General features: G+C 61.4%; 116 protein-coding genes and 3 tRNA genes (1 of these 119 running past the window's edge). 80 read left to right on the top strand and 39 right to left on the bottom strand.

Annotated features, from left to right (window positions below):
- Positions 1-2 precede the first annotated feature (2 nt).
- The 4 genes from CQ020_RS00840 (at position 3) to CQ020_RS00825 (ending at position 2,650) form a co-directional block, all read left to right on the top strand.
- A tRNA-Thr gene (locus CQ020_RS00840) sits at positions 3-74 on the top strand.
- A 62-nt stretch (positions 75-136) separates the two neighbouring features.
- A tRNA-Met gene (locus tag CQ020_RS00835) sits at positions 137-210 on the top strand.
- 66 nt (positions 211-276) lie between these two features.
- Complete coding sequence (locus CQ020_RS00830) at positions 277-933, top strand: NAD(P)-binding oxidoreductase (protein ID WP_105690130.1); 657 nt, start codon at positions 277-279, stop codon at positions 931-933.
- A gap of 145 nt (positions 934-1,078) precedes the next feature.
- Positions 1,079-2,650, top strand: a complete 1,572-nt coding sequence (locus CQ020_RS00825) for a Na+/H+ antiporter (protein WP_105690129.1) — start codon at positions 1,079-1,081, stop codon at positions 2,648-2,650.
- Positions 2,651-2,678: 28 nt separating this feature from the next.
- Here CQ020_RS00825 and CQ020_RS00820 read toward each other — a convergent pair whose 3' ends face one another.
- Positions 2,679-3,902 (bottom strand): ROK family protein, encoded by a 1,224-nt coding sequence (locus CQ020_RS00820; protein WP_105690128.1) that lies wholly within the window; start codon positions 3,900-3,902, stop codon positions 2,679-2,681.
- Positions 3,903-4,152: 250 nt separating this feature from the next.
- Between CQ020_RS00820 and CQ020_RS00815 the strand changes: the two genes are divergently transcribed.
- The 5 genes from CQ020_RS00815 (at position 4,153) to CQ020_RS00795 (ending at position 10,102) form a co-directional block, all read left to right on the top strand.
- Entirely contained in the window at positions 4,153-5,427 is a 1,275-nt protein-coding gene (locus CQ020_RS00815; protein ID WP_374955172.1) for an ABC transporter substrate-binding protein, read from the top strand.
- A gap of 100 nt (positions 5,428-5,527) precedes the next feature.
- The gene (locus CQ020_RS00810; protein WP_043457420.1) at positions 5,528-6,412 is read left to right on the top strand and encodes a carbohydrate ABC transporter permease; all 885 of its coding nucleotides are present in this window, start codon (positions 5,528-5,530) and stop codon (positions 6,410-6,412) included.
- The gene (locus tag CQ020_RS00805) at positions 6,412-7,290 is read left to right on the top strand and encodes a carbohydrate ABC transporter permease (RefSeq protein ID WP_105690126.1); all 879 of its coding nucleotides are present in this window, start codon (positions 6,412-6,414) and stop codon (positions 7,288-7,290) included. The genes CQ020_RS00810 and CQ020_RS00805 overlap by 1 nt, the downstream gene beginning before the upstream one ends.
- A gap of 77 nt (positions 7,291-7,367) precedes the next feature.
- Positions 7,368-9,119 carry a glycoside hydrolase family 13 protein gene (locus tag CQ020_RS00800; RefSeq protein ID WP_105690125.1) on the top strand — a complete coding sequence of 584 codons (1,752 nt, stop codon included), beginning with the start codon at positions 7,368-7,370 and terminating at the stop codon, positions 9,117-9,119.
- Between the two features lie 23 nt (positions 9,120-9,142).
- Positions 9,143-10,102 (top strand): aldo/keto reductase family oxidoreductase, encoded by a 960-nt coding sequence (locus tag CQ020_RS00795; RefSeq protein ID WP_105690124.1) that lies wholly within the window; start codon positions 9,143-9,145, stop codon positions 10,100-10,102.
- Positions 10,103-10,206: 104 nt separating this feature from the next.
- On the opposite strand, the gene CQ020_RS00790 is transcribed toward CQ020_RS00795, so the two are convergent.
- Genes CQ020_RS00790 through CQ020_RS00775 form a run of 4 tightly spaced genes read right to left on the bottom strand, consistent with a single transcriptional unit; the run spans position 10,207 to position 14,047 of the window.
- The gene (locus CQ020_RS00790; protein WP_105690123.1) at positions 10,207-11,139 is read right to left on the bottom strand and encodes a TauD/TfdA family dioxygenase; all 933 of its coding nucleotides are present in this window, start codon (positions 11,137-11,139) and stop codon (positions 10,207-10,209) included.
- A gap of 54 nt (positions 11,140-11,193) precedes the next feature.
- Positions 11,194-12,126, bottom strand: coding sequence for an ABC transporter permease (locus CQ020_RS00785; protein ID WP_105690122.1), 933 nt, complete (start codon positions 12,124-12,126; stop codon positions 11,194-11,196).
- Positions 12,126-13,016, bottom strand: a complete 891-nt coding sequence (locus CQ020_RS00780) for an ABC transporter ATP-binding protein (RefSeq protein ID WP_105690121.1) — start codon at positions 13,014-13,016, stop codon at positions 12,126-12,128. The genes CQ020_RS00785 and CQ020_RS00780 overlap by 1 nt, the downstream gene beginning before the upstream one ends.
- 2 nt (positions 13,017-13,018) lie before the next feature.
- Entirely contained in the window at positions 13,019-14,047 is a 1,029-nt protein-coding gene (locus tag CQ020_RS00775; RefSeq protein WP_181151711.1) for an ABC transporter substrate-binding protein, read from the bottom strand.
- A gap of 370 nt (positions 14,048-14,417) precedes the next feature.
- Here CQ020_RS00775 and CQ020_RS00770 point away from each other — a divergent pair, with 370 nt between their 5' ends.
- The 7 genes from CQ020_RS00770 to CQ020_RS00740 all read left to right on the top strand — a co-directional run bounded on the left by CQ020_RS00770 (position 14,418) and on the right by CQ020_RS00740 (position 19,910).
- Positions 14,418-15,281, top strand: a complete 864-nt coding sequence (locus CQ020_RS00770; protein ID WP_024817637.1) for a CoA ester lyase — start codon at positions 14,418-14,420, stop codon at positions 15,279-15,281.
- Positions 15,282-15,283: 2 nt separating this feature from the next.
- Complete coding sequence (locus CQ020_RS00765; protein WP_105690120.1) at positions 15,284-16,204, top strand: DUF2797 domain-containing protein; 921 nt, start codon at positions 15,284-15,286, stop codon at positions 16,202-16,204.
- A gap of 108 nt (positions 16,205-16,312) precedes the next feature.
- Positions 16,313-16,537, top strand: a complete 225-nt coding sequence (locus CQ020_RS00760) for a DUF3188 domain-containing protein (RefSeq protein WP_105690119.1) — start codon at positions 16,313-16,315, stop codon at positions 16,535-16,537.
- Positions 16,538-16,594: 57 nt separating this feature from the next.
- Complete coding sequence (locus CQ020_RS00755; RefSeq protein ID WP_024817634.1) at positions 16,595-17,044, top strand: MaoC family dehydratase N-terminal domain-containing protein; 450 nt, start codon at positions 16,595-16,597, stop codon at positions 17,042-17,044.
- Positions 17,045-17,046: 2 nt separating this feature from the next.
- Entirely contained in the window at positions 17,047-17,484 is a 438-nt protein-coding gene (locus CQ020_RS00750) for a MaoC family dehydratase (RefSeq protein ID WP_105690118.1), read from the top strand.
- Between the two features lie 53 nt (positions 17,485-17,537).
- On the top strand, positions 17,538-18,833 hold the full coding sequence (locus CQ020_RS00745; protein WP_258141629.1) for a sugar MFS transporter: 1,296 nt from the start codon (positions 17,538-17,540) through the stop codon (positions 18,831-18,833).
- A gap of 9 nt (positions 18,834-18,842) precedes the next feature.
- The gene (locus CQ020_RS00740) at positions 18,843-19,910 is read left to right on the top strand and encodes a UDP-N-acetylmuramate dehydrogenase (RefSeq protein WP_105690116.1); all 1,068 of its coding nucleotides are present in this window, start codon (positions 18,843-18,845) and stop codon (positions 19,908-19,910) included.
- 110 nt (positions 19,911-20,020) lie between these two features.
- On the opposite strand, the gene CQ020_RS00735 is transcribed toward CQ020_RS00740, so the two are convergent.
- On the bottom strand, positions 20,021-20,500 hold the full coding sequence (locus CQ020_RS00735; RefSeq protein ID WP_105690115.1) for a hypothetical protein: 480 nt from the start codon (positions 20,498-20,500) through the stop codon (positions 20,021-20,023).
- Between the two features lie 85 nt (positions 20,501-20,585).
- Between CQ020_RS00735 and CQ020_RS00730 the strand changes: the two genes are divergently transcribed.
- Positions 20,586-21,716, top strand: a complete 1,131-nt coding sequence (locus CQ020_RS00730) for a winged helix DNA-binding domain-containing protein (protein ID WP_105690114.1) — start codon at positions 20,586-20,588, stop codon at positions 21,714-21,716.
- 136 nt (positions 21,717-21,852) lie between these two features.
- On the opposite strand, the gene asd is transcribed toward CQ020_RS00730, so the two are convergent.
- The 10 genes from asd to CQ020_RS00680 all read right to left on the bottom strand — a co-directional run bounded on the left by asd (position 21,853) and on the right by CQ020_RS00680 (position 32,121).
- Positions 21,853-22,995: an aspartate-semialdehyde dehydrogenase gene (gene asd / locus CQ020_RS00725; RefSeq protein WP_024817628.1), complete on the bottom strand. Its 1,143-nt coding sequence runs from the start codon at positions 22,993-22,995 to the stop codon at positions 21,853-21,855.
- A 112-nt stretch (positions 22,996-23,107) separates the two neighbouring features.
- Complete coding sequence (locus CQ020_RS00720; RefSeq protein WP_105690113.1) at positions 23,108-23,341, bottom strand: NF038396 family protein; 234 nt, start codon at positions 23,339-23,341, stop codon at positions 23,108-23,110.
- A 2-nt stretch (positions 23,342-23,343) separates the two neighbouring features.
- Positions 23,344-23,955, bottom strand: a complete 612-nt coding sequence (locus CQ020_RS00715; protein WP_105690112.1) for a dihydrofolate reductase — start codon at positions 23,953-23,955, stop codon at positions 23,344-23,346.
- Positions 23,952-24,755, bottom strand: coding sequence for a thymidylate synthase (locus CQ020_RS00710; protein WP_105690111.1), 804 nt, complete (start codon positions 24,753-24,755; stop codon positions 23,952-23,954). Before CQ020_RS00710 ends, CQ020_RS00715 begins: the two co-directional genes overlap by 4 nt.
- A complete protein-coding gene (locus CQ020_RS00705; RefSeq protein WP_105690110.1) occupies positions 24,752-25,144 on the bottom strand; it encodes a GntR family transcriptional regulator in 393 nt (130 codons plus the stop codon). Before CQ020_RS00705 ends, CQ020_RS00710 begins: the two co-directional genes overlap by 4 nt.
- A complete protein-coding gene (locus CQ020_RS00700) occupies positions 25,141-26,787 on the bottom strand; it encodes a hypothetical protein (RefSeq protein ID WP_146117215.1) in 1,647 nt (548 codons plus the stop codon). Before CQ020_RS00700 ends, CQ020_RS00705 begins: the two co-directional genes overlap by 4 nt.
- A 69-nt stretch (positions 26,788-26,856) precedes the next feature.
- Positions 26,857-27,825, bottom strand: a complete 969-nt coding sequence (locus CQ020_RS00695) for an NUDIX hydrolase (protein WP_105690108.1) — start codon at positions 27,823-27,825, stop codon at positions 26,857-26,859.
- A gap of 9 nt (positions 27,826-27,834) precedes the next feature.
- Positions 27,835-30,084 (bottom strand): RNA degradosome polyphosphate kinase, encoded by a 2,250-nt coding sequence (locus tag CQ020_RS00690; RefSeq protein WP_024817621.1) that lies wholly within the window; start codon positions 30,082-30,084, stop codon positions 27,835-27,837.
- Positions 30,085-30,187: 103 nt separating this feature from the next.
- The gene (gene mshD / locus CQ020_RS00685; protein ID WP_105690107.1) at positions 30,188-31,159 is read right to left on the bottom strand and encodes a mycothiol synthase; all 972 of its coding nucleotides are present in this window, start codon (positions 31,157-31,159) and stop codon (positions 30,188-30,190) included.
- Positions 31,160-31,422: 263 nt separating this feature from the next.
- Entirely contained in the window at positions 31,423-32,121 is a 699-nt protein-coding gene (locus tag CQ020_RS00680) for a response regulator transcription factor (protein ID WP_024817619.1), read from the bottom strand.
- 260 nt (positions 32,122-32,381) lie between these two features.
- Here CQ020_RS00680 and CQ020_RS00675 point away from each other — a divergent pair, with 260 nt between their 5' ends.
- The 7 genes from CQ020_RS00675 (at position 32,382) to CQ020_RS00645 (ending at position 38,411) form a co-directional block, all read left to right on the top strand.
- Positions 32,382-33,116: a permease gene (locus CQ020_RS00675; RefSeq protein ID WP_105690106.1), complete on the top strand. Its 735-nt coding sequence runs from the start codon at positions 32,382-32,384 to the stop codon at positions 33,114-33,116.
- A 166-nt stretch (positions 33,117-33,282) separates the two neighbouring features.
- On the top strand, positions 33,283-33,882 hold the full coding sequence (locus tag CQ020_RS00670; protein ID WP_105690105.1) for an FABP family protein: 600 nt from the start codon (positions 33,283-33,285) through the stop codon (positions 33,880-33,882).
- A gap of 51 nt (positions 33,883-33,933) precedes the next feature.
- On the top strand, positions 33,934-34,656 hold the full coding sequence (locus tag CQ020_RS00665; RefSeq protein ID WP_105690104.1) for a flavodoxin family protein: 723 nt from the start codon (positions 33,934-33,936) through the stop codon (positions 34,654-34,656).
- A 39-nt stretch (positions 34,657-34,695) separates the two neighbouring features.
- The gene (locus tag CQ020_RS00660; protein WP_105690103.1) at positions 34,696-35,781 is read left to right on the top strand and encodes a folate-binding protein YgfZ; all 1,086 of its coding nucleotides are present in this window, start codon (positions 34,696-34,698) and stop codon (positions 35,779-35,781) included.
- Positions 35,778-36,170 carry an ankyrin repeat domain-containing protein gene (locus CQ020_RS00655; RefSeq protein WP_105690102.1) on the top strand — a complete coding sequence of 131 codons (393 nt, stop codon included), beginning with the start codon at positions 35,778-35,780 and terminating at the stop codon, positions 36,168-36,170. Before CQ020_RS00660 ends, CQ020_RS00655 begins: the two co-directional genes overlap by 4 nt.
- 110 nt (positions 36,171-36,280) lie before the next feature.
- Complete coding sequence (locus tag CQ020_RS00650; RefSeq protein WP_105690389.1) at positions 36,281-36,910, top strand: PadR family transcriptional regulator; 630 nt, start codon at positions 36,281-36,283, stop codon at positions 36,908-36,910.
- Entirely contained in the window at positions 36,894-38,411 is a 1,518-nt protein-coding gene (locus CQ020_RS00645) for a DHA2 family efflux MFS transporter permease subunit (RefSeq protein WP_105690101.1), read from the top strand. Before CQ020_RS00650 ends, CQ020_RS00645 begins: the two co-directional genes overlap by 17 nt.
- Before the next feature lie 123 nt (positions 38,412-38,534).
- On the opposite strand, the gene CQ020_RS00640 is transcribed toward CQ020_RS00645, so the two are convergent.
- The 5 genes from CQ020_RS00640 to CQ020_RS00620 form a co-directional block, all read right to left on the bottom strand.
- Positions 38,535-39,284 carry a GNAT family N-acetyltransferase gene (locus CQ020_RS00640; protein ID WP_105690100.1) on the bottom strand — a complete coding sequence of 250 codons (750 nt, stop codon included), beginning with the start codon at positions 39,282-39,284 and terminating at the stop codon, positions 38,535-38,537.
- A 17-nt stretch (positions 39,285-39,301) separates the two neighbouring features.
- Positions 39,302-40,327, bottom strand: a complete 1,026-nt coding sequence (locus CQ020_RS00635) for a 6-phosphofructokinase (RefSeq protein WP_018776708.1) — start codon at positions 40,325-40,327, stop codon at positions 39,302-39,304.
- A 192-nt stretch (positions 40,328-40,519) separates the two neighbouring features.
- On the bottom strand, positions 40,520-40,768 hold the full coding sequence (locus CQ020_RS00630) for a PspC domain-containing protein (protein WP_024817610.1): 249 nt from the start codon (positions 40,766-40,768) through the stop codon (positions 40,520-40,522).
- 31 nt (positions 40,769-40,799) lie between these two features.
- Positions 40,800-41,201 carry a hypothetical protein gene (locus CQ020_RS24685; RefSeq protein WP_105690099.1) on the bottom strand — a complete coding sequence of 134 codons (402 nt, stop codon included), beginning with the start codon at positions 41,199-41,201 and terminating at the stop codon, positions 40,800-40,802.
- A 1-nt stretch (position 41,202) separates the two neighbouring features.
- The gene (locus CQ020_RS00620) at positions 41,203-42,762 is read right to left on the bottom strand and encodes a PspC domain-containing protein (RefSeq protein ID WP_181151710.1); all 1,560 of its coding nucleotides are present in this window, start codon (positions 42,760-42,762) and stop codon (positions 41,203-41,205) included.
- Positions 42,763-42,887: 125 nt separating this feature from the next.
- Here CQ020_RS00620 and CQ020_RS00615 point away from each other — a divergent pair, with 125 nt between their 5' ends.
- Together CQ020_RS00615 and CQ020_RS00610 are read left to right on the top strand one after the other, a co-directional pair.
- On the top strand, positions 42,888-44,369 hold the full coding sequence (locus tag CQ020_RS00615; RefSeq protein ID WP_105690098.1) for an ATP-binding protein: 1,482 nt from the start codon (positions 42,888-42,890) through the stop codon (positions 44,367-44,369).
- On the top strand, positions 44,366-45,040 hold the full coding sequence (locus CQ020_RS00610; protein WP_024817606.1) for a response regulator transcription factor: 675 nt from the start codon (positions 44,366-44,368) through the stop codon (positions 45,038-45,040). Before CQ020_RS00615 ends, CQ020_RS00610 begins: the two co-directional genes overlap by 4 nt.
- Before the next feature lie 111 nt (positions 45,041-45,151).
- On the opposite strand, the gene CQ020_RS00605 is transcribed toward CQ020_RS00610, so the two are convergent.
- The gene (locus CQ020_RS00605; RefSeq protein WP_105690097.1) at positions 45,152-46,381 is read right to left on the bottom strand and encodes a pyridoxal phosphate-dependent aminotransferase; all 1,230 of its coding nucleotides are present in this window, start codon (positions 46,379-46,381) and stop codon (positions 45,152-45,154) included.
- Between the two features lie 252 nt (positions 46,382-46,633).
- Between CQ020_RS00605 and CQ020_RS00600 the strand changes: the two genes are divergently transcribed.
- The 9 genes from CQ020_RS00600 (at position 46,634) to rplL (ending at position 53,181) form a co-directional block, all read left to right on the top strand.
- Positions 46,634-46,706: transfer RNA gene (locus CQ020_RS00600), tRNA-Trp, on the top strand.
- A gap of 80 nt (positions 46,707-46,786) precedes the next feature.
- Positions 46,787-47,068 carry a preprotein translocase subunit SecE gene (gene secE, locus CQ020_RS00595; protein WP_024817604.1) on the top strand — a complete coding sequence of 94 codons (282 nt, stop codon included), beginning with the start codon at positions 46,787-46,789 and terminating at the stop codon, positions 47,066-47,068.
- A 114-nt stretch (positions 47,069-47,182) separates the two neighbouring features.
- A complete protein-coding gene (nusG, locus tag CQ020_RS00590) occupies positions 47,183-48,049 on the top strand; it encodes a transcription termination/antitermination protein NusG (protein WP_062073196.1) in 867 nt (288 codons plus the stop codon).
- 130 nt (positions 48,050-48,179) lie between these two features.
- Positions 48,180-48,611 (top strand): 50S ribosomal protein L11, encoded by a 432-nt coding sequence (gene rplK / locus CQ020_RS00585; protein WP_011775609.1) that lies wholly within the window; start codon positions 48,180-48,182, stop codon positions 48,609-48,611.
- A gap of 147 nt (positions 48,612-48,758) precedes the next feature.
- Positions 48,759-49,466 carry a 50S ribosomal protein L1 gene (gene rplA / locus CQ020_RS00580; protein WP_024817602.1) on the top strand — a complete coding sequence of 236 codons (708 nt, stop codon included), beginning with the start codon at positions 48,759-48,761 and terminating at the stop codon, positions 49,464-49,466.
- 109 nt (positions 49,467-49,575) lie between these two features.
- Entirely contained in the window at positions 49,576-50,685 is a 1,110-nt protein-coding gene (locus CQ020_RS00575) for a GNAT family N-acetyltransferase (protein ID WP_105690096.1), read from the top strand.
- A complete protein-coding gene (locus CQ020_RS00570; RefSeq protein WP_105690095.1) occupies positions 50,664-51,833 on the top strand; it encodes a GNAT family N-acetyltransferase in 1,170 nt (389 codons plus the stop codon). The genes CQ020_RS00575 and CQ020_RS00570 overlap by 22 nt, the downstream gene beginning before the upstream one ends.
- Positions 51,834-52,133: 300 nt before the next feature.
- Complete coding sequence (gene rplJ, locus CQ020_RS00565; protein WP_011775605.1) at positions 52,134-52,727, top strand: 50S ribosomal protein L10; 594 nt, start codon at positions 52,134-52,136, stop codon at positions 52,725-52,727.
- 76 nt (positions 52,728-52,803) lie between these two features.
- Positions 52,804-53,181, top strand: a complete 378-nt coding sequence (gene rplL, locus CQ020_RS00560; protein WP_024817599.1) for a 50S ribosomal protein L7/L12 — start codon at positions 52,804-52,806, stop codon at positions 53,179-53,181.
- 134 nt (positions 53,182-53,315) lie between these two features.
- On the opposite strand, the gene CQ020_RS00555 is transcribed toward rplL, so the two are convergent.
- Together CQ020_RS00555 and CQ020_RS00550 are read right to left on the bottom strand one after the other, a co-directional pair.
- Positions 53,316-53,798, bottom strand: a complete 483-nt coding sequence (locus tag CQ020_RS00555; RefSeq protein ID WP_105690094.1) for an aminoacyl-tRNA deacylase — start codon at positions 53,796-53,798, stop codon at positions 53,316-53,318.
- An 11-nt stretch (positions 53,799-53,809) separates the two neighbouring features.
- A complete protein-coding gene (locus tag CQ020_RS00550) occupies positions 53,810-55,009 on the bottom strand; it encodes an acetyl-CoA C-acetyltransferase (protein ID WP_105690387.1) in 1,200 nt (399 codons plus the stop codon).
- Positions 55,010-55,447: 438 nt separating this feature from the next.
- Here CQ020_RS00550 and rpoB point away from each other — a divergent pair, with 438 nt between their 5' ends.
- From rpoB to CQ020_RS24395, 8 genes are all read left to right on the top strand, one after another.
- Positions 55,448-58,954, top strand: coding sequence for a DNA-directed RNA polymerase subunit beta (gene rpoB, locus CQ020_RS00545; RefSeq protein ID WP_105690386.1), 3,507 nt, complete (start codon positions 55,448-55,450; stop codon positions 58,952-58,954).
- A 103-nt stretch (positions 58,955-59,057) separates the two neighbouring features.
- A complete protein-coding gene (locus CQ020_RS00540) occupies positions 59,058-62,957 on the top strand; it encodes a DNA-directed RNA polymerase subunit beta' (RefSeq protein WP_105690093.1) in 3,900 nt (1,299 codons plus the stop codon).
- A 357-nt stretch (positions 62,958-63,314) separates the two neighbouring features.
- Positions 63,315-63,689, top strand: a complete 375-nt coding sequence (rpsL, locus tag CQ020_RS00535; RefSeq protein WP_009358312.1) for a 30S ribosomal protein S12 — start codon at positions 63,315-63,317, stop codon at positions 63,687-63,689.
- 1 nt (position 63,690) lies between these two features.
- Positions 63,691-64,161 (top strand): 30S ribosomal protein S7, encoded by a 471-nt coding sequence (gene rpsG, locus CQ020_RS00530; protein ID WP_003803829.1) that lies wholly within the window; start codon positions 63,691-63,693, stop codon positions 64,159-64,161.
- A 69-nt stretch (positions 64,162-64,230) separates the two neighbouring features.
- The gene (fusA, locus tag CQ020_RS00525; RefSeq protein ID WP_024817594.1) at positions 64,231-66,345 is read left to right on the top strand and encodes an elongation factor G; all 2,115 of its coding nucleotides are present in this window, start codon (positions 64,231-64,233) and stop codon (positions 66,343-66,345) included.
- A gap of 231 nt (positions 66,346-66,576) precedes the next feature.
- The gene (gene tuf / locus CQ020_RS00520) at positions 66,577-67,767 is read left to right on the top strand and encodes an elongation factor Tu (protein ID WP_024817593.1); all 1,191 of its coding nucleotides are present in this window, start codon (positions 66,577-66,579) and stop codon (positions 67,765-67,767) included.
- Between the two features lie 154 nt (positions 67,768-67,921).
- Positions 67,922-72,202, top strand: coding sequence for a hypothetical protein (locus tag CQ020_RS00515; protein ID WP_105690092.1), 4,281 nt, complete (start codon positions 67,922-67,924; stop codon positions 72,200-72,202).
- A gap of 28 nt (positions 72,203-72,230) precedes the next feature.
- Positions 72,231-72,356, top strand: coding sequence for a hypothetical protein (locus CQ020_RS24395; protein ID WP_257613911.1), 126 nt, complete (start codon positions 72,231-72,233; stop codon positions 72,354-72,356).
- A gap of 52 nt (positions 72,357-72,408) precedes the next feature.
- Here the strand turns inward: CQ020_RS24395 and CQ020_RS00510 are convergent, their stop codons facing one another.
- Positions 72,409-73,842, bottom strand: coding sequence for a GH1 family beta-glucosidase (locus CQ020_RS00510; protein WP_105690091.1), 1,434 nt, complete (start codon positions 73,840-73,842; stop codon positions 72,409-72,411).
- Between the two features lie 382 nt (positions 73,843-74,224).
- Here CQ020_RS00510 and rpsJ point away from each other — a divergent pair, with 382 nt between their 5' ends.
- The 23 genes from rpsJ to map all read left to right on the top strand — a co-directional run bounded on the left by rpsJ (position 74,225) and on the right by map (position 87,106).
- Positions 74,225-74,533, top strand: a complete 309-nt coding sequence (gene rpsJ / locus CQ020_RS00505) for a 30S ribosomal protein S10 (RefSeq protein ID WP_003803825.1) — start codon at positions 74,225-74,227, stop codon at positions 74,531-74,533.
- 17 nt (positions 74,534-74,550) lie between these two features.
- Positions 74,551-75,201, top strand: coding sequence for a 50S ribosomal protein L3 (gene rplC, locus CQ020_RS00500; RefSeq protein ID WP_011775595.1), 651 nt, complete (start codon positions 74,551-74,553; stop codon positions 75,199-75,201).
- Between the two features lie 4 nt (positions 75,202-75,205).
- Positions 75,206-75,823, top strand: coding sequence for a 50S ribosomal protein L4 (rplD, locus tag CQ020_RS00495; protein WP_024817590.1), 618 nt, complete (start codon positions 75,206-75,208; stop codon positions 75,821-75,823).
- Positions 75,820-76,125, top strand: coding sequence for a 50S ribosomal protein L23 (gene rplW, locus CQ020_RS00490; RefSeq protein WP_024817589.1), 306 nt, complete (start codon positions 75,820-75,822; stop codon positions 76,123-76,125). Before rplD ends, rplW begins: the two co-directional genes overlap by 4 nt.
- A 29-nt stretch (positions 76,126-76,154) precedes the next feature.
- Entirely contained in the window at positions 76,155-76,994 is an 840-nt protein-coding gene (rplB, locus tag CQ020_RS00485; protein ID WP_011775592.1) for a 50S ribosomal protein L2, read from the top strand.
- A 12-nt stretch (positions 76,995-77,006) separates the two neighbouring features.
- Positions 77,007-77,288 carry a 30S ribosomal protein S19 gene (gene rpsS / locus CQ020_RS00480; RefSeq protein ID WP_011775591.1) on the top strand — a complete coding sequence of 94 codons (282 nt, stop codon included), beginning with the start codon at positions 77,007-77,009 and terminating at the stop codon, positions 77,286-77,288.
- Positions 77,289-77,326: 38 nt separating this feature from the next.
- Positions 77,327-77,692, top strand: coding sequence for a 50S ribosomal protein L22 (gene rplV / locus CQ020_RS00475; RefSeq protein ID WP_011775590.1), 366 nt, complete (start codon positions 77,327-77,329; stop codon positions 77,690-77,692).
- Positions 77,693-78,514, top strand: a complete 822-nt coding sequence (gene rpsC, locus CQ020_RS00470) for a 30S ribosomal protein S3 (RefSeq protein WP_011775589.1) — start codon at positions 77,693-77,695, stop codon at positions 78,512-78,514.
- Positions 78,515-78,931, top strand: coding sequence for a 50S ribosomal protein L16 (gene rplP, locus CQ020_RS00465; protein ID WP_003803795.1), 417 nt, complete (start codon positions 78,515-78,517; stop codon positions 78,929-78,931).
- Between the two features lie 2 nt (positions 78,932-78,933).
- Positions 78,934-79,254, top strand: coding sequence for a 50S ribosomal protein L29 (gene rpmC, locus CQ020_RS00460; protein ID WP_014922387.1), 321 nt, complete (start codon positions 78,934-78,936; stop codon positions 79,252-79,254).
- The gene (rpsQ, locus tag CQ020_RS00455) at positions 79,251-79,547 is read left to right on the top strand and encodes a 30S ribosomal protein S17 (RefSeq protein WP_011775587.1); all 297 of its coding nucleotides are present in this window, start codon (positions 79,251-79,253) and stop codon (positions 79,545-79,547) included. The genes rpmC and rpsQ overlap by 4 nt, the downstream gene beginning before the upstream one ends.
- A 352-nt stretch (positions 79,548-79,899) precedes the next feature.
- Positions 79,900-80,268, top strand: a complete 369-nt coding sequence (gene rplN / locus CQ020_RS00450) for a 50S ribosomal protein L14 (protein ID WP_024817587.1) — start codon at positions 79,900-79,902, stop codon at positions 80,266-80,268.
- A gap of 3 nt (positions 80,269-80,271) precedes the next feature.
- Positions 80,272-80,634, top strand: a complete 363-nt coding sequence (gene rplX, locus CQ020_RS00445; protein ID WP_024817586.1) for a 50S ribosomal protein L24 — start codon at positions 80,272-80,274, stop codon at positions 80,632-80,634.
- The gene (rplE, locus tag CQ020_RS00440; protein WP_011775585.1) at positions 80,634-81,212 is read left to right on the top strand and encodes a 50S ribosomal protein L5; all 579 of its coding nucleotides are present in this window, start codon (positions 80,634-80,636) and stop codon (positions 81,210-81,212) included. The genes rplX and rplE overlap by 1 nt, the downstream gene beginning before the upstream one ends.
- Before the next feature lie 78 nt (positions 81,213-81,290).
- Positions 81,291-81,689 (top strand): 30S ribosomal protein S8, encoded by a 399-nt coding sequence (rpsH, locus tag CQ020_RS00435; protein WP_024817585.1) that lies wholly within the window; start codon positions 81,291-81,293, stop codon positions 81,687-81,689.
- 18 nt (positions 81,690-81,707) lie between these two features.
- On the top strand, positions 81,708-82,244 hold the full coding sequence (gene rplF, locus CQ020_RS00430; RefSeq protein ID WP_011775583.1) for a 50S ribosomal protein L6: 537 nt from the start codon (positions 81,708-81,710) through the stop codon (positions 82,242-82,244).
- A 3-nt stretch (positions 82,245-82,247) separates the two neighbouring features.
- Positions 82,248-82,631 (top strand): 50S ribosomal protein L18, encoded by a 384-nt coding sequence (gene rplR / locus CQ020_RS00425; protein WP_024817584.1) that lies wholly within the window; start codon positions 82,248-82,250, stop codon positions 82,629-82,631.
- A gap of 29 nt (positions 82,632-82,660) precedes the next feature.
- Positions 82,661-83,332 (top strand): 30S ribosomal protein S5, encoded by a 672-nt coding sequence (gene rpsE, locus CQ020_RS00420; RefSeq protein WP_011775581.1) that lies wholly within the window; start codon positions 82,661-82,663, stop codon positions 83,330-83,332.
- A gap of 2 nt (positions 83,333-83,334) precedes the next feature.
- Positions 83,335-83,541 (top strand): 50S ribosomal protein L30, encoded by a 207-nt coding sequence (gene rpmD / locus CQ020_RS00415; RefSeq protein ID WP_011775580.1) that lies wholly within the window; start codon positions 83,335-83,337, stop codon positions 83,539-83,541.
- The gene (gene rplO, locus CQ020_RS00410) at positions 83,541-84,023 is read left to right on the top strand and encodes a 50S ribosomal protein L15 (protein ID WP_105690090.1); all 483 of its coding nucleotides are present in this window, start codon (positions 83,541-83,543) and stop codon (positions 84,021-84,023) included. Before rpmD ends, rplO begins: the two co-directional genes overlap by 1 nt.
- Before the next feature lie 185 nt (positions 84,024-84,208).
- The gene (gene secY / locus CQ020_RS00405; protein ID WP_105568059.1) at positions 84,209-85,519 is read left to right on the top strand and encodes a preprotein translocase subunit SecY; all 1,311 of its coding nucleotides are present in this window, start codon (positions 84,209-84,211) and stop codon (positions 85,517-85,519) included.
- Between the two features lie 5 nt (positions 85,520-85,524).
- Positions 85,525-86,094 (top strand): adenylate kinase, encoded by a 570-nt coding sequence (locus CQ020_RS00400; RefSeq protein WP_181151724.1) that lies wholly within the window; start codon positions 85,525-85,527, stop codon positions 86,092-86,094.
- Positions 86,095-86,278: 184 nt separating this feature from the next.
- Complete coding sequence (gene map / locus CQ020_RS00395) at positions 86,279-87,106, top strand: type I methionyl aminopeptidase (RefSeq protein ID WP_105690089.1); 828 nt, start codon at positions 86,279-86,281, stop codon at positions 87,104-87,106.
- An 83-nt stretch (positions 87,107-87,189) separates the two neighbouring features.
- Here the strand turns inward: map and CQ020_RS00390 are convergent, their stop codons facing one another.
- From CQ020_RS00390 to CQ020_RS00380, 3 genes are read right to left on the bottom strand one after another with little or no spacing between them, the layout of a single operon-like run.
- The gene (locus CQ020_RS00390; protein ID WP_105690088.1) at positions 87,190-88,536 is read right to left on the bottom strand and encodes an ABC transporter substrate-binding protein; all 1,347 of its coding nucleotides are present in this window, start codon (positions 88,534-88,536) and stop codon (positions 87,190-87,192) included.
- A gap of 52 nt (positions 88,537-88,588) precedes the next feature.
- On the bottom strand, positions 88,589-89,509 hold the full coding sequence (locus tag CQ020_RS00385) for a carbohydrate ABC transporter permease (protein WP_105690087.1): 921 nt from the start codon (positions 89,507-89,509) through the stop codon (positions 88,589-88,591).
- Positions 89,506-90,495 (bottom strand): carbohydrate ABC transporter permease, encoded by a 990-nt coding sequence (locus CQ020_RS00380; RefSeq protein WP_181151709.1) that lies wholly within the window; start codon positions 90,493-90,495, stop codon positions 89,506-89,508. The genes CQ020_RS00385 and CQ020_RS00380 overlap by 4 nt, the downstream gene beginning before the upstream one ends.
- 378 nt (positions 90,496-90,873) lie before the next feature.
- Here CQ020_RS00380 and CQ020_RS00375 point away from each other — a divergent pair, with 378 nt between their 5' ends.
- The 8 genes from CQ020_RS00375 (at position 90,874) to CQ020_RS00340 (ending at position 96,164) form a co-directional block, all read left to right on the top strand.
- On the top strand, positions 90,874-91,824 hold the full coding sequence (locus tag CQ020_RS00375; protein ID WP_181151708.1) for a P1 family peptidase: 951 nt from the start codon (positions 90,874-90,876) through the stop codon (positions 91,822-91,824).
- 195 nt (positions 91,825-92,019) lie between these two features.
- Positions 92,020-92,241, top strand: a complete 222-nt coding sequence (gene infA / locus CQ020_RS00370) for a translation initiation factor IF-1 (protein ID WP_011775571.1) — start codon at positions 92,020-92,022, stop codon at positions 92,239-92,241.
- A gap of 72 nt (positions 92,242-92,313) precedes the next feature.
- A complete protein-coding gene (gene rpmJ / locus CQ020_RS00365; RefSeq protein ID WP_011775570.1) occupies positions 92,314-92,427 on the top strand; it encodes a 50S ribosomal protein L36 in 114 nt (37 codons plus the stop codon).
- A 196-nt stretch (positions 92,428-92,623) separates the two neighbouring features.
- Positions 92,624-93,001, top strand: a complete 378-nt coding sequence (rpsM, locus tag CQ020_RS00360) for a 30S ribosomal protein S13 (RefSeq protein ID WP_011775569.1) — start codon at positions 92,624-92,626, stop codon at positions 92,999-93,001.
- A 51-nt stretch (positions 93,002-93,052) separates the two neighbouring features.
- A complete protein-coding gene (gene rpsK / locus CQ020_RS00355) occupies positions 93,053-93,454 on the top strand; it encodes a 30S ribosomal protein S11 (RefSeq protein ID WP_014922380.1) in 402 nt (133 codons plus the stop codon).
- A gap of 149 nt (positions 93,455-93,603) precedes the next feature.
- Positions 93,604-94,614: a DNA-directed RNA polymerase subunit alpha gene (locus CQ020_RS00350; RefSeq protein ID WP_011775567.1), complete on the top strand. Its 1,011-nt coding sequence runs from the start codon at positions 93,604-93,606 to the stop codon at positions 94,612-94,614.
- A 66-nt stretch (positions 94,615-94,680) separates the two neighbouring features.
- Entirely contained in the window at positions 94,681-95,241 is a 561-nt protein-coding gene (rplQ, locus tag CQ020_RS00345) for a 50S ribosomal protein L17 (RefSeq protein WP_024817574.1), read from the top strand.
- A gap of 32 nt (positions 95,242-95,273) precedes the next feature.
- Entirely contained in the window at positions 95,274-96,164 is an 891-nt protein-coding gene (locus CQ020_RS00340; RefSeq protein ID WP_258141620.1) for a tRNA pseudouridine(38-40) synthase TruA, read from the top strand.
- Positions 96,165-96,352: 188 nt separating this feature from the next.
- Here CQ020_RS00340 and CQ020_RS00335 read toward each other — a convergent pair whose 3' ends face one another.
- From CQ020_RS00335 to CQ020_RS00290, 9 genes are all read right to left on the bottom strand, one after another.
- Complete coding sequence (locus tag CQ020_RS00335) at positions 96,353-97,231, bottom strand: type II secretion system F family protein (protein ID WP_105690084.1); 879 nt, start codon at positions 97,229-97,231, stop codon at positions 96,353-96,355.
- Positions 97,232-97,240: 9 nt separating this feature from the next.
- Positions 97,241-98,194: a type II secretion system F family protein gene (locus CQ020_RS00330; RefSeq protein WP_105690083.1), complete on the bottom strand. Its 954-nt coding sequence runs from the start codon at positions 98,192-98,194 to the stop codon at positions 97,241-97,243.
- Entirely contained in the window at positions 98,191-99,648 is a 1,458-nt protein-coding gene (locus CQ020_RS00325) for a CpaF family protein (protein WP_181151707.1), read from the bottom strand. Before CQ020_RS00325 ends, CQ020_RS00330 begins: the two co-directional genes overlap by 4 nt.
- Complete coding sequence (locus CQ020_RS00320) at positions 99,645-100,850, bottom strand: AAA family ATPase (RefSeq protein ID WP_105690082.1); 1,206 nt, start codon at positions 100,848-100,850, stop codon at positions 99,645-99,647. The genes CQ020_RS00325 and CQ020_RS00320 overlap by 4 nt, the downstream gene beginning before the upstream one ends.
- Positions 100,847-101,614, bottom strand: a complete 768-nt coding sequence (locus CQ020_RS00315; RefSeq protein WP_105690081.1) for a Flp pilus assembly protein CpaB — start codon at positions 101,612-101,614, stop codon at positions 100,847-100,849. Before CQ020_RS00315 ends, CQ020_RS00320 begins: the two co-directional genes overlap by 4 nt.
- A gap of 38 nt (positions 101,615-101,652) precedes the next feature.
- On the bottom strand, positions 101,653-102,681 hold the full coding sequence (locus CQ020_RS00310; RefSeq protein WP_105690080.1) for a pilus assembly protein TadG-related protein: 1,029 nt from the start codon (positions 102,679-102,681) through the stop codon (positions 101,653-101,655).
- Positions 102,669-103,052 (bottom strand): TadE/TadG family type IV pilus assembly protein, encoded by a 384-nt coding sequence (locus CQ020_RS00305; RefSeq protein WP_105690079.1) that lies wholly within the window; start codon positions 103,050-103,052, stop codon positions 102,669-102,671. The genes CQ020_RS00310 and CQ020_RS00305 overlap by 13 nt, the downstream gene beginning before the upstream one ends.
- Positions 103,053-103,141: 89 nt before the next feature.
- Positions 103,142-103,345 carry a Flp family type IVb pilin gene (locus CQ020_RS00300; RefSeq protein WP_105690078.1) on the bottom strand — a complete coding sequence of 68 codons (204 nt, stop codon included), beginning with the start codon at positions 103,343-103,345 and terminating at the stop codon, positions 103,142-103,144.
- 322 nt (positions 103,346-103,667) lie between these two features.
- Positions 103,668-104,312 carry a prepilin peptidase gene (locus CQ020_RS00290; protein WP_105690076.1) on the bottom strand — a complete coding sequence of 215 codons (645 nt, stop codon included), beginning with the start codon at positions 104,310-104,312 and terminating at the stop codon, positions 103,668-103,670.
- 287 nt (positions 104,313-104,599) lie between these two features.
- On the opposite strand from CQ020_RS00290, the gene rplM reads away from it, so the two are divergent.
- From rplM to glmM, 3 genes are all read left to right on the top strand, one after another.
- The gene (gene rplM / locus CQ020_RS00285; protein ID WP_024817563.1) at positions 104,600-105,043 is read left to right on the top strand and encodes a 50S ribosomal protein L13; all 444 of its coding nucleotides are present in this window, start codon (positions 104,600-104,602) and stop codon (positions 105,041-105,043) included.
- Between the two features lie 39 nt (positions 105,044-105,082).
- Positions 105,083-105,592, top strand: coding sequence for a 30S ribosomal protein S9 (gene rpsI, locus CQ020_RS00280; RefSeq protein ID WP_024817562.1), 510 nt, complete (start codon positions 105,083-105,085; stop codon positions 105,590-105,592).
- Between the two features lie 153 nt (positions 105,593-105,745).
- Positions 105,746-107,110, top strand: coding sequence for a phosphoglucosamine mutase (gene glmM, locus CQ020_RS00275; RefSeq protein WP_105690075.1), 1,365 nt, complete (start codon positions 105,746-105,748; stop codon positions 107,108-107,110).
- 70 nt (positions 107,111-107,180) lie between these two features.
- On the opposite strand, the gene CQ020_RS00270 is transcribed toward glmM, so the two are convergent.
- On the bottom strand, positions 107,181-108,065 hold the full coding sequence (locus tag CQ020_RS00270) for a D-alanyl-D-alanine carboxypeptidase family protein (RefSeq protein ID WP_105690074.1): 885 nt from the start codon (positions 108,063-108,065) through the stop codon (positions 107,181-107,183).
- Position 108,066: 1 nt separating this feature from the next.
- Positions 108,067-109,038 (bottom strand): type I pantothenate kinase, encoded by a 972-nt coding sequence (gene coaA, locus CQ020_RS00265; protein WP_105690383.1) that lies wholly within the window; start codon positions 109,036-109,038, stop codon positions 108,067-108,069.
- A gap of 139 nt (positions 109,039-109,177) precedes the next feature.
- Between coaA and glmS the strand changes: the two genes are divergently transcribed.
- The 3 genes in view from glmS to CQ020_RS00250 are tightly spaced (at most 17 nt apart) and all read left to right on the top strand, a layout consistent with a single transcriptional unit that may run on beyond the window.
- Positions 109,178-111,061 (top strand): glutamine--fructose-6-phosphate transaminase (isomerizing), encoded by a 1,884-nt coding sequence (gene glmS, locus CQ020_RS00260; protein WP_105690073.1) that lies wholly within the window; start codon positions 109,178-109,180, stop codon positions 111,059-111,061.
- A gap of 4 nt (positions 111,062-111,065) precedes the next feature.
- On the top strand, positions 111,066-111,413 hold the full coding sequence (locus CQ020_RS00255; RefSeq protein ID WP_024817557.1) for a holo-ACP synthase: 348 nt from the start codon (positions 111,066-111,068) through the stop codon (positions 111,411-111,413).
- Between the two features lie 17 nt (positions 111,414-111,430).
- Positions 111,431-112,690 carry the 5' portion of an NAD(P)H-hydrate epimerase gene (locus CQ020_RS00250; protein WP_181151706.1) on the top strand. 318 nt of this gene lie beyond the right edge of the window, so 1,260 of the gene's 1,578 nt are visible here — the first part of the coding sequence; its start codon is at positions 111,431-111,433; the stop codon falls past the right edge of the window.

Below are 112,690 nucleotides of genomic sequence, written 5' to 3'. Positions count from 1 at the left end.
TTGCCCCCCTAGCTCAGTGGTAGAGCGCGTTCTTGGTAAGAACGAGGTCACCGGATCGATTCCGGTGGGGGGCTCTGAATGAGGGCCTGTGTCAAGGCGGTTTTTGACCGGCTTGACACAGGTTTTTCTCATTCGTGGCGGTGTAGCTCAGTTGGTTAGAGCGCACGACTCATAATCGTGAGGTCGGGAGATCGAGCCTCCCCACCGCTACAGAGCAAGACCCCGCAGCTTTTGGCCTGCGGGGTCTTTTTTTGTTGGGTGGGACAGAATAGATCCATGAGCCGAATCGCAATCATTGGCGGCCACGGGAAAGTGGCCCTGCATCTGTCCCGCATTCTTAGTGGCGAAGGTCACGACGTCACGTCTTTCATTCGAAATCCCGATCATGTGGCAGATGTCACGGAGACGGGCGCCTCCGCTGAGGTGCTGGATGTGGAAAATTCGACGACGGCGGAACTCGCCCAAGCGCTACAGGGCCATGATGCCGTGGTCTGGTCAGCCGGAGCCGGAGGAGGGAATCCTTCCCGGACCTATGCCGTGGATCGTGACGCTGCCATTCGGTCGATGGACGCTGCGTCCGAGGCCGGGGTCAAGCGGTATGTGATGGTGTCCTACATCGGTGCCGCCAAGGACCACGGAGTGCCCGCGGACAACCCGTTCTTTGCCTACGCCGAGGCTAAAGCGGCTGCGGATGACTACTTGCGCTCCACGGACCTCGACTGGACCGTCCTGGGCCCGGGAACGCTCACCGATGAACCTGCCACGGGATTGATCCAACCTGATCCGGAGAATCCGGGCAACGGCACGGAGACCTCCCGGGCCAACGTTGCCTTGGTGACAGCCGCCGTTTTGGAACTGCCGGGAACCATCGGCCGGACCATCGCGTTCAAAGACGGAACCAAAGACGTGGTGGACGCCCTCACGGAAGACTGACCCGGCAGCGGAGGCGCTGGCGGACGCGTCATCCCGCGTGGACTGCCTGCGCCCCGGGATATGTTGGTAGGGAACTTTTTCGGCGTGGCCTGGGTTTTCGGCTGGGTCTGGGGAAGTGCCGTGCAACATCAGGGGAAGCAGGAACATGGATCAGTTGGCGCTCATTGTCGGGTTGCTGCTTGCGACGGTGGTTGCAGTGGGCTTGGGGGACAGGCTCCGGCTTCCCTATCCGGTCCTGATGCTCCTCCTGGCTGTTGGGCTAACCTTCATTCCCGGCTTCCCCGAGTTTGAGATCTCGCCTGAACTGATCCTGCCGATCTTCCTTCCGCCCTTGCTGTTCGCTACGGCGCAGAAGAGTTCCTGGGCGGTTTTCCGCGTGCGCTGGCGGACACTCCTTCTGATGGCCGTGGCCTTGGTGGTGGTCTCCACTGCAGTGGTGGCCGGTGCTGCCTGGCTCATGATCCCGGGAATCGGCATTCCAGCCGCGATTGCCCTGGGTGCCATGGTGGCCCCTCCGGACCCCGTAGCTGTGGAGTCCGTGGCGGGCCGCGTGCACATGCCGCGCCGGCTCATCACGGTCCTCCAAAGCGAAGGACTCTTCAACGACGCCGCGGCAATCGTGATCTTCCAGGCAGCGGTGGCGGCAACCATGTCCGGCAAGGAAGTGGGCCCTGAAGTCATTCCGCAGTTTGTCATAGGCGCTGCACTGGCCGTGGTCATTGGTATCGCGATGGGTTGGCTCACAAGGTTCATCACCACGCTGGTGACGTCAATGGTTGCCCGCAGTGCCGTAACCCTGGTGGTTCCTTTCGCCGCCTACATCCTCGCGGAAGAGCTGCACGCCTCAGGTGTGGTGGCCGTCGTCGTCACCGCTTTGGAACTTCAGCGCCATACGCGGCCGCAGGACGCTGCCGAACGCATTACACGGACCGCCTTCTGGGATGTAGTGGAGCTGCTGGCCACCGGGCTTGCCTTTGGCCTGGTGGGGCTGGAAATCCGTCACGTCATCCGCGATGAAGGCACCGCCATTTTCGGGATGATCGGCATGGCCGTGGTGATCTGCATTCTGGTGTTCGTGGTGCGCTTCCTGTGGCTGGGCCTGCTCGCCCTCACCGCACAAAAACGGAGAAACCTGCTGCAACCAACGTCGCCCAAGGAAGTGCTGATCCTGACATGGTGTGGCATGCGCGGCCTGGCCACCCTGGCGCTGGCCTTGGCGCTCCCCATGACGTTGCCGGACGGCAGCGACTTCCCTGCCCGCCATGAGATCCTGGTGATCGCCTGTGCGGTCCTCCTTGCCACCCTGGTCCTCCCCGGACTTACTCTGCCGTGGCTCATGCGCGTACTGGACGCGACGGAGGACGGAACACATGAACAGGACGCCGCGAAGGTCCTGGCCAAGCGGGCCCAGTCGGCTGCAGTGGCCGCGCTGAAGGACCACGACCTCATGAAGGAACTCCCTGCCGAGAAGGTAACCCTGGTCAAGGAAAAGATGCGGCGCCTCCATGCGGAGCTGTTGGACGGGACGCTAAAGAACGAATCCGTTGCGGAGAAACGCAAGCGTGGACGGGAGCTCTCCATTGCCGTGCAAACCATCGCCCTGGATGCCGCCCGCCAGGAAGTAGTGGCGGCCCGCAACGAGCCAGGTACCGATCCTGAAGTAGCTGACAGGGTACTCCGGCAACTGGACCTGCGGACCATGTCGATGCCGGACTAGGGCCAACCCCGGACCGGATCCAGGCGGATCAGCCCGCTGCTACGTGCTGGGGCAATGACGCCGGGTAGAGATCCAGGGCGTGCTCTTCCACATGGTCCAAAGCATGGCGGATCGCGCCGAGGGACACGATGCCGTCGCCGAGTTCGGAGGTTGCCAGGCGTGGGGGAGTGAAGGTGAACTCGTGCACCTGCTTTTCCATGGCGGGGATCAGGGCACGGGCAGGCGCTGCCACAGCTCCGGCAATGACCACCAGCTCAGGATTCACCAACGTGCTGATGGAGCCCACAACCCGGGCCATGCGGTGTGCCATGCGCTTCAGGATGTCACGGGATGCTTGGTCGCCTTCCGCTGCTGCCCTGAAGACCATCTCTGCAGTGAGGGCTTCCGGATTGCCGCCGCACAATGCCCGCAGTGTCGTTTCCGTACCCGAGTCCAAGATTTCCCGGCCCCACAACGTGGCATAGTGGGCGATGCCGTAGGTGTCGCCCACCCCATCCACGGTGTCCAGGTATCCCAGCTCCCCAAAGGCGCCAACCTGCCCATGGAGCAAACGTCCGGATTCCATGATTCCTGACCCCAGGCGGTCGCCGGCCAGCATGACCACCAGGTTGTCCACACCCTGCGCGCTGCCCTGCCAGCGTTCTGCGAGGGCTGCGAGGTTGGCGTCGTTTTCCAGGAGCACATGCCACCCGTGGCGTTCGGAAACGATCCGGCGCACATCAAAGGATTTCCAGAATTCCTGGGCCGTGAGGACTTCGCCCTGACGGCTGACTGGTGCAGCCACCCCAACAGATACGGCAAGAACAGAATCTGCGGAAATGCCTGCCTTCTCCAAGGCATCGGCCACGATCCGGTCCAGCACATCTGCGCGTTCATCGGCCGGAACGTTGTAGGCGCGGAAAGGCATGGTGACTTGGGATAAGGGTGTTCCGGCCATGTCAGCAACGATCGCCGTGATCTTGTTGGCTCCTATGTCGATGCCGATCACGCTTGCGGCGCTGTCGTCGAAAGCGAAGCGCCGAGCGGGCCTGCCTTTGACGTAGTCGCCGGCTCCTCGCTGGTTCTCCAATTCCTGGAGCCAGCCGAGACGGACGAGTTCGTCACAGATGGATATGACGGTGGCGCGGGAAAGTCCGGTGGCCGCCATGAGTTCGGTGCCGGTGACGATGCCGGCGCCGCGCATGGCCTTGAGCATTGCGCTGGCATTGACCCTGCGTACCAGTTGCGTTGACGGTGCGGTCCCGGGCTGCATTCATGAGCTCCAACTCTTTAGCCGCCCACCGGGATGATAGAGCGGTCTCTCTAAATTTAGTGCATAAATTTAGATGACGACGCATTTCGCCTAACTCTTGACGCTGTGGCGGACATCACTCACCATGGTTAGCGATAGGTAGTAAATTTATCGCCTATCTAAACTTCGCGTGGCGCTGCACTCAGTCCGCTGCACGATGCAATGCGGCCACTGAGGTCCGCAAGACGAAAGGGCTACGGTGTCTGTGAAAATGACACGCAGGAAACGCTTCGCAGCGATGGGCTTGGGCTTGGCGCTGCTTTCCGGCCTTCTCTCCGGCTGCACCGGAGAATCGGGCGCGGGAGAGACGGGCAAGGAGACCATCCGCTTCACGTTCAGCAAACGGGAAGCCATTGGGTTCATGACCAAACTGGTTGCCGACTACAACGCTTCGCAGGATGACACCGAGGTGGTCCTGGACACGTCCGGCGTCGACGTCGTGTCCGCGAGTTTCGTCCGCGGCAATCCGCCGGACATTGCCCTCGCCAACTACAACATGGAAACGTCCCGGTTCGTTCAGCGCGGAGCGTTGAGTGATCTGTCCGGAACGGACGCGGCCTCCCGCATCCGCGAGGACCTCAAGCCGCTCATGGACCAGTACGGTTCCTATCCGGGCCGGACCAGCGCCTTGCCGTACTCGGTCATGGCATCCTCGGTGATCTACAACAAGGAGATCTTCGCTGCCCATAACATTGCGGTCCCCACCACCTGGAGCGAACTGATCGCAGCGTGTGAAGCGCTGAAAGCCGCGGGAGTAACGCCGTTCTATGCCACGTGGAAGGATGACTGGACCATCGCCCAAGGATGGTTCGACTACTCGGTAGGTGGCCAGCTGGACACCCTGGACTTCTTCAAGAAGCTTGACGCTGAAGGCGTGGACGTCGGACCGGAGTCTTCGGCGTCATTCCAAAAAGACTTTGATCAACCCGTCCAGAAGATGTTGACGCTGGCAAAGGGCTACGTCAACAAGGATGCTGCAAGCCGGGCGTACGGTGATGGAAACTTGGCCTTCTCACAGGGCAAGGCTGCCATGTACCTCCAGGGCCCCTGGGCCTTCAGCGAGATCGCCAAGACTGCCCCCGATCTGCAACTCGGAACCTTTCCGCTGCCCATGACTGAGGACCCCGAGGACTTGCGCGTCCGCGTCAATGTGGACCTCGCGGCGTGGATTCCGGAGTCTTCCAAGCATAAGGATGCTGCGCGTGACTTCCTGGAGTACCTGTACCAGCCCGAGGTGATTGATGCTTACAACAAATCTCAGTTGGGCTTCACACCCACCAAGGACACAGCAAACGTCCCCGATCCCAGGATCGAAGGGATGGTGGAGTACTACAACGACGCCAAGGTGTATCAAGGCCCGTCGGTTCTGGTTCCCCGCACCATCCCCATCATGAACTACACGCAGGCAATCGTGTTCGGCGCGTCCCCTGCATCCACCCTCCGCACCCTCGACGCAGATTGGGCGCGCCTGGCGTTCCGCCAGTAGTGCGTACCCATAGGGAGTCAGACACATGTCCAGCATCAGCACCCCAACCACCTCCGGGCAGAGCCGCGAAACCAGAAATCGCGAAATCAAGCATCGCCAAATGCAGAGTCCCCCTAGCCGGCAAAGGAAGCGGCGCGTTGAGCCCATCTTCTACTTCTTCCTGGTGCCCAGCCTCATCCTTTTCACCCTGGCCATCACCGTCCCGGGCGTCATTGGGATCTTCTTCAGCTTCACGGACTCCATTGGGATCGGCGACTGGGAGTTCATCGGACTGACCAACTACATCGCAATTTTCAGCGATCCGGCCATCCTGCAGAGTTACCTTTTCACCTTTGGATTCTCCATCGTCACAGTGATCGCTGTTAACGTGGTCGCCTTCCTTCTTGCCGTCGGACTCACCTCGCGCATCCGGATGAAGTCGGCTCTGCGGACCATCTTCGTGATCCCCATGGTGGTTTCCGGCATCATCATCGCCTACGTGTTCAACTTCCTGTTTTCGAACTCCCTTCCGTCGCTGGGTGCTGCGGCAGGAATTCCCTGGCTGGAAAGCAGTCTGCTCGCTAATCCAGACTTCGCGTGGATAGCAATCGTGATGGTCACGGCCTGGCAGGCAGTTCCCGGAGCCCTGCTCATCTACATCGCGGGCCTGGTAGCAGTGCCCGGAGATGTCTACGAGGCAGCGGAAATCGATGGCGCAAGCAAATTCCAGCAACTGGTGAAGATTACCCTTCCTCTGGTGGCCGGTTACGTGGTGATCAATATCATTCTCGGCTTCAAGGGCTTCCTCAACGCCTACGACATCATCGTGGGACTGACCAATGGAGGCCCGGGGACCTCTACCCGGAGCATCGCCATGACAGTCATCTCCGGCTTCAACGGCGGCGACTACGCCTACCAGATGGCCAACGCCACCATCTTCTTCGTGGTGGCCATCCTGATCTCTCTCCTGCAGCTCTCGCTGACTCGCGGACGGAATGCACTGTGATGAAAAACGAATCCATGACCACCAGCCCGGTAATCACCAAAAAATCCAGTTCCACGGTTGAACGCGTCAACTGGCCGGCAACCACCGTCCTGGTCCTGTGCGCGGTGACAGTGCTCCTTCCCTTGTATGTGACAGTCTCCATGGCGTTCAAGACCCAGGGCCAGGCTGTGGATGGAAATGCCTTTTCCTTCCCGGCGCCCTTCAGTCTTGACGGCTTCTTCCAGGCCTGGACCTTGACGAACTTCCCGGTGGGTGCCGCGATGTCTCTGCTGGTGACAGCGGGAACCGTCCTGGCCACCATCATCCTGGCCGCGTTCGCTTCCTACGCGATTGTGCGGAACTGGGAACGACGGCTTTTCAGGTACTCGTTCTTCTACCTCCTGGGGGCCATGTTCATTCCCTTCCCCGTGGTTGCGTTGCCGCAGATCCAACTCACAGGACGCCTCGGCTTGGATAACCCGTTCGGCGTCATCCTGCTGGCCACCATGTTTCAGTTGAGCTTCAGTGTGCTGCTCTTCACTGCGTTCCTTCGTTCCATCCCCATGGAGTTGGAAGAGAGCGCCAGGATCGACGGCGCTAGCACGTGGCAGACCTTCTGGAAGCTCATCTTCCCGTTGCTCGCACCAATGAGCGCTACCGTGGGGATCTTCGCTTTCCTCTATGCGTGGAATGACTTCATGATGCCGTCGCTGATTATTTCCGATCCGGCAATGCAAACGCTTCCCGTCCGGCAGAACCTTTTCCAGACACAGTTCAGCAACAACTATCACGTGTCCTTCGCCTCTTATCTGATGGCTATGGCGCCGGCGATCGTTGCTTACCTGTTCACCCAGCGTTGGGTGATGGCCGGTGTGACACAGGGTGCTGTTAAGGGCTGAGCATTGTTGACCTTCAGCGGACCGGCGTTTCATACTGGTCCCGGAGATAAATTTAGATTCTAAATCAAAGGAGTTTCGTGAGCACTTCCGCCACACAGGCACACCACACCGGCACCGACCGCATGTCCGATCCGAACTGGTGGCGCCAGGCTGCTGTCTACCAGATCTATCCACGCAGCTTCTATGACGCGAATGGCGACGGTCTGGGCGACATCAAAGGCGTCACGGCCAAAGTCCCTTACCTGAAAGAGTTGGGAATCGACGCCGTCTGGCTGAGCCCGTTCTACCCTTCGGCGCTCGCGGACGGCGGCTACGACGTCGATGACTACCGCAATGTGGACCCGAAGCTGGGAACGCTTGAGGACTTCGACGAGATGGCCGCGGCCCTGCACGCCGCAGGCATCAAGATCGTGGTGGACATCGTCCCCAACCACTCCTCGGACCGCCACGAGTGGTTCAAGGAAGCGCTGGCATCGCCCAAGGGCTCGGCAGCACGTGAGCGCTACATCTTCCGGGACGGACGGGGAGAGAACGGCGAGTTGCCGCCGTCGGACTGGGACTCCGTCTTCGGCGGACCAATCTGGGATCGCATCACCGAACCGGACGGCACGCCCGGCCAGTGGTACATGCACATCTTCGCCAAGGAGCAGCCGGACTTCAACTGGGAGAACCCGGAGATCCGAGAGGACTTCCTGAAGACCCTTCGTTTTTGGTCGGACCGCGGCGTGGACGGTTTCCGTATCGATGTGGCCCACGGCATGGCGAAGGATCTTTCCGAACCGCTGCCCATGAAAGCGGAGCTTGAGGCCAAAGCCCACGGCACCGATGGATTTGCCGATGGTTCCCACCCGTTCTGGGACCGCGATGAAGTACACGAGGTCTACGCAGAATGGCGCAAGCTCTTCAACGAGTACAACCCGCCGCGAACCGCTGTGGCAGAGGCCTGGGTCCACGAAACCCGCCGTGCCCGTTACGCCAGCCCGGAAGGACTGGGCCAGGCGTTCAACTTCGATCTCCTGCAGTCCGATTTCGATGCCGCGTCCTTCAAGAAGATCATCACGGACAACCTCGTGGCTGCCAAGGAGTCCGGCGCATCTTCCACGTGGGTTTTCTCCAACCACGACGTCGTCCGCCACGCCACCCGCTACGGCCTGCCCAAGGGTGGCTCTGTAGCGCAGGGAACCAACGCTGCCCAGGATGTCACCGGCGGCACCAAGGGCCAGGACGGCAAGGGATGGCTTTTGGCCGGTGCGCCGGCTGAAGAGCTCGACGTCGAACTCGGCTTGCGCCGCGCCCGCGCCGCAACGCTTTTGCTGCTCGCGCTTCCTGGCTCGGCTTACCTTTACCAAGGTGAAGAGCTGGGTTTGCGCGAAGTGTCGGAAATTCCCGACGCCGAACGTCAGGACCCGTCCTTCTTCCGCAACCCTGGCGTTGAGATCGGCCGCGACGGTTGCCGCGTGCCGTTGCCGTGGACCGCAGAGGGCTCATCCTTCGGCTTTGGTGCCGGTGGGGCGCACCTGCCGCAGCCGGAGTGGTTCCAGGACTACGCAGTAGCCAAGCAGGAGGGAGTGGAGGGTTCCACCTTGGAGCTTTACCGCCAAGCACTCCGTCTGCGCAGTGACCTCCAGACCGATGAGGAACTCGAATGGGTTGAGACCGGCAACCAGGACGTGCTGCACTTCAGCCGCCCTGGTGGCTGGCACACGGTGACTAACTTCGGCAGTGATCCCGTTGAGCTTCCCGAGGGCGAGGTCGTAGTCTCCAGCGGGCCGCTGGAGAGCGGCAAGCTCCCGGCCGACACCACTGCGTGGATTGTCCGCAACTCCTAAGGGCAGCGGGTAAAACTTAGAGCATGACTACTGGGAACGGGCGGGGACGCCTCATCTACGGCTGCATGGGCCTCGGTGGACCTTGGGACGGCACGTCCTACGGTGCTGCAGAGATCGATCAGGCAGCTGCGGTGATTGACGCCGCACAGAACATCGGCATTGAGCTGTTCGACCATGCGGATATTTACCGCAGTGGAAAGTCGGAGGCCGTGTTTGGTGAAGTCCTCGCCCGTTCGCAAGGCCTGCGCGAAAAGGTCCGGCTGCAAACCAAATGCGGTATCAGGCTGGGCGAGCGCGGGCTGGAAACGCACTACGACCTCAGCAAGGAAGCCATCCTTGAACGGGTCCACCAAAGCCTGAAACGGCTCCAAACGGACTACGTGGACGTGCTGCTCCTGCACCGGCCCGATCCGTTGATGGACCCGCGCGAGGTGGCGGACGCCGTCGGGCAGTTGATGGCGGAAGGCAAAGTGGGGCAGCTGGGTGTGTCCAACATGTCCGGCGCGCAGATCGCCTATCTTCAGGACGAGCTGGAGACGCCCATCGTGGCGAACCAGCTGGAAATGAGCTTGCTGCGGCGGGACTGGCTGGAGAGCACTGTGCTGGTCAACCATGCTGAGGGGCTGGAATACAGCTTTCCGCACGGGACTCTTGAACATTGCATGGCCAAGGGAATTGAACTTCAGGCCTACGGTTCCCTGGCCCAGGGACGCTATACGGGAGCGAAGTCTGGAGAGTTGTCAGCGGCTGAGTCGGCAACGGCGTCGAGGTTGGAACGGTTGGCGGGGGAGAAGGGCACCACGCCTGAAGCGGTGCTGCTGGGCTGGCTCATGAAGCATCCCGCAAGGATTTCTCCGGTAGTGGGAACCACCAACCCTGCCCGGATAGAAGCCTGCGCCGATGCCGCCTCCGTGGCTGCCACGATGTCCCGTGCCGAATGGTACGGATTGTGGGTGGCGGCTAGGGGCAACAACATCCCGTGACACTGTTTTTAACCCAACTGAGTCGCAATTGAGGCCGTTTCCAACGCTCAGAACGGCCTGAACTGCGACTCAGTTGGGTGAGGACAGCAACACATGGGGTGCGCCTACGAAACGTTACTGATGGGAGCAACCACCGAATACGTGGTTGAATCACCCTGAATCGCCTGGCTGGGCTTGCCATCGATGCTCACAGGAATGTCCCCGGCTATGGTCACGCGGTTGAGTTTGCGCGGCTGGCCGTCGTAGTTGTCCGGGGCGTAGTGCTGGGTGATGCGGTTGTCGAACAGGACCACCTGGTTCGGCTCCCAGTTGACGCGGACCACATTCTCCGGACGCGTCACGTACGCCTGCAGCAGACGGATGATGTCCTTGGATTCGGTGTTGGAAAGCCCCACAATTCGAAGCCGCTGCGCGAAGCCCCCAATAAACAATCCGCGCTCGCCGGTCAGCGGGTGGACCCGGACCACGGGGTGTGCCGTTTCGAACTTCAGGCGGGTGAACTCCTTGCGGCGTTCCTCGGCATTGGTGTGTTCCAGGTTCTTGGGCACCGAGTAGTCGTAGTCGTTGGTGTGAATGGCCCACAGGTTGTCCGCGAAATTGCGAAGCTCCTCCGGAAGGTCCTTGTACGCACCGGCCGAGGAAGCAATCAGTGTCTCGCCACCGTAGGCAGGAAGGTCGATGCTGCGCAGGGTGGATGCCTGCGGCGGGTTGACCACAAACGTGACGTCCGTGTGCCAGTTGTTGGCCGAGCCGTTTTCGCTGTCCACGGGCAGGACGTTCTCTTCACCCTCCACCGAGGCAACGGTCGGGTGTGCTTTGGTGAGCGGGCCGAAATGCGAAGCGAACTTCACCTGCGCTTCGTCGCTGAGGATGTTGGCTTCACGGAACACCAGTGCTTTGTGTTCGTTGAGGGCTGCCCTGATCTGCGCCACAGTGTCCTCGCTGAGGTCGCCGCTGATGTCAAAGCCGCGGATTTCAGCGCCAATGCGGGACCCGAGCTTGGCGAACTCGAGTTTGGTTTCGGTAATAACGGTCATGATTCGATTTCCTTACTTGTTGTGATGGTTGCGGCAGGTGCCGCGGAGGGTGGTTTAGGAGGCGGCAGCGCCAACGGCAGTTCGCCAGCGGGAGAAGTGCCGTTCGAGGGCCACCAACAGGAAGTTGACGCCGAGCCCCAGCAGGGACACCGTGAGGATGCCCGCGTACATGTCCGGGATGAGGAAGCTGCTCTGCGCGTTCACGATCAGGTAGCCCAAGCCAGCCTTTGCACCGACCATTTCGGCGGCAATCAGCACCAGGATGGATGCGGTTCCGGCCATGCGGATGCCCGTAAAAATGGTGGGAACGGCCGATGGCAGGATGACCTTCTGGAAAAGCCGGAAGCTGTTGAGCCCCAACGAGCGGGCAGCCCTGATCAGGAGCGGGTCCACGGTCTTCACACCCGCGATGGTGTTGAGGAGAACAGGGAAGAACGCGGCGTAGGCCACAATGCTGATTTTGGATTCCTCGCCGATGCCCAGCAGCAGCGTAAACACAGGAAGCAAAGCCAACGCGGCGGTGTTGCGGAACAGTTCCAGCAAGGGATTCAGGACCGAGTTCAGCCGCCCGTACCAGGCGATGAGCAGGCCCAGGGAGACTCCCGCCACCAGGGCAGCACCGAAACCGGATACGGAACGTGTGAGGCTGGCCGCGATGTGGCCCTGGATGGTGCCTGCTTCGAAAAGCTTGCCCCAAGCCAGGAGCACCTCATGCAGCGGCGGCAGGAAGACTCGTGTGGAGGGACTGGCCAAGTACGTGGGCCCCAGCTCCCACAGCGCAAGGAATGCCAGGATGGCTGCGGACTTCCACAGGACTGAACCCGCGGCTGAGGCAACCCGCCGCACTTTGCCGGGTGCCGGCGTCGTGCTCTCCGCACTGAGCGCCGGTGTGCTTTCCGCACTCAGAGCCGGCTCGACGGCGGCACCCGGGTCAGCCGGGCTGCCCGCCTTGGGTGCGGCTTCGGTTTGGGTAAGCGTGGTGGTCATCAGGCCGCGCTCCTTTCAGTGATGGTGGTTGCAGGCTCGTCAGGTGCGCTGCCGTCCGGGAGGATCTTGCGGTGCCCGGCATCCTGGGCACGACGGACTTCGTCGTGCAGGAGCGTCCACACCTGGTGGCGGTGCTCCACGAAAGCGGCGTTGGAACGGATGTCCTCGTCGCCGTCGCGGTCAGGGATATTAATGTCCACGATTTCCTTGAGCCGGCCAGGCCGCGCGCTCAGCACTGCGACGCGCTCGCCGAGGTACACGGCCTCGTCAATCCCGTGGGTGATGAAGACGATGGTCTTGCCTGTGGCTTTCCAGATCCGGAGGAGTTCGTCCTGCAACTGCTCGCGGGTCTGGGCGTCCAACGCAGCGAAGGGTTCATCCATCAGCAGCACATCGGGCTCGTACGCCAGGCTTCGGGCGATGGCCACGCGCTGCTTCATTCCGCCGGAGAGCTCATGCGGGTAGCGGTCCTCAAAACCTGCAAGCCCCACCAAGGCCAAGTACTCCTTTGCTTTGGCTGCCCGTTCCCGGCGGTTCAGTTTCCTGCCGTCAGGGCCCGCTCCTTCAAGCCCGATCGAGACGTTGGCAGAGGCCGTCCGCCACGGGAACAACGCGTACTGCTGGAAGACCACTGCCCGGTCCTTGCCCGGACCAGTGACGGGTTTGCCGTCCACCAAAACTTCGCCGGAGGTTGGTGTGGAGAGTCCTGCCAACAGGTCCAGGAGTGTGGTCTTTCCGGAACCGCTGGGACCCACCAGGGTGAGGAACTCGCCGTCACGGACGTCAAGGCTCAGCGAGTCGATGGCGGTCAGTCGGGTAGCGGCCGTGTCCTTTGTGGCCCGTACCGTGAATTCCTTGGTGACGTTCCGGAGACTGATTTTGGCTGTCATGGCTATCCCTTCTTTGCTGCAGCGAGTTCGTTGAAGTCGTTGGTGTAGTACTTGGACGGAGTGAGCTTGTCCTTGACGATGCCGGCGGAGCCAAGCCAGGCCTCCCAGCGGGTGAAGTCCTTGTCCTGGATCACGCCGGCGTCCGGGACGCCCGGGCTCTTCCAGAACTTCAGGTTGGCCGTGCTCTCATTGCGTCCGCGGCTTTCGATGATCTTGGTGAAACGGGCAATGACTTCGTCGCGGGGAGTCTCAGCTGCCCACTTGATCGCTTTGGCAACGCCTGTGGTGAAGGTTCGGGTGGTGTTCGGGTTCTTTTCAATGAAGTCGTTTCGGAGCACGATCTGGCCGCCCGCAAACGTTCCAAACAACTCCACGTCGCTGAACAGGGAGCGCAGTCCGCCTGCCTCGATGGCTCTGTCCTGCAGCACTCCACCGAGTGTTCCCGCGTCCACCTGTCCGCGTCGGATGGCTTCTTCGGTATCGTTCGGTGCCAGCGGGACCAGCTGAACCTGCTTGATCTCGTCCTGGCTGAGTCCGTTCTTGGTCAGCCAGGTGTTGATGACGGCTTCGTGGTGTGCGCCGAGGGTGTTGACGGCGATCTTCTTGCCGATCAGGTCGCGTGGTTCCTTGATGGTGCTGTCGGCCTTGACGTAGTAACCGCTGAAGGTCTTCTCGTCGGAGCCGTAGTAGTTGGTCACTGCCTTGACGGGAGCGCCGGCTTCGATGAGCTTAACCACCGCCCCGGAGAACGCGCCGCCAAAGTCGGTCTGGTTGGTCGCTGCGGACTGGATGTCCTGTGGGCCACTGGTGGTGTTGCCCACCCAGTTCAGTTTCAGGTCGCCGAGGTAGCCCAGGTCTGCCGCAAGCTCGGGAAAGGTCACGTTGTTGGCCGAGCCCTGGTACCGGAGTTCGGTGACCTCGTTGCCGGCCTGGTTGGCTTGTCCAGCTTCGGCTGCACCGCCGCAGCCGGACACCGTCAGCGCTAGTACGACGGCGGCCGCGACGCTCAGGAGGGGCAGATGCAGTTTCATGGGAGCTACTTTCAATGGATTCTGATGTGTTGGGTGGGCCGGTCTGCTTAGGTACGTGTGCAACGGCTTGGGAACGATGAAAGCGCATGTCGACGGCGGCTGGGAAGCGATCGGGTAACGCCCGGAAACGCTGCGAAACAGCCCGACACGGAACGAAATCCTGGGCAATTCCCGGCAACCCGAGGACACAAGTCGTTGCGTTGAGCCCTGTGAACAACAGCGACCGGTGGGCTGGAGATGACTGGCGGGTACCGCCGTCGGGCGTTCATACTGTTGGACCCCACAGTCATATGGGGTTTAGTTCGTATTGATCCTCACAACCGGGCGGCTTTCTTCGCCTTGCGGCCCGCAGGACGGATACGGTAGATACATGACGTCTAGCATCGCCGCCGAGTCCATTCGGCCCACCCGCAACATTCCCGCCGACATCGCCCGTTCCTGGCTCCTTGTGAACGCCATGAAAACGGAGCTTTTTGATGAATCTGCGGGTTCGCGCGCTGACGCCATCATTCTTGACATCGAAGACGCCGTGGACCCTTCCCAGAAGGACGCTGCACGCGAGAACGTGGTGAACTGGCTTGCCGCAGGCGGCCAGGCCTGGGTCCGCATCAATGACGCCACCAGCAAGTTCTGGGCCGACGACCTCGCAGGGCTGCGTGGCACGCCCGGCCTGCTCGGCGTGATGCTCGCCAAGACCGAGTCCGCTGACCAGGTCACCGAGTCCTACCATCGCATGGATGGCAAGACTCCCGTGATTGCCCTGGTGGAGTCTGCCCTCGGCATCGAGGAAGCCAACCACATTGCACGCGCCCAGGGTGCTTTCCGCCTGGCCTTTGGTTCGGGTGACTTCCGCCGCGATACAGGTATGGCTGCAACTCCGGAGGCCATGGCCTACCCGCGTGCCAAGCTGGTTGTCGCCAGCCGCGTGGGCAACCTGCCGGGACCCATCGATGGCCCCACCGTGGGCACCAACCACCCCATCCTGCGCGAGCAGACGGGCATCACCGTGACCATGGGCATGACCGGCAAGCTCTGCCTGGCCATCGACCAGACCACCGTGATCAACGAGGTCATCAGCCCCACGCCTTCGGACGTTGCCTGGGCCACCGACTTCATGAACGACTTCGAGGCCAACGGCCGCGTCATCCGCGACGGTTCCGACCTCCCGCGTCTGGGCCGTGCTGAGAAGATCATGAAGCTCGCCGTCGCTTTCGGAGTCCAGCCCTCCCTGTAAGCATGCTTGTACACGGAGTCGTTTGGGACTCTTCGTCACCGGCTTTGAGGCTATTCTCGCCGGACGCAGAGTTCACTGATATTGCGTTGGCCCAGGGTTCAACCCTGGGCCTGCGCGTTATCTCCGGGGTGTGGTGCCTTGGCCACACGAAGGTCCACGGGCCGGGGGATCGCACGCATGTTCCGTGCCGTGGCAGCTCCCCGGCCGAGCGGGGCAAGCAATGCGGTGCTTGTTTTGCGCGGGACGACTCCCGCCTTATGCACGATTTCCACCGGGGCGGTTCGGTCCCAACGGGGCTGCGGGCCTACCTCATGCAGCCGCACTGGCTCTACGTGGCCACCTTCGCCAACGGTGCCACAAAAATTGGCACGGCCTCCGCGCAACGCAAATGGAACCGCCTCGCCGAGCAAGGTGCCGTCCATGCTTCCTATGTGGCCCACGCCGAGGACGGGCGCGTTGTCCGCCTGCTGGAGGACCTGGTCACCCGCGAACTCGGTCTCGTCCAGCAAGTCCGTTCCGCCGCCAAGGTGGCTGGCCTCGTGGAGCCGCGTGCCGCCGTCGAGCTTTCATCCTTGAACCGCCAGCACGCCAGCAGTGTGCGCGAGCTGTTGGGCGGCCTTGCCATGACGGGCTACTCGGTGGTGGAGGAAGAGTGGGAGCGTCCGGCGTTGGCCAACACGCTGTGCACGGCCCGCGCCCAAGGTGGCCTGCGGCACCCCTACCCCGCAACGTTCGACGCCGGCGGGCACGGCCTGCAGGTCCACTCACTCTCAGGGGCGATCGCCTTGGCCGCCCTCCCCGACGCTTCGGGCCATGACATTGAGGGCAGCTTCGTGGCAGACCTTGGCGCTCTGAAAGGCCGCAAAATCGAGTTCGGTCCCCACACCACGGAGATCCCGGCCCTGCAGGACTCGCTCTTCTAACCCTTTCATCTTCCGCGAAGGGTGACATCTCAACCCGAAGCGCCCCCTTTTCCCGCGAGAGCTAACCCCTCGGCGGCCCGGGCAATCACGCGCCGGTAGACTTGGACGGTGCTGGAACAATTTTGGGCTACGGCCTCCACGTCCTACAAAGTGCTGGTTTTCAGCGCCATGGGCTTGATCGCCGTCGGGCTCGTCCTGTCCATCGTGGGGAACACCTCCGGGAACCAAGGCTTGGCCATGGCTTCGTTGCCCGTCATTGGCGTTGGCCTGCTGCTCCATGTCACCGGACTGGTGGTGCGGGGCCAGAAGATCCGCAAGAGCTACAAGAAGTAGCATCGTCACCTGGCCAACGCGCTGCGTCCGGGCTCCCGGGGCCGATAGGGTTGGACCATGAGTATCAATCCGGACCTGCAGGGCCGAAGCTACCCTGCCGCAGAGGTATACGACGTCGGCCGTGAAAAGATCCGCGAGTTCGCCAAGGCTGTGAAAGCCAGCAACCCCGCGCATTTTGATGTTGAGGCAGCCAAGGCCCTGGGCCACAGCGACCTCGTTGCACCGCCAACGTTTGCCATCATCGTCGCCCAGCGTGCCGACGCCCAGCTGGTCCAGGATCCGGAGTCGGGCATCGACTTTTCCCGGGTGGTCCACGCCGATCAGCGTTTCACACACCACCGGGCCATCGTCGCCGGCGACCGCCTGGTAGCCGAACTGCACGTTGACGGCGTCCGGGCCATGGGCGGGGGAGCCATGATCACTACCCGCTCCGAGATTTCCACTGAAGCCGGCGAAAAGGTCGCCACCACCACCTCGTCCATCCTGGTCCGCGGAGAGGGACAGTAACCATGAGCCCTACTTTCGAAGAACTGACGGTCGGTCAGGAAATTGGTACGCGCAGCATTGACGTCACCCGCCAGGACCTGGTCAAGTACGCAGGAGCCTCGGGCGACTTCAACCCAATCCACTGGAACGAAGCCTTCGCAACCTCCGTGGAATTGCCGGGCGTCATTGCGCACGGCATGTTCACCATGGGCGCCGCAGTCCAGCTGGTGAGTGACTGGGCCGGTGACCCCGCCGCCGTCGTCGATTACCAGACGCGCTTCACCAAGCCCGTTCTCGTTACCGATACCACTGGCACCGATGAGGCCGGCGCCACTATCGACGTCACCGGGGTGGTGGGAGCGCTCGACGCCGATGCCCGCACCGCTCGCGTGGACCTCACCGTCGTGGCGGCTGGCCTTAAGGTCCTCATGAAATCGCAGGCGGTTGTGAAGGTCTCTTGAACCGAACGAACACCTGGCAACATCGCAGCAAACCGAGCGCCACTCCGACAGAAATGTCGCGGTGGCGCGCCGCTGTTCTTGCCTCCTACGCGGCCAGCGGCATCGCATTCGCCACGTGGGTTTCCCGACTTCCCGCCATTCGCGACGGACTGAATCTCACACCGGGTGGCATCGGCCTGTTGCTCATGTGCATGACGGTGGCCTCGTTCATTTCGATCTCGGCCTCCGGTCTTATTGTGCTGCGGCTGGGCCCCAAGCTGACCACGAGGATCGGCAGCAGCATGGTGGGTGCGGGGCTTGTCACCGTGGGTATTGGCACCTCTATTGCAGGCAGTCCACTGGTGGTGGCCGCCGGCTTGGGAATTCTGGGCCTGGGTACGGCCAGTTGGAATACCGCATCCAACGTGGAAGGGGCCTCGCTCGAACGTGAGTTGCAGCGGCACATCATGCCTCACCTGCACGGAGCCTTCAGCCTCGGGACCGTGGCGGCTGCGGGCTTTGGCGCCTGGGCAGCTGCCATCCACATGCCCGTGTTCTGGCATTTTCTGGCTTCGGGCGTGGTGGTAACGTCCTCGGTGGTCGCCGCCACCTTCTGGTTCCGTGCGGAAAGGACCGCTGCAGCTACGCAGACGTTCCGCCACGAAGAAACCGATACCTTCCAAGATCCCTCCACCGGCCCGCTACCCATCATTTCTGGCGAGCCGGACGGCGCTCAGCCGGATGCGCCTAAAACTGCCGTTCCACTAGATAACAAGCGGCTGGTAGCTCTTGCCTGGCGTGATCGTCGGACCCTGCTGATCGGTATCCTGGTCCTTGGCCTGGCATTGGCCGAAGGAGCCGCGGGGGACTGGGTGGCTCTGGCACTGGCCGACGGCTACGGACAGTCCGATGCCGCAGGCGCTGTGGGGTATGGGCTCTTCGTGACGTTCATGACCATTGGCCGTTTCGCAGGCACGGCCATCCTGGACCGTTTTGGGCGTGTGGTGGTGATGCGCTGGTGTTCCGCCACCGCCGTCGTGGGTCTGTCTCTTTTCGTGTTTTCTCCGGTTCCGTGGCTGGCGTTTGTGGCGCTGGCGGTCTGGGGCCTTGGCGCTTCACTCGGGTTTCCTGTGGGAATGTCCGCAGCTGCCGATGATCCGGTTCACGCTGCGGCCCGTGTGTCGGTGGTCTCCACAATCGGCTATGGTGCCTTCCTCTGCGGCCCTCCGCTGCTGGGTCTCCTGGCTGAACACTTCGGCATCCTGCATTCCCTGCTGGCGCCCTTGGTCTTGCTGGTGGTCAGCTTCTTCCTGGCACCCTTGGCTGGCCAGAAGGCGGCGAAGTCCGTGCACCCCCAGGAAGCCCGTTAGGCTTGATTGGTGACCCAAACGCTGCTTTCTGAACTGACCACTGCTGCCGTTGGCGGCCCCGCGGGCAACTATGTTGAGGCCCGCACCGAGGCGGAGATTATCGACGCCGTCCGGTCTGCTGACGCTGCAGGCGAGAAAATCCTGATCATCGGCGGTGGCTCCAACCTGCTGGTCTCCGACGACGGCTACCCCGGAACGGTCCTGAAGATCGCCTCCGAGGGCTTCACCGTGAACTCCGAGGACAGCTGTGGGGGAGTGTCCGTGGTGGTACAGGCGGGCCATAACTGGGACGCACTGGTGGAACACTCCGTGCTGCATGCATGGTCCGGCCTGGAGGCGTTGTCCGGGATTCCAGGTGCCACGGGGGCCACCCCTGTGCAGAACGTGGGAGCCTATGGCGCAGACGTTTCACAGACCATTGCGGCTGTGCGGACGTGGGACCGTGAGCGCAACGCAGTCCAGACCTTCACCAACTCAGAGCTCAAGTTCGGCTACCGCGACTCCATCCTGAAGCAGACCACAGTTGAGGGCTCGCCCCGCTACGTTGTCCTGACAGTCGAGTTTCAGTTGCCGCTGGGCCGGATGAGTGCGCCCATCCGTTACGCCGAGCTGGCCCGCGTCCTGGGCGTGGAGACTGGAAAACGCGCCTACTCAAACGATGTCCGCCGGGAAGTCCTCCGACTCCGCGCGTCCAAGGGCATGGTCCTGGACGCGGCAGATCGAGACACCTATTCTACGGGCTCATTCTTTACCAACCCGATCGTGCCCGCGGAGCTTGCCTCTGCTTTGCCGGAGAACGCGCCCAAGTATCCCGCCGGCACGGACGGACTGGTGAAGCTCTCCGCGGCCTGGCTCATTGACCAAGCCGGATTCGCTAAAGGTTTTGGCCTGGAAGACTCCAGTGTTTCCGGCGGCCGGGCCTCCCTATCCACCAAGCACACGCTCGCCATCACCAACAGGGGTTCAGCGTCAGCCTCGGACATGGTGGCCATCGCGCGCGAGGTGCGTGCCGGCGTCGTCGAGCGTTTTGGCATTGAGCTGCATCCGGAACCCTTGCTGATCGGCGTTGGCCTCTAGGAGCACCTGCGCTCACCGGGCTTGAGCCGGATGCTATATCAGCTCTCGGGGCTTTGGTTGTGCGATACGGCCGAGACGTCGCCCCTCGGCGCCAGGCGTCGAAGCCAAACTCAGCGGGTGCGCCGCTCCGCGATCGGCAGGACCTTGTTGAGGAGCAGGAACGTCAGCCCGCAACTGACCGCCCCCAACAGGAAGATCTGGCTGAACGCGATGCTCTGCGGTGACGGTCCGCTGGGCATGAACAGCCCGGCTGTGGCGAAACCCACCAAGCCCAGGAGCAGGACGATCGCTCCGAGAAGGAAGCTGCGGACCTGCGCCGCGGCTGCCGGGTAGAACCAGGGCTCGGGGGCGTCGTCGTCGCGGTCGGCTACAGGCTGGGTGGCGGCAGCGGTTCCGATCAGAACCGCGGCAGTTGCAGTTGCCACCAGGCTGAATGTCTGGATTGCCTGCATTGCAGGGGAGAGACTCACACCTGTCCCTACCGCTACTATCAGCCCGGCGGCAAGCCCGGCGAGCGTGCAGAACCAGCCGGCGGTAGCCAACCACCGGCTCATCGGCCGCACGAACGGAGCAAGATCACCAAAAAGCATGAACTCATCCTAGGATCCGCTGCTGGGTGACGGCTGGGAGGCACGGCAAGGTTCCCTGTGCTGGACGGTCCTCTTAGGATGAAGCATGCCTGCCGAGAGAACCAATCCCACTCCCCGCGTCATGGGCCGGTTGCGGCTCGTCAGTCAAGGCCTGTTGAGCGGTGGCTTTCCCACAGTTCCGGACGCGGTCCGGTGGATGACGTGCATGCAGGCGCAGGATCTCGGCTCAGCCTTGTGGGCCGTTGGGCAGCGGGTCCCTGGAACGGCTGCGTCGGACGTTCGTGCAGCCCTCGACGCCGGGACGGTGGTCCGTTCGTGGCCCATGCGCGGCACTTTGCATTTGCTCGCCCCCGAGGACCTCCAGTGGATTTTGAGCATCACCGGTGGCCGGCTGATGAACTCTCTGGCTGGGCGTCACCGTGAGCTCGGCATCACGTCCGAGGACATCAGCCATTGCAGGGACATCGCTTTCAAAACCGCTGAAGTCCTCAAGGCAGGGGGCGCACCGGGAGCCAGCCGTGAGCAGCTGTTCCAGGCTTTCGAGGACGCTGGGCAGATCACCAAAGCCCAGCGGGGCATCCACTTGTTGGGGAGTCTGTGCCAGCGCGCGTGGCTGGTACAGGGGCCCATGGCGGGGGCCAATGGCAAGGTGGGTGTGCAGCAACTGTTCGTGCCATTCGACGAGTGGATTCCGGACTCCAGGGAGTTGGATCGCCAAGAAGGGATCGCCGAGCTGCTGTTCCGCTACGTCCGGAGCCACGGCCCTGCCACCATCAAGGATTTTGCCTGGTGGAGCCAGATTCCCCTCACCGAGGCCCGGGCCGCCCTCAACGAGGTGCAGGACCGTTTGGTTGAGCTGCAGCTCGGCGGCAGTAGTTATTGGCTCTCACCGGAGACAGCAGCAATGCTCGACGACGACGTCCCCGGCTCACGCTCGATGCTGGCGCTCCCGGGGTTCGACGAGTTCCTGCTCGGCTACCAGGACCGGAGCCTCGTCCTCGCCCCGGAGTTCGCCGAACGGGTGGTCCCAGGGAAGAACGGCGTGTTCAAACGCATCATGGTGTCCGGCGGTGAGGTGGTGGGGACGTGGGCCAGGCCGGCCAGCGGCAAAACGGTGAGCGTGCTACCAGAGCCGTTCGCGGGGCAGCTGGGCGCGGCCGCCGAGCGCTCGTTCCAAGCCCAGGGCCGCGCCTACCTGAAGTTCATGGCAGGTTGAGCAGGTTGAGCAGGTTGAGCTGGCTCGCAGAGACCCGAGGCCCTGCCCGCAGAGCCCCTAAGACGTCGAAAACCCGCTGTTCCGTTGCCGGGCAGCAACGGAACAGCGGGTTAGGGACGTCCTAAGCCGGGCAGGACTAGAGCTTGCCCGTCACAATGTTGAGCATGCGGCGGAGCGGCTCGGCCGCACCCCAGAGGAGCTGGTCTCCCACGGTGAAGGCGCTGATGTATTCCGGGCCCATTTCGAGCTTGCGGATACGGCCCACGGGGATGTCCAGTGTGCCGGAGGCAGCCACGGGGGTCAGGTCCGCCATGGAGGCTTCCTTGGTGTTGGGAACAACCTTGGCCCATTCGTTGTCCTTGGCCAGGAGGTTCTCGATTTCCGTCACGGACAGGTCTTCGCGCAGCTTGAGCGTGAGGGCCTGGGAATGGGAGCGCATGGCGCCGATGCGGATGCACAGGCCGTCCATGGCGATGTGGTCCTTGCCTGCGGTGCCGTTGCCGGTGCCGAGGATCTTGTTGGTTTCCACGCCGGCCTTCCACTCTTCCTTGGACTGACCGTTGCCGAGGTCGGCATCGATCCACGGAATGAGGGAGCCGGCCAGCGGCACGCCGAACTGGGTGGCGTCAACGCCGGTGCGCTGGGCGGCAAGGACCTTGTGGTCGATTTCGAGGATGGCCGAAGCAGGATCGTCCAGTTCACTGCTGACCTCGTTGTTGAGGGTGCCGAACTGGTTGAGGAGTTCACGCATGTGCCGTGCGCCGCCACCGGAGGCAGCCTGGTATGTCATGGAGGTACCCCACTCCACCAGGTTGTTCTTGAACAAGCCGCCCAGGCCCATCAGCATGCAGGAGACCGTACAGTTGCCGCCGATGAAGTCCTTCACGCCACCGGACAGGCCGGCGTCGATGACGTCGCGGTTGATGGGGTCCAGCACGATGATCGAGTCGTCGTTCATGCGCAAGGTGGAGGCAGCGTCAATCCACAGGCCATCCCAGCCGCGGTTGCGGAGCTCGCCGTGGACCTGCTTGGTGTAGTCGCCACCTTGGGCGGTGACAATAATCGGCAGCTTGGCCAGCGTCTCAATATCGAACGCGTCCTCGAGCTTGCCAGCCCCCTCAGCGAAGGACGGGGCGGCACCTCCTGCGTTCGAGGTGGAGAAAAATACCGGGTTGATGTTGGCGAAGTCGTTCTCGTCCTGCATGCGTTGCATCAGGACGGAGCCGACCATGCCACGCCAACCGACCAGTCCAACGGACGGATTAGCTGCTGTAGTCATTGACCAAGTCTAAACTTTCGGGGCTCAGTGCCGCTGTTGGTTACGTCACGCACGCACTGCACGACGACGGGACGTGCCTCGCGGAGGAGCAAGCTGACAAGAAGCGGGGGTGCTAGAGGCTGCCGGCTTGTTCCTGTGAGTGTTCCTGCCGGAGGACAGCTTTGCGCTTACGCAGGGCAAAGAACGCGCCAAACGTAAACAGCTGCGTGACGACGATCAGCACGATGATCCCGGCAATCTTGTTACCGCCCAGGATCATGGTGAGCCCCACAATGGCGGAGATCAGGGCGAAAAGCGGCAGAAGCATGTAGCCCAGCACGAACAGGGTTTCTGGTTTTTTCAGCATGCTTAGCTCTCTTGGCTTTCCTGGTCTGCGTTCCGGCGCCATGTGGTGAACCGGTAATTGGTGCCGTTCTTGGCGGTGAGCCAGCCCTCGGCCGGGGCTACGGCGTCGAAGGTCCAATCATCACCGAGCTCGGGGGCATAGGTGTCACCCTCCAGGTCGGCGTCAATGATGGTGATGACCGCCAGGTTGGCGATGCCCATGGATTGTTCAAAGATTTCGCCGCCACCGATAATCCACACTTTCTGGCCGCCGGGGGCGAACTGCGATTCCAGCAGGGCCGCGTCCAGGGAGGAAACAACGACGGCGCCCTCGGCCTCGGGCGTGGAAGCCCACTCCGCGTTGCGGGTCACCACAATATTGGTGCGGCCCGGAAGGGGACGGTACTTTTCGGGGAAGGACAACCACGTTTTGCGGCCCATGATGACGGGGTGTCCGGTAGTGAGCTGACTGAAGTGCTTGAGGTCTTCGGGCAGGTGCCATGGCATGGATCCGTCTTTGCCGATCACGCCGGCCTTGGTCTGGGCCCACACCAGTCCGATGCCCGTCATGCGGGCCGCGGTCTCCTGGGTGAAGATGACGCCGGGAAGCTGCGAGGGATTCTCCGAAGTGCTCATACCGCGATCGGCGCCTTGATGGTGGGGTGGTGGCGATAGTCCACAACCTCAAAGTCATCCAGCGTGTAATCGAAGATGGAGTCCGGTGTGCGGAGGATCTTCAATTGCGGGTACTCATACGGCTCGCGGCTGAGCTGCTCGGCAACTTGGTCCACGTGGTTGTCGTAGACATGGACGTCGCCACCGGTCCAGACGAATTCGCCGGGCTCAAGCCCAAGCTGCTGCGCCACCATGCGCGTCAGCAGCGCGTAGGAGGCAATGTTGAAGGGGACGCCCAGGAAAGTGTCCGCGGAACGCTGGTACAGCTGGCAGGACAGTTTGCCGTCGGCCACATAGAACTGGAAGAACGCGTGGCATGGGGGAAGCGCCATGTCTTTGAGTTCGGAGACGTTCCACGCGGACACAATGTGGCGCCGGGAATCGGGGTTGGCGGCCAGATTGGTCATGAGCTCGGAGATCTGGTCGATGTGCCCGCCGTCGGGAGTGGGCCAGCTGCGCCACTGGACGCCGTACACCGGTCCCAGCTCGCCGTCGGCATCCGCCCATTCGTCCCAGATGGAGACGCCTTGGTCCTGCATCCATTTCACGTTCGAGTCGCCGCGCAGGAACCACAGGAGTTCAACTGCCACGGATTTGAAGTGGACCCGCTTGGTGGTGATCAGCGGGAAGCTCTTGGCAAGATCGAACCTCAGCTGGCGTCCAAAAACGCTGCGCGTTCCGGTTCCGGTGCGGTCCGACTTGTGCGTGCCGTTGGCCATGACATCGCGCAGGAGGTCTTCATAAGGGGTGGGGATGCTCACGAGTCCAGCTTACTGGCCAGCCTGCCTCGAACCAGATCAATGAGAGTGTCGTCACCAATGCCGGCGTCACGAGCCGTCCGGATGAGGCCGTCGACGGCGGCAATCACCGCGGCGTCTGCCCGGACAGTGCCGTGCGGCGCCTGAGGCGGCCCGACGACGACAGTCCCGTTCCGTCGTCGTGATTCGATCAATCCCTGCTGCTCGAGTTCTTTGTAAGCGCGTGCCACGGTTCCGGCGGCGATTCCGAGGTCCGCGGCCAGGCTGCGCACCGTGGGCAGGCGGCTTCCTGGTTCCAGGACGCCCACGGCTATCAGGGAGCTGAGTTGCCTGCGGATTTGTTCGAAGGGTGGCACAGGATCAGCAAGATCCACCGTGATTCCGGCAGTCATTGCGCCCGTTCCCCATGATGGGCAGGATCAACGCGGGGGATGGTTCCGAGCAGGCTGCGAACCGGCACCACTGCGACAATCACGGCGATGGCAGCCAAGACCATGCCCACTGTGATGGCCGGGCTGGGTGCCAACGGGTATTCGCCGCCGCCTCCTGAAAATACGCTGTACCACGCATCGTCGGTGATCATGAGCAGCGCTGCGGCCTGTCCGAGGCAGTACGCGGCCAATGTCCTCACGATTCGATACAGGCTGATAGCCTTCAGCGCGGCGTCCAGGCCTGCCTCGCCCTCCCTTTCCGGGATACCACGACGGCGGCGCACGGCAAGGATGGCAGCCGCACCCGCCGCGGCAACTACCGCGGAGAGAAGAAGAGTAGCCGGCCAGGTCTTGGGGGCGGGCGTCTGTGCTTCCGCGGCCACGGCGAAAGCCATTGCCACGGCAAATATCGCGGCGCTTCCGATTGCGAAGGAGAGCAGACCAGGCGATACGGGCTGCCGGGGCCAAAGAGCCTGAGCTTCGGGTTGACCGTAGTTTCGCGCCATCAACACCTCTCCGGCGGCAATGGCTGTCAAGAGGGCCGCGGCGGCGATGGCGATCACAGTGGGAAAAGCCCACGGGTCCAGGGGGCGTGAGGCCACCAGGATCGCCACAACACCCGCCACTAGTGCAAGTCCACCAATCACGCCCAACACTGCGCCAAGGGAAATGCTGAGCCGGGCGGCTCCATGGGTTAGGGGATCGGTACGGAGTGTTTTTGCGCTCGTGGGTTGAGAGGTTTTGAGGATCGACGGAAGTTCAGGAACCCGCCACCACCACATTGCCGCGAGAACTGCCAGGTTGATGAACCCCAGCACGTTGAACCAGGATGACTGCCACACGGCTCCGGGGGCCGGTTGCGCTGCGAAGTTCCCGGCGATACTCGCGAGCCCGGCGGCGATAGTCGCCACGGTCCGAAGCAGCCGGTTGGTGGCTATTGTCCGGAGCGTTCGGTTGTCATCGCCGTCGAGCGTTTCCAATTGGCGTCGGCGGGCAATCAGGAGGAGCACCAGCCACGTTCCCAAGGCCAGGACCAGCAAGGTCCCGCCGAGCCAAAGGGCCAGTTCCACGCCCGGAATCCGGCCGTCCTGCCCTTGGCCCATGTAGCCGTTGTCCTCAGGTGGCGACTGGCCCGGCGGCGTAGGCGGCACGGCTGTGTGCGCCGGCAAGACTGCGATCCAAGCGATGGCCAAAGCTGCGTAGCCGAAGATGGCTGCCGTGGTCCAAGCCAGTTTGCGGGGAAGGAAGTCCCTGATCCTCCGGACCTTCAGTTCTGCGTACCGGCGTGGTGCCTTCGGTGCAGGGTAGCTCAGCTGACCAAGTGCATGGACGGTGAGGCACGCGGCAATTGGCCAGGCGAGTGCGTTGGCGATCTGGTCCGGAGTTGCAGGAGCGCTTGATCCCAGGGGATTCGACCGGATGATTCCGGCGCTCATGGCACCCTGCAAGGAACTGGCCATCCAGCCAATGATTCCCACCCAGAGCCCATGTGAGGCAACGGATTGGGCATCAGGCTTGGACCAGACCTGCATCCTCAGAAACAGGTAAACGATGATGGCACCGACTACCGGTCCCAGGAAAAACATTGTTGGCAGAACAATCACGGCAAGACCCCCACATCTTTTGTATCAATCTACTGACACAAAGAAGTGAGGGTCAAGCCGCTTGACGGGTCAGTCGTCGAACGGCTTGACCTGCTCCACAGACACAATCTTCCGCTCGGATCCCCGCGCTACCTGGCAAACAATGACTTCGCCGGGAGAAAGGAAAGGATCCGTTGTGGGAAGGAGGGCACGCAGGGCCTGCGACATGTGTTGGCCCAGCTGCTTCAACGCCGTGGGTAAAGCCGGGCGGTGAGTACAAACGGCAATGGGCACCTGTTTGTCGAACAACGCCTCAACGGCCGCAGCCGTCTTCTTGGGGGAGCGCTGGTGGTGGTGCTCCGTCAGGGCCTCCACCAGTTTCACCTTGGCTCCGCTGGCCTTGGCATAGGGGGCAATGGTCGCTACGCAGCGGGCCCACGGGCTGGTCACAACACGTTGAGGTTTCCACACCTCCAAGAGGCGCTGCACGGCCACCGCCTGTCGCTGACCCGTGGCAGCCAAGGGACGGTCACCCTCCGCCTTGGTCCACGAAGACCGGGGCTTTGCCTTGGCGTGACGGATCAACACCAGCGGCCACGTGTCCAGTTCGCCGCGGACGTGGGCCTTCTCAAGGTATTCGAGGGGCGCTACATCCGTGGGGTTGCTCAAGAAGCCCGCTGCCCGGTCAGGGCTGCACCACATGACGCTGTCCACTTCTTTGCCATCGGGCCGAAGCTGGGCGCCGTTGACCTTCACTGCCCAGTACCTGACCACCTTCAAACCGGCACTGACATGGTAGTGAATTGGCGGAAGAGGTATGCCCAGCGGGGCTTGAAGACCTATCTCTTCCCACACTTCACGGGCAGCGCACTCGGGAACTGTTTCCCCGGCGTCGAGCTTTCCTTTGGGCCATGACCAATCGTCATAACGGGGACGATGGATCAGGAGGACCTCAAGGGCACCCTTGGTGATGCGCCAGGGAATGGCGCCGGCGGCTATAACGGCCACCGGCTCGCCGGGGTGGTCTGATTGATCCGCCACGGGGGTATCGCTGTTCAAGTGGTTCCTCTACCGCCGGGCCGATGCGCGCTGCCGTGAACGCGACTCCAAGAGCCAGGACTGCATGTCCAGGAGCGGCTTGCCATCCTCGTCCAAGTGGAACCTGGTCCAGTGTCCGCTGTTGTCCAGGTGCCAACTGGCGGTCCCGTCGTCAACGTAGCGGCGCAGCAGGTCCATGACAGTAGCTGTGTCTTCCTTGCTGGCCAACTGAACCAGTGCCTCCACGCGACGGTCCAGGTTGCGGTGCATCATGTCGGCGGAGCCGATGTACACCACGGGCTCGCCACCGTTTCCAAAGGCAAAGACGCGTGAGTGTTCAAGGAAGCGGCCCAGAACGGAACGGACCCTGATGTTTTCGCTGAGTCCCGGGACGCCGGGGCGCAAGGAGCAGATGCCGCGCACCACGACGTCAACCTTCACGCCGGCCTGCGAAGCCCGGTAAAGGGCATCGATGATGGCTTCGTCCACCATGGAGTTGACCTTGATCTGCACCAATCCGGGAGCACCGGCCTGGGCATGGCGGATTTCGGCTTCAATCCTGTCCATCAAACCTGCCCGCACCGATCGCGGCGCAACTAGCAACCTCTTGAACGTGGACTTCGGGGCGTACCCGGAGAGCTGGTTGAACAGTTTGGACAGGTCCTCGCCCACTTGCTCGTTGGCCGTCAGGAGGCCAAGGTCTTCGTAATAGCGAGCCGTGCGCGGGTGGTAGTTGCCGGTGCCGATGTGGCAGTAGCGGCGGAGGCCATCCACTTCCTGTCGAACAACCAAGGACAACTTACAGTGAGTTTTCAGGCCCACAATGCCGTACACCACGTGAACGCCGGCCTGTTCCAGCTTGCGCGCCCAGGAAATGTTGGCCTGTTCATCAAAGCGGGCCTTGATCTCCACAAGGGCCAGGACCTGCTTGCCTGCTTCCGCGGCATCAATGAGGGCGTCAACAATGGGGGAGTCACCCGAGGTCCGGTACAGGGTCTGCTTGATGGCCTGCACCTTGGGATCCGCGGCCGCCTGCTCCAGGAAAGCCTGGACGGAGGTGGAGAACGAGTCATACGGGTGGTGGAGCAAGATGTCCCTGCGCCGCATGGCGGCAAAGACGTTGGCGGCCTTCGACGTCTCGGACTCGTTGAGGTACCGGGACGTGTGCGGGACATGCTTGGGGTAGTGCAGATCAGCGCGATCAATGGCACTGATAGCTGACAGTCCGCGGAGATCCAACGGCGCGGGAACTGAGTAGACCTCGGACTCTTCAACACCCAGTTCGCGGATCAGCAGAGCCTTGATGTTCGGGTTGATGTCCGTGGTCACCTCGAGGCGGACCGGCGGGCCAAAGCGCCGACGCAGGAGTTCCTTCTCCAAAGCCTGCAGGAGGTTCTCGGCGTCGTCCTCTTCTACTTCCAGGTCCTCATTGCGCGTGACGCGGAAGGTGTGGTGCTCCAGGACTTCCATGCCGGGGAAGAGCTTATCCAGGTGGACGGCAATGACTTCTTCCAACGCGATGAACCGGGCTACACGGCCCGGGATGGCGCCTGCCCGCGGTCCGTCCACGGAAATGAGGCGGGGCAGCTGGTCCGGCACCTTGACGCGTGCAAAGAGTTCCTTGTCGCTGATCGGGTTGCTGACGATCACGGCGAGGTTGAGGGAGAGCCCGGAGATATAGGGGAAGGGGTGCGCAGGGTCCACAGCCAGCGGCGTCAGGATGGGGAAGACCTTCTCCTGGAACATGATGCTGATCCGGTGGCGGGCATCCTCATCCAGTTCATTCCAGTGCATGATGTGGATGTGCTCGTAGGCCAGCGCAGGGCGGATCTGCTCAGCGAAGACCCGTGCGTGACGTTCCTGTAGCCTATGGGCCTCTTCGCTGATCTGTTCCAGCACCTCAATGGGGCTCAGGCCCGCGGGGGAGGGCACGGCCAAACCCGTGGCGATACGCCGCTTGAGGCCGGCCACCCGAACCATGAAGAACTCGTCCAGGTTGGACGCGAAAATGGACAGGAAGCTGACACGTTCCAGCAGGAAAAGGTCGGGATCTTCAGCGAGCTCCAGCACGCGGGAATTGAAGGCCAGCCAGCTGAGTTCGCGGTCCAGGAAGCGGTCCGGGGAGATGTCGCCTTCGGGCTCCAGGCTCGGTGCGAATTCCGGAATATCGATGCGGTCCTGAGTGGCTCGCGAAGCCGGCACTTCCGATGATCCGAAGCGCGGGGGCAGTGTTGCTCCCTTCGAGGTGGATCCGGCGGTGCCGACGGGGTCCGGCTGCATGGGGTTCTCCTAAGCTCAGGACGGGGTTTCCTCCCACATTACAAGCAATTCCGGCGCTCGAATCCAAGATGTCACCGGCTTTCAGGCAAGTGATCCCGTCAGGTTAATTTTTGGTTAAAGGCCCATACATCACATCGGTGTCCCAACGAACAAAGCCGAGTTTCTGATATAGAGCTACTGCTGGCTCATTGTCGGCGTCCACGTAGAGCATCACAGCATGCAGGCCTTGGTCCTGGAGGTGCTTGATGCCCGCAACGGTAAGGGCCTTGCCCAGGCCCAAACCCTGCGCCGCCGGAGTCACCCCCACCACGTAGACCTCGCCGATGGCCGGGTGTGGACCTTGCCGGGGGTGAACCTTGGTCCAGTGGAATCCCAACAGCTCACCATCAGGATTGACGGCCAGCAGGAAGCCTTCAGGGTCAAACCAGTCTTCAGCCTTGCGCGCTTCAAGATCCGCCAACGTCATGGAACCCTGCTCTGGGTGGTGGGAGAACGCGGCCCTGTTGGCTGCCAGCCACGCCTGCTCATCCCGGCCTGGTCCGAAGGCGCGGAGCGAAACACCGTCCGGGAGCCCGGCGTCGGGCAGTGCAGCGGCGGAAGACATCAGCCGCATCTTCCACAGTTCACGCACTGGACCATAGCCGAAGCGGGTGGCGAGCTCGGCGGCGGCCTCGTGGTTGCCATGAGACCACGCACTTAATCCCTTGAGGCCCCGCTTGGCCTGCAGGGCGCCCAGGAGCTTCCCGGCAACACCCTGGTTGCGGTAGCTGGGGTGAACTGCCAACTCCAGCACGCCGCTCCCGTCACCACTTTCGACGACGACGGCGACACCCGCCAGGTCTTCTCCAGTGGCCGGGTCCGAGTCTTCGTCAGGGGCATAGAGGACGAAGGAGAGCACAGAGTGGTCCCCGGCGTCTGCGCCGCGCAGCATGACCAATGTTTGCTCGGAGAACGGGGGATTCCCATCGGACTCCCCGGCGGCAGCGGCGAGGGCAGTGACGTCCCTGAGGAGTTCACTGTCCAAGGCGCCGGCAATAATCAGTACGGGCCAGTTTTCCGGGTGCGCGTGACTCATGATGCAAGGCTATACGTCCGGTGCAAGCCGCGTGATTTGATGTCCTTGGAAATGGGAGGTAGTCTCGTTATCTCGTTCGGCTTTGCGGTTTACCCGTAGGTCAAACACAGGGGGGATCCACCAGTGGGGTGGCCTCGATACGTTCGACCCGTATGTCCTCCACCAAGACGTCAGAGGAAAGGCCAGGATCAATGAGATCCTGGCCTTTTCTGTGTGTAGTGGGAAATGTCTGGGCGGTGCCTGAAGTTTTTCTGGCCGGGTGCTCAGGCCTCTGACAACTCTTCGTCCGTGAGGCGGACAAGAGTGAGCCGGTAGCCAACGTTGCGGACCGTGCTGATCAGGTTCTCGTGATCCACGCCAAGCTTGGCTCGAAGCCGCCGGATGTGGACGTCCACGGTCCGTGTGCCACCGTAGTAGTCGTAGCCCCACACTTCGGTCAGCAACTGCTGGCGGGTGAAGACCCGGCCGGGGTGCTGTGCCAGGTACTTCAGGAGCTCGAATTCCTTGAACGTCAGGTTCAGTGGCTGGCCGTTGACGCGTGCGGTGTAGCTGGCCTCGTCAATCACGACGCCGGCGGCCCGGATTTCGGTCTGGGTCTCTTCTTCGCCGGTGACAGCCCGCGCCATGGCGAGGCGGATGCGTGCTTCCACTTCGGCAGGGCCTGCAGAGTCCAGCACAATGTCATCAACTGCCCATGCGGAGGAGACGGCAGCCATGCCGCCCTCGGTAAGAATCAGCATGAGCGGCGCGCTGAGGCCGGTGGCTTTCAGCAACTGGGTGAGTGAACGGGCACCCACCAGATCCTTGCGGGCATCCAGGAAGACGATGTCCGTGGGGTCCGTTTCCAGTAGTGCGGTGGGTTCTGCCGGGAGGATGTGCACACGGTGGTTCAACAACTCCAAGGCAGGCAAAATGTCCACCGAAGAGCCGGTGCTGTTCGTTAGGAGCAGGATGTGCGACATAGTTCCTCCAATGGGCTGTACGCGCATCATCGGGCGTCGAAACCGGAGTCTCACCGGTCGGTCACAACGCATGGTCCGCCTCTACCGTTGTAACGGGATTGTGGCGAAAACAGTGCGCTGTTGAAGTCTGAGTATACCCATCAGTGCCTTGCGACACATGGATTCGTGACAGGCAAGCGCTGGAATTACGACATATTGGGCCGGCTTAAGGCAGGATTGTCGAGAGGTCGTAAGGCACATCGGATTGAGGTCGGCACACAGTGAAGTCTTGGAGCATCGGGGTATTTGGACTCGTGGCGCTCGCAGCCATCGTGGCCAGCACCTTCGTTTCCCGGGAAGCCATGGTGGGTGCAGGCATCGCGGCGTCCGCGGCTGTGGGGATCGGCTGGCCGCATTTCCTGGCTGTTCCCGCCAAGAAAACGTTGGCCTCCGTTATTGGGCTTGCCGGTGCAGGATCGGCTGTCGCTGCTGCCTACGTGCCGGCGCCCGGTTTCCTGGACGGTACCCCGGCATTCGTGGCCCTGGGCGTGATGGCGGTGTTCGTGGTCCAACTGATCAGGGGTACGGGGCAGGCCCAACGCCTGGAATCCACTCTTGGCTGCTCCGCCGGTGTTTTGCTGAATTGCCTGGGCGCGGGGTGGATCGCCAGTGCCCGGTTCAATGGGGTCAAGGAGATGGTCCTCGTGGCTGGCCTCAGCGCGGCAGTGGCCCTGATGGTGGGAATCATCCGCTGGCCGGATCGCATCGTGGCTCCGCTGGGGGTGGTGATGGCCGGACTCATGGGACCGCTGGCAGGTCTGGTTTTCTCGGATATCGCCGTGCTTCCCGCAGCCTTGGTGGGCGTTGTGGTGGGATCTGTCCTGGTGTGTTTCCGGCGTATGACAACCCTCCGGCGGGGGCGGCTCAATATCCCGGCAGCAGTAGGAATGGGCGTGGCGCCTGTTTGGGCTGTGGGGGCCTTGGCTTACTTCATAGACAAACTACTCATCTACTAACGGTTAGGATTGCATCATGTCTGTACTCGCATTTGAAATCTTCTTCCTCGTTCTCCTTGGCCTGGCCAGCGTCGCCATGGCGTGGTTTGCGGGCTTTGTCGTCTACCGCCTTTTCCAGGGCCAGAAGTAACCCTTCTGATCCTGCAGCCCAACAGAGGTAATCGTTGTGCCTATTGAGATCCCTACAGATCTGACGCCTGAACTCGTCCCCCTTTCCTGGCTCATTGGTGAGTGGGAAGGCCGCGGCCGGCTCGGCAGCGGAGACGAGGATTCCGAGCATTTCGTCCAGCATGTGTCGTTCACCCACAACGGGCTCCCGTACTTGCAGTACAGGGCCGAGACCTGGATCAGCGATGACGCCGGCGAAAAGTTGCGGCCGTTGACCGTAGAGACGGGATTCTGGGCTTTGGAGCGGAAGCTTGAAGAAGGCGACGGAGGTCCGGGTCTGATTCCGGCCGACATCGTCCCCGTCCTCAAGACAGCTGACGAAGTCGAAGAGCGTCGCAACAAGGAGGGCGGTTTCGACATTTCGGTGTCCATCTCGCATCCGGGCGGAATCACTGAGCTCTACTACGGCCAAATCAAGGGACCACAGATCCAGCTGAGCACCGACATGGTGATGCGCGGCAGCCACTCCAAGGAGTACACGGCGGCAACGCGGATCTTTGGTTTGGTTGACGGAAACCTCCTGTGGCGGTGGGACGTCGCTGCCAGCGGCAAGGCTCTTGAAGCGCACGCCTCGGCATTCCTTCACAAGGTGTCCTGACCCGAGGCCTCACCGTACGTTCCAGCAAGCAGCCAGCAGAAGGAGCAGAAAGTGAACACCCACCTCAAACCGGAAGGCTATGAGGGCCTCAAGGCCGTCTTCTTTAATGGCACGCTGAAACCTTCTCCGCAGCTCAGCAACACGGATGGCCTCATTAAGATCAGTCGGGACATCATGGAGAAGCAGGGCGTCACTACCCGTCTTTTCCGGACGGTTGACCTTGATATTGCCAGTGGTGTGTATCCGGACATGCGCGAGCACGGCTGGAAGACCGATGAATGGCCGGAGATCTACCCTGAAGTCCGCGGCGCGGACATCGTCGTGATCGCCGGGCCTATCTGGTTGGGGGACAACTCGTCCCAAACCAAGAAGCTCATCGAACGCTTGTACGCACATTCGGGCGAGCTCACCAGCAACGGCCAATGGGCGTTCTACCCCAAGGTGGGCGGTTGCCTCATCACAGGCAACGAGGACGGAATCAAGCACTGTTCCATGAATGTGCTGTACAGCCTCCAACACATCGGCTTCACCATTCCTCCACAGGCCGACGCCGGGTGGATCGGTCCGGTGGGGCCCGGGCCCAGCTATCTTGATGAAGGATCAGGCGGGCCGGAGAGTGATTTTACTAACAGGAACACCACCTTCATGACGTGGAACCTGCTCCACATGGCCAAACTCCTGCGGGATGCCGGGGGAATCCCTGCCTACGGCAACCTGCCGGAGGAATGGAAGGCGGGCACCCGATTCGATTTCGAAAACCCGGAATACCGCTGATACCGGAATACCCCTGAGCCGCAAGGACTTCTACTACATATGACTTACAAGAGCCCCCTGTTGTCGCGCCCTGGCGCTGTTGAAGATACCGGCCTCGACGCCGGCGTAGCGGCCCACTACGGTGAACCGCTGCGGGAGCAGCGCGCCCTGGCAACCGGTACCGCCGTCGTGGACCTTTCGCACCGTGGCGTGGTGACCGTGGCCGGTCCGGATCGGCTCAGCTGGCTCAACACGCTCTCGTCACAGCAGCTCACCAACCTTCAGCCCGGCGTCGCCAGTGAACTGCTGCTGCTCAGTGTCCAGGGTCGCATCGAGTTTGATGCCCGCGTCATTGACGACGGCGGCACTACGTGGCTGATCGTGGAGACCGCCGAGGCGGGTCCCTTGGCCGAGTGGTTGAACAGGATGAAGTTCATGCTCCGCGTTGAGATCGCGGACGTTTCCGAGCAATGGGCGGTGGTGGGTGCCACCAAGCCCGTGGAACAGCTTTCCGCCAGCTTGGTGTGGGAGGATCCGTGGCCGCACGTCAGCCCTGGCGGCTATGCCTACAGCGTCGTCCCCGAGGAATCGCATCCCGGCCTCGAGCGCCCCTGGTTTGAGTACCTTGTCCCGGCCGCCGATCTCGAACAATCCGTGGAAGGTCTGCCTTTGGCAGGTGCCATGGCGGCGGATGCGTTGCGTGTTGCTGCGTGGCGGCCCCGCTTGGGTGCCGAAACTGATGAGAAGACCATTCCTCATGAGCTTGATCTCTTGAGGACCTCCGTGCATCTGAACAAGGGCTGTTACAAGGGCCAGGAGACCATAGCGCGCGTCCACAACCTCGGCCATCCGCCACGGCGGCTGGTGTTCTTGCAGCTTGATGGCTCACAACACACGTTGCCGGCTGTTGGCAGTGTTGTATTTGCCGGGGAGCGCAAGGTAGGTACGCTGACATCGGTGGCGCAGCACTTTGAGATGGGGCCTGTTGCTTTGGCCGTGATTAAGCGGTCCATTTCGGCGGAGGAAACCCTGACGGTGATGGACGGTGAAGAGCCTTACATCGCAGCCCAGGAAGTGATCGTCGCCCCCGACGCCGGCCAGGTTGTCGGGCGCCAGACCGGATTCCTGAAGGGACCCCACCGATGAGCCAAGATGCAGGACCCGACGACGAAACGTTGGCCCTGGCCCACGCACTGTTTGATGCTGCCCGCGAAGGTGACACTGAACTTCTGCGTGGTTACTTGAATGCCGGCGCGCCTGCCACGTTGACCAACGCCGCCGGCGACTCCCTCCTGATGCTGGCCGCCTATCACGGGCACGAGGAAGCTGTGCAGCTCATCCTCCATCACGGTGCGGACGTCAATGCCGCCAACGACCGCGGTCAGACACCACTCGCCGGTGCCGTCTTCAAGGGGTACACCGGTGTCGCCCGGGTTTTGCTGGATGCTGGAGCGGATCCCGACGCCGGAACGCCCTCCGCGCGCGACGCCGCCACTATGTTCGCCAGGTCGGAGATTCAAGCCCTGCTGGGCTGACGCAGCCAAATACAGGAACGGCCCGGTCGCTTGGCGGCCGGGCTTTCTTGCGCCCGGATACTCCACGTGGAATAGTTGTTGTGGAATATTTGATCCGGAAGGGGGTTGGTGTGCCCAAGGTCGCTGACTTGACCCCTCTCGGTGTCGCCTCACTGGCGCTCCTCGCGGAGGAGCCCATGCATCCTTACGAGATGTACCAGTTGCTGATGGCCCGTCACGAAGACCGCTTGGTGAAAGTTCGCCCCGGCACCCTCTATCACGCCATGGGCCGGCTCGAGGAAAACGGGCTGGTCGAGGCCATGGGAACAAAGCGCGAAGGCAACCGTCCCGAACGGACCACCTACCGGATAACCTCCGCCGGGCATGTTGCCCTCGACGCGCGGCTCCAGGCCATGCTCTCCACGCCCGTCAACGAATACCCCGTCTTTCCCCACGCGATCGCCGAGGCCCACCACCTGCCTGCGGCTGTGGTGATGGAGCTGTTGGAGGAGCGGCTTGTAGCCCTGAAGGCCGATCTCGACTTCCTCGTGAATGCCGAGGCCACCGTCACGGCCAAGGGGCTGGACCGCAAGTACTGGATCGATATCGCGTATCAACAAGCAATGCGCCGAACTGAGATCGCGTGGATCCGCGGTCTCCTTGAGGAGTTGGACAACGGGCATCTGCCCTGGGATGAACCCCGGCCAGCTCCAACCGAACTTTCAGACAAGCCAAAGGAATCCCTTGGAAAACGTAGCTAAGCCGTGGCCCGCGCTGTGGTCACTCGTGGTGGGTTTCTTCATGATCCTCATCGACACCACCATTGTGTCGGTCGCGAACCCGCGGATCATGGAGGGCCTCAACACGGACATCAACGCCGTCATCTGGGTCACCAGCGCCTACTTGCTGGCCTACGCCGTGCCCTTGTTGATTACGGGCAGGCTGGGTGACAGGTTTGGGCCCAAGAACCTGTACCTGATCGGCCTCGTGGTCTTCACCCTCGCATCGCTGTGGTGCGGCCTGTCCGGCGATGTCACCATGCTTATCGCAGCCCGTGCCGTCCAAGGCCTGGGTGCAGCCATGATGACGCCTCAGACCATGGCAGTGATTACGCGCATCTTCCCGCCTGACCGCCGTGGTGCCGCCATGGGACTGTGGGGTGCCACCGCCGGCATGGCAGTGCTCGTGGGCCCGATTCTTGGCGGCGTCCTGGTGGACAGCCTTGGGTGGGAGTGGATCTTCTTCGTCAACGTTCCCATCGGCATCGTGGCGTTCATCCTGGTGACGCGTTTCGTTCCCAAACTGACCACGCACAGCCATACTTTCGACGTCGTGGGCGTGGTGCTGTCCGCCGTCGGTATGTTCCTGTTGGTCTTTGGCATCCAGGAAGGACAGACCTACAAGTGGGGAACGGTCACCGGCTTCGTTTCCGTCTGGGGCCTGATCATCACCGGGCTCGTGGTCCTGGTTCTCTTCGTCGTTTGGCAGTGGCTTCTTGAACGCCGCGGCGGAGAGCCCCTTCTGCCCCTGGGCCTGTTCAAGGACCGGAACTTCTCCCTGGGTAACTCCACCATCATGGCTGTTGGCTTCACGGTGACCGCGTTCCCGCTGCCCACCATCTTCTACTACCAGACCGTCCGCGGCCTGACCCCAACCCAGTCGGCGCTGCTCATGATTCCCATGGCGGTTATCTCAGGCGCACTTGCTCCGTTCGTGGGCAAGCTCATTGATCGTGCCAACCCGCGGTACTTCGCGTCCTTCGGTCTTGTCTGCATGGCTGGAGCGCTGTTCTGGACCGCGGCCTTGCTGGGGCCGGACACCCCCATTTGGATGTTCCTGCTCCCCAGCGCCCTGCAGGGCGTCGCCAATGCCTTCATCTGGGGCCCCGTGTCCAACGCGACCACCCGCAACCTGGAACCGCGCCAAGCCGGTGCGGGTTCGGGCGTCTTCAACACCACGCGCCAAATCGGTGCCGTCCTTGGTTCGGCTGCCATTGCTGCCCTGATCCAGTCGCGGCTCGCCGCGGAGTTGCCCGCTGCTCCGGCCGGGGCTCCTGTGGGTGAAGCCTCCATGAGCGGAGTGTTGCCGGAGGCGCTCCACGCGGGATTCTCGACGGCGATGAGCCAATCCATCTTGTTGCCCGCCTGCGCGATTCTGCTGGGAGCCGTGGTGGCATTGTTCTTTGGTAAGCCGAAGTCGGTGGCCGGTTGGGGCGGAGAAGCCTCTGGAGTACCGGCCGTGCAGGAAACTGTCGGCAAGTAGCCCGGCCCGCCGCAGGACCAGCCCATCTTTAGGCTGGTCCGGCGCTGTTGTAGTGCAGGATCAGTCAGCCACTGGGTTAGAGCTGGGCTGGTTCGGTTCGCCTTCGGCCGCCGACGGTCTCCGTCAGCCGAGGTGGACGCTCGCGTGGAGCCCGCCCGTGGCAAAACCAAGGCTGCGGGCCATCGCGAGCGCACCGGTGTTGCTGACATCTGCCTGCCATTGGAGAGTCAGGCCGGATGCCAGGGCTTCGTGTGCAGCGATGGAAGCGGCCAAAGTGCCCAAGCCCCGCCGCCGCCAGGGAGGCGCAACCAGAACGCCCATATTGGCCAGGATGCCTTCCCACTCGGAGTAGGCGCCGCATGCCACGGGCGTGGGCTGATCTTCTTCGGGATGCATGATGGTAAATCGATGCTCGAGCCCTTGAAGGCCCACCTCATTGACGTCATCCGGGGGGCACAAGCTTTCCAGGCCGATGGCTTCGGGGTTCCCCTGCGAAACCGTGAGGTCCTCCGAGGGTTGCTGAAGCGGGAGATCATCTGCAAAGAACAATGCTGCGGATCCAAGCCCGTGTCCGCCGTGTGATCGCGTGATGGTCAGTAGTGTCACATGTTGAGCGAGCTCGGTATCGGGGATGGATGCGGCTGCATCAAGTGCCCACTGCGGTCCCACCAGCGCCGAGACGCCAAAGAGGCGAAGAAATACCAAAGTCCGTGCCGAGTCAACCACCCGGGTAATGCGGTTGCCGAGCTCGCCCGGGTCTGCCTCGGATGTGGTGAGCCGGGCAGCTGCGGTGGCGAAAGCGTCGTCGTCGAGCCCCAAACGACGAGCCCACGCCAGCTGGATAATGGCAGCGGACGTGGGCTCTAGAGTCATGGATTCAGCCTAGCCGACTAGCCGAAGAGCACAGACGCTTCGTCGTAGCGGTGTTGCGGCACGGTCTTGAGCTTGCCCAAGGCTTCCTCGAATCCCACGTGGGAGATGTCCGTTCCCTTCAAGGCCACCATGGTGCCCCAGCGGCCTTCCACCACGGAGTCGATCGCGGCCATGCCCAGGCGCGTCGCCAGAACGCGGTCGTAGGCGGTGGGAACGCCACCACGCTGGATGTGGCCGAGGATGGTGGCGCGGGTTTCGATTCCCGTGCGTGCCTCAATCTCGGGAGCCAGCTGGTCAGCAATGCCGCCAAGGCGGGGCCGGCCGAACGTGTCCAGGCCGCGCTCGGAGTGCGGGGATTCCATGTGATCCGGAACGAAGCCCTCGGCAACCACCACCAGCGGCGCACGGCCACGGTCGTGGGCTTCCTGGACCCATTCGGTGATCTGCTCGATGCTGGCCTTCTGCTCGGGGATCAGGATGGCGTGCGCGCCCGCAGCCATGCCGGCGTGCAGTGCGATCCAGCCGACGTGACGTCCCATCACTTCGGCGATCATGCAACGGTGGTGGGATTCGCCGGTGGTCCGGAGGCGGTCGATTGCCTCAGTGGCAATCTGGACGGCGGTATCGAATCCGAAGGTGTAGTCGGTGGCATCGAGGTCGTTGTCCACGGTCTTGGGAACTCCGACGATTTTCAGGCCTGCATCGGTGAGGCGCTTGGCAGCAGCCAGTGTGCCTTCGCCGCCGATTGCGATGATGGCGTCAATACCCAGGCGTTCCATGTGGGCTTTGATGACGTCAGGGCCGCCGCCGTTCTCGAACGGGTTGGTGCGGGAGGTGCCCAGGATGGTTCCACCCTGCTTGGCAATACCACGGACCATGGTGCGGGGAATGTCGATGACATCACCTTCAACCACACCACGCCAGCCGTCACGGAAGCCCACAAATTCCTGGCCGTGGATGGCGATGCCCTTCAGGACAGCTCCGCGGATCACTGCGTTGAGGCCGGGGCAGTCGCCACCGCTGGTAAGAATGCCAATTTTCATGTTTGCTCACTCATGGCTTGGAGGAATACGTGCAGAGCGCCACGCTGAGCTCCCCATGATTGTAGACGGGCATGTGGGGTGGGACACAAACGGTTACTTTTCAACCCGGCGGTGCGGTATTGGAAACCTGGCTGAAAACACGGCAGAAGCGCCCCACCAACCGGCGGGGCGCTTCTGCTGTGTTGCCGGTAGTTACCGGGAACGCTGGCTGATGAAGGACTCGAGTGCGATCTTATTGTTCTGGTCCGGCAAGATCAGCCAGCCCAGGATGTAGACCACAAAGGCGGGACCGGGCAGCAGGCAGAAGAGCAGGAAGGCTACCCGAACGTACGCTACGTCTACCCTGAGCTTTGCTGCGATCCCTCCGCAGATGCCGCCGATCCAGCGTTGCGGACCACGCTTCAGGCCGAAGCCCCTGACGATGCTGAAGAACTTGTCCATGGCTACAGACTTCCCTGTTGTGGTTGCTTTGTCACTTCGTGGTGGCTGCTTTTTTGGAACCCTTGCGGGCTGAGAGGAGCCCACCGACCACCAGCGCGGCTCCAGCTCCGATCATGAGCCCGATCAGGACGTACGTACCGTTCAGCGTCACCCAGCCGAGCGTGGAGATAACTATCAAGGCGGCCAGGGCGATCACAATCAACCCCCACACTACGGTTCCGATCCTGGCCTGCTGTGGTTCGTCGTTGTCAATATGTTCTGCCTTGAAGCTGGGCTCCAACGGTGGGGTGAGCGGGATTTGCTGGAGGCCCGGTTTGGGCAGGGCCTCCGTGGGGCGGGTTCCCTTGGGCAGTGGCTCGGTGGGATGCGTCTGCCTGGTGACTGGCTGTGTCGGCTGGGCCTCGTGGGCGCTGCCTGGCTCGTTCATGCTCATGTCAGTTTCCTTCCTGGATGGTCACGTTGCTGAACGTGCCGTCGATTTCCACCACGAGGTTGGCTCCGGGCTTTTCGGTGTTGTACAGCGTCCGGTCGTCCTGGAGACGGCCGCCGCGGTCCGCACCGCGTTCGTTGAGGTTGCCGAAGGTCATGTCGGCCCTTACCTCCACAGGGACGTCGTCGGGAATGATGACGGTGACATTGCTGGCAGTCGCGTCAACGGGAATGGTGACCTCGGAGATCAAGGGCGCCTTCAGGGACATCTCGCTCAGGTCCAACTGCCCTTGCCCGCCGGTGACGTTGATGCCGAGCCGTGCCTGCTCCAGGCTGGTAGGTGCCCAATTCACGTCATGGAACGTGAAGCGGTCTCCGTTCCTGGGAACCACGTTGAAGATTCCACCGATGATCAGGGCAACCACTGCGAGGAAGCCGAGGAACCCTGACGTCCGGCCGCGGAGTCCCGCCACGAGGATGCCCAGGCCCAGGACCGCGGCACCGGTTGCCCACACCACTGCGTTGGCCGAGTTGCCCAGATCAATGACGTTCCCGGCGTCGAGCGCTTTCAACGTGCCGCCGGCCAGCAACGCAGCGCCGGCAGAGACTGCGACGATTGCAGGACCAGGGCCCTTTCGCTTGGGCGCTGCCGGCTTCGGCTGCCAGGACTGCGGGGGAGTGGGTCCGTACGGCGGGCGGGGACCGGAGGGCGCCGAGGGGCCGGAAGGGTTGAAGGGGCCCGACGGCGGAACCGGGCCGGAGCCGTAGCCGCCGGCGGGGTTGGGCCGTCCCTGGTGCTTGACGCCTGGTGCAGCCGCACCGTAAACAGGCACGCCGGTGTTGGTGCCAGCGGTGGTAGTGGATGCATAGGACGGGGGCGTCCCGTAACCAGTGTTGCCGCCGGGGCTGGCCGCATAGTTTTGCTGTCCCATGGAGGGTGTTCCCTTCGACGCCTTATTGCGCTGGACCAGGAAGTAGATGAGGTAGAAGACGCCGCCCATCCAGAAGAGCGTCCAGAACAGGCCCGGAAGTCCGTCCCAGCCCCAGCCCCAGAATCCGCGGCCCAGTCCCGGCAGGCCGATGATGGTGGTTATCAACGCTCCGGTCATGCCCCCGGACCATCGGCCCGCAGCAGCTTCCTGGACGTGGATGCGGCCGTCCGGCTCGGGCAGGAGCGCCCAGGCCACGCCGTAGAGAAGTACGCCTACACCGGCAAAGAGTGCCAGGACGATGAAGATGCCCCGGACGATCAGCGGGTCGATCCCGAATCGGTGGGCAATGCCGCTTGCGACGCCGCCGATCCAACGGTCCGGTCCACGGCGGACGCCCTGGTTGCGGATCCAGTCGAAGAAGTTCGTCGGGGATGCGACGGGGGCCTCGCCGGCCGGTGCGTAGCTGCCGCTTGCGGGACCAGCGCCCGCAGAAGCGCCGGCAGTGGGCTCGCCCTGTGCCCCGGAAGCGGATCCGGCGGAGCCGGTGGAAGTGCCAGGATTGGCGCTCGAGCCGGTTGCGCCGGCGGTGCCAGGCGTTCCGGGTTCCTCTGGATTCATGCTGTTCGCGTTCATACTTCGATCCTGCCGCCTCGGCTATGGTGCCCTCTACTGGGGGATACCCTGAATGATCCCTGAGAGACCCCCGAACAACGCTGGTTCCCGGTCCGGGGCACCCTGATCCGTGTTTGGATTGGTACATGACAACCGCTGTACAACGCCCCGCGCTGGTCCGCAGCAGCGACCGCATGATCGCAGGCGTCTGCAGCGGACTGGCCGACCATCTGGGCTGGCCCGTCAAATTCATCCGGCTCGGCATGATCCTGGCCTGTTTCGCCGGCGGGGCCGGCGTGGCCTTTTATGCATGGCTGTGGACCATGGTTCCCACCGCGGATGAGAGCGCCAAGCGCAATGCCCGCCGGCCGGCGTCGCCCATTGCTCCCGCAGTGAGCCTGCCGCCCACCGCGGCGACGCCTGCCCGTGCGTCAACAGCGTACGACGCCGGCCTGTCGCCGGCGGTGCGCGGAGTACCGGCTGCTTCTGGTGCTTCAGCCCCGGGCGGCCAAGCGTCCGGCTCCACCCACGGGGCTGGATCCGCTTCCGGCTTCGGTGCCACTTCCGCGGACGACTGGTGGGGCGGCAGTGCGTTGGCCTCCTGGTTCTCGTTCCGCAAGATCCAGTACGGCAAGGAAATATTGCTCGGCGCGGCCCTGCTCCTGGTAGCCGCCATCCTGATTGCACGCCAGTTCGGCGTGGATGTTCCCCTGGGGACGCTCATTCCTGCCGCGGCCATTCTGGGTGGTGCGGCGATTGCCTGGATGCAGCTCGATGAAACTCGCAGGGCAGGCCTGGTGGACAAGACAAAGGCCGACCAAGCAGGAGGATGGGTCCGCCTCGCGGCTGGCCTGGCCCTGGTGGTGGCAGGCGTCCTGGTGATGGTGTCCGGATCGGGCTCGTGGGAGCAAACCTGGTTGGCGTTGCTGGCATCCGTGGCAGTGCTTGGCGGTGTTGCCTTGGTACTGCTGCCGTGGGGCCTGAAGTTTTGGAAGGACCTGGAAACCGAACGGGCGGGCCGCGTCCGTGAGACAGAGCGTGCTGAGATCGCTGCCCACTTGCATGACTCCGTACTCCAGACACTCGCCCTCATCCAGCGCCGGGCCGGTTCTGAACAGGATGTGGTGCGGCTGGCAAGGGCACAGGAGCGCGAGCTCCGGGCCTGGCTCTTCAGTGATGCTGCCAGGGAATCCGGCCTCCTTGCTGACCGGATCAAGTCCGTGGCTGCGGAAGTTGAAGACTCCCACGGCCATGCGGTTGAGGTGGTGACCGTGGGCGATACCCAGATGACGGATAGGCATGACGCCTTGGTCCAGGCCGCCAGGGAAGCCATGTTCAACGCCGCCCGGCATGGTGGTGGGACAGTATCCGTGTATCTGGAGAGCACCGCGGGAAGCACGGAGGTCTTTATCAAGGACCGTGGCCCGGGCTTTGACCTCGACGCTGTTCCGGACGACAGGCTGGGCGTGAAGGAATCGATCATTGGCCGGATGAAGCGCCACGGTGGTAGCGCAGTGATCACCAGCAGCAGTGACGGAACGGAGGTCCGCCTGACCCTTCCGTCCGCAACCGTGGATGCCGGGGACCAGCGGAACAATGATGTACGGAATGGAGAAGCGAAGCAATGAATACCAACCCTGACAGTGGTGCGGGACGCAGGGTACGTGTGGTGATCGTGGATGACCATACGATCTTCCGTTCCGGCCTCAAAGCCGACCTCGACGAGCGCATGGACGTGGTGGGAGAGGCCGGAACGGTGGAGCAGGCCATTGCGGTGATCGCGGAGTCACGCCCTGAGGTAGTGCTCCTGGACGTACACCTGCCCGGAGGCCTGGGCGGTGGCGGCCGTGAGGTCATCGCCGGATCTTCGGCCCTGTTGGGCACCACGAGCTTCCTGGCGCTCAGTGTCTCCGATGCCGCCGAGGACGTGGTCTCGGTGATCCGTGCCGGCGCCCGAGGCTACGTCACCAAGACCATTTCCGGCAAGGAGATTTCCGATGCCGTGATCCGGGTGGCCGATGGCGATGCCGTGTTCTCGCCAAGGCTGGCAGGCTTCGTGCTGGACGCGTTCGGAACTGCTCCAGCGGACATCGCGGACGACGAACTGGACAAGCTTTCCGCCCGCGAACTCGAAGTCATGCGGCTCATCGCCCGCGGGTACAGCTACAAAGAGGTAGCCAAGGAGCTCTTCATTTCCATCAAGACCGTGGAAACGCATGTGTCGGCGGTCCTGCGGAAGCTGCAGCTCTCCAGCCGGCACGAACTCACCAAATGGGCTGCCGAACGCCGCCTCCTCTGACGCTCTCTCACCTCCCGCTGGCTTGCGGCGGACGCTCCTCCACCTCCCACGCCTTAAACGCAAACGCTCCTCCACCTGTCACGGTGGAAGAGCGTTTGCGCTGGCTGTTTGTTACTTGGCCTTGCCCAGGAATTCCTGGATCCGGCGGACGCCCTCGGCGAGGTCCTCGTCGCCCAGTGCGTAGCTGAGGCGGACGTAACCGGAGGGACCGAATGCCTCGCCCGGAACCACAGCCACTTCAACCTCGTCGAGGATGAGCGTGGCGAGTTCAGCCGAAGTCTGCGGCCGGACCGGACCGTTGGAGGTCTCAAATTCCTTGCCCAGCAGGCCGCGGACGTCCGCGTAGACGTAGAAGGCGCCGGTCGGCGTCGGGCATTCAACGCCTTTAATCGCGTTCAAGCCGGCGACGATTGCCTTGCGGCGGCGGTCGAAGGCCACCTTCATCTCGTCGACGGCGGTCAGCGGTCCCGTGAGGGCAGCGGCAGCGGCGATCTGCATGATGTTGGAGACGTTCGACGTCGCGTGCGACTGGAGGTTGGTGGCCGCCTTGATGACGTCGGCAGGGCCGATCATCCATCCCACGCGCCAACCGGTCATGGCGTAGGTCTTGGCCACACCGTTGAGGATGACCACTTTGTCGCCCAGTTCCGGAGCGGCAGTGGCGATGGAGGTGAACTCGACGCCGTCGTAGGTGAGGTGCTCGTAGATCTCGTCGGTAACAACCCAGAGACCCTTGGATGCGGCCCACTTGCCGATCTCCGCAACCTGCTCGGGGCTGTAAACCGCACCCGTGGGGTTGGACGGGGAGACAAACAGCAGGATCTTGGTCCTGTCCGTCACCGCAGCTTCAAGCTGTTCGATGGTCACGAGGTAGCCCTGTTCGGGACCGGCGAAGACCTCAACAGGCACGCCGCCGGCAAGGCGGATGGCCTCCGGATAAGTGGTCCAGAAGGGGGTGGGGATGATGACTTCGTCGCCCGGGTCAACCAAGGTTGCGAAGGTGTTGTAGACGGCCTGCTTGCCGCCGTTGGTCACCAGGACCTGGGAAGGATCAACCTTGTAGCCGGAGTCCCGCAGGGTCTTCTCTGCAATGGCCTTCTTCAGCTCGGGCAGGCCGCCCGCGGGGGAGTAACGGTGATACTTCGGCTGGCTGGCCGCTTCAATGGCTGCCTGGACGATGTAGTCGGGGGTGGGGAAATCGGGTTCACCGGCACCGAAACCGATCACGGGACGTCCCGCGGCCTTCAGTGCCTTGGCCTTGGCGTCAACGGCAAGGGTGGCGGACTCTGCGATGGCGGAGATTCGCTGTGAAATGCGGGCGGTAGTTGTTCCGGCTGACATCTATGTACCGTTCTTCGCAGGCAGCTCGTGGGCTGGATGATGGGATTCGACGTAAACTACCTTATGCTGTTCTGCGGAGCTCCCGGGTGCCTGCAGAACTTTGTGACTGATAATGCTGGTCACAGGCTTTTTGGGCGGGGAGGTCCGGAATCGGGCCGGTTCGACTATCGCGAAATTCTTGCGTAGACTGGTTCACCGGTGTTGAAAAGCACCACAGGCTGAAGTGCGGCCTGAAACATGGATTCAATCCATAGGGTAGTGGCGCAATTGGTAGCGCAGCGGTCTCCAAAACCGCAGGTTGCAGGTTCGAGTCCTGTCTGCCCTGCGCAAGCTGTTCCGGCGGAAACGCCGGAGCACGCGCAGCAACCATGGCTCTGATCAGAGTCGGGTCAACGACTTTGCAAGGTGAGTGAGGACCAGGTGACCGAAACAGCTGCCAGCAGCTCGAAGGGCCGTCCCGCCAAGAAAGCCGATCGCGGTTTCTTCGCCCGAATTGCACTCTTCGTCCGCCAGGTCATTGGTGAACTGAAGAAGGTCGTTGCTCCAACCCGCAAGGAACTGATCAACTACACGCTCGTGGTGCTGGTGTTCGTGGCCATCATGATGCTCATCGTCACTCTGCTGGATCTGGCTTTCGGCACGGGAGTCAGCTGGGTCTTCGGTGGGTCAGGCGCTACGGACCGCTAAGCGGATCTGTCCGCAAACTGTGTGAAACTCCTTGTTGATTCAGGGATTTTGCGGGGTTTGCGGAATTGAGCCATTTAAATAGGCATGTTAGGCAATGAGGAAGCAGGAGACCAAGTGTCTGAGCAGGAGCTCGAGGTAAACGAGACTGAACTGGGCGAATCCGCCGAGGACTCAGCCGACGCCACGGCAATTGTCGTGGAAGAGTCCGAGGTCGATTCTGCTGCGCCCGAATCTGCCGACGCCGACGATTCCGAAGAGGATTTCGAAGCTGATGTGGACGCCGAGTCTGATGACGCGTCCGGTGATGTTGCCGATGAAGACGACGCTTCGGAAGAGTCCGACGGCGACGAGCTGGCAGCCGCTGCTGCAGCAGCGCCGGTCGATCCGGCCGAAGAGTTCAAGGGCAAGCTGCGCCGCCAGGAAGGTGACTGGTACGTCATCCACTCCTACGCCGGTTACGAGAACCGCGTAAAGGCCAACCTTGAGACCCGCATCCAGACCCTGGACATGGAAGATTACATCTTCGAGATCCAGGTGCCCATGGAAGAGGTCGTCGAGATCAAGAACGCGCAGCGCAAGGTCATCAACCGCGTGCGCATTCCCGGCTACGTCCTGGTCCGCATGGACCTGACCGACGCATCCTGGGGTGCCGTTCGTCACACACCAGGTGTCACCGGATTCGTGGGTAACGCCCACAACCCTGTCCCGCTGCGGCTCGATGAGGTCTTCTCCATGCTCGCCCCGGTCTTCGAAGAAGAGCAGGCAGAGCAGGGCAAGCCCGTCAACAAGCAGAACCAGGCTCCCGTGGCCGTCGACTTCGAGGTCGGCGAGTCGGTCATCGTCAAGGAAGGTCCGTTCGAGACCCTCCCGGCTACGATCTCCGAGATCAAGCCCGAGTCCCAGACCCTGGTGGTTCTGGTCTCGATCTTCGAGCGCGAAACCCCGGTAACGCTCGCCTTCAACCAGGTCACCAAGATCTAGCTGATTCCAAAATTTCGCTCCAGTCCTGCCTGCTTAGCAGTTCGGGAGCGGCCGGCCGCCTCGCCATGGCGGCCACCAACCTGGGACGCGCTCCTGTGTCCCAGGAAGCTATTGAGAGAAGGACCCTACATTGGCTCCCAAGAAGAAGGTCACCGGCCTCATCAAGCTGCAGATCCAGGCAGGTGCCGCTAACCCGGCTCCGCCGATCGGTCCTGCGCTTGGCCAGCACGGTGTCAACATCATGGAATTCTGCAAGGCGTACAACGCTGCAACGGAATCCCAGCGCGGAAACGTTATCCCGGTTGAAATCACGGTTTACGAAGACCGTTCCTTCACCTTCATCACCAAGACCCCGCCGGCTGCAGAGCTCATCAAGAAGGCTGCAGGCGTTGCCAAGGGTTCGGCTACCCCGCACACCGTCAAGGTTGCCAAGCTGACCCAGGCACAGGTTGAGGAAATTGCTTCCACCAAGATGGAAGACCTCAACGCCAACGACATCAAGGCTGCTGCCCTGATCATCGCCGGCACCGCCCGCTCCATGGGCATCACCGTAGAAGGCTAGTAACCTTCGAAGGCCCTTGTGGCCTTCACCCGCCGGGCAACCGGCATCTGAAACATTGAAATGTCGCAGGATCCTTGCCGGATCCGCGGCTTGTGGCAGGGCCCAGCGCGGTCCGCAGACCACAACTGCACAAGGAGAAATAGCAGCATGGCAAAGCGCAGCAAAGCATATGAGGCAGCCGTAGCCAAGATCGAGGCAGACAAGGTCTACGCCCCGATCGAGGCCATCACCCTCGCGAAGGACACCAATCCTTCCAAGTTCGACGCAACCGTTGAGGTCGCTTTCCGTCTGGGCGTTGACCCGCGTAAGGCTGACCAGATGGTTCGTGGCACCGTCAACCTGCCCCACGGCACCGGTAAGACCGCCCGCGTCCTCGTTTTCGCAACCGGCGACAAGGCTGAAGCAGCAATCGCTGCCGGCGCCGACTTCGTTGGTTCCGATGACCTGATCGAAAAGATCGCAGCCGGCTGGACCGACTTCGACGCCGCAGTGGCAACCCCTGACCTCATGGGCAAGGTTGGCCGTCTGGGTAAGGTCCTCGGACCGCGTAACCTGATGCCGAACCCGAAGACCGGTACGGTTACCCCGGACGTCACCAAGGCTGTCAACGACATCAAGGGTGGCAAGATCGACTTCCGCGTCGACAAGCACTCCAACCTGCACTTCATCATCGGCAAGGTGTCCTTCGACATCAACAAGCTGGCCGAGAACTACGCAGCTGCACTGGAAGAGGTGCTTCGTTTGAAGCCGTCCGCTTCCAAGGGCCGCTACATCCAGAAGGCTACCGTTGCCACCACGTTCGGTCCGGGCATCACCGTTGACCCGAACGTCACCAAGGTCCTCGTCGACGCGTAAGCTTCGCGGGCACTTGCTCTGATAAAAGGACCGTCCGGCTCTGCCGGGCGGTCCTTTTTCTTGCCCTTTTGCCTGTTCACCAGCAGTGGTGCGCCGTAGGATTTGGTGCGTGTCGTCGTCGAACTCCTCCGCCCTCGCCGGGTTGTCCGTAGAACGGATTACGGTCCCCACAAGCCCTGACGCGACGGGGGCGCCCGATTTCCTCGCCTTCCATGAACTGGACGTTGCCCATCACCTGGATCTCTGGGGCAATCTGGACCGTTGCTCCACTCTGGCCGAAGCTGTCCTCTTCTGGCAGGGCAATGCGTACGAAGAGCGGCAGGTCTTCCTTGCTCGCCTCCAGGGGACCGTGGTGGGCAGCGGAACGCTGACATTGCCGCTGAGTGAAAACACGACGACGGCGGGTGTGGACGTCCTGGTGGACGCCGGCTATCGCCGCCGCGGCATTGGGACAAGGATCCTCGAGCTGCTGGAGAAGCTGGCCCGCGAACGGGACCGTGTTTCCTTTGATGCGTTTTGCGCCGAGCCAATCAAACTCCTCATCCCGGGCAGTGAGTTGCTGGAGGCAAAGTCCGGCACGGGTGGTGTCCCACTGGAATCTGCCTCCACCGGGTTTGCCCTCCATCACGGTTACTCGCTGGAGCAGGTTGAAACCAACAGCACGCTGGCCGTCCCGGTCCGCAAAGAGCTCCTGAAGGACCTTGAAGAGCAGGCGATGAGGCGGGCAGCAGGCTACAGCTTCATCGGGTGGCAGGACCGCTGCCCTGACGAGCTCGTGGACGTCTTCGCCAAGCTCAAAAGCCTGATGAGCACTGAGGTGCCCATCGCAGGCCTCGGCTGGGAGGGCGAGGAGTGGGATGCCAACCGTGTCCGTGTGGAGGAAGCCACGTGGCTGGCAGGTGGCGTAGCTTCCACGGCAGCGGTTGCCCGCCACGACGCCACAGGGGAGTTGGCGGCATACACCATCCTCACTCACCGCGAGGCCACCCCGGGCATGGTGTACCAAGAGGATACGTTGGTTGCTCCTGGGCACCGCGGGCACGGCCTTGGGATGCTGGTCAAGATTGCCAATCTTCGCCGTATTGAGGAGCTTTGGCCTGCCGCCACGTCGGTGATGACGTGGAACGCCAATGAAAACCAGCATATGCTGGCCATAAATATCGCCTTGGGGTTCGAGCCTTCCGGCTTTGACGGCGAATGGCAGAAACGGCGGGAATGACTGTAGACGAGACGAACACCGTTCAAGTCGAGCAGCTGTGGGTGCCTGACACCTTGGACAGCCCCGATGCCGCTGATTTCCTGGATGCCGTGGAAGTAGGGCGCCGGGTACGCATGGAGACCTGGGGGAGTGACGACCTCGCCTATACGCCGTTGGAAAAGCTGTTGGAGCTTTCTGACCCCTATGAGCGCCAGGTCATTCTGGTGGCAAAAGTGAATGGCGTCATTGTGGGTACGGTGGACATCGCCTTGCCCCTGGCGGACAACCTGGACCTGGCGGAGTTCACCTTGGACATCCTGCCCGAGTTCCAGGGGCAGGGCGTCGGACGTCAGTTGCTGGAGGCCGCGGAGCAACTCGCCCGGGCTGAGGGCCGCATCATGGCGTTGGTGGATACGAATCATCCGGCAACGTCACTCACTGAGATACCCGAGGACCAGTTGATCCCGGGCAGCGGCGCAGGTTTTGTGCCAGTGAGCAGCAGGGAGGTGGACTTCGCCAAACGGGCCGGGTACACCCTCCAGCACATTGAACAGTTCAGCTCATGCGTGCTTCCCCTGGATTCCAAACTGGTGGGGGATCTGCAGCTTGAAGCAGAAGAGGCCAACGGCGGCCGGTACACCCTGCACCACTGGACGGACCGTTGCCCCGAAGCTTGGCTGGAAGCCGTTGCCGCGCTGGAGAACGCGGCTGGCGAAGTGGTCAGGGACGAGGGAGACGAGGACGCGCCTGAAGTTGAAGCGAGCGGAATGGTTTTCGATGAAGCTGTTCTGCGAGAAACCGAGAACGCCGCTTTGGCGCAGGGGCGACGCACCGTGGTGACCGCCGTCGAGCATATCGAGAGCGGACGCCTGGTGGGCCTGACCACCATCAGTGTTCTTGCGCACCGCCAGGACGTGGTTTTCCAAGACGATACTTTGGTCCTGCAGGAACACCGGGGCAACAAGCTCGGCTTGCTGATCAAGGTTGCCAATATGGAACGGCTGAGCGAGCAGTTCCCGGACGCCCGCGTCATCTATACATGGAACGCGCCGGAGAACAGGTACCTCCTGACCGTGAACAAGCAGTTGGGCTTTACCACTGCGGGCGTCACTGGACTGTGGCAGAAGGAACTTCCGGGCAGGTTGTCGGGAGCAACGTCCTCAGACTAGGCAGGGCCGATTTGGTTTGCCGAACACTCTCCCGTAACCTTGAATTACCAAAGACCGTCGGTTGATGGGAATCCACTCTTTCGAGCATGGCTCAATTCTGTAGCTGCGCCCTTGAGGCAAAAGTGAATTCCTTGACGAAGGACCCTGAACATAGGGCGGCCGGCGCAGGTGAACGAAGCAAGTCTCCACGGATAAAACTGTGTTGAGCCAAGCCCCGTGCATCTGCGCGGGGCGTTTTTTAGTTTTAGCTCTCGTGAGCGGGGACCCGGAAGACCGGCTTTATTCCCCGGAAGGAGGGTTATGACAACGCCTAGCAAGATCTCCGCAGTTGCAGAGATCACCAACGATTTCAAGGAATCGAACGCGGCTGTCCTGACCGAATACCGCGGGCTCACTGTTGCACAGCTCAAGGAACTGCGTGTTGCGCTCGGCCAGGACACCAAGTTCTCGGTCGTCAAGAACACCCTGAGTGCCATTGCAGCCAAGGAAGCTGGAGTTGAAGCATTCAACGATCAGCTCGCCGGCCCTACTGCAATCGCCTTCATCAAGGGTGACGCTGTTGCTGCTGCCAAGAGCCTGACGGACTTTGCCAAGGCCAACAAGCAGCTGGTTATCAAGACCGGCGTCTTCGAAGGCAAGGCATTGGACGCAGCAGGAGTTGCCGCACTGGCAGCCCTCGAGTCCCGCGAGCTGCAGCTTGCACGTGTTGCTGGTGTCCTCAAGGCTCCCGCATCCGCTGCTGCACGCATCATCGACGCTCTGCGCCTCAAGCTTGAAGAAGAGGGCGGCGCATCTGCACCGGCCGCTGAAGAAGCTCCGGCCGCTGAAGAGGCTGCTGCTGAAGAGGTTGCGGCTCCGGCCGAAGCCGCTGAAGCTGCAACCGAAGAGAACTAAGTTCTCCCCTCAATCAAAATCTGGTGCATGGACCGGTTTAGCCCGGATCTGCACCAACTAATGGAAGGACGCCACCATGGCGAAGCTCAGCAACGAAGAGCTCATTGAAGCTTTCAAGGAACTGACCATCATCGAGCTCTCCGAGTTCGTCAAGCTCTTCGAAGAGACCTTCGAAGTTACGGCTGCTGCTGTTGCAGTTGCTGGCCCCGCTGCCGGCGGTGCTGCTGAAGCTGCTGAAGAGAAGACTGAATTTGACGTCATCCTCGAAGCTGCTGGCGACAAGAAGATCGCAGTGATCAAGGAAGTTCGCGCCATCACTTCCCTCGGCCTCAAGGAAGCCAAGGATGTTGTTGACAGCGCACCGAAGGCTGTTCTCGAAGGCGCCACCAAGGAAGCTGCCGAGAAGGCAAAGGCTCAGCTCGAAGAAGCTGGCGCCACGGTTACCCTCAAGTAACTCGTCTTGCTTGTGGAAGCCCCGTCCGGTTCGCCGGGCGGGGCTTCCTGCGCTTAATGCACCCAAGGTTTAATGCACCCAAGTGGGTCGCAGTTGAGGTCGTTCCGAGCTGTCAGAACGGCCTCAACTGTCACTCAGTTGGGCTCGCTGATGTCCGCCACTATCGCGCCCAGGGCCGCGGTGAGTGCATCCGCATCCACGAACGCGCTCCGTCCATGTGCCCCGGCACCCATGGAAATGCGACGCCCGGTAACCGTGGAGTCGGCGTACACGGGCCAAGGGGTGGTGCTGCCGAGCGGCGTAATGGTGCCTCGTTCATAGCCGGTGGCGGCCAAGGCAACGTCTGCAGGCGGGAGTGAGAGCTTATTGACACCCACCAAGGCACGTAGCTTGGGCCATGAGATCTGGCGATCGCCTGGGATGAGCGCGAACAGGAAGCTGCCGTCGCGGTGCTTGACCACCAACGACTTCACGATGTCGGCCGGGCTGATGCCCAGGATGCCGGCAGCTTCTTCAAGGCTCCGCGCAGCAGGGCGCTCGACGACGTCCACGTCCAGTCCGCGCGCGGCGGCATCAGACAGGAACCGCTCGGCTCCCTCGGTAGTAGCTTCAGTCATGCCGACTCCTTTCAGTCGCGGTACAGGAGGAGGGCTTCACCCTGACCTCCGCCTCCACAGAGGGAGACGGCCGCTTTTCCGGTTCCCCTGCGCTTAAGCTCGTGCGCGGCGTGCAACGCGAGCCGTGCACCGGACGCCCCAATCGGGTGGCCCAAGGCGATGGCGCCGCCATGGATGTTGCACTTCTCCAGGGGATAGTGGAGATCCTTGAGGGACTGTACGGCCACTGAGCCGAAAGCTTCGTTGATTTCGATGAAGTCCAAGTCCTCCGCTGTCCAGCCCGCTCGTTTCAGGGCCTGCGCAATGGCGTTCGACGGCTGGGAATGAAGCGAGTTGTCAGGCCCTGCAACCTGTCCGGGCTTGCCAACAACGGCAAGGTAGTCCAGCCCGTTGTCCTTGGCGAACCGGCGACTGGTCAGCACCAGTGCGGAGGCGCCGTCGGACAGGGGAGAGGAGTTGCCGGCCGTGATCGTGCCGTCGGTGGCGAAGGCCGCCTTGAGCGGTGCCAGCGTCTCCACCGTAGTGTTGGGCCTGACGCCCTCATCCGTGGTGAGCACCAGGGGATCGCCCTTGCGCTGCTTGACGCTTACCGGAGCGATTTCGACGTCGAAGGTTCCGTCTGCGATGGCGGCAGCGGCGCGCTGGTGCGAGGCCGCAGCGACTTCGTCCTGGGCCTTGCGGTCAATGCCGAGGGTGACGTTCTTCGTTTCGGTGGACAAGCCCATGGACTGTCCGTCGAAAGCATCGGTGAGGCCATCGTGGGCGGCGACATCCAGCGCCTGGATGGCTCCGTACGTCCAGCCTTGGCGGGATCCCGGGAGGAGGTGCGGAGCCCTGGTCATGGATTCCTGTCCGCCGGCAACAACTACTGTGGCATCACCGCTGCGGATCATGCGGGCGGCATCAATGACTGCGGTGAGCCCGGAGAGGCAGACCTTGTTGATGGTGACAGCGGGGATGTTCCAACCAACACCGGCGGCGATGGCGCTTTGCCGGGCCGGATTTTGTCCCGTGCCTGCCTGAAGCACCTGGCCCATGATGACAGCGTCCACCTGTTCGGCTTTGACCCCGCTGGCCGCCAACGCTGCGGTGATGGCATGAGCGCCAAGGTCGACGGCGGTGAATCCCGCCAATTGTCCGTTGAGCCGACCCTGTGGGGTGCGGGAAGCAGCAAGGATGACAACGTCATTGTCGTCAGCGGAGTTGGTCATGGTCTCTCTTCCGATCCGGGAGTGGTGTAGCAAGGCTATCGCGGAGCGCGCTGCGGCCCACCACTTCAACAATTGTGCCGTTGGTCCCATTCCTTGGCCGGTCTTCCCGCCTTCCGCGCGGATTTCCGGGGGAATTTCCCGGGCATTGGTGCCTGCAGCAACCGTGCTTGCAATCACGGACGATCTGGGGTAGACAGAAAGGCTGCATTGCCGTATCGTAGATATTTGCGTCTTCCCTGTTAACCTTCAGCCTTCATATAGCGGTGGGCTTTACCTCTCAGCTGCGTCCTTGACGTGCCGTTCCTACAACGTGCACGGTCATAAGCGGACTGGGTCCGGGTCATATAGCGGAACCGGAACAAGTATTCTGCGGAGCACTCTGCAGAATGCAAACGGGGGAGATCTGAAAACGCCTGAAGGTCTGTGGAAGGATCCCTCTTGGTCGCCTCGAGCACCTCTAATAACGAAACCGCTAACACGGCAAGCACCGATGGTGCCACCCGCCGCCTCTCATTCGCAAAGATTCACGAACCCCTTGATGTTCCGAATCTTCTCGCCCTGCAGACAGACAGCTTTGACTGGCTGGTCGGAAACGAACGCTGGCAGGCGCGGGTAGCGAAGGCTGTCGAGGAGGGCGACCTCAGCGTCGCCACCAGCTCCGGACTTGCCGACATCTTCGAAGAGATCTCCCCCATCGAGGACTTCCAGGGCACCATGTCCCTGAGCTTCTCGGAGCCGGAGTTCGCTGACCCGAAGTACACCATGGCCGAATGTAAAGACCGTGACGCCACTTACTCGGCACCGCTGTATGTCAAGGCCGAGTTCATGAACAACAACACGGGCGAAATCAAGCAGCAGACCGTGTTCATGGGCGACTTCCCCCTCATGACTGAAAAGGGAACGTTCGTCGTCAACGGCACAGAGCGCGTCGTTGTCTCCCAGTTGGTCCGTTCGCCGGGCGCCTACTTTGAGCGCACCGCTGACAAGACCAGTGACAAGGACATCTTCACTGCGAAGATCATCCCGTCCCGTGGTGCATGGTTTGAACTCGAAATCGACAAGCGCGACCAGGTCGGCGTTCGCCTCGACCGTAAGCGCAAGCAGTCGGTCACGGTTCTCCTGAAGGCCCTCGGCTGGACCGAAGGCCAGATCCTGGAAGAGTTCGGTCAGTACGACTCCATGCGTGCAACGCTGGAGAAGGACGCCACCGAAACCCGCGAAGATGCGCTCTTGGACATCTACCGCAAGCTGCGTCCGGGCGAGCCGCCCACAGTTGAGGCTGCCCAGTCCCTGCTGGACAACCTGTACTTCAATGCCAAGCGTTACGATCTTGCCAAGGTTGGCCGTTACAAGATCAACCGCAAGCTCGGCATCGACCGCTCCCTTGGTGACAAGGAAGCCTCGGTCCTGCACGTTGAAGACATCGTTGCCATGATCAAGTTCCTCGTTGCGCTTCACGCCGGCGAGAAGACCCTCATGGGCAAGCGCGACGGCGAAGACCACGAGCTCCGCGTCGACGTCGACGACATCGACCACTTCGGCAACCGTCGCATCCGCGCCGTGGGCGAACTGATCGAGAACCAGGTCCGCACCGGTCTTTCCCGCATGGAACGCGTCGTTCGCGAACGTATGACCACGCAGGACGTCGAGGCCATCACGCCGCAGACACTGATCAACATCCGTCCCGTTGTGGCAGCAATCAAGGAGTTCTTCGGAACGTCCCAGCTGTCGCAGTTCATGGACCAGAACAACCCGCTCTCGGGTCTGACCCACAAGCGCCGCCTGTCGGCACTTGGCCCGGGTGGTCTGTCCCGTGACCGTGCAGGCATGGAAGTTCGAGACGTTCACCCGTCCCACTACGGACGTATGTGCCCCATCGAAACCCCTGAAGGCCCGAACATTGGTCTGATCGGCTCGCTGGCTTCCTACGGCCGCATCAACCCGTTCGGTTTCATCGAGACGCCGTACCGTCTGGTTGCCGAAGGCGTCGTTTCCGACGAGGTCCAGTACCTGACGGCCGACGACGAAGCAGAGGTCCTGATCGCACAGGCCAACGCTCCTCTGGATGCTGACAAGAAGTTCTCTGAAGAGACCGTCCTTGTCCGTGCCCGTGGTGGTGGAGGCGAGCCCGTTCTGGTTCCCGCTGCAGAAGTTCAGTTCATGGACGTTTCTCCGCGCCAGATGGTTTCCGTGGCAACCGCCCTGATTCCGTTCCTTGAGCATGACGATGCCAACCGTGCACTCATGGGTGCCAACATGCAGCGCCAGGCCGTGCCACTGGTCCGTTCCGAGGCTCCCTTCGTGGGCACCGGCATGGAGCGCGCAGCAGCCGTCGACGCCGGTGACGTTGTCATCGCGAAGAAGGCTGGCGTGGTTACCGAGGTTTCCGCTGAGCTCGTTGTGATGATCAACGACGACGGTACTGAGACCAACTACCGCATCAACAAGTTCGCCCGTTCCAACCAGGGCAACTGCTACAACCACCGCGTTCTGGTCAACGAAGGCCAGCGTCTGGAAGTTGGCGGCATCATCGCCGACGGTCCCGCAACGGACCAGGGTGAGCTTGCCCTCGGAAAGAACCTGCTCGTGGCATTCATGTCATGGGAAGGCCACAACTTCGAGGACGCCATCATCCTGTCCCAGCGCATCGTCGCTGAGGATGTTCTTTCCTCCATCCACATCGAGGAGCACGAAATTGATGCCCGCGACACCAAGCTTGGTGCCGAGGAAATCACGCGTGACATCCCCAACGTGTCCGAGGAAGTCCTTGCAGGCCTGGACGAGCGCGGCATCATCCACATCGGTGCCGAGGTTGAAGCTGGCGACATCCTGGTCGGAAAGGTCACCCCTAAGGGTGAAACCGAACTGACCCCGGAAGAGCGCCTCCTCCGCGCAATCTTCGGTGAGAAGTCCCGCGAAGTCCGCGACACCTCCCTGAAGGTGCCCCACGGCGAGTCCGGTACGGTCATCGGCGTGCGCGTCTTCGACCGCGACAACGACGACGAACTGCCCCCGGGCGTGAACCAGCTGGTCCGCGTCTACGTTGCAGCCAAGCGTAAGATCACCGACGGCGACAAGCTCGCCGGCCGTCACGGCAACAAGGGTGTTATCTCCAAGATCCTCCCGATCGAAGATATGCCCTTCCTTGCAGACGGTACCCCGGTGGACATCGTCCTGAACCCGCTTGGTGTTCCGGGTCGAATGAACGTTGGCCAGGTCCTGGAAACCCACCTCGGTTGGGTTGCCAAGACCGGTTGGAAGATCGAAGGCGAGCCGGAGTGGGTCAAGAACCTGCCCAACCTGCCCCGTGAAACCGGCCAGACCACCGTTGCCACCCCGGTGTTCGATGGCGCCCGCGAAGAAGAGATCACGGGCCTGCTTGACTCCACCAACGTGACTCGCGACGGCGACCGCCTGATCGACTCCTCCGGCAAGACCCGTCTGTTTGACGGCCGCTCAGGCGAGCCGTTCCCGGACCCGATCTCCGTCGGTTACATGTACATCCTGAAGCTCCACCACTTGGTGGACGACAAGATCCACGCGCGCTCCACCGGCCCGTACTCCATGATCACGCAGCAGCCGCTGGGTGGTAAGGCTCAGTTCGGTGGCCAGCGCTTCGGTGAAATGGAAGTGTGGGCGCTCGAAGCTTACGGTGCCGCGTACACCCTTCAGGAACTCCTCACGATCAAGTCGGATGACATCCATGGTCGTGTGAAGGTCTACGAAGCCATCGTCAAGGGCGAGAACATCCCTGAGCCTGGCGTTCCCGAGTCCTTCAAGGTCTTGATCAAGGAAATGCAGTCGTTGTGCCTGAACGTGGAAGTACTTTCCACCGACGGAACCACGATCGAAATGCGTGACTCTGATGACGCAGTCTTCACGGCTGCGGAAGAACTGGGCATCGATCTGTCTCGTGCAGAGCCCAGTTCCGTAGAAGAGGTCTAGCAGCTGTTCCGGCGGACAGAAACAACTTCTGTCCGTCGGAACAGCTCCCTCTTCCCGTAACCAAGACTTCAGAATTTAGAGAACAAGAGAGAACAGGGACCATATGTCCAGCGAATCCTCCTTCGGCCTCATGCAGATCGGCCTCGCCACCGCGGAAGACATCCGCGGATGGTCTTACGGTGAGGTCAAGAAGCCGGAAACCATCAACTACCGCACGCTCAAGCCCGAGAAGGACGGCCTCTTCTGCGAGAAGATCTTCGGCCCGTCCCGCGACTGGGAATGCTACTGCGGCAAGTACAAGCGCGTCCGCTTCAAGGGCATCATCTGCGAGCGTTGTGGCGTTGAAGTCACCCGCGCCAAGGTGCGCCGTGAGCGCATGGGCCACATTGAGTTGGCCGCGCCTGTAACCCACATCTGGTACTTCAAGGGCGTTCCTTCGCGCTTGGGCTACCTTTTGGACCTGGCGCCGAAGGACCTTGAGAAGGTCATTTACTTCGCTGCCTACATGATCACCAGCGTTGACACGGAAAGCCGTCACGCCGAACTGCCGAACCTCCAGGTTGAGCACGACCTCGAGAAGAAGCAGATGGTTGACAACCGCGACAGCGACATCGCCACGATCGCCCGCGATCTTGAAGACGAGCTTGCCCGTCTTGAAGGCGAAGGCGCCAAGGCTGCCGACAAGAAGAAGGCCCGCGACTCTGCTGACCGCCAGATGGCGAACGTCCGCAAGCGTGCCGACGCCGACATCGAGCGCCTTGAGCAGGTTTGGGACCGCTTCAAGAACCTCAAGGTCGCTGACCTTGAAGGTGACGAAGGCCTTTACCGTGAACTCCGCGACCGCTATGGCTTGTACTTCGAAGGCTCCATGGGTGCCGAAGCGATCAAGAAGCGCCTTGAGACCTTCGACATGCAGGCTGAGGCTGAGTCCCTGCGCGACACCATCCAGAACGGCAAGGGCCAGCGTAAGACGCGTGCCCTGAAGCGCCTGAAGGTTGTCAACGCGTTCCTGACCACCAACAACAGCCCGCTCGGCATGGTTCTTGACGCCGTCCCGGTGATCCCGCCGGAACTGCGCCCGATGGTCCAGTTGGACGGTGGCCGCTTCGCGACCTCCGACCTCAACGACCTCTACCGTCGTGTGATCAACCGCAACAACCGTCTCAAGCGCCTGCTTGACCTCGGTGCTCCGGAGATCATCGTCAACAACGAGAAGCGCATGCTTCAGGAAGCTGTTGACAGCCTCTTCGACAACGGCCGTCGCGGCCGCCCCGTCACGGGTCCGGGCAACCGTCCGCTGAAGTCCCTGAGCGACATGCTCAAGGGCAAGCAGGGTCGTTTCCGTCAGAACCTCCTCGGCAAGCGCGTCGACTACTCCGGCCGTTCGGTCATCGTGGTCGGCCCGCAGCTGAAGCTGCACCAGTGTGGTCTGCCCAAGCAGATGGCTCTGGAGCTCTTCAAGCCGTTCGTGATGAAGCGCCTGGTTGACCTCAACCACGCGCAGAACATCAAGTCGGCAAAGCGTATGGTCGAGCGTTACCGTCCGCAGGTTTGGGACGTGCTGGAAGAGATCATCACCGAACACCCGGTGCTGCTCAACCGTGCACCTACCCTGCACCGTCTCGGCATCCAGGCTTTCGAACCGCAGCTTGTGGAAGGCAAGGCAATCCAGCTTCACCCGCTGGTTTGTGGCGCCTTCAACGCTGACTTCGACGGCGACCAGATGGCAGTCCACCTGCCGCTGAGCCCGGAAGCCCAGGCCGAAGCCCGCATCCTGATGCTGTCCTCGAACAACATCTTGAAGCCGTCCGATGGCCGTCCGGTGACCCTGCCTTCGCAGGATATGATCATCGGCCTGTACCACCTGACCACCAAGCGCGTCGGCTCTGCCGGCGAAGGCCGTATCTTCTCCTCGGTTTCGGAAGCAATCATGGCGTACGACGCCCGTGACCTGCACCTGAACTCCCAGGTCAAGATCCGTCTGGAGGACTTCGTTCCTTACGCTGGCTGGGAAGCTCCGGAAGGTTGGGAGCCAGGTCAGACTGCTCTCGTTGAAACCTCCCTGGGTCAGGTCATCTTCAACCAGACGCTGCCCGAGGATTACCCCTGGGTTGAGGCTGTTGCTGACAAGGGCGAACTGTCCCGGATCGTCAACGACCTCGCAGAGCGCTACCCGAAGGTTGTTACCGCGGCAACGCTGGACAACCTGAAGGATGCCGGTTTCTACTGGGCCACCCGTTCGGGTGTCACGGTTGCCATCTCCGACATCGAGGTACCTACTTCCAAGCCTGCCATCCTGGCTGGTTACGAGAACATGGCTGCCAAGATCCAGGGCCAGTACGACAAGGGCCTGATCGACGACGACGAGCGTCGCCAGGAACTGATCGAAATCTGGAACAAGGCAACCAACGAAATCGCCCAGGCGATGCGCGACAGCCTGTCCCCGATGAACACCATCAACCGCATGGTGTCCTCCGGTGCACGTGGTAACTGGATGCAGGTCCGCCAGATTGCGGGTATCCGTGGTCTTGTGGCCAACCCGAAGGGTGAGATCATTCCTCGCCCCATCAAGTCCTCCTACCGCGAGGGCCTGTCGGTGCTGGAATACTTCATCGCTACGCACGGTGCCCGTAAGGGTCTGGCCGATACCGCTCTTCGTACCGCCAACTCGGGTTACTTGACCCGTCGTCTGGTGGACGTTTCGCAGGACGTTATCGTCCGCGAAGAGGACTGTGGTACCGAGCGCGGTCTGGTCACCCCGATCGCCGTTCCGGATTCCAACGGTGAGCTCGTCCTGGACGAGAACGTCGAGAACAGCGCCTACGCACGTACGCTGGCTGTCGACGTCGTCGATGCCCAGGGCAACGTCCTGGCTGCCGGCGGCACCGACTGCGGCGACGTCGTTATCGACCAGCTGCTGGCTGCAGGCATCACCGAGGTCAAGGTACGCTCCGTACTCACTTGTGAGTCCAAGGTGGGCACCTGTGCACTCTGCTACGGCCGTTCGCTGGCCACTGGCAAGACCGTGGACATCGGGGAGGCCGTGGGCATCATTGCCGCACAGTCCATCGGTGAACCCGGTACCCAGCTGACCATGCGTACGTTCCACACCGGTGGTGCTGTTTCCGCCGGTGGTGGCGACGACATCACCCAGGGTCTGCCCCGTATCCAGGAGCTCTTCGAAGCCCGTACTCCGAAGGGTGTGGCACCGATTGCTGAAGCAGCCGGCCGCATCACCATCGAAGAGTCCGAGCGCCAGATGCGACTGGTCATCACTCCGGACGATGGTTCCGAAGAGATTGCCTACCCGGTGCTGCGCCGTTCACGTCTCCTCATCGAGGATGGCGAGCACGTCAGCGTCGGCCAGAAGCTGATCCACGGTCCTGTGGACCCGAAGCAGGTTCTGCGCATCATGGGTCCGCGTGCTGCACAGAAGTTCCTTGTGGACGAAGTTCAGGGCGTTTACCGCAGCCAGGGTATTGGTATCCACGACAAGCACGTCGAGGTTATTGTCCGCCAGATGCTGCGCCGCGTGACCGTCATCGAGTCCGGCGACTCCGACCTGCTCCCCGGTGAGCTTGCAGAGCGCGCCCGCTTCGAGGACGAGAACCGCCGCGTCGTATCCGAGGGCAAGTCCCCGGCTTCGGGTCGTCCGGAACTCATGGGTATCACCAAGGCTTCCTTGGCTACCGAGTCCTGGCTGTCGGCAGCTTCCTTCCAGGAAACCACCCGCGTTCTGACGCAGGCGGCCATGGAAGGCAAGAGCGATCCGCTGCTCGGCCTCAAGGAAAACGTCATCATCGGTAAGCTCATCCCGGCTGGTACGGGTCTGCCCCGCTACACAGAGGTCACTGTGGAGCCGACGGAGGAAGCAAAGGCAAGCCTGTTCACGGGCCCCAGCGCTTTCACCGACTTCTCCTATGACGCCCTGGGTGGCGACGGAGCTCCCGAGTTCCACGCCATCCCGCTGGATGACTACGATCTCGGTAACGACTTCCGCTAAACGGAATCGTCAGCTTCACGAGTGAAAGGTGAAGGCCTCCTGTCCGCAAGGGCATGGGGCCTTCACCCGTTTGGACGCCATACACCCGATTAAGGCCCTAGATCAAGCCGTGCTAGACTTTTGGTAATTGTTCTGTGTGGCAGTGGATGAAGGCCGCCGCAGCATCATTTTGGTTTTGTTCTCATGGTGCTGGGTGGAGCCTGTTTCCGGGTTGCGGGCAACATGCGCAACGAATGCCGCACTTTTGCACGCCTACCGGAGTTTCGGCCGGCTGCACGAGCAACGCCAAAGTTCCCACGTTTACTCAGGCTGGCGCCTGTGTGTGGGGGCAGAGATCAAACAACGGAGAACACGAAAGTGCCTACGATTAACCAGCTGGTCCGCAAGGGCCGCACGCCGAAGGTCTCCAAGACCAAGGCTCCCGCGCTGAAGGGCAGCCCGATGCGCCGCGGTGTTTGCACCCGCGTTTACACCACCACCCCCAAGAAGCCGAACTCGGCTCTCCGTAAGGTGGCACGTGTGCGCCTCAACGGTGGCGTGGAAGTTACCGCCTACATCCCCGGTGTTGGCCACAACCTCCAGGAGCACTCCATCGTGCTCGTTCGTGGTGGTCGTGTTAAGGACCTTCCGGGTGTCCGCTACAAGATCGTCCGCGGCGCACTTGACACCCAGGGTGTAAAGAACCGCAAGCAGGCTCGCAGCCGTTACGGCGCAAAGATGGAGAAGAAGTAATATGCCTCGCAAGGGTCCGGCCCCGAAGCGGCCGCTAGTTTCCGATCCCGTTTACGGCTCCCCGTTGGTCACGCAGTTGATCAACAAGGTTCTTGTTGACGGCAAGAAGTCCACCGCAGAGCGCATCGTTTACGGCGCACTCGAAGGTGCACGTGCCAAGTCCGGCGGCGACCCCGTTGCCGCTCTCAAGAAGGCCATGGACAACGTCAAGCCTTCACTCGAGGTGCGTTCACGCCGTGTTGGTGGCGCTACCTACCAGGTTCCGGTTGAGGTCAAGCCGGGTCGCTCCACCGCCCTCGCTCTGCGTTGGCTCGTGGGCTACTCCAAGGCCCGCCGGGAGAAGACCATGACCGAGCGCCTCCAGAACGAAATCCTGGATGCCTCCAATGGTCTTGGTGCCGCTGTGAAGCGTCGCGAAGACACCCACAAGATGGCCGAGTCCAACAAGGCCTTCGCACACTACCGCTGGTAAAAACTTTCCGGACGCCGCCGGCTCACTGAGCCGGCGGCGAACGTGTAGTCCATCCGAAAGGGAGACCCCGTGGCACAGGACGTGCTTACCGACCTTAATAAGGTCCGCAACATCGGCATCATGGCCCACATCGATGCCGGCAAGACCACCACTACCGAGCGCATCCTGTTCTACACGGGTGTGAACCACAAGATCGGCGAGACGCACGACGGCGCTTCGACGACTGACTGGATGGAACAGGAAAAGGAACGCGGCATCACCATCACGTCTGCCGCCGTGACTTGCTTCTGGGACAAGAACCAGATCAACATCATCGACACCCCGGGCCACGTTGACTTCACGGTTGAGGTTGAGCGCTCCTTGCGCGTCCTCGACGGTGCAGTTGCTGTCTTCGACGGCAAGGAAGGCGTGGAGCCGCAGTCCGAGACTGTTTGGCGCCAGGCTGACAAGTACAACGTTCCGCGTATCTGCTTCGTCAACAAGATGGACAAGCTGGGTGCTGACTTCTACTTCACCGTAGACACCATCATCTCCCGCCTTGGTGCCAAGCCGTTGGTTATGCAGCTGCCCATCGGCGCTGAGAACGACTTCATCGGTGTTGTTGACCTCCTCGAAATGCGCGCCCTGGTTTGGCCTGGCGACGCAAAGGGTGACGTCACCATGGGCGCTTCCTACGAAGTGCAGGAAATCCCGGCGGACCTCCAGGCCAAGGCCGAAGAGTACCGTGCACAGCTCGTTGAGACTGTGGCCGAGGCTTCCGAAGAGCTCATGGAGAAGTACCTCGAAGGTGAAGAACTCACCCTCGAAGAGCTCAAAGCCGGCATCCGCAAGATGACCATCAACTCTGAGCTCTACCCGGTCTTCTGTGGTTCTGCCTTCAAGAACCGCGGTGTCCAGCCGATGCTTGACGCTGTTGTTGACTTCCTGCCGAACCCGCTCGACGTCCCGCCGATGATCGGTCACGATCCCCGCGACGAAGAGAAGGAACTCACCCGCAAGCCGTCTGCTGACGAGCCGTTCTCGGCCCTCGCCTTCAAGATTGCTGCGCACCCGTTCTTCGGTCAGCTGACCTTCGTCCGCGTGTACTCCGGTCACGTTGAGGCAGGCGCCCAGGTGGTCAACTCCACCAAGGGCAAGAAGGAACGCATCGGCAAGCTGTTCCAGATGCACGCCAACAAGGAGATGCCTGTTGAGGGCGCTACCGCCGGCCACATCTACGCAGCCATCGGTCTGAAGGACACCACCACGGGTGACACCCTGTGTGATGCCAACAACCAGATTGTTCTCGAGTCCATGAGCTTCCCGGAGCCCGTGATCTCTGTTGCGATCGAGCCCAACACCAAGGGTGACCAGGAGAAGCTCTCCACGGCCATCCAGAAGCTCTCCGCTGAGGATCCGACCTTCCAGGTCTCCCTCAACGAAGATACGGGCCAGACCATCATCGCCGGCATGGGCGAGCTCCACCTGGACATCCTGGTGGACCGCATGCGCCGCGAATTCAAGGTCGAGGCAAACGTTGGCAAGCCGCAGGTTGCTTACCGCGAAACCATCAAGCGCGCCGTCGAGCGCCTTGACTACACGCACAAGAAGCAGACCGGTGGTTCGGGTCAGTTCGCAAAGATCCAGATTGCGATCGAGCCCATGGACACCGCTTCCGGCGAGCTGTACGAGTTCGTGAACAAGGTCACTGGTGGCCGTGTTCCGCGCGAATACATCCCGTCCGTTGACGCTGGTATCCAGGATGCACTGAACGACGGCGTCCTGGCCGGTTACCCGGTTGTCGGCATCAAGGCCACGCTGATTGATGGCGCGTCCCACGATGTTGACTCCTCGGAAATGGCGTTCAAGATCGCCGGACGTATGGCTTTCAAGGAAGCTGCACGCAAGGCGAACCCTGTTCTGCTTGAACCGCTGATGGATGTTGAGGTCCGCACACCTGAGGAATACATGGGTGATGTTATCGGTGACCTGAACGCCCGTCGTGGCCAGATGCAGTCCATGGAAGACGCAGCAGGTGTGAAGGTTATCCGTGCACACGTTCCGCTGTCCGGCATGTTCGGCTACATCGGTGACCTCCGGTCCAAGACCCAGGGTCGCGCTGTGTACTCCATGACGTTCAACAGCTACGCGGAGGTCCCCAAGGCAGTAGCCGACGAGATCATCCAGAAAACCCGCGGCGAGTAATCTCCCGGTAACGGATGCAATTCCGGTATCGGGAAGGCATCTGAGCGTTTGAGGCGGGGCTGCGGCGAGAGCTGTGGCCCGGCCCCTGCGCAAACAGGCTCGAGGAACTACCATTGGTTCCTGAATCTGCAATTTCACCAAAACCAAGCCCCCAAGTAGACTTGCTAAAGTTTCTGCCGCGAAAAGCGCGGCCGAGGAGCACTTCACTTGAAATCGTTCTAGGAGGAACCTGTGGCAAAGGCAAAGTTCGAGCGGACTAAGCCGCACGTCAACATCGGCACCATTGGTCACGTTGACCACGGTAAGACGACGCTGACTGCCGCCATTTCCAAGGTGCTGTACGACCAGTACCCGGATCTCAACGAGCAGCGCGACTTCGCGTCGATTGACTCTGCTCCGGAAGAGCGCCAGCGCGGTATTACCATCAACATCTCCCACGTGGAGTACCAGACCGAGAAGCGCCACTACGCACACGTAGACGCCCCGGGTCACGCTGACTACATCAAGAACATGATCACCGGTGCTGCCCAGATGGACGGCGCAATCCTCGTGGTTGCTGCAACCGATGGTCCGATGGCTCAGACCCGTGAGCACGTTCTGCTCGCCCGCCAGGTTGGTGTTCCCTACCTGCTGGTCGCACTGAACAAGTCCGACATGGTTGATGACGAAGAACTCCTCGACCTCGTCGAAATGGAAGTTCGTGAGCTCCTGAGCTCGCAGGGCTTCGATGGCGATGAGGCTCCGGTTGTTCGCGTTTCCGGCCTCAAGGCTCTGGAAGGCGACCCGGTTTGGGTCAAGTCCGTCCAGGACCTGATGGCAGCTGTCGACGAGTCCGTTCCGGACCCCGTACGTGACCGCGACAAGCCGTTCCTGATGCCGATCGAAGACGTCTTCACGATCACCGGTCGTGGCACCGTTGTTACGGGCCGCGCCGAGCGTGGAACCCTCGCCATCAACTCCGAGGTTGAGATCGTTGGCATCCGCCCGATCCAGAAGACCACGGTTACTGGTATCGAGATGTTCCACAAGCAGCTCGACGAAGCATGGGCCGGCGAGAACTGTGGTCTCCTGCTCCGCGGTCTGAAGCGCGACGATGTCGAGCGTGGCCAGGTTGTCGTCAAGCCGGGTTCCATCACCCCGCACACCGACTTCGAGGCTAACGTCTACATCCTTTCCAAGGACGAAGGCGGACGTCACAACCCGTTCTACTCCAACTACCGCCCGCAGTTCTACTTCCGTACCACGGACGTAACCGGCGTTATCACCCTGCCGGAAGGCACGGAAATGGTTATGCCTGGCGACAACACTGAGATGACCGTTGCGCTCATCCAGCCGATCGCTATGGAAGAGGGCCTCGGCTTCGCTATCCGCGAAGGCGGCCGCACCGTTGGTTCGGGACGTGTTACCAACATCATCAAGTAGTCTCTACTTGTAGATCGGTGACACTCCGGCCCAGCCGGTAGTTAGCTAAAAAGAACCCCACCGCTACGGCGGTGGGGTTCTTTTTGCTACAGTTACTCTATCGAATGGATAAAGGCCGCGCAGTCACTGCGTCCGGCGCAACCAAGGAGCTTCCATGACTGCATTACTCATACTGCTGCTCCTCGTCATCGTCGGCGGGGTTGGCTTTGCAGTCGGGTTGGCGAGGGGGCGGCGCGGGACTGCCCAGGACACTTCTGCGGTGCAGGACGAGGCTGCCTCCTACCAAGCGGGTTTTCTCGCCGGCCATTTAGCAGGCTGGCGGGACGCCGAAGCAAAGGGGCGGAGCAGAGACGACTCCCCGGCCCGGACGAGTCCGCCGGCAACTGCGAACCCATCGTTGACTCCGTCTGCCTCGTACAACCCTGCACCGCCCCAAGCGCCTGTACCGCCCCAAGCGCCGGCGCACCACCCTCCTTCTCAGGGCCAGCCCGCACAACAGGCGGCGGCCGCCCACACCCCTGCGCAGCTGCAGGCACCGCCTTTCCAGCCGCCCTCGCCGCAATGGCCCGCCCCGCAACAGCCCGCTCCACAGACGGCAGCCCGGCAGCCCTTCCCGCAGCAGCCAGTCCGGCAGCAGCAACCTGCTGTCCTGGCCACTCAGCCGCCGGTAGTTCGAGAGACTCCTGAGGCAGCAGCTGCCCGCAAGGAAAAGCGCGATCAGCAGAACATCAACGTCACGCTCTACGTTGCCAGCCTCCTGTTGGTTGCTGCCGGTGCGCTGTTCGTGGGCACGAGCCTTCCGGCCTTGTTCCGTTTTGTGGGCATCTGGTTCATCACTGCACTGTTCTACGTTGCAGGCATGGTCATCCACTCCCGCGTGCCCCGCCTCCGACCGGCTGCCATTGCGTTCGTTGGAACAGGGTTGGCTCTCGTTCCGGTCACAGGGCTGGCCATGTACAACTTTGTGCTCCACAACGGCCCCGCTGCGTGGCTGGTCACATCGTTGCTGGGCACAGCGGTTTACGCGTACACCGCTGTGCGGTTGGATAACAAGGTCTTGGCCTTCCTGTCCCTCAGTTTCATCGTCTCAACGGCGTGGTCCGGAGTTTCCGTTCTCGGCGGCGCCCTGGTCTGGTATTTCACGGCTCTCATCGGAGTGGCGGTTCTCCTGACGCTTATCTCCTTGCTGCAGCCCAGATGGCTTCCTCCGCTTTATATCCGTCCCCTCATGTTGCTGCACCCCGCTTTGGTACCCGTCGTGGCCGTTGCCGTAACCTTTACGCCGCACCTTTTGTCCAAGGGGGAGTACGCCTTGGTCATGCTGATGTGCGGCATCTATTTCGCTGTGATGTTCTTTGTGCCGCAGGCCCGGTACAGGGTGCAGCATCTCTATGCTGCCCGGGCCGCGCTGACGCTGGCTTTGCTAGGGGTGGTGTGGGATGTCACCGCGAATGTGAGCACGGTGTTGTTGGCTGCAGTAATCTGCCTTGGAGTCCAGTCCCTGGGAGTTGCCTTCGGTGGCAGGAAGCTCCTGCCTCGTTTCTGGTGGAATGACGCCGTGTCCTGTCTGGCGTTGCAACTGATCATCTCGGCCATCCTCAACGTGGTACTTGAGTTCAGGCCGTTCGATCTGCCCAATTATGTTCCCCTCGCCTTGACCATGCTGACTGCCATGGTGATTGGATGGAAACTGGGCCGCGGAACGGAGTTTGCGCCTGCGGCTGTGCTGGGAGTGGCTGGTGCACTGGGTGGACTATTGGGTGCATGGCCCGTCTCGGTATTCCTGGCGACAGCGGCGCTCTACTGGTTCCTGCGGGCGTTGCTCACTCCAACGGCTTCCCGCCAGTATTTGATCCTGGCTGGCCGCGTTGCCCTCACCCTGGCTGTGCCCATGGGAGTGGCTGGTGCGTTGACAGGGAATCCGGACAGGACCTCCTACGCTTTGACAGGGCTCGTGGCCGCAGCGGCTGCGCAGCAACTGGCTAGCGCAGGGTTGGCACGTGGGGGAGTCCGGCTCTTCGCCCCGCAGGCTACAGTGGCGGGCTTCGGTGCCGCCGCAGTGGCAGGCCTCCTTGTCTTGCCGATATTTGACGAGACCGCCGGGCGCGCGATTGTTGCCGCAGCAGTACTCCTTGTCTTGACGGCAAGCCTGGCCGCTGGCCTTCTGATGTTTCCACCCGCTCGCCCGGGAACAGGTGCCGGGAATGTGTGGCGCCTAACGGTGGCCGAGGTCATCGCGCCCGCCACTGCGGTCATCGCGGGCGGCGTGGCGGCAGCTTTCGTGTCCTGGGCGTTGGGAAATGGTGCCATTCTGGCATTGCTTGCCTACCTGGTGGTCACGGCCCTGAGAATCTCCCCGTCTTTCCACAGGCAGTGCTACTGGTGGATGGCCCGGGCGGCCGGCACGGTGTTGGTGGCATCCGCCTACGGCGACGCGACGCGGGGTGACTGGAGCATTCGCCTCGCAGGTGAAATCCCCGCTGTTGGACTTGTGGTGGTCGTGGCTGCCGCGTTCCAAGTGGTCCTTCCCCTCCTTGCCGGCAGTCGACGCCGTTACCCCAGGGCTTCCGTAGTGGATGCCGGCATTGTTCTTACTGTCATGGCTGCTGCCAGCACATCCCTGACTGTCGCAACGGCGTTGTCCGGGTGGAGCGTTCGGGACAGCTGGCAGCCCGGAGTTGCAGCTGTAACAACTGCCCTTGCCGCTGTCTTGGCCAGTGCGATTCTGCGACGCCACCCCGTTGCCTGGATCTTTGCTCCAGCCGCGTTTGTTCTCCTCCTGGCACTTCGCGTGGGGAATATCCGGGACGTCGAAATCTTGCTTGGCATCTTTGCTGCCTACAGCGGCTTCATGGTGGGCGCTGCTCGCCACCGATTGATCCGCGGTTGCTACCTGTTGGCAGTCAGGGTGCTGACCGGAGCGTTCGTAGCGGTGATCGTGGGCGATGTAACGGACTCCCCGGCGGCGGTATCCATCAGCGTGGCGCTGGTGCTCGCGTTGCAGCACGTGCTGACGTTGGTCCTGCGCAGGCGGGACGTCGACGTCGCCTTCCAGCAGGCCACAGTCCACGCAACTTTGGGTGCCCAGCTCTTGCTGCCCTTCGCCTACTTGATCGCGCGGGATTACGACGGCGGAGGCCGCTGGGTGGTGTTGCTTGAGTTGGTTCTGGTCACGGTTTCCGCAGCTGTTGCCTGGCGCATCCTTGGGGCGCGCGCATCCCGGTACTTCGGTACCGCGGGGATAGGGGCGGGCGTCATTGCCGCCGGGCCGGCACTCGTGTTCCCTGGATCCACATGGCTGTCTCAACCGCTGCTGGACAAGTCCCAAGTCCCTGTTGTCCTGCTCGCCCTGGCAGTCGCCATGATTGCTGCCCGGGCAGCGTTCCGGCCGGCGCAGGTGGCCGAGGGGTCGGGTGCCGACGCCACGGAGCGGTGGTTCTGGTTCATCTCAGCCATGGCGTTTACCCTTATGGGCGGCGGGTTGACCTTGGGTACTTCACACTCCCTGACCGGACTGTCCGTGGTGGTCCTGGCTGGTGTCTTGTTCGCCGCCTCGCACTTTGAACGGCTTCCAGCTCTCTACGCGGCAGCTGCTCCGGCGGTACTGGTAGGAGCGGTCCCCGCCGTCGACGGTTTGCTGGAGGGGCTGCCCGCCGGCGTATGGAGCAACTACGCCACCTGGCTCATCGGGGGAGTCGGGACCGCGGTGCTGCTCTATTCCCTGAAGATGTTTGGCGGACCGGCCATTAGGGAGAGCGACTGGAGAAGGAACTCCCTCGCCGCCACTGCGGTCTTGGCCGTTGCAACAGCTGCAGCCGTGGGGTTGGGGCGCGACCAAACATCCATGCTGGGATTTGTCCTGGTGCTGGCTACCGGGGTGCTGGTGGTGGTTGAGGTACCGCGCGGCAAATGGCTGGCAGCTGAGCTTGCTGGAATTGTCTCAGTTGCAGCTCTTCAACGGGCGGTGCTGTTCGTGGACGGGGCCGGTCCGGATTTGTTCTGGACCGCTCAGTGGTACGTGGGGGCCGGGGCTGTTATAGCAGGGCTGCGCTACGGAAGCGGGCAACGCACGGAGGGCCTCCTTCGCCTGTGTCTTGCAGGCGGATTGCTGTCCCTCATGTCCCTGGGGACCATCTTCAGCGGAACGTCTTCGCAACAGTTCTACGTCCTCGTGGCCCATGTTCTGCTTCTGGTCGCGGGCCTGCTCCTTGCTGAACGGGTATTGGTGTGGTGGGGTGCCGTTGCCGTGGCGCTGAGCATTATGTGGGCCCTGCGTTCTTATGCCTTTGCCATGCTTGCCCTCGTTGCCTTGGGGCTGATCGTGCTGGCGGTGTGGCGTTTGAACCGGAAGCCGCCCAGCAACACCGGCGGGCCCGGCCAGGGTGGAGATCCGAGCGATGTCCCTCCGGTGCGGACCCGTGACGGAATCCGATAATGTTGCAGTCTACGAAGAGGAGCGCACCATGGAATTCCTGATTTTCCTCGCAGTCATTGCCGTTGTCGGAGGCGGCGTGCTGTGGGGTCGAAAGAACTTCAAGGGCGAGATCGAACGCGCCAAGCGGATTCGTCGCGCCAACAAGAGCAAGTAAGGCGCCAGACCAAGTCCGCTCGATTTAACTCATGCGGGTTATGTTCTGCGGGCTACAAATGATGGTGGCGTGCCCGGACTAGAGACCGATACCAGTAGAACGATTCCTTGGGCGTCCGTTCCAGGGTCTCGAAGTCCACGTGGATCAGCCCGAATCGCTGGGAGTAGCCTGCCGCCCACTCAAAGTTGTCCAGCAAGGTCCAGACGTAATACCCGCGAAGATCGACGCCCTCGGCGATGCCACCGGGCCCGGTGGCTGTCAGGGCGTGGCCAAGGTGTTCAGCTAGATAGGTGATGCGGTTGGTGTCCTGGACAGATCCGTCAACATGGGCAGGCTCGGGGAAGCTGGCGCCGCCTTCCGTGATGTAGACGGGAGGAAGTGCCTTCCCATACCGGTCCTTCATGTCGCGCAGCAGCAACGCCAGGTATTCCGGTGCAACCGGCCAGCCGAACCCCGTGGTCTCATACTCCTGGTAAGCGGCCAGGTGGAAGGGAACCTTGGTCATCTCAAGAGACCTTCCAGTGGGGATCTCTGCCGGACCGGGGCCGGCCGCCACCTTCGCTGGGTAGTAATAGTTGAGCCCATAAAAATCCAACGGTTGGCTGATGAGTTCCAGATCGCCGTCGTGAATGGTGCCCAGCGAGCGGAACCACGGCTTCATGGGCAGGGGCGGCTTGGGGTACTGGCCGAGCAGTATCGCATCTGCATAGATGCGGTTGAGGATCAGGTCCAACGCCTGCGTCATCAAACGGTCGCCAAGACTGTTGCTGGCGGACTCGACGGGGCAGTGCATGTTGGAAATCCCGATTTGCCCCTTAACGCCGGCGTTCCGAAGGACCTGGACGGCCATTCCGTGTCCCAGCAGTTGATGATGTGCCGCTGGCAGCGAGTCGAAGAGCAGTTGCCGGCCGGGGGCGTGAACCCCCAGCGCGTACCCCTGCACGGTAACTGACACAGGCTCATTCATGGTGACCCAGTGCTCCACCCGGTCACCGAAGCGCACGGCGGCGGCTTCGCAGTAGACTGCGAAGCGTTCGGCAGTGTCCCGGTTCATCCACCCCCCGGCATGCTCCAACTCCAGCGGGGTATCCCAGTGGTACAGCGTGGCCATGGGGGAAATGCCTGCGGCCAGGAGCTTGTCGATCAGACGATCATAGAAATCGAGCCCGCGCTGGTTGATTGCGCCCTTGCCGCCAGGTTGGATGCGTGGCCACGAGAGCGAAAAGCGATAGGAATCGACGCCCAGCTCCTGCATCAGGGCGATGTCTTCATCAGATCGGTTGTAGTGATCGCACGCCACGGCGGGGGAGCCGCCGTCGACTATTGCTCCAGGCTTTTCGGAAAACGCGTCCCATCCCGACGGCCCACGTCCATCAGCGGTCAACGAGCCCTCAATCTGGAAGGCGGCAGCCGCAACACCCAACGTGAACCCTGGGCGCAGGCGGGCGGCGAGATCTTCCACAGAGCCTGCATCCTGGGCGTTCATGCCCCCATCATCCTCACCGGATGAGGGGCGGGCAATGCCTCCTCGAGGCCGATTGGCCTTTACACCATATTTCCGCCATACTGGATGAGTTGTTCAAGCGCTTCTTCGTGTCCCGATCCGGATAATGCCGGATGTCAGGGTCCAGGCTGAAGCCCAAACATAACCCTGAACCCCATGATTGCGGTCGAGTTTGCGTGGAAATCGCGACACGCCCGACCGCGGGGGTCGGTGCGCCGACAAGGTGAGGAACCCGGATTCTTCCGGATTCAGCTTGTGCGGCGTGTGGTGGTAGATCCTCAAACGCTTCGGCGGCCACATCAACAGGTAAGTAAACAGAGCAGCCCTAACTAGAGCAGCACTAGCTGAAAGAGAGTCAGGCGACATGGCGGGACAAAAAATCCGCATCCGGCTGAAGTCATATGACCACGAGGTCATTGATGTTTCAGCGCGGAAGATCGTTGAGACGGTCACGCGCGCAGGCGCAACGGTAGTCGGCCCGGTGCCCCTGCCGACGGAGAAGAACGTTTACTGCGTTATTCGCTCTCCTCACAAGTACAAGGACAGCCGTGAGCACTTCGAAATGCGTACTCACAAGCGTCTGATCGACATCATCGACCCCACGCCGAAGGCAGTTGACTCGCTTATGCGTCTCGACCTGCCCGCTGACGTGAACATCGAAATCAAGCTCTAGGGAGGTGCTGAGAGACTATGACCGCAACCCGTAACGTAAAGGGCCTGCTGGGCACGAAGCTCGGCATGACCCAGGTCTGGGACGAGAACAACAAGCTCATCCCGGTAACTGTTGTCCAGGCTGACTCCAACGTCATCACCCAGCTGCGTAACGCAGAGGTGGATGGCTACGTCGCCGTACAGATCGGCTACGGCCAGATCGACCCCCGCAAGGTCACCAAGCCGCTGGCTGGTCACTTTGAAAAGGCTGGCGTAACTCCTCGCCGCCACGTCGTCGAACTGCGTACCGCAGACGCCGCATCCTACGAGCTGGGCCAGGAGCTCTCTGTTGAGATCTTCGAAGCCGGCCAGAAGATCGACGTCGTCGGCACCTCCAAGGGTAAGGGCTTTGCCGGTGTTATGAAGCGTCACGGCTTCCACGGCGTTGGCGCTTCCCACGGTGCCCACAAGAACCACCGTAAGCCTGGCTCCATCGGTGGCGCATCCACCCCGAGCCGCGTCTTCAAGGGCCTGAAAATGGCCGGCCGCATGGGCGCCGAGCGTCACACCACGCTGAACCTCACGGTTCACGCCATTGACGCTGAGAAGTCGCTGCTCCTTATCAAGGGTGCCGTCCCCGGTGCCCGCGGCCAGGTCGTACTCGTACGCACCGCCGTGAAGGGAGCCTAGTTAAATGACTAGCACTGTCAAGGTAGACCTGCCCGCAGAGATCTTCGACGTCCAGACCAACGTGCCGCTGCTGCACCAGGTCGTCGTCGCACAGCTCGCTGCTGCACGCCAGGGTACCCACAAGACGAAGACCCGCGCCGAGGTTTCCGGTGCAGGTCGCAAGCCGTTCAAGCAGAAGGGCACCGGCCGCGCCCGTCAGGGTTCAATCCGTGCTCCTCACATGACCGGCGGTGGCGTTGTCCACGGTCCGACCCCTCGTGACTACAGCCAGCGCACCCCCAAGAAGATGAAGGCTGCTGCACTCCGTGGCGCCCTGTCTGACCGCGCCCGTAACGGCCGCATTCACGTCATCGCTGAACTGGTAGCCGGCACCAAGCCGTCCGCCAAGGAAGCACTGGCGTCGCTGCGCGCAGTCTCCGAGCGCAAGAACCTGCTCGTCGTAATCGAGCGCGCCAATGATGTTGCTGCACTCTCCGTGCGCAACCTCGAAGGTTTTCACGTTCTGTACGCAGACCAGTTGAACACCTACGACGTACTCATCTCCGACGACGTGGTCTTCACCAAGGCTGCTTTCGAGGCGTTCATCGCTGACAAGGCCAAGAACGAGGAGGCCTCCAAGTGAGCGTAACCACCATCAAGGACCCGCGCGACGTCGTGCTTGCACCCGTCGTATCGGAAAAGAGCTACGGTCTGATCGACGAAGGCAAGTACACCTTCCTGGTGGACCCTCGCTCGAACAAGACCGAGATCAAATTGGCCGTTGAGAAGATCTTCTCGGTCAAGGTTGACTCGATCAACACCATCAACCGTGCCGGTAAGCGCAAGCGCACCAAATTCGGCTGGGGAACGCGCAAGAGCACCAAGCGTGCAATTGTCACCCTCAAAGAAGGCACAATCGACATCTTCGGCGGTCCGCTCGCGTAGCGGAGACCACTTTAACGAGGAAATAAATTATGGGAATCCGTAAATACAAGCCGACTACCCCGGGCCGTCGTGGCTCGAGCGTAGCCGACTTCGCTGAAATCACGCGATCGACTCCGGAAAAGTCGTTGCTGCGTCCGCTGCACAAAACAGGCGGCCGTAACAACTCCGGTAAGATCACCACCCGTCACAAGGGTGGTGGGCACAAGCGCCAGTACCGTCTGATCGACTTCCGTCGTCACGACAAAGATGGCATCAACGCCCGCGTTGCCGAAATTGAGTACGATCCGAACCGCACGGCTCGCATCGCCCTCCTGCACTACGTTGATGGCACCAAGCGTTACATCATCGCTCCTAACAAGCTGTCCCAGGGTGACTTCGTCGAGGCTGGTCCTGACGCTGACATCAAGCCGGGCAACAACCTGCCGCTGCGCAACATCCCGGTTGGTACCGTAATCCACGCAGTTGAACTGCGTCCGGGTGGCGGCGCCAAGATGGCTCGTTCCGCAGGTGCTTCGGTACAGCTCGTTGCCAAGGAAGGCCGCTTCGCTCAGCTGCGTCTGCCCTCCGGCGAAATCCGCAACGTTGACGTGCGCTGCCGCGCAACCGTCGGCGAGGTCGGCAACGCCGAGCAGTCGAACATCAACTGGGGCAAGGCCGGCCGTATGCGCTGGAAGGGCGTTCGCCCGACCGTCCGTGGTGTAGCCATGAACCCGGTTGACCACCCGCACGGTGGTGGTGAAGGTAAGACTTCCGGTGGACGTCACCCGGTTAACCCGAACGGCAAGCCCGAGGGCCGTACCCGCCGTCCGAACAAAGAGAGCGACAAGCTTATTGTTCGTCGCCGCCGTACTGGCAAGAACAAGCGATAGGAGCCTGGACACATGCCACGCAGCCTGAAAAAAGGTCCTTTCGTTGACCAGCACCTCTTTGTGAAGGTCGCACGGGAAAACGATAAGGGCACCAAGAACGTCATCAAGACCTGGTCCCGCCGTTCGATGATCATCCCCGACATGCTTGGGCACACGATCGCCGTACACGACGGACGCAAGCACATCCCGGTGTTTGTCACTGAGTCGATGGTCGGGCACAAGCTCGGCGAATTCGCTCCCACGCGGACATTCCGCGGCCATGTTAAGGACGACCGTAAGGGCAAGCGCCGCTAGGCGCCTGACTTTACGTCTTAGACGAGAGAAGGAAAGCAATGGAAGCCAAGGCTATTGCGCGTCACATCCGCGTAACGCCTATGAAGGCCCGGCGCGTCGTCAACCTTGTTCGTGGTAAGCAAGCGAATGAGGCTCTGGCAATTCTGAAGTTTGCCCCCCAGGCAGCTTCGGAGCCGGTATTCAAGGTACTTCAGTCGGCAATGGCCAACGCACGTGTCCTCGCGGACCGTGACGGCGTTGCATTCGACGACAGCGACCTCTTCATCACCGAAGCATTTGTTGATGAAGGCCCGACCATGAAGCGGTTCCAGCCGCGTGCCCAGGGCCGCGCCTACCGTATTAGGAAGCGGACCAGCCACATCACGTTGGTTGTCGCAACCCCGGAGAAAGAGGAGGCTCGCTAAGTGGGACAGAAAGTTAACCCGCACGGGTTCCGACTCGGCATCACCACCGACCACGTTTCGCACTGGTTCGCTGACAGCACCAAGCCCGGACAGCGCTACAAGGATTTCGTCCGCGAGGACATCAAGATCCGTCAGCTCATGTCCACCGGCATGGAGCGCGCCGGCATCGCCAAGGTCGAGATCGAGCGCACCCGTGACCGTGTCCGCGTGGATATCCACACGGCACGCCCGGGTATCGTTATCGGCCGCCGTGGCGCAGAAGCAGACCGCATCCGCGGCGAGCTCGAAAAGCTCACCGGCAAGCAGGTTCAGCTGAACATCCTCGAGGTCAAGAACCCCGAGATGGAAGCACAGCTTGTTGCCCAGGGCATTGCTGAGCAGCTGACTTCCCGCGTGGCTTTCCGCCGTGCGATGAAGAAGGCCATGCAGTCCGCACAGCGTGCGGGTGCCAAGGGTATCCGTGTTGCTTGCTCCGGTCGTCTGGGTGGCGCAGAAATGTCCCGCTCGGAGTTCTACCGTGAAGGCCGTGTGCCCCTGCACACCCTCCGCGCGAACATCGACTACGGCTTCTACGAAGCCAAGACCACCTTCGGCCGTATCGGCGTGAAGGTTTGGATCTACAAGGGTGACGTAACTGCCAAGGAACTGGCTCAGCAGGCAGCTGCTGCTCCGTCCCGTGGCCGTGCAGGAGACCGTCCGGGCCGCCCGGGTGGCGACCGCCGTCGTCGTAACGACCGTCCGGCAGCTGAGGCAGCACCCGCTGCCGTTGAAGCACCGGCCGCTGAAGCTGCTGCTCCGGCAGCAGAAGGAGGACAGGCTTAAATGCTTATCCCACGTCGAGTCAAGCACCGTAAGCAGCACCACCCGGGTCGTTCCGGCGCTGCAACGGGCGGCACCAAGGTCAGCTTCGGTGAGTACGGTATCCAGGCTCTCAGCCCGGCATACGTAACCAACCGTCAGATCGAGTCTGCTCGTATCGCGATGACCCGCCACATCAAGCGTGGCGGTAAGGTCTGGATCAACATCTACCCGGACCGTCCGCTGACGAAGAAGCCTGCCGAAACCCGCATGGGTTCCGGTAAGGGTTCTCCGGAATGGTGGGTCGCAAACGTCAAGCCGGGCCGGGTTCTCTTCGAACTCTCCGGTGTCAATGAAGAGGTAGCTCGCGAGGCCTTGCGCCTGGCAATCCACAAGCTCCCGTTGAAGGCACGCATTGTGCGTCGCGAAGGTGGTGAATAGAAATGGCAGTAGGGTCGAAGGATCTCGCACCCGCACAGCTGGACGGTTTCGACAACGAGCGTCTCGTTGAAGAACTCCGCAAGTCCAAGGAAGAGCTGTTCAACCTGCGTTTCCAGTCCGCCACCGGACAGCTGGAGAACCACGGTCGCCTGCGCGCGGTAAAGAAGGACATCGCACGCATCTACACCGTTCTCCGTGAGCGCGAGCTGGGCATTCGTGCCGAGGTTGCCGCACCGGTTGTGGAAGCCAAGGAAGAAAAGAAGTCCAAAAAGGCTGCCAAGGCTGAAAAGGCCGAGGTTGAAGCTGGAGAGGACGCCAAGTGAGCGAGAAGGAAACTGTGACGGAAGCAGCAGCCAGCGCTGAACAGCGCGGTTACCGTAAGACGCGTCGCGGCTACGTTGTCTCTGACAAGATGGAAAAAACCATCGTTGTTCAGGTTGAAGACCGCGTGAAGCACGCTCTGTACGGCAAGGTTATTCGCCGCACCTCGAAGATCAAGGCTCACGACGAAGAGAACACCGCCGGCATCGGCGATCTTGTTCTCATCTCTGAGACCCGCCCGCTTTCCGCTACCAAGCGGTGGCGTCTGGTGGAGATCCTCGAAAAGGCCAAGTAAATCCAACGCCGGGCACGCCTGGCAGTGATTCACTGGAAAGGTCCGCATTCCTTGAGAATGCGGGCCTTTCCGCGTTCCTGGTTGGTTCGGTTTCGGACTGTAAACGTGCTAGGATATTGAGTTTGTATGGTGACACTTGTGCGCCATCCACTACCTCGTAAACAATCGTGCCGCTGCATACTGCCCCGCGCAGAGTTTTCTGCAAGGGAAGCTGATGCTTGTGGCACGGGCGTTTAGGCCTGTACTGGCAAAATCCAGGCAGGTCAAGAGACACCCCGATCAACCGTTCCGCAAGGCTCATTCCGTATGCATGATTTCGGTCTGAGAACCAGCGCGACGCAAGGAGTAAAAATTGATTCAGCAGGAGTCGCGACTCAAGATCGCTGACAACACGGGTGCTAAGGAAATCCTTACCATTCGCGTTCTCGGTGGATCTGGTCGTCGCTACGCAGGCATTGGCGACGTGATCGTCGCTACCGTCAAGGACGCTATTCCCGGCGGTAACGTAAAGAAGGGCGACGTCGTTAAGGCGGTCATCGTCCGTACCAAGAAGGAACGCCGCCGTGCGGATGGTTCCTATATCAAGTTTGACGAAAACGCAGCTGTGATCTTGAAGAACGACGGTGACCCCCGCGGTACCCGTATCTTCGGCCCGGTTGGTCGTGAACTTCGCGACAAGAAGTTCATGAAGATCGTTTCGCTGGCCCCGGAGGTGCTTTAGTCCATGGCTAAGAAAATCAAGAAGGGTGACCTCGTTCAGGTCATCACCGGCGCCAAGCAGGAACGTGGCGGCGACCGCGGCAAGCAGGGCAAGGTCCTGCGCGTATTCACCGACACCAACCGCGTGCTGGTAGAGGGAATCAACCGCGTCACCAAGCACAGCAAGGTCGGTCAGTCGCAGCGCGGCACCAAGACCGGTGGCATCGAGGTTGTTGAAGCCCCGATTCACGTATCCAACGTTGCTTTGGTTGACCCGTCCACCAAGAAGCCGACCCGTGTTGGTTTCCGTCTCGACACCGTTGAGAAGGATGGCGCTACCAAGACCGTCCGTATCCGCGTGTCCAAGGCCACCGGGAAGGACATCTAATGACTGAGACTCTCGAGACTCCGGTAAAGATCGTTCCGCGTCTGAAGACGAAGTATGCAGAGACCATCAAGAAGTCCCTGCAGGACGAATTCAGCTACGCGAACGTCAACCAGGTTCCCCGCCTGGTGAAGGTTGTAGTGAACATGGGTGTTGGAGATGCCGCCAAGGACTCCAAGCTGATCGACGGCGCTGTCCGCGACCTCACCCTGATCACCGGCCAGAAGCCGCAGGTAACCAAGGCCCGCAAGTCCATCGCACAGTTCAAGCTGCGCGAAGGCATGCCCATCGGTGCACACGCAACTCTGCGTGGAGACCGCATGTGGGAATTCGTGGACCGTCTGGTTTCGCTGGCCCTGCCGCGTATCCGCGACTTCCGCGGCCTCAACGGCAAGCAGTTTGATGGCAACGGCAACTACACCTTCGGTCTGACCGAGCAGGTTATGTTCCACGAAATCGATCAGGATTCCATCGACCGCGTTCGCGGTATGGACATCACGGTCGTCACCACCGCCAAGACCGATGACGAAGGCCGCGCGCTGCTCAAGGCGCTTGGCTTCCCGTTCAAGACCGAAAACTAACTACGTGACAGGTCCGTCCGCGCAGGCTCATAAGAGCAGGCGCAGCGGAAACCGGTACGAGGAAGGGCTATAGCCCAAATGACTATGACAGATCCTGTCGCAGACATGCTCACGCGTCTGCGCAATGCAAACTCGGCATACCACGACACCGTGTCCATGCCGTACAGCAAACTGAAGGCACGCGTTGCTGACATCCTGAAGGCAGAAGGCTACATTGCCGGCTGGAAGGAAGAAGACGCCGAGGTTGGCAAGAAGCTGACCCTCGACCTGAAGTTCGGTCCGAACCGCGAGCGTTCCATCGCTGGCGTCCGCCGCATCTCCAAGCCGGGCCTCCGCGTTTACGCGAAGTCCACCAACCTGCCGCACGTGCTGGGTGGCCTGGGTATCGCAATCCTGTCCACCTCTTCCGGCCTCCTGACTGACAAGCAGGCCGGCAAGAAGGGCGTGGGCGGCGAAGTCCTCGCGTACGTCTGGTAACGGGAAAGGAAGAGAATAATGTCACGTATTGGACGTCTCCCCATCACCGTTCCTGCCGGAGTTGAGGTCAAGCTCGATGGCTCCGTCATCAGCGTCAAAGGTGCCAAAGGCGAGCTGAGCCACACTGTGGCCAGCCCGATCGAGGTTACCCAGGAAGAAAACACTCTCACGGTCACCCGCCCGAACGACGAGCGCAACTCGCGTTCGCTGCACGGCCTGACCCGCACCCTGATCGCCAACATGATCCAGGGCGTTACCGAGGGCTACGAGAAGAAGCTTGAAATCGTTGGTACTGGTTACCGCGTTCAGGCCAAGGGTTCTGACCTGGAGTTCGCTCTGGGCTACAGCCACCCGGTTAACGTCTCTGCACCCGAAGGCATCACCTTCGTAGTAGAGGGTCCGACCAAGCTCTCTGTTGCGGGTATCAACAAGCAGCAGGTCGGCGAGGTTGCTGCCAACATTCGCAAGCTGCGCAAGCCTGACCCCTACAAGGGCAAGGGTGTCCGTTACGCCGGCGAAGTCATCCGCCGCAAGGTCGGAAAGGCTGGTAAGTAAACCATGGCCATCGCAATTAACAAGAAGCGTACGAACAAGAGCAAGTCTGCTGCACGCAGCCGTCGCCAGCTTCGTATCCGCAAGCGCATCACAGGTACGGCTGTACGTCCTCGTATGGTTGTTAACCGCTCTGCACGTCACATGTTCGTCCAGGTTGTCGATGACAGCAAGGGTGTAACCGTGGCTTTCGCTTCCACTTTGGAAGCGGACCTTCGTGCATTCGACGGTGACAAGACTGCCAAGGCCAAGCGCGTTGGCGAGCTCGTTGCCGAGCGTGCCAAGGCTGCAGGCGTCGAAGCTGTTGTCTTCGACCGTGGCGGTAACAAGTACCACGGCCGTATCGCCGCCGTCGCTGACGGTGCTCGCGAAGGTGGGCTGGCACTGTGACCGTTGAAAATAACGAAAAGGACGTTCAGGTGACTGAAGCTGTAGCTGCTGAAGCAACTGAGACCGCACCCGCTACCGATGACCGCCGCGGCGGACGTCGTGGCGAGCGCGGCGACCGTGGCCAAGGCCGCGGCGACCGTGGTGGCCGTGGTGGCCGCGACGGCGGTCGTGAGGCTGAGAAGAGCCAGTTCGTAGAGCGCGTTGTCACCATCAACCGCGTTGCCAAGGTCGTCAAGGGTGGTCGTCGCTTCAGCTTCACCGCTCTCGTCGTCGTCGGTGACGGCAACGGTATGGTCGGCGTTGGCTACGGCAAGGCCAAGGAAGTTCCCGCGGCTATCGCAAAGGGCGTTGAAGAGGCCAAGAAGTCCTTCTTCCGCGTTCCCCGCGTTGGCAGCACCATCCCGCACCGTGTGCAGGGTGAGGCCGCTGCAGGTGTAGTCCTGCTGCGTCCGGCTTCCGCCGGTACCGGTGTTATCGCTGGTGGTCCGGTCCGCGCGGTATTGGAGTGCGTGGGTATCCACGACATCCTCTCCAAGTCGCTCGGTTCCTCAAACGCGATCAACATCGTTCACGCGACTGTTGCCGCTCTGAAGCAGCTCGAAGAGCCCGCTTCCGTGGCTGCCCGCCGTGGCCTGCCGCTGGACGAGGTTGCTCCTGCTGCTCTGGTGCGCGCGCTCCAGAACCAGAAGGCAGGTGTTTAGTCATGGCTAAGAACCTGACTCCCTCCGACGCCAAGTTGGAGATCACCCAGATCAAGGGCGTCATTGGCGCCAAGCAGAACCAGAAGGCTACTCTTCGGTCCCTCGGTCTCAAGCGCATCGGACACACTGTTGTCCGCAACGCTGACGCCGTGACCGTTGGCATGCTGAACACGGTTCCGCACCTCGTGAATGTAGAGGAGGCGAAGTAATGGCAGAGAACAAGACCGCCGAAGAGACTGCTGAGAAGCAGCACGCTCTGAAGGTCCACCACCTGCGCCCCGCCCCGGGTGCCAAGACCGCCAAGACCCGTGTTGGTCGTGGTGAAGGCTCCAAGGGTAAGACCGCTGGTCGTGGTACCAAGGGTACGAAGGCCCGTTACCAGGTAAAGGCTGGCTTTGCCGGCGGCCAGCTGCCGCTGCACATGCGCCTGCCGAAGCTGCGCGGCTTCAAGAACCCGTTCCGGGTTGAGTTCCAGGTTGTAAACCTGGAGAAGCTCAACGAGCTGTTCCCGGAAGGTGGCGCTGTCACCGTCGAGTCCTTGGTTGAGAAGGGTGCCGTTCGCAAGAACCAGCCCGTGAAGGTGCTGGGCACCGGCGACATCACCGTCAAGGTTGACGTCACCGCCCACGCATTCTCTTCCAGCGCTGCGGAAAAGATTGCTGCAGCAGGCGGAAGCACCACTGCTCTCTAAGAGCCAGTGGGGCAAATGCCCGTTGTAAAAGGATCCCGGTATGCGGGGCTTCGGCCCTGTATACCGGGATTTTTTGCGTGATTGTTGACTCTCGATTATTCCGACGGCGTCACAAGCGGTTAGACTCGGTTGTTGGGTTTCATTGATCCCATCCACATCCTTGTACTTTCTACTCAGGAGGACGCTTGCTAAGCGCATTCGGCCGGGCGTTTCGGACGCCTGATTTGCGACGCAAGTTGTTGTTCACGCTGGGAATCATCACAATCTTCCGCTTGGGAGCTTTCATCCCCTCGCCTGGTGTGAACTACCAGAATGTCCAGCAATGCTTGAACACTGATGCCACCTCGCAAGGCATCTACCAGCTGGTGAACTTGTTCAGCGGCGGCGCGTTGCTGCAGGTTTCAGTGTTTGCCCTGGGCATCATGCCCTACATCACTGCGAGCATCATCGTGCAGCTGCTCAGGGTGGTCATTCCCCGGTTCCAGCAGCTCTACGAAGAGGGCTCCTCCGGTCAGTCGAAGTTGACGCAGTACACCCGGTACCTCACCATCGCTCTCGGCTTGCTGAACGCCACCACGTTGGTTTCGCTTGCCCGCTCCGGTCAGCTGCTCCCTGGCTGCAATCTGCCCATCATTCCTGATGAGAGCATCATCACCACCATCCTCATCATCATCACGTTGACGGCCGGTACCGGCCTCATCATGTGGATGGGCGAACTGGTCACCGAAAAGGGTGTGGGCAACGGCATGTCGTTGCTGATCTTCACCTCAATCGCTGCAAGCTTCCCCGGCTCGCTGGGCTCCATCTGGGAATCCAAGGGCCCTGGCACCTTCTTCACCGTCCTCGCCGTCGGTTTGCTGACGGTGGCTCTGGTGGTGTTTGTGGAGCAGTCTCAGCGCCGTGTTCCCGTTCAGTACGCCAAGCGTATGATCGGACGCCGCACAGTGGGAGGCACCAGCACGTACATTCCCATCAAGGTGAACATGGCCGGCGTCGTGCCTGTCATCTTCGCTTCCTCCATGCTTTACCTGCCCGGGCTGATTTCGCAGTTCAACCAGCCGGCGCCAGGGGAGCAGATGGCCCCGTGGGTTGAGTGGATCAACAACAACCTCACCCGTGGCGACCACCCCATCTACATGGCGCTGTACTTCGCCATGATTGTGTTCTTCACCTACTTCTACGTTGCCATCACCTTCAACCCTGAAGAAGTGTCGGACAACATGAAGAAGTACGGCGGGTTTATTCCGGGCATCCGGGCGGGTAAACCGACCGCGGACTACCTGCAGTACGTGCTTTCCAGGATCACCTTGCCTGGAGCCCTTTACCTGGGCTTCGTGGCGTTGATTCCTTTGGTTGCACTCGTCCTGATCAACGCCAACCAGAACTTCCCGTTCGGTGGCACGTCAATTTTGATCATGGTGGGTGTTGGCCTGGAAACCGTCAAGCAGATTGATGCGCAGCTACAACAACGTCACTACGAAGGGCTTTTGCGATGACGAGAATGCTGATCATTGGACCTCCCGGTTCGGGCAAGGGTACGCAGGCTGAGCGGATTTCCGAGCGCCTCGGCGTAGTCGCCATCTCCACCGGCGACATCTTCCGTGCCAACGTCAAGGGCGAAACCCCTTTGGGCATCGAAGCCAAGAAGTACATGGACGCCGGGGACTTTGTTCCGGACAGCGTCACGAACGACATGGTTCGCGATCGCCTGAGCCAGAGCGATGTCGAAAACGGCTTCCTCCTGGATGGCTACCCGCGCACCACCGCGCAGGTGGATTACCTTGACCAGATCCTCGCTGAGGGTGAGCAGGAGCTCGACGTCGTGCTCCAGCTGACCGCTGACGACGAAGAATTGGTAACCCGCCTTCTTGGCCGTGCCAAGGAAACGGGCCGCTCGGATGACAACGAGACTGTGATCCGACACCGCCTGGACCTCTACCACGAGCAGACCGAGGCAGTTGTGGCCAAGTACGCCGAGCGTGGCATCCTCACGAAGGTTGATGGCATTGGTGGTATCGATGAAGTTACCGACCGCGTGCTGACGGCGATCGAGTCGGCCAAGGCCGTTTAGTTTATTCTCCACATAGCCGGTGAAACGGCGCTGGAGCGAAGGGTGTGTCCCGTACCGTGAGTGCGGGACACACCCTTTTCCTGTTCCACCCTGCATTCCAATTTCGGCCACGCTCCCCGGTGCGGGAAAATGGTTGAAGCAAGAGGCCTGATCGGTCTCTACAGCAAACCTTCCAGAGGAGATCATGGCGTTCGGTCAGCCCCGCATTGAATACAAAACCAACGAGCAGATGCGCATCATGCACCAGGCCGGACTTGTCCTGAGCCGTGCACTCGACGCTGCCGTTGCGGCGGCCAAGCCGGGCGTCACCACCAAAGACCTGGACGACGTCTTCGCCGCGGTCCTCAATGATGCTGGAGCGAAGTCGAACTTCCTCGGATATCACGGCTTCCCGGCTACCATCTGTACCTCGGTCAATGAGGAAGTGGTTCACGGTATCCCGGGCGGCAAGGTCCTCAAGGATGGCGACATCATCTCCATTGATGGCGGTTGCATCATGGACGGTTGGCATTCCGACTCCGCCAGGACTGTGATCGTCGGCAACGTTGATCCCGAAGACCAGCGGCTCTCCGACGTCACCGAAGCAGCTATGTGGCGCGGTATCGCTGCCCTGGCCAACGGTAAGTTTGTGGGGGACATTGGGAACGCCATTGACGACTACGTGTCATCCGTCCCAGGAAAGCCGCTGGGCATTCTGGAGGACTATGTGGGCCATGGCATTGGCTCAGAGATGCACATGGCGCCGGACGTTTTGAACTACCGGACCAGTCACCGCGGCCCCAAGATCCGCCCCGGCCTGTGCCTGGCCATTGAACCCATGCTGGTTCGTGGTGACATCGAGACCGCAACCCTCGACGACGACTGGACAGTGGTGACCACCGACGGCAAGCGTTCCTGCCAGTGGGAACACTCGGTGGCTGTGCATGAGAAGGGCATCTGGGTCCTGTCCGCCCCGGATGGAGGAGCCGCGCACTTGGTGCCGCTCGGCGTCGTGCCCGTCCCTATCCCGTAACACCTGCAAGAAAAGAGCCGGGCTGCAAAAGCAGCCCGGCTCTTTTCTTGTTCTGAAGCGGTTCTGAAGCGGTTCCGGAGCGGTTACGCCTTCAGCTTGGGCTTGACGTCCTTGTTGTAGATACCCTCGAGTGTCTTCTTCAAATCGGTCATGGTTGCCTGGACATCGCCCTGCTGCGTCAGGATCTTCGCAGCGGCCTTGGCCATCTCCTGATCCGCGCCCGGCAGGAACACCCGGGCATTGTCTTGGACCTTGGTTGCCGCGAGCTGGTCCATGGCGGTCTTGATCTGCGGTGTTGCCGCGAGGACCGCCGACATGTCCGCCGAGAGCCTGGTGGGCATGTAGCCGGTGGCGGCTGAGAAGGCGGCCGTGTTGTCCGGTTCCGTCATGAACTTGAGGAAGGTTGCCGCAGCCAGCTGTTCTTCCTTGCTGATGCCGCTGGGGATGCCGAGGCCAGCGCCGCCAGTGGGGCAGACGCCGCTGGGCGCCTCCGGGCCGCCGGGCAGGAACCCGACGCCCACATTGAACTTGGCTGCTTTAAGGACGCCGAGCAGTGAGCCTGTAGAGGAAATCGTGGACGAGGTGATCCCGGCGGCGAAGTCGTCTGCTGCTTCCTTGGACGAGACGCCGGCCCACCCGTCCTTATAGATGGAGTCCTGCGCCCACTGCAGTGCGGCCACGGATTGGGGAGAATCGCAGGTGATGTCCCAGTCCTTGGACCAGCTGCCGCCCCAACCCCACAGGTTGTTCTGGAGGGTCCAGCCCGCGTAGCCGGCAAGGGCTGGGTAAATGTAGGCGTACTGCGCACCGGACGTGGCCTTGAGTTTCGGGGCCCAGTCCGCGAATTCCTGCCAGGTAGCGGGTGCGCGGTCCGGAAGTCCCGCTGCCTTGAAGTGGTCCTTGTTGTAGTAGAACAACGGGGTGGAGCGGCCGTAGGGGAGCGCCCACTGCTTGTTGTCGTATTTGTAGTCGTCCACCAACGACTTCTGGAAGTCGTCGATCTTGATGTCCAACTGCTTCACCAGGCCATCGATGGGGATGATGCTGCCGTTGGAGAAGTAGCGGAACCACCACACATCGGAGAGGACTACCAGCCCGGGCAGGCCTGTCTTAGCTGCCTGGGACGTCTGGAACTTCTGGGCGATTTCCTCGTAGTTGGCGCCGGCCGTCACCAAGTTGACCTTGATGTCCGGGTACTTGGCGTGGAACTTCTCGATGATCGCCTTCTCCACGTCTTGGGACTTGCCGGGGTGGTTGGTCCAGAAATCGATGGAGGCGGCGGGCTTTACACCGCTGAAGTCGATCGTTGCGGTGTCGACGGCGTCTGCCGTGCCCGCCGTCGACGGTCCGCCGCATGCGGCGAGGGCCGCGGCTCCGGCTCCGAGGCCTGCCAGTCCCAGGAAATGGCGGCGGTCAAGGTTGCTGCGCATGGTGTTTCCTCTCAATACGTTACTTCGATGCGAATGGTGCGGTTGGAGAAATTCAGCCGGTGACACTGCCCTGTGTCAGCCCGGCAACGATGTAGCGCTGGAGCGCCGCGAACACCAGCAGGATGGGAACGATTACCAAAACCGCTCCGGCCATGAGGATTCCCCAGCCGGCGCCGTTGCTCTCGGAGTTCTGCAGCAGGGTCAGCCCCACGGGGAGCGTCATGGTTTCGGGGCGGTCGGTGATGATGAGCGGCCAAATGTAGTCATTCCATTCGCTGACCACGGTCACGAGCGCCACTGTGGCGATGGATGGCACCGAGACCGGCACAATGATCTGCCACAGCCGCCGCCAATGACCCGCTCCGTCTATTTCCGCCGCCTCCAGAATCGACGACGGCAAAGTCAGGAAGTGTTGACGCAAAAGGAATGTGCCAAACGCCGTCCCCAAACCTGGAAGGATGATGCCCCACAGGGTGTTCTTGCCACCCATGCCTGCGATCAGGATGTAGTTCGGCAGAATGGACACCTGCGCGGGGACCATGAGTGCCACCAGGATCAGTACGAAGATCACGTTCTTGAACGGGAAGCGCACAAACACCAGCGCGTACGCCGTCAGGATCGCGAGCATCACCTTGATGGTGGAACCCACCGCCGTAACGATCAGGCTGTTGGCGAAGAACTGGGCGAACGGAACCGTGGTCATCGCTGTGGCGTAGTTCTCCAGGTTCAATGACTCGGGCAGGATCTTCAGATCCATAGTGACGATCTCCCCGGGTTGCTTGAATGAACTCAGCAACATCCAGAGCAACGGCAGGAAGACCACAAGCGTTGCGAGGATCAAAGGCAGGTAGCCGGTGGCCACCGTCCGGATGAGGTTGGCTTTGGAGAACGGCCGCGGTGGCTCATGCTTGGCAGCTGACTGCGCGTTCGCCTGGGGGGAATCAACGACGACGGCGGATGAGGACGCGCTCATGAGTAGTGGACCTTTCGCTCAACGAACCGCAGTTGAAGAACAGTAATGATGAGCAGGATCGCGAAGAGAATCACCGAAATCGCAGCTGAGTAGCCTGCCCGGTTGTACGCGCCGAACGCCTGCAGGTACGCCTCATAGATCAGTGTGCTGGTGCCGTTCCCCAGCGGGGTCATGATGCGGATGAGGTCAAATGCCTGCAATGAACTCAGCATGGTGGTGATCAACAGGAAGAACGTGGTGGGGGAAAGCAGCGGTACGGAGATGTTGAAAAACCTCCGTGCAGTGTTGGCGCCATCCAGCGCCGCAGCCTCCATGACGTCGCGGGGAAGTGATTGCAAGCCGGCCAAGTAGACCACAGCGCAGTAGCCCAGGTTCTTCCAGACGTAAACGATGATCACCATGACCAATGAGAGCTGGGGATCGTTGATCCACTGAGGACTCTGCTGGCCAAAGCCGCGCAGGATCCAAGCCAGCACACCGTAGCCGGGATCGAAAATGAACAGCCACACCAAACCAACGCCCACGCCGGACAGCACATACGGGGCGAACACTGCGGACCGGGCAAACGTGGTGCCGCGGACTTTGGAGTTCAGGGCAAGGGCAACCAGCAGGCCCAGGACCATGGAACCGCCCACCGTCACCAGTGTGAAGATCGCCGTGGTCCCAAGGACCTTGGACGCGTCTTCACTGGTGAAGAACGTGACGTAGTTCTGCAGCCCCACCACCGTGGCCGAAGCCGAGCCGAGGGTCCAATCCAAGGTGGAGTAGTAGATGTTGTTGATCAGCGGCCAATAGGTGAACGTGCCGATCAACACGAGGTTGGGCAGGGCCATGGCCAGGAACACGAGGAAATCCCGGCGGCTGCGGCCGGACCAGCGCTTCCTAACCTGACTGGGCCTGGCTGCTGTGACGGGCGGAACTGGAGCCCCGGGCTCCGTCCTGTCTGCAGGCGCAGCACTGCTGCTGTGAATTTGTCGGGTAGTCATGAGTCACTAACGGTTCGGGCGAATGTGGGGCGCCAGCTCCCGGACCGGGGCGGCGAAGACAGGCCTAGCTCACCACACCGAAAGCCTGCGTTAGGGCCAAAATGGGGCCCCGTATCGATAGTTGGCTTACACTTCCAAGCCCGTTTACTCGGTGTTACTCGGGTGTTCGTACTTGAGGCTGGGCTCCCACTTTGGCGCTGTGCCCCACCCTGCGGTCGGGTTGAACCCCTCTGCGCGCTCGGTCGTTCCGCCCCAACGGCGCCCTAACCTCGCAAGCTCGGTCAGGGAACCCGGCCGTCGTGGGCCCACCTTAGACGCGCGCTGCCGGGGTCCAGCCCGACCGCAGTTTGTTTGGGTGCCAAGGTGGAGAATGGAGCCATGAATTCGATCACCGATGTTGCCGGGGTACGGGTTGGGCATGTGCAGAGGATGGGGGAGGGGTGGTTGTCCGGAGTGACTGTGGTGCTTCCACCCGTGGGGACCGTGGGGTCTGTGGACGTGCGCGGGGGAGGTCCTGGTACGCATGAGACTGACGCCCTGGATCCCACAACGTTGGTTTCCACCGTGGATGCGGTGGTCTTGACTGGGGGCAGTGCCTTTGGGTTGGCGTCGGCGTCGGGCGCTCAGTTGTGGTGCGAGGAACAGGGGAGAGGTTTTGCTGTTCCGGGGACTGTGGTGCCCATTGTTCCGGCGGCCGCCATCTTCGACCTCGGGCGGGGTGGCGACGTGAAAGCCCGCCCCGACGCCGACATGGGGTACCAGGCTGCTGCTGCAGCTTTCGCCTCAGGCGACCATGCCGCCGTCGGACGCGGAAACCTTGGTGCCGGGACTGGGGCCGTTGTTGCGCGAGGACAGTTCAAGGGTGGGATTGGCACTTCGTCGATCACGCTTGATGGCGGGGTGATTGTGGGGGCCATTGCCGTGGTGAATGCTCTCGGGTCACCGTTGTTCAGCGGAGCGGCGGCGCGACCTTCGGCGGACCGGGCCGCTCCGCCCGAGGGGCTCAATACGACGCTGGTTGTGATCGCGACGAATGCAGTGCTGGATGTGGCCGAGTGCAAGCGGACTGCCAGTGCCGGGCACGCGGGGTTGGCCCGGGCTTTGGATCCGTCCCATACTTTGGCGGACGGCGACACCGTGTTCGCTTTGGCGACCGGCGCCGTCGAGCTTGACCGCAGTACCGAACAGGCGCGCCAGGTCTCGCTGATAACACTCCAAAGCGCCGCAGCGGAAGCTGTACGACTAGCCATTCTGGATGGTGTCCTGTCGGCGGAAAGCGTCTCGACGGCGGCGGGAGACTTCCCGGCTTATCGTCCAGCGGGGGAGTGACGGCTGGAGACAGGTGCGCTACCATTGACGGATTTAACTTTCCGGCCTCATTGGCGTAGAGTTATTTGTTGGTTGTCTGTGCAGCCACGCCCTTTTTAGTGTCGTGGTTCCAAGAGGGCCAAGCAAACAAAAAACGTCCGCTGGATCTTCGGTGCCTAACTGAAGGACGGTGGCAAACAACAGTTAGCGGAGGATATGGCCAAGAAGGACGGGGTCATTGAGATCGAGGGCGTTGTGACTGAGGCGCTGCCCAATGCGATGTTTCGTGTTGAGCTCACCAATAAGCACGTCGTTCTCGCACACATCTCTGGGAAGATGCGACAGCACTACATTCGAATCCTCCCCGAGGACCGGGTAGTGGTTGAGCTGAGCCCATACGACCTCACACGTGGTCGTATCGTCTACCGCTACAAGTAAATTGCTGGGCGGCAAGGCAATAGTGCCTAAGCCGCTCCAGCAGATCAACTGCAAAACACGCAAAGGAACGCCATGAAGGTCAAGCCGAGCGTCAAGCAGATCTGCGACAAGTGCAAAGTGATCCGCCGTAACGGCCGGGTCATGGTGATCTGCGAGAACCCGCGCCACAAGCAGCGCCAGGGCTAATTCCCCTTTCGGGAATCAGTGTCCGCAAGGACAAACCTGGGCTGCTAGCCCACGCAAGTAAATAAAGGCAGCACAAGCTGTGCCAGGACTGCATTACAGAGCCTGGTCAGCGAACCCCCGGTCGGAGGCTGGGGCCACACTGAACGTGTGGGTGTACTGCCTACGACCTCCGGTTTATTCAAGGAGTACTGCCAATATGGCTCGTCTCGCTGGCGTAGACATTCCCCGCGAAAAGCGGTTGGAAATTGCGCTTACTTACATCTACGGCGTGGGCAAGACCCGTGCACACGAAACCCTGGCTGCCACCGGCATCAGCGCTGACGTTCGCGTCAAGGACCTGACTGACGCCGAGCTGGTCCAGCTGCGTGACTACATTGAAGGCAACTACAAGGTTGAGGGTGACCTTCGCCGCGAGGTAGCCGCTGACATCCGCCGCAAGGTAGAGATCGGCAGCTACGAAGGCCTGCGCCACCGCAAGGGCCTGCCCGTACGCGGACAGCGTACGAAGACCAACGCTCGTACCCGTAAGGGCCCGAAGCGCACCGTCGCTGGCAAGAAGAAGGCCGGACGTTAATCCCTCGGGATTGATCCGGTTTTCCCCCGATAACTTTCTGTAGGAGAAACAATGCCCCCGAAGACTCGTGGAGCGGTTCGTAAGCCGCGTCGCAAGGATAAGAAGAATATTGCGCTTGGCCAGGCGCACATCAAGAGCACCTTTAACAACACCATCGTGTCCATCACGGACCCGAACGGTGCTGTAATCTCATGGGCTTCCGCCGGTGAGGTTGGCTTCAAGGGCTCCCGTAAGTCCACCCCGTTCGCTGCCCAGATGGCTGCCGAAGCTGCTGCAAAGCGCGCTCAGGAGCACGGTCTGCGCAAGGTTGACGTATTCGTCAAGGGCCCGGGATCCGGACGCGAAACCGCAATCCGTTCGCTTCAGGCCGCTGGCCTCGAGGTTGGCTCAATCCAGGACGTCACCCCCAGCGCCCACAACGGTTGCCGCCCGCCGAAGCGCCGCCGCGTCTAATTAGGTCTTCCCCGCCTGACCGGCCGGGCCTGCTATGGATGGTTTCGATCATCCATCAGCATGGCCCGGCTGGTCAGGCTGGAAACCGAAGCCGATTTCCACCACCTGTGTTGCGTCATATAGCGGATGCTCGCCGAAAGGAAACCTAAGTGCTCATTGCACAGCGCCCCACCCTGTCTGAAGAAGTTGTATCCGAGAACCGCTCCCGTTTCATCATTGAACCGCTGGAGCCGGGCTTCGGCTACACCCTCGGAAACTCCCTCCGCCGTACCCTGCTCTCCTCCATCCCCGGTGCCGCTGTAACCAGCATCCGGATCGATGGCGTGCTGCACGAGTTCACCACGGTTCCGGGTGTCAAGGAAGATGTCACCGAGATCATCCTGAACATCAAGAACCTTTCGGTTTCCTCCGAGCACGATGAGCCGGTTGTTGCTTACCTGCGCAAGCAGGGCCCCGGAGTCGTCACCGCCGCGGACATCGCACCGCCGGCCGGCGTCGAATTCCACAACCCGGATCTGCACATTGCCACTCTGAACTCGAAGGGCAAGTTCGAACTCGAACTGACCATCGAGCGCGGCCGTGGCTACGTTTCGGCAGCTCAGAACAAGTCCGGCGATTCCGAGATCGGCCGCATTCCGGTCGACTCGATCTACTCGCCGGTCATGAAGGTAACTTTCCGCGTGGAAGCTACCCGTGTTGAGCAGCGCACCGACTTCGACAAGCTCATTGTCGACGTCGAGACCAAGCAGGCCATCGCCCCGCGCGATGCTGTTGCTTCCGCAGGCACCACCTTGGTGGAACTGTTCGGTCTGGCTCGTGAGCTGAACACCGCAGCTGAAGGTATCGAGATTGGCCCGTCGCCGACGGACGCTGCCCTGGCAGCTGACATGGCTCTGCCGATCGAGGATCTGGACCTCACCGTCCGTTCCTACAACTGCCTCAAGCGTGAGGGCATCCACACAGTGGGTGAACTCGTTGCCCGCTCCGAGGCTGACCTGATGGACATTCGTAACTTCGGTGCGAAGTCCATTGACGAGGTCAAGGCAAAGCTCGTCGAACTGGGTCTGTCCCTCAAGGACTCCCCTCCCGGTTTCGATCTCGCAGCCCGCGCCGCAGCCATCGAAGAGGACGACGCCGCGTTCAGCGACGACGAGCTCTAAACAGCAGATCTTGGCCGCCGGGTCCAGCGATGGACCTGACCGGCTTACATAACAGGAGAAATAACTATGCCTACCCCCACTAAGGGTCCGCGCCTCGGAGGCGGCCCGGCTCACGAGCGCCTGATGCTCGCGAACCTGGCAGCTGCTCTCTTTGAGCACAAGCGCATCACCACCACGGTCACCAAGGCCAAGCGCCTCAAGCCGTACGCAGAGCGTCTGGTCACCTTCGCCAAGCGTGGCGACCTCGCTTCGCGCCGCCGCGTTCTCGGCCTGATCAGCGACAAGGGCGTTGTCCACGAGCTGTTCACCGACATCGCCGGCGCCGTTGCTAACCGCGATGGTGGCTACACCCGCATCACCAAGATCGGCAACCGCAAGGGCGACAACGCTCCCATGGCTGTCATCGAGCTCGTTCTCGAGCCGGTTTCCCCGAAGCAGGCCGTTGTTGCTGAAGCAACCGCTGCCGCTGCGAAGGCTGCTCCGGCTGCCGAGGAAGAGGTCGTTGAGACCGAAGCCGTAGAGACCGAAGCTGCTGAGACCGAAGAGGCTCCGGCCGCTGAGGCAGAAGCTGCTGAAGCTGAAGCTGCTGAGACCGAAGAGGCTCCGGCCGCTGAGGACAAGAAGTAATTCACTGAATTCTTCACAGTAGACTTAAGTCTATGAACGAACGAAAACCCGCTGCCCCCGTTATGGGGGGCGGCGGGTTTTTGCGTGTCCGGCTTGATCTTTCCTACGACGGTGGCCCTTTCAATGGGTGGGCCCTGCAGCCGGGCCTTAGGACTGTGCAAGGGACCCTTGAAGAGGCTTTGGCGCTCCTTTTGCAGCGGCATGTACGTGTCACGGTTGCTGGCCGGACGGACGCCGGTGTCCACGCCCGGGGCCAGGTGGTCCACGTGGACCTGACCGAGGCCGAGTGGCTGTCAATGCCACGTGGGCACGAACTAGATCCCGGCGTCGCACTTCTTCGGCGGCTCCGCGGCGCTTTGAGCCGCATCCTCGGTGACCTTACAGGAGCTGTGGAAGTGCACGACGCCGGCCTGGCGCCGGAAGGTTTCGACGCCCGTTTTTCAGCGCTGTGGCGCAGGTACAGTTACCGGATTGCCGACGGGCCGGAACGCTGGGACCCGGTGTTGCGCGGCATCACGTTGTGGCACAAGTCGTCCTTGGACGTGTCTCTGATGAATGAGGGCGCTTCGGCTCTGCTGGGGCTGCAGGATTTCCGGTCCTACTGCAAGCCGCGTGAGGGTGCCACCACCATTCGCGAGCTGCAGAAGTTCTCCTTCGCGCGTGCCAGTGATGGGGTCATTGTTGCCACCGTTCAGGCTGACGCTTTCTGCCACAACATGGTGCGGTCCTTGGTTGGTTCCACCCTGCGCGTAGGGGAGAGTTTGGAAACCCCGGCATGGCTGTACTCTCGTCTTCTGGAACGGCGCCGTGATGCCAAGTCCGTGCTCTCAGCGCCGCATCCGTTGGTACTGGAGGAAGTCGCGTACCCCTCAGATACCGAGGTGCTGGCTCGCGCTGAGCTGACTCGGGCGCGGCGGCAATAGCTCTCTGTTTTCGTGCCGGACGTGGGAGACCCCCTCCCGGCTCTGGGTACCGGAAGGGGGCCGTTGTGGCCGCCCGTGGTCTGGGATCCGCGAACGGCCGGTCTAGGGAGGGTCTTGATTTCGAGGAGCTTGAAAGGTGCTGGTTAGGACGATTCCTCGACGTCTCGGTGCTCGCTGCTTCCCGTTTGCTATGAGAATGCTGCGATGATGCTCATCACTGCGGGGCCCAAAAGGATGATGAACAGCGAAGGCAAGATGCAAAAGATCAAGGGAAACAAGATCTTGACCGGAATCTTCATGGCGTGTTCTTCCGCTCTCTGGCGCCGCTTGGTACGCATCTCTTGGGCTTGCGCCTTCAGCACCTTTGCAATCGCAATACCGTAAGTATCTGCTTGGACGATTGCCCTAACGAAGCTACGGACGTCGGGTACGTCGATGCGGGATGACATGTCCAAATAGGCGTCTTTTCGGCTTCGGCCCACTTGAATATCCTGAAGCGTCCTGGTGAGTTCATCAGCCAGTGGTCCGCAACCACTGGCTGCAGTCCTAGCCATGGAAGCTTCGAAACCCAAGCCAGCCTGAACAGATATCAGCATCTGGTCAAGGGTGTTGGGAAGCTCCATTTGAATGGCGCTTCGACGCTTGTCGGCGTTCGATCGAATCAAGAGGTCTGGAACAAAATACGCCACAACCACGGTGGCGAGGCCCAGCAGGACTCTGCCCGAGGAGGGCTGACCCAAGTACAGGAGAACACCGACTCCAGCACCAGCTAAAGCCAGCATGGGCTTCACAACCAGGATGCGTGCGAGCGGCCATTCCTTGGGGCGACCGGCGCCGGCAATTTGCTTGTCAAGCCACGCCACGTACCCGTCCGGTGTGAGTCTCCTTGCGGCCATGGTGATCCACTGTGCGGCCGGTACTGATTTGCCGGACGCTGTGGCCGACTGTTGTGTGAGGTTTGCTCGGATGCTCCGAACCCCTGCACGATCGCTGGTAACGGCGAGCCACACCATCCAAGAGATTGGCGCAACGATGCAAAGCATGGCTGCGTAAGCGAACATGTTCATAGCCAACTCCTAGTACTTGGGTTTGATGAGGCGGCTGAGCCAGAAGGAGCCCAGCCCCAGCATCACCACCGTCGCGGCAATCATCAGGTAGCCCGGCAGTGTGGAGGTAAATGTGTGGGCATATGTTGGATTGATGAGCGTCAGCGCACAGAACATCACCACAGGCAGCGCGAGGAGCACCAAAGCTGACATTCGCCCTTCTGCGCTCAGCGCTCTTACTTGTCGCCGGACCTGGTTTCTGTCCCGAATCGTTTCTCCCACGTGATCCAACACTTCAGCAAGATCACCCCCCACTTCCCTGTGGATTTCTATGGCCTGGGAAATCCAGTCAAAGTCCTCGCTGCGTGTCCTTTTAGCAACGTCGTTCAGCGAACTGCCCAGGTCCCTTCCGATCCTCGTTTCGTTGACCACCCTGCTCAGTTCCTCCGCCATAGGTGACTCACATTCCCGGGCCGCTGCGTCCACCGCCCTCAAGAGACTGTGTCCGGCCCTCATCCCGCCGGTCAGCATCTGGAGCGTGTCGGGTACCTGTGCTTCGAAGGTGGATCTACGTCGCGAGGTCATCAGTCGAATCGCCGCAAAGACACCCGCCATGGCCAGGATTGAAGAGAGTAAGCCCATGACGGGACCGCCCAGCGAAAGGCCGAGCACTCCAGTACTCAGGACGACGACTCCTGAGATAACAACGTAATCGGAAGGCTGCTTCTTGAGGCCGGCGGCATCCAAGGTGGCTTGTGACAACAGACCGCTCGGCCGGACTCCAAGTCGTGACTCAATAATTCCCTTCGTTGAATCCGTTAGTACAGCAAGAGCTGTCTGCTGTGAGGGGGACGATGGCTGACGGCGCTCCACATCGATACTCCGTCGTGATTTCAGGACGACGAAGACAATCACCAGCAACGAGGCGTAGAGCATCACCAAGCCAATCCCCAGCACCAAGGGTGAGTCCCAGATCGCATTCATCGAGGACCTCCGGCAAGAAGAGAGCCGAAGATGGAGGGAGAAATGGAGATGCCGAGATCAGCGAAACGTTCTGTAAACCGTGGCCTGACACCGGTTGGAACTGTCCTGCCCAGAAAGCGCCCGTTTACATCCAAGCCAGCCGAATAGTCGAAGACGAATGCGTCTTGGAGGGTAACGATGTCCCCTTCCATGCCCTGGACTTCCGTGATGTGGGTTATTCGTCGAGTTCCGTCCCTTAGCCGGCTGATATGAACTATGAGGTTCACCGCAGACGCTATCTGCTCGCGGACTGCGCGGAGCGGAAGATCCATTCCTGCCATCAGCACCAGTGTTTCAAGCCTGGCTACAGCGTCGCGCGGCGAATTGGCATGGACTGTTGAAATGGAGCCATCATGTCCGGTGTTCATGGCCTGCAACATGTCCAGGGACTCGCCTCCGCGGACCTCACCGACCACGATCCGGTCTGGCCGCATTCGAAGTGAGTTGCGCACAAGATCCCGGATGGTCACCTCACCTTGGCCTTCAATGTTGGCCGGCCGGCTCTCAAGTCGTACCACGTGCTCTTGCTGGAGTTGAAGCTCCACCGCGTCCTCTATGGTGACGATTCTGTCCTCCGCCGGAATGAAGGAAGACAGGACGTTCAAGAGTGTCGTCTTTCCGGTGCCTGTACCGCCAGAGACGATGATGTTCATCCGGGCCAACACACAAGCACTAAGGAGCTCAGCCATCTCCGATGACATGCTGCCCATCTCGAGAAGCTTTGCGACGGTCAATGCTTCTCGTCCAAATTTACGAATTGTCAGAGAGGGGCCGTTGACCGCCAACGGCGGGATGATTGCGTTCACGCGGGAACCATCGGCCAAACGGGCGTCTACAAGTGGTGACGATTCATCGATGCGCCGACCAACCCGGGAAACAATGCGCTCGATGACTCGTCGAAGGGCATCGTCTGACGTGAAGCGTGCTTCCGTTTTATAGAGCCGACCCCCACGTTCCACATAGATGCTGTCAAAGCGATTGACCATGACTTCTGTGACGGCAGGATCATCCAAGAATCGCTGTATGGCTCCATGTCCCATGACGTCATCGAGGATTTCTGATGTCAGGCGCTGGCGTTCGGCAGTACTGAGAGGAACTTGTTCTTCGTCAACGACGAGGCGAAGTTCGTCTCGCACGAACTGGTTGAGCTCTGTCTCATCGAGGGTGGAATCAGTGAGCCTGGAGCCCAAACGATCATAGAGTGCGGCTGCTGCCCGCTCTTTGAGGCCTGTCAGCGCACCGCTTGCCAAAATGGTTGACGATACTGCATCTTCTTGGGTGGAGCTATTGGCATAGGCAGCCGTTCGCACTTCCTGGATATGACCAAGCGTTGCGGCAACCTTGGGAGCGGCGGTTAGTCCGGCTTCGGAGTTGCTTGGATTGCGATGACTTTCGAGTCTGTGGGAGAGGTTCACCGGACAACCGCCCTTCTGTGCACCTGCTTGCGCGATTTCTCATCCCAATTCGGTTTGAACCGATTGACGAGTAGGCGGAGTCCCTTGGATGCAGAATCCCGGGAGCCATCCTGCAGGAGGGGAACACCCTTGTTCGTCGAGTACGGGAGCGTTCGTGAACGGGGAATGACGATGTCAACGGGCACGCCGATTGTCGCCTCTACGTCCTTGAGTGCCAAACCGCTCTTATTGTCAGCCATATTGAGAATGACGTGCCGATGCTGGGGGAGAAGCTGCAGCTCGTCGAGGATTTGCAAGCCCGTCCTCAGGCCACGAATGCTCGGGATGTCCATCCCGCAAACCCACACAGCGTCAGTAGCACTTTCCAAGGCCGCCAGTACATGTTCACCAAGCCCTGGGGCTGTATCGATGACCACGTATTGGAACTCGTGACGTAGCTGTTCCAACAGACGCGCCACGTGGCCAGCGTTGATTTTGTCTATCTCGACGGGATTTCGGGGGGCACATAGAGCATAGATGCTGGCCGCATGGACACTGAGGTACGTTTTGAGAACCATAGCGTCCTGGCTGGCTGGACCCAATACGGCGTCGGTGATGGTTCGGCCCGGATCCAGGAGCAACCCACTGCCGACGTCCCCGAATTGCAAGTCAAGATCGACGATGACTACACCCATCGGAGCCACGAGCCCGAGGCCCACGGCCAAGTTGGTAGCTACAGTCGTTTTGCCGACGCCGCCCTTCGGCGACATCACAGCGATGACGCGGCCGCCGGATCCTTGACCGGCCCCCTCAGCCGAACTCGGGGCTAGCCCGCGTCGCCTGCCGGCTGCTGCCAAGCTTGCCCTCTCCACCATCACGCGGATGTCATCAACAGTTGCAGTAGGCGGAAGAATATCCCGAACCCCTGATCTCATGGCGCCCAAAACCAGTTCAGCGGTTTGGGTAGCAGCGAGAACAACACTGATTTCGGGGTACTGCAGATCCATGAGTGATGCGAGCTTCAGGGACTCTTCGAGGTCCAACCCGGGCCCCATAATAAGGACTTCTGGTGGCTCCCCCAAGAGTTGGTCGAGGACATCCCGTGGACCTTCCGGAAGGTAGTCTGCTTGGAACCATTGAAGGCTTCCGCTCAAGCCAGCGGTGGCGGTGCGGACCCGCTTTTCAAAGTCGTGGTCTGACGTGATCAACACGAAGCGGCTCATTTGAACAACCTTCCCCGATCAAGAATGCCGGAAGTGCCTTCAGATGCTGCGGTTGGCTCCTTCGACAGATATATTGTGCCGAATTCGGCGGCGTAGACGATCTTCTCTACGTCTACATCGGAGCGGGCCAACGTCACTAGGTAGCCAACGTTTTGCCCTGAGCTCCTATTTGCATTCAGAGCACCGCCATTGTTCTGGTCATCTGAAGTGCCAGCGTCTGAAATCGTCCCGGTGGCATCCTGGACTGCGGTGACAAGGACTTTATGGAACGTCAACTGAGTCTGGTCCGGGGTATTGGACTTCTCGTGTTCTTTGACAGACAGCATGACGCCCACGGTGTCCCCGGCTATCAATTTCCCCCCGACGACGCGTTCAATGGGAAGCTTTAGAGTGACTTCCTGGAGGCCACTGGGTACTTCCACCCGGCCTCGCCCGATAAGTGCCTCCGGATCGATCAAGCGTGATGCAAGCAGTTGTTCGCCGGGCATGAATTCGATGGACGAGACCTTGGATTCCAGACCAGTCAGACTGTTGACGCTGTCCTTGGCGACGGCAGACTTGGGGACTGTCTTTTTCCTTACTGCGTCTCCGAATTCTGAGGCCGAGGTGCCTGCGGGGATCTCTTTTTGAATAACGAAGACGTCCTCGGTCTCCGTGTTTGCCAGCGCACGCTTGTCTGCGCCTTGGACGTAGAAGACGAGCATCACTGTTCCAATGATGGCTACGACCAGCGCAGCGATGCCTCCCAGTAGGCGAGATTTCATGACTTTCCCTTTCGAAGTGCGGTCGTGAATCCAGACCGCTATTTGATGAGTTTCACGACGACGGTGCCGAGATTTTCACCAGATCCGGACCCACCGCCTTCGAAGTCGTCGATTGACACGTACCTGACGAATTTCCCGATAATGCAGCGATCTGATCCCCCTGAGCACGAGAGTTTGGAGTTTCCCAAGGCTGCTGTTGTGTTGTGGTACTCGTAGACGCCGTTTTGGCCAAATTTCCACCCCACGATGCTGAATGTTGCGTAGCCAATCAGGTGAAAAGTGCCGTTATTCCCTACACCCGTCGCCGTATCGAAAACCGGGAATGGAACTTCCAGGTCTTCGCCGCTATCAAGAGTGCTGATCCAATCCTGCAAAACTGCAGCGCACTGAGTGGGTTTGTCGTTGCCTGGATCCGAACCGGCGACGTTGCCTACTGACGTAACTGCTTCGCAGTCCCCGTCCGGGTCCTTGAGCCATCCCCAGCCGCCAGGAATAGTGTGGCCTGAAGGGTTGGTGCAAGTGATCCCGGGTTTCCAGGAAATCTTTTGAAGAATCCCGGTGGTTGTGCCGCCAGCCAGGTCCCAACACTTGTCAGAAAAGGCAAGTGGAAACCCACCGCCACCATTTGGCGCTACCAGCGCAGCAGTCGCCTGGGCACCCACGGTTGCGGGGCCAGTATTCAAAGCGCTGGCAAACATCTTCCTGAGGAAGCCTGCGTTGCTGGTGCCGTCAATCGTTGAAGTGCTGACGGTGACCCTGTTGGCGACACTGAGATCCACGAATCTGACGTTGGCAATGCCATCTCTCGCGTTGTCGTCGGCCAAGGCCTTAGCTGCAGCATTCGCGCTGCTTTGACTGCAGCCCGCACTTGATGCGCACAGCTGCGCGGCGGCCAACGCGCCCGCATCCGCACCGTTCTGGAGCTCTGCGCGTTCCGCGTAGATCTGACCTACGTCCACGGCCATGGCGCCGGCTCCAATGAGCACCAACATCATGAGTGCAACCAGCACACCGGATGCACCTCGTTGGCTGTCCTCACCTTTGAGACTGCGTTCTATCCACCGCATCGCATGGCCCCCTTTCCTGTAACGGAAAGAGAGGGAGTGAAGAGCCCTGTGAGCGAGGGAGAACTGAACGCAACGGTTGCTTCGATTGTTGTGCCCGGGCTGCAGGCTCCTGACAGGCTCACATTCCCTGGAGCTAAATTGATGCTCGGAGCGCCCGCTACCGCAGCGGCCTGCGCCTCCCCGCTGTCGTTTGTGACAGCCATTGTCCTGGCTGCCTCGCGGGCTGCTTGTGTAACTGAGATCTGAAGATTGAAAAAGTAGGAAAATTCGACAATGGCCACAAGGACCAGCAGGAGGAGAGGCGCCACCAAGGCAAACTCAACTGCAACGGCTCCGCGTTCTCGCTCTGGCCTGATTTTGCTGCGCCTCACGGTACCCTCCCAGGGGTTGGGGCAGTTGGATATACGACAGTGCCGCGTCCGCGCTTAGCGGACGCGGCACTGGTTGGTGGAGTTAGGGACTACCAGCTGTTGACGGTGCCGGCCAACCCATTGAAGAAGCCATTCAACGCTCCGCCAAATGCGGTGACGCCGAGCACGATTGCAAGCGCGATGAGGCCCACGAGCAGTGAGTACTCCGTTGCTGTCGCACCCTTCTCCTCGTTGGTGAAGCGGTCCTTGACGCCGGCGATGAATGAAATAACGGAAACCATGAGAGATGACATTGGAAAATCCTTCCCAGAATTAAAGACTTGAATTAGCGAATGATGGATATGAGAAGCGAACGGGAATTCGCTCGAGATTCAGGCTGCCGCTTATTGCTCTTGGCGGCTTTCGAATTCGATGAGATAAGAATTCACCAGGGCATGCTTAAGTCACAATGCGTAGTCGTACTCGATTTCATTGACCGCCATTACTTGCCAGCACGCAGCGACGGCGGGGAGTACTCAGTTTCGACGCCAAAAAGGGCGGAAACTACTTGCTTTGCAAAGAAGCCTTATTAATCGAGGGGCCTTCGGCGGTGGAGGGGGTGCGTACTAACCTGAGCTAGTTCATCGCCAGGATGACGCCCAATGTCGCAAGAAACATGGCCGGTCCGTGCGCGGATTCAGTAGGCCTTCCTGCGGATCGCAGGCGTAACATCAGCACCGTGAGCACCCCGCCCACCACGAATCCCAGTAGGCCCCCGAAGACTACTTGCTGCCAACCTAGGTACCCCAGGTACAGTCCGAGGGGTGCTGCGAGCTTCACATCGCCCATTCCGAGGCTTCTTGGTGAAATAAGTTTGAGGATGACGTAGCCAGCGAACAGAATCGCCCCGCCGGCGAGGGCTCGGAAGAGGTTCGGCCAGTCCGGCGCGAGAGCTGCGGATGAGGAAAGAAGCACTAAGCCACCACCCAGCAACAGCAATACAAGGCGGTTGGGCAGTAAATGGAGAGTGAAATCAATCCGTGAAAGTTGCACACTGAGTAGTGCCAATAGAAGAAATGCCGGCAACTCCGCAGAAAATCCAAAACGCCAAGCGAGCAAGCCAAACAGCAGCGCGGTGACCGCCGCCGTCGTGATCCGGACCCTCTGAGCGGGAAGGTTGCCGAGCCTGGGCAGCGTTCGAGAGATCGCGAGCTCAACAGCAGGGCTGAGCAGCAAGCCAAGGAGCGCGATAAGGAGCGGAAAGACGAGACCGTTGGTCATGTGCTGTCCTCTCTGCCACTCGCTACCCCGAGGGGCGGTTACCCCATTTTGACCCGAACGCCCCAATGAGGGTATTGTTTAGAGTCGTTGTGCGTGTCCTATCTCGATGACACATGCCTTGCGGGGGATCCAGTTGCAGGATCGATAACTCCCGAGGCATTTCGGGATCTTGGGATAACTGGTACATAGAGCCCTCACCTCTGCTCCGGTAGCGCATACATAGTAGGTACACGCCTTATTGCGTGTCGCCTAAAACATGAACGCCAGAACAAGAACGAGGCAAAACCGTGCGTACGTACACCCCGAAGCCCGGCGATATCAACCGCCAGTGGCACGTCATTGACGCCACCGACGTTGTCCTTGGTCGTCTTGCCAGCCAGACCGCAACACTGCTGCGCGGAAAGCACAAGCCGACCTTTGCGTCCCACATGGACATGGGCGACTTCGTCATCATCATCAACGCTGAAAAGGTTGCCCTCACCGGCGCCAAGCTGGAGCAGAAGCGCGCATACCGCCACTCCGGTTACCCGGGCGGCCTGACCTCCGTCAACTACGCCGAGCTGTTGGAATCCAACCCGGTTCGCGCTGTTGAGAAGGCCATCAAGGGCATGCTCCCCAAGAACTCCCTCGCTGCACAGCAGTTGGGCAAGCTCAAGGTCTACCGTGGCGCTGAGCACCCCCACGCTGCACAGCAGCCGAAGACTTTCGAAATCACCCAGGTCGCCCAGTAGTCCTGGCCACCAACTAAACTTTTTATTACAAGGAGAACCGTGGCTCAGAACGAAGAACTGACCGCCGAAGCCGTCGAGGCCGAGGAAACACTCACCAGCTACACCTCTGAAAGCAGCAACGCTGCCGAAGATGCTCCCAAGAAGGAGCGCCCGGCCCTTACCGTTGCCGGCGCAGCTGTTGGCCGCCGCAAGGAAGCCGTTGCACGCGTTCGCGTTGTACCGGGCTCCGGCAAGTGGACCATCAACGGCCGCACGCTGGACAACTACTTCCCGAACAAGCTGCACCAGCAGGACGTCAACGAGCCCTTCAAGATCCTTGATCTCGAAGGCGCCTACGACGTCATCGCCCGTATCCACGGCGGTGGCATCTCCGGTCAGGCCGGCGCATTGCGCCTCGGCGTTGCTCGCTCGCTGAACGAGATCGACGTCGACAACAACCGCGCCACCCTCAAGAAGGCCGGTTACTTGAGCCGTGACGCCCGCGTCATCGAGCGCAAGAAGGCTGGTCTCAAGAAGGCACGTAAGGCTCAGCAGTACTCCAAGCGTTAATTCGCTTCACCCCATCTGGGGTATCGAAAGCCCGTTCCGCCGTTTCGGCGGGGCGGGCTTTCGTCGTTAAAGAACCAAGGTTAAGGCGCATCGAATGACTTCCAGGAAGCCTCTTGAACCGGCGGTGTCCTGGCGTCGTCTAAACTTGACCCGATGTCTAGATTATTTGGAACAGATGGCGTCCGCGGTCTCGCGAACGGATTGCTCACCGCCGAACTGGCTATGCAGCTCGCGCAGGCAGCCGCCGTCGTACTCGGCCATGACCGCACAACCGATGGCAAGCGGCCGCGCGCCGTCGTCGCAAGGGACCCCAGGGCCAGTGGCGAGTTCCTTGCCGCTGCCGTTGAGGCCGGGCTTTCCAGCTCCGGTATCGACGTCTACGACGCCGGTGTTCTCCCCACCCCTGCCGCGGCCTACCTTGTGGCGGATCTCGACGCCGACTTTGGCGTCATGCTGTCTGCCTCCCATAACCCTGCGCCGGACAACGGGATTAAGTTCTTCGCCCGGGGCGGCCAGAAGCTTCCGGACGACGTTGAGGACGCCATCGAGGCACAGCTGGGCAAAGAGCCGCAGCGCCCGGTAGGGGCTGACGTCGGACGCATCCAGCGGTTCTCAGACGCCGAGGACAGGTACATTGTGCACCTGCTCGGGACGCTTCCCAAGCGCTTGGAAGGCTTGAAGGTAGTACTTGACTGCGCCCATGGTGCAGCGAGTGGCTGTTCGCCGCAGGTGTTCAAGGATGCCGGCGCTGACGTCGTGGTCATCGGGGCTGAGCCCGACGGCCTGAATATCAACGAGGGCGTTGGCTCCACGCACTTGGGCCCGCTCAAGGAGGCCGTGGTCAAGCACGGCGCGGACCTTGGCGTAGCTCACGACGGTGACGCGGACCGCTGCCTGGCCGTTGACCACGAAGGCAACGAAGTGGACGGCGACCAGATCATGGCGATCCTGGCGCTGGCCCTCAAGGACGCAGGAAAGCTCAAGGACAACATCCTTGTGGCCACGGTCATGAGCAATCTCGGCCTAAAGATTGCCCTCCGTGATGCCGGAATCACCATCCGTGAGACCGGTGTGGGTGACCGTTATGTCCTGGAGGAAATGCGCGCCGGCGGGTACAACCTTGGAGGCGAACAGTCCGGCCACGTCATCTTCTCGGACTTCGCGACCACGGGCGATGGCGTCCTTACCGGACTCCAGCTTGCATCCCAGGTTGCCCTGACTGGCCGCAGCCTCAAGGAACTGTCCAGTGCCATGACCAAGCTTCCGCAGCTCATGATCAACGTCAAGGGCGTCGACAAAGCCCGGGCCGCCACCGACGAGGGCGTCGCCGAGGCCGTTGCCGCTGCCGAGCTTGAACTGGGTGAGACCGGCCGCGTGCTGCTGCGCCCTTCAGGCACCGAGGCTCTGGTGCGTGTCATGGTGGAAGCCGCTGACATGGAAACGGCGGAACGAGTCTGCAAGGGTCTTGCTGCCGTGGTCAAGGAGCGTTTGGGCGCTCCCAGCGAATTGGCAGTCTAGGAAAACCGCTTTTGGGGCCCGCACTCCTGCTTGAGTAGAAGCAGGGGAGCGGGCCTTGGCGTTTAAGGATCTAAAGGTAGTCCGGAGCTGCTTCGAGCCCGAAGTACTCTTCCAGGGTCGCAATGCCTCGCGTTGCCATGTCACTGGCAGCCTCGACGCCGATGTAGCGCAGGTGCCAGGACTCGTAAAAGTACCCGGTGGTGTCGTGGAACATCCAGGGGTAGCGGACCACGAACCCGAACTTGTGGGCATTGGCTTTGGCCCACACTGCGGCCGGTTGCTCGGCGAAGCAGGGTTGGAAACTGCAGGCACCCGCACCGTCGCCGATGTCAAACGACCAGCCCGTTTGATGCTCAGAGTGCCCTGGGCGAGCGGATGCCCGGTCAGCGGCCGCCTGACCCGTGCTGGCTACGTATCCGCCGTAGGTAGCCACCTGGGTGGTGTAGGAACGGTAGCCGGAAGCCAACGTCATGATGATGCCTTCAGCGGCCGCGGCCCCGAACATCTTTTCAGCAGCCGCCGCCGTCGTGCTGTTCAGCAAAGCCGCTTCGCCGCTGACGGCCAGCCGCACCCCGGGCTGCACCAAATCTGCCGGCACGAAGTCCTGGGGGGCCAAAGGCCGGTGCTTGTTGACTACAACCCAGGGGCTCGTGGGATCCGTCAGGGAATGCTGAGGGGCAACGGCTTGCGAGGGGGCTGTGCTGGTGGGCATTGCGCTCGGCGTTGGTTCTACAGAGGGAGGTTCAACGGGAGTCGGCTCGGTAGCCGCGGCGCTGGGGTTGATGGCGGACGGGGATGCAGAAGCTGAAGGGGCCTCGCTGGCGGCGTTGGCGGCAACGGGGGAGGGGGTGGCGTTTTCAGGCGTGCAGGCGGCGAGGGCTGCCATTCCAGCGCCAGCGGTCAGCAGGCTCGCGAAGACCCGACGGCTGGGGAGCGGTTGAGGATTGTTGGGCACGCTAGACCTTCCTCAGCAGCATACGGCGGATCGAGTGGTCTGCGTCCTTGGTGAGTACTAACTGCGCGCGCCCGCGGGTAGGCAGGACGTTCTCCTCAAGGTTTGGCTCGTTGATGCGTTTCCAAATGCCGCGTGCTGTGGATTCGGCGTCGTCGTCAGAGAGTGTGGCGTAGCGGTGGAAGTAGGACTCGGGCTGGGCAAAAGCCGTGGTCCGCAATTTCCGGAAACGGTCCACATACCACTCCTCGATGTAGGAGGTCTTGGCGTCGACGTAGATAGAGAAGTCAAAGAAATCGCTGACGGCCAGACCTTGTTTGCCGTCCATGCGGGGGCGGGCGGGGGCCAGGACGTTGAGGCCCTCCACAATCAGGACGTCGGGCCGGCGCACCACAACTTCCTTGCCCGGAACGATGTCATAGGTGACGTGGGAGTACCACGGCGCACGGACTTCCTCGGCACCACCCTTGACTTCCGAAACGAAGCGGAGAAGGCCGCGACGGTCGTAGGACTCGGGGAATCCTTTACGCTCCAGCAAGTGCCGGCGCTTCAGCTCGGCCAAGGGGTAAAGAAAGCCATCCGTGGTGATGAGTTCCACGTTGGGAGTACCCGGCCACCGCCTGAGCATTTCCCGGAGTACACGGGCGATCGTGGACTTACCAACAGCAACTGATCCGGCCACGCCGATCACGAACGGAGTGCGTTGGGTTTGCTCGCCCAGGAACGTGGTGGTGGCCGCGTGGAGCTGGTGGGAGGCTTCGACGTACAGGTGGAGGAGGCGTGAGAGCGGGAGGTAGACCTCCCGGACTTCTTTCATGTCCAAGGGGTCTCCGAGGCCGCGGAGGCGGAAGACGTCCTCTTCGTTGAGGGGCTGCTCCATCTGCGCTGCAAGCCTGGACCACGTTTGACGGTCCAGCTCTACAAACGGGGAAGCGCCGTCGCCATTAGCTTCGGTGCGTTGCAAAGTCACGCTCATGATTCTGCCCTCCGCGGGACGGATCAGGAAATGCACGACGACGGGAAGGTGAATTGTGAGCGCTGGATTCCGTCCTCTGGGGCACAGGAGGGGGGATGTCCCACATCAGTTGTTTGCACTAGCCGTTAGGCTTGTACCCATGTGTGGAATCGTAGGCTATGTTGGCAATTCGTCTCGCAAGGCAGCTGGATACAGCGCTCTTGACGTTGTGGTGGAAGGGCTGCGCCGTCTGGAATACCGCGGCTATGACTCCGCCGGCGTCGCAGTAGTAGCTGACGGGACCATCTCGTCCCGTAAAAAGTCCGGCAAGCTGAGCAACTTGATCGCGGAACTGGAATCAAGCCCCGTTCCCGAGTCCCTGACCGGCATCGGCCATACCCGTTGGGCTACGCACGGCGGACCCACCGACCGTAACGCCCACCCGCACCTCTCCGACGGCGGCAAGCTGGCGGTTATTCACAACGGCATCATCGAAAACTTCGCGGAGCTCAGGCAGGAACTGCTGGGCAAGGGCGTTACGTTCGAATCTGAAACCGACACTGAAGTTGCGGCCGCCCTCATTGGTGACATCTTCCGCAACCAGCTCGATGGCGACGGCGGTAACCTCACCGAGGCGATGCGCCTTGCTTGCCAGCGACTCGAGGGCGCTTTCACTCTTCTCGCTGTCCACGCGGACCAGCCCGACGTCGTAGTGGCTGCCCGCCGCAACTCCCCGCTGGTTGTAGGCCTGGGTGACGGCGAGAACTTCCTCGGCTCCGACGTCTCCGGCTTCATCGACTACACCCGCCGTGCCGTGGAACTGGGCCAGGACCAGATTGTCACCATCACCGCGGACTCCGTGGAGATCACCGACTTCTTCGGTGCTCCCGCCGAGGGCAAGGAATACCACGTTGACTGGGATCCGGCTTCTGCCGAAAAGGGCGGTTTCAGCTCCTTCATGGAGAAGGAAATCCACGACCAGCCGGACGCCGTAGCGCAGACCCTCCTGGGCCGCTCGGACCTCAACGGCAAGCTCACCCTGGACGAGGTCCGCATCGATCCCGAGCTCCTCAAGCAGGTGGACAAGATCATCGTGCTGGCTTGCGGTACCGCAGCCTACGCCGGTCTGGTAGCCAAGTACGCCATTGAAAACTGGTGCCGCATTCCCACCGAGGTGGAGCTGGCCCACGAGTTCCGCTACCGCGATCCCATTGTGGACTCCAACACGCTGGTGGTTTCAATCAGCCAGTCGGGCGAGACCATGGACACGCTGATGGCCGTCCGCTACGCCCGCGAACAGGGCGCCAAGACCATCTCCATCTGCAACACCAACGGTTCCACCATCCCGCGTGAATCCGACGCCGTGCTCTACACGCACGCCGGTCCGGAAATCGCAGTTGCTTCCACCAAGGCGTTCCTGGCGCAGATCACTGCCGCCTACCTGCTCGGCCTGTACTTGGCTCAGCTGCGGGGGAACATCTTCTCCGGCCAGATCAAGGACGTCCTCGCGGACCTTAACAAGATCCCTGCCAAGATCCAGAAAATCCTGGACAACTCAGGACCCTTGCGCGAGTTGGCCCGCAGCATGAAGGACGAGAAGTCCGTCCTGTTCCTGGGCCGCCACGTTGGTTACCCGGTAGCCCTCGAGGGCGCCTTGAAACTCAAGGAAATCGCCTACATTCACGCTGAAGGCTTTGCCGCCGGCGAGCTCAAGCACGGTCCGATCGCCTTGATCGACGACGGCCAGCCGGTCTTCGTCGTTGTGCCGTCCCCGCGTGGCCGCGACTCCCTGCACTCCAAGGTAGTCAGCAACATCCAGGAAGTCCGTGCACGCGGTGCCCGCACTCTGGTCATCGCTGAAGAGGGCGACGAATCGGTCAAGGACTACGCAGAGCACGTCTTCTACGTACCTGAGACCCCCACCCTGCTGATGCCGCTGCTCACCACTGTCCCGCTGCAGATCTTTGCTGCTGAACTGGCCGGTGCCAAGGGTTACGACGTCGATCAGCCGCGTAACCTCGCCAAGAGCGTCACCGTAGAGTAACGCCATGATTGTTGGCATTGGCGTAGACGTCGTAGACATCGAGCGGTTTGGTCGGCAGTTGGAACGGACACCGGGCCTCCGGGACCGCCTGTTTGTTCCTGCTGAGCGGGAACTTAACACCCGCTCTTTGGCTGCCCGTTTTGCGGCCAAAGAGGCCGTGGCCAAGGTACTGGGCGCTCCCGCGGGCATGAACTGGCAGGACTGTTGGATCGGCCTCGACCAGAACGGTCCTACGGTCCAGGTCAAGGGAACGGTACTTGCCGTTGCCGAGGCCAAGGGCGTCAAACGGTGGCACCTGTCCATAAGCCATGACGGCGGCATCGCTACGGCGACTGTCATCGCCGAGGGCTGAACGGACACTCAACAGCAATGATCAGCGCCTTTACCGGACAACAGATCAGGGATGCGGAACAACCGCTCCTGGACTCCGGTGAGGGCGCTGTTCTTATGCAACGAGCGGCTTACGCGTTGGCTCAAGTAGTGGCACGCGAACTCAAACGCAAGCGAAAGCTTGCCGGCGCCAGCGTCACTGTGCTGGTTGGAAAGGGCAACAACGGCGGCGACGGCCTCTTTGCTGGGGCTTTCCTGGCACGCCGCGGAATGCGGACGACGGCGGTACTCGCCGCCGCTGAAGTGCACCAGCAGGCGTTGGCTGCTTTTGCGGCGGCCGGAGGAAGGATCCTGCGCCTCGAGCCAGGAAACGCCGAAGAGCTCGCTGTCATGTGCGCGGGCGATGACGTGATCATTGACGCGTTGCTCGGCACAGGAGCCCGCGGAGGCCTGCGTGATGCCTCGGCGGAATTGATGGCGTCGCTCCAGGAGCTGCGTCCACGCCTGGTGGTGGCCTGCGATCTCCCCAGCGGACTGGACGCCAGCAGCGGTGAAGTGCATTGGCCGGTGCTGGATGCGGACGTCACCGTGACGTTCGGTGGCATCAAAGCCGGGCTGATGGCGGATCCGGGTGAAGGGTGTGCCGGGCGTGTGGAGTTGGTTCATATCGGGATTGAGAATTCCTTGGAACACCACCATCCTGAGCTCCGCCGGCTCATTGCTCCGGACCTTGGGGCGCTGCTGCCCCATCCTGGCCGGCGCGCCCATAAGTATTCGCGAGGAGTTTTGGGCGTAGTGGCGGGTTCGGCGCGTTTTGCCGGCGCTGCTGCTCTGAGTGTTCACGCCGCGGCCCTCGCCGGAGCGGGCATGGTGCGCTACATCGGGCCCCGTGAAGCGGCGCAGCTGGTGCTGGCCCGAACCCCGGAAGCCCTCTGGGAAGACCACCACCCCGGACGGGTTCAAGCCTGGCTGCTGGGGTCCGGGGTTGATGGCGAGGAACAGTTGCAACGGGCAAGGGAAGCCAGTGCGTTGGCCCTGGCCGACGACTTACCGGTAGTGGTGGACGCCGGAGCTTTGAGCCTCCTGCCGGAACGCTGCCCGGCCCACTGGATACTGACACCGCATGCCGGGGAACTCGCCACCTTGCTGAACTCGCTGGCATCAACGGGGGAAGTGAAAGTAACCCGCGACGACGTTGAATCCCGCACCCTGCACTATGTCCGGCAGGCCGCCGAACAAACCGGCGCCACAGTGCTCCTGAAGGGTGCCACCACACTTGTGTCGTCGCCGTCGGGTGTG

The sequence above is a fragment of the Arthrobacter sp. MYb23 genome, from assembly GCF_002979775.1.
Taxonomy (GTDB): domain Bacteria; phylum Actinomycetota; class Actinomycetes; order Actinomycetales; family Micrococcaceae; genus Arthrobacter.
This window is presented reverse-complemented; position numbering and strand designations above follow the sequence as displayed.

Excerpts from the sequence above, each read along its gene's own strand:
- rpmD (WP_011775580.1), top strand. The coding sequence starts at position 83,335 with ATGGCTAAGAACCTGACTCCCTCCGACGCCAAGTTGGAGATCACCCAG.
- CQ020_RS24685 (WP_105690099.1), bottom strand. The coding sequence starts at position 41,201 with ATGAGCATGAACGAGCCAGGCAGCGCCCACGAGGCCCAGCCGACACAG.
- rpsK (WP_014922380.1), top strand. The coding sequence starts at position 93,053 with ATGCCCCCGAAGACTCGTGGAGCGGTTCGTAAGCCGCGTCGCAAGGAT.
- rpsG (WP_003803829.1), top strand. The coding sequence starts at position 63,691 with ATGCCTCGCAAGGGTCCGGCCCCGAAGCGGCCGCTAGTTTCCGATCCC.
- CQ020_RS00660 (WP_105690103.1), top strand. The coding sequence starts at position 34,696 with ATGACTTACAAGAGCCCCCTGTTGTCGCGCCCTGGCGCTGTTGAAGAT.
- rplR (WP_024817584.1), top strand. The coding sequence starts at position 82,248 with ATGGCCATCGCAATTAACAAGAAGCGTACGAACAAGAGCAAGTCTGCT.
- rpmC (WP_014922387.1), top strand. The coding sequence starts at position 78,934 with ATGGCAGTAGGGTCGAAGGATCTCGCACCCGCACAGCTGGACGGTTTC.
- mshD (WP_105690107.1), bottom strand. The coding sequence starts at position 31,159 with ATGAGTCACGCGCACCCGGAAAACTGGCCCGTACTGATTATTGCCGGC.
- CQ020_RS00680 (WP_024817619.1), bottom strand. The coding sequence starts at position 32,121 with ATGTCGCACATCCTGCTCCTAACGAACAGCACCGGCTCTTCGGTGGAC.
- CQ020_RS00780 (WP_105690121.1), bottom strand. The coding sequence starts at position 13,016 with ATGACAGCCAAAATCAGTCTCCGGAACGTCACCAAGGAATTCACGGTA.
- CQ020_RS00375 (WP_181151708.1), top strand. The coding sequence starts at position 90,874 with ATGAATTCGATCACCGATGTTGCCGGGGTACGGGTTGGGCATGTGCAG.
- CQ020_RS00380 (WP_181151709.1), bottom strand. The coding sequence starts at position 90,495 with ATGACTACCCGACAAATTCACAGCAGCAGTGCTGCGCCTGCAGACAGG.
- CQ020_RS00610 (WP_024817606.1), top strand. The coding sequence starts at position 44,366 with ATGAATACCAACCCTGACAGTGGTGCGGGACGCAGGGTACGTGTGGTG.
- CQ020_RS00510 (WP_105690091.1), bottom strand. The coding sequence starts at position 73,842 with ATGAACGCCCAGGATGCAGGCTCTGTGGAAGATCTCGCCGCCCGCCTG.
- CQ020_RS00540 (WP_105690093.1), top strand. The coding sequence starts at position 59,058 with ATGTCCAGCGAATCCTCCTTCGGCCTCATGCAGATCGGCCTCGCCACC.
- CQ020_RS00715 (WP_105690112.1), bottom strand. The coding sequence starts at position 23,955 with ATGAGCACTTCGGAGAATCCCTCGCAGCTTCCCGGCGTCATCTTCACC.
- CQ020_RS00300 (WP_105690078.1), bottom strand. The coding sequence starts at position 103,345 with ATGTCATCTCTCATGGTTTCCGTTATTTCATTCATCGCCGGCGTCAAG.
- CQ020_RS00400 (WP_181151724.1), top strand. The coding sequence starts at position 85,525 with ATGCTGATCATTGGACCTCCCGGTTCGGGCAAGGGTACGCAGGCTGAG.
- CQ020_RS00655 (WP_105690102.1), top strand. The coding sequence starts at position 35,778 with ATGAGCCAAGATGCAGGACCCGACGACGAAACGTTGGCCCTGGCCCAC.
- glmM (WP_105690075.1), top strand. The coding sequence starts at position 105,746 with ATGTCTAGATTATTTGGAACAGATGGCGTCCGCGGTCTCGCGAACGGA.
- CQ020_RS00765 (WP_105690120.1), top strand. The coding sequence starts at position 15,284 with ATGCTTGTACACGGAGTCGTTTGGGACTCTTCGTCACCGGCTTTGAGG.
- rpmJ (WP_011775570.1), top strand. The coding sequence starts at position 92,314 with ATGAAGGTCAAGCCGAGCGTCAAGCAGATCTGCGACAAGTGCAAAGTG.
- CQ020_RS00340 (WP_258141620.1), top strand. The coding sequence starts at position 95,274 with ATGAACGAACGAAAACCCGCTGCCCCCGTTATGGGGGGCGGCGGGTTT.
- CQ020_RS00745 (WP_258141629.1), top strand. The coding sequence starts at position 17,538 with ATGTCGCGGTGGCGCGCCGCTGTTCTTGCCTCCTACGCGGCCAGCGGC.
- rplA (WP_024817602.1), top strand. The coding sequence starts at position 48,759 with ATGGCAAAGCGCAGCAAAGCATATGAGGCAGCCGTAGCCAAGATCGAG.
- CQ020_RS00320 (WP_105690082.1), bottom strand. The coding sequence starts at position 100,850 with ATGAGCCGCTTCGTGTTGATCACGTCAGACCACGACTTTGAAAAGCGG.
- CQ020_RS00705 (WP_105690110.1), bottom strand. The coding sequence starts at position 25,144 with ATGACTGCCGGAATCACGGTGGATCTTGCTGATCCTGTGCCACCCTTC.
- CQ020_RS24395 (WP_257613911.1), top strand. The coding sequence starts at position 72,231 with ATGGAATTCCTGATTTTCCTCGCAGTCATTGCCGTTGTCGGAGGCGGC.
- CQ020_RS00515 (WP_105690092.1), top strand. The coding sequence starts at position 67,922 with ATGACTGCATTACTCATACTGCTGCTCCTCGTCATCGTCGGCGGGGTT.
- rplV (WP_011775590.1), top strand. The coding sequence starts at position 77,327 with ATGGAAGCCAAGGCTATTGCGCGTCACATCCGCGTAACGCCTATGAAG.
- map (WP_105690089.1), top strand. The coding sequence starts at position 86,279 with ATGGCGTTCGGTCAGCCCCGCATTGAATACAAAACCAACGAGCAGATG.
- rplE (WP_011775585.1), top strand. The coding sequence starts at position 80,634 with ATGACTGAGACTCTCGAGACTCCGGTAAAGATCGTTCCGCGTCTGAAG.
- CQ020_RS00310 (WP_105690080.1), bottom strand. The coding sequence starts at position 102,681 with ATGCGGTGGATAGAACGCAGTCTCAAAGGTGAGGACAGCCAACGAGGT.
- CQ020_RS00720 (WP_105690113.1), bottom strand. The coding sequence starts at position 23,341 with ATGCTGAAAAAACCAGAAACCCTGTTCGTGCTGGGCTACATGCTTCTG.
- CQ020_RS00825 (WP_105690129.1), top strand. The coding sequence starts at position 1,079 with ATGGATCAGTTGGCGCTCATTGTCGGGTTGCTGCTTGCGACGGTGGTT.
- CQ020_RS00335 (WP_105690084.1), bottom strand. The coding sequence starts at position 97,231 with ATGAACATGTTCGCTTACGCAGCCATGCTTTGCATCGTTGCGCCAATC.
- rplF (WP_011775583.1), top strand. The coding sequence starts at position 81,708 with ATGTCACGTATTGGACGTCTCCCCATCACCGTTCCTGCCGGAGTTGAG.
- CQ020_RS00390 (WP_105690088.1), bottom strand. The coding sequence starts at position 88,536 with ATGCGCAGCAACCTTGACCGCCGCCATTTCCTGGGACTGGCAGGCCTC.
- CQ020_RS00770 (WP_024817637.1), top strand. The coding sequence starts at position 14,418 with ATGACGTCTAGCATCGCCGCCGAGTCCATTCGGCCCACCCGCAACATT.
- rplC (WP_011775595.1), top strand. The coding sequence starts at position 74,551 with ATGACCGCAACCCGTAACGTAAAGGGCCTGCTGGGCACGAAGCTCGGC.
- CQ020_RS00635 (WP_018776708.1), bottom strand. The coding sequence starts at position 40,327 with ATGAAAATTGGCATTCTTACCAGCGGTGGCGACTGCCCCGGCCTCAAC.
- asd (WP_024817628.1), bottom strand. The coding sequence starts at position 22,995 with ATGACTACAGCAGCTAATCCGTCCGTTGGACTGGTCGGTTGGCGTGGC.
- CQ020_RS00755 (WP_024817634.1), top strand. The coding sequence starts at position 16,595 with ATGAGTATCAATCCGGACCTGCAGGGCCGAAGCTACCCTGCCGCAGAG.
- rplJ (WP_011775605.1), top strand. The coding sequence starts at position 52,134 with ATGACAACGCCTAGCAAGATCTCCGCAGTTGCAGAGATCACCAACGAT.
- CQ020_RS00385 (WP_105690087.1), bottom strand. The coding sequence starts at position 89,509 with ATGAGCGCGTCCTCATCCGCCGTCGTCGTTGATTCCCCCCAGGCGAAC.
- CQ020_RS00805 (WP_105690126.1), top strand. The coding sequence starts at position 6,412 with ATGAAAAACGAATCCATGACCACCAGCCCGGTAATCACCAAAAAATCC.
- CQ020_RS00620 (WP_181151710.1), bottom strand. The coding sequence starts at position 42,762 with ATGAACGCGAACAGCATGAATCCAGAGGAACCCGGAACGCCTGGCACC.
- CQ020_RS00810 (WP_043457420.1), top strand. The coding sequence starts at position 5,528 with ATGCAGAGTCCCCCTAGCCGGCAAAGGAAGCGGCGCGTTGAGCCCATC.
- CQ020_RS00775 (WP_181151711.1), bottom strand. The coding sequence starts at position 14,047 with ATGAAACTGCATCTGCCCCTCCTGAGCGTCGCGGCCGCCGTCGTACTA.
- CQ020_RS00735 (WP_105690115.1), bottom strand. The coding sequence starts at position 20,500 with ATGCTTTTTGGTGATCTTGCTCCGTTCGTGCGGCCGATGAGCCGGTGG.
- CQ020_RS00605 (WP_105690097.1), bottom strand. The coding sequence starts at position 46,381 with ATGTCAGCCGGAACAACTACCGCCCGCATTTCACAGCGAATCTCCGCC.
- rplO (WP_105690090.1), top strand. The coding sequence starts at position 83,541 with ATGGCAGAGAACAAGACCGCCGAAGAGACTGCTGAGAAGCAGCACGCT.
- rpsH (WP_024817585.1), top strand. The coding sequence starts at position 81,291 with ATGACTATGACAGATCCTGTCGCAGACATGCTCACGCGTCTGCGCAAT.
- rplQ (WP_024817574.1), top strand. The coding sequence starts at position 94,681 with ATGCCTACCCCCACTAAGGGTCCGCGCCTCGGAGGCGGCCCGGCTCAC.
- CQ020_RS00815 (WP_374955172.1), top strand. The coding sequence starts at position 4,153 with ATGACACGCAGGAAACGCTTCGCAGCGATGGGCTTGGGCTTGGCGCTG.
- CQ020_RS00790 (WP_105690123.1), bottom strand. The coding sequence starts at position 11,139 with ATGACCGTTATTACCGAAACCAAACTCGAGTTCGCCAAGCTCGGGTCC.
- coaA (WP_105690383.1), bottom strand. The coding sequence starts at position 109,038 with ATGAGCGTGACTTTGCAACGCACCGAAGCTAATGGCGACGGCGCTTCC.
- CQ020_RS00555 (WP_105690094.1), bottom strand. The coding sequence starts at position 53,798 with ATGACTGAAGCTACTACCGAGGGAGCCGAGCGGTTCCTGTCTGATGCC.
- CQ020_RS00550 (WP_105690387.1), bottom strand. The coding sequence starts at position 55,009 with ATGACCAACTCCGCTGACGACAATGACGTTGTCATCCTTGCTGCTTCC.
- rpsJ (WP_003803825.1), top strand. The coding sequence starts at position 74,225 with ATGGCGGGACAAAAAATCCGCATCCGGCTGAAGTCATATGACCACGAG.
- rpsM (WP_011775569.1), top strand. The coding sequence starts at position 92,624 with ATGGCTCGTCTCGCTGGCGTAGACATTCCCCGCGAAAAGCGGTTGGAA.
- CQ020_RS00570 (WP_105690095.1), top strand. The coding sequence starts at position 50,664 with ATGGCAGAAACGGCGGGAATGACTGTAGACGAGACGAACACCGTTCAA.
- CQ020_RS00640 (WP_105690100.1), bottom strand. The coding sequence starts at position 39,284 with ATGACTCTAGAGCCCACGTCCGCTGCCATTATCCAGCTGGCGTGGGCT.
- CQ020_RS00785 (WP_105690122.1), bottom strand. The coding sequence starts at position 12,126 with ATGACCACCACGCTTACCCAAACCGAAGCCGCACCCAAGGCGGGCAGC.
- CQ020_RS00615 (WP_105690098.1), top strand. The coding sequence starts at position 42,888 with ATGACAACCGCTGTACAACGCCCCGCGCTGGTCCGCAGCAGCGACCGC.
- rplP (WP_003803795.1), top strand. The coding sequence starts at position 78,515 with ATGCTTATCCCACGTCGAGTCAAGCACCGTAAGCAGCACCACCCGGGT.
- CQ020_RS00730 (WP_105690114.1), top strand. The coding sequence starts at position 20,586 with ATGCCTGCCGAGAGAACCAATCCCACTCCCCGCGTCATGGGCCGGTTG.
- CQ020_RS00690 (WP_024817621.1), bottom strand. The coding sequence starts at position 30,084 with ATGCAGCCGGACCCCGTCGGCACCGCCGGATCCACCTCGAAGGGAGCA.
- infA (WP_011775571.1), top strand. The coding sequence starts at position 92,020 with ATGGCCAAGAAGGACGGGGTCATTGAGATCGAGGGCGTTGTGACTGAG.
- rplX (WP_024817586.1), top strand. The coding sequence starts at position 80,272 with ATGGCTAAGAAAATCAAGAAGGGTGACCTCGTTCAGGTCATCACCGGC.
- rplD (WP_024817590.1), top strand. The coding sequence starts at position 75,206 with ATGACTAGCACTGTCAAGGTAGACCTGCCCGCAGAGATCTTCGACGTC.
- rpsS (WP_011775591.1), top strand. The coding sequence starts at position 77,007 with ATGCCACGCAGCCTGAAAAAAGGTCCTTTCGTTGACCAGCACCTCTTT.
- glmS (WP_105690073.1), top strand. The coding sequence starts at position 109,178 with ATGTGTGGAATCGTAGGCTATGTTGGCAATTCGTCTCGCAAGGCAGCT.
- CQ020_RS00315 (WP_105690081.1), bottom strand. The coding sequence starts at position 101,614 with ATGAAATCTCGCCTACTGGGAGGCATCGCTGCGCTGGTCGTAGCCATC.
- CQ020_RS00290 (WP_105690076.1), bottom strand. The coding sequence starts at position 104,312 with ATGACCAACGGTCTCGTCTTTCCGCTCCTTATCGCGCTCCTTGGCTTG.
- CQ020_RS00630 (WP_024817610.1), bottom strand. The coding sequence starts at position 40,768 with ATGGACAAGTTCTTCAGCATCGTCAGGGGCTTCGGCCTGAAGCGTGGT.
- CQ020_RS00820 (WP_105690128.1), bottom strand. The coding sequence starts at position 3,902 with ATGCAGCCCGGGACCGCACCGTCAACGCAACTGGTACGCAGGGTCAAT.
- CQ020_RS00255 (WP_024817557.1), top strand. The coding sequence starts at position 111,066 with ATGATTGTTGGCATTGGCGTAGACGTCGTAGACATCGAGCGGTTTGGT.
- rplL (WP_024817599.1), top strand. The coding sequence starts at position 52,804 with ATGGCGAAGCTCAGCAACGAAGAGCTCATTGAAGCTTTCAAGGAACTG.
- CQ020_RS00795 (WP_105690124.1), top strand. The coding sequence starts at position 9,143 with ATGACTACTGGGAACGGGCGGGGACGCCTCATCTACGGCTGCATGGGC.
- CQ020_RS00330 (WP_105690083.1), bottom strand. The coding sequence starts at position 98,194 with ATGAATGCGATCTGGGACTCACCCTTGGTGCTGGGGATTGGCTTGGTG.
- rplB (WP_011775592.1), top strand. The coding sequence starts at position 76,155 with ATGGGAATCCGTAAATACAAGCCGACTACCCCGGGCCGTCGTGGCTCG.
- CQ020_RS00830 (WP_105690130.1), top strand. The coding sequence starts at position 277 with ATGAGCCGAATCGCAATCATTGGCGGCCACGGGAAAGTGGCCCTGCAT.
- CQ020_RS00750 (WP_105690118.1), top strand. The coding sequence starts at position 17,047 with ATGAGCCCTACTTTCGAAGAACTGACGGTCGGTCAGGAAATTGGTACG.